General features: G+C 73.0%; 82 protein-coding genes and 1 pseudogene (2 of these 83 only partly in view). 37 read left to right on the top strand and 46 right to left on the bottom strand.

Annotated features, from left to right (window positions below; translation table 11 throughout):
- A protein-coding gene (locus NQZ70_RS15525; protein ID WP_129574903.1) for a PAAR-like domain-containing protein crosses the window boundary here: on the top strand, positions 1-859 show its final stretch. 3449 nt of this gene lie to the left of the window's left edge; only the last 859 of its 4308 coding nucleotides appear in the window; its start codon lies beyond the left edge, outside the window; its stop codon occupies positions 857-859.
- On the opposite strand, the gene NQZ70_RS15520 is transcribed toward NQZ70_RS15525, so the two are convergent.
- The 7 genes from NQZ70_RS15520 to NQZ70_RS15490 all read right to left on the bottom strand — a co-directional run bounded on the left by NQZ70_RS15520 (position 856) and on the right by NQZ70_RS15490 (position 12047).
- Complete coding sequence (locus tag NQZ70_RS15520) at positions 856-1971, bottom strand: hypothetical protein (protein ID WP_129574902.1); 1116 nt, start codon at positions 1969-1971, stop codon at positions 856-858. The genes NQZ70_RS15525 and NQZ70_RS15520 overlap by 4 nt on opposite strands.
- 190 nt (positions 1972-2161) lie before the next feature.
- Positions 2162-3031 (bottom strand): PTS sugar transporter subunit IIA, encoded by an 870-nt coding sequence (locus NQZ70_RS15515; protein WP_129574901.1) that lies wholly within the window; start codon positions 3029-3031, stop codon positions 2162-2164.
- Positions 3032-3036: 5 nt separating this feature from the next.
- Complete coding sequence (locus NQZ70_RS15510; protein WP_129574900.1) at positions 3037-5232, bottom strand: cation:proton antiporter; 2196 nt, start codon at positions 5230-5232, stop codon at positions 3037-3039.
- Positions 5233-5473: 241 nt separating this feature from the next.
- The gene (locus tag NQZ70_RS15505; protein WP_237245333.1) at positions 5474-7078 is read right to left on the bottom strand and encodes an SDR family NAD(P)-dependent oxidoreductase; all 1605 of its coding nucleotides are present in this window, start codon (positions 7076-7078) and stop codon (positions 5474-5476) included.
- Positions 7079-7170: 92 nt separating this feature from the next.
- Complete coding sequence (locus NQZ70_RS15500) at positions 7171-7755, bottom strand: hypothetical protein (RefSeq protein ID WP_165373974.1); 585 nt, start codon at positions 7753-7755, stop codon at positions 7171-7173.
- Between the two features lie 144 nt (positions 7756-7899).
- A complete protein-coding gene (locus tag NQZ70_RS15495) occupies positions 7900-10983 on the bottom strand; it encodes a DEAD/DEAH box helicase (protein ID WP_129574898.1) in 3084 nt (1027 codons plus the stop codon).
- 227 nt (positions 10984-11210) lie between these two features.
- Positions 11211-12047, bottom strand: a complete 837-nt coding sequence (locus NQZ70_RS15490) for a hypothetical protein (RefSeq protein ID WP_129574897.1) — start codon at positions 12045-12047, stop codon at positions 11211-11213.
- 424 nt (positions 12048-12471) lie between these two features.
- Here NQZ70_RS15490 and NQZ70_RS15485 point away from each other — a divergent pair, with 424 nt between their 5' ends.
- From NQZ70_RS15485 to NQZ70_RS15455, 7 genes are all read left to right on the top strand, one after another.
- Positions 12472-13530, top strand: a complete 1059-nt coding sequence (locus NQZ70_RS15485) for a hypothetical protein (protein ID WP_129574896.1) — start codon at positions 12472-12474, stop codon at positions 13528-13530.
- Between the two features lie 581 nt (positions 13531-14111).
- A complete protein-coding gene (locus tag NQZ70_RS15480) occupies positions 14112-14627 on the top strand; it encodes a hypothetical protein (RefSeq protein ID WP_129574895.1) in 516 nt (171 codons plus the stop codon).
- Between the two features lie 86 nt (positions 14628-14713).
- Complete coding sequence (locus NQZ70_RS15475) at positions 14714-15781, top strand: hypothetical protein (RefSeq protein ID WP_237245332.1); 1068 nt, start codon at positions 14714-14716, stop codon at positions 15779-15781.
- 45 nt (positions 15782-15826) lie between these two features.
- Positions 15827-17203, top strand: a complete 1377-nt coding sequence (locus NQZ70_RS15470) for an RNA polymerase sigma factor (protein ID WP_129574894.1) — start codon at positions 15827-15829, stop codon at positions 17201-17203.
- 387 nt (positions 17204-17590) lie between these two features.
- On the top strand, positions 17591-18406 hold the full coding sequence (locus NQZ70_RS15465; RefSeq protein WP_129574893.1) for a sigma-70 family RNA polymerase sigma factor: 816 nt from the start codon (positions 17591-17593) through the stop codon (positions 18404-18406).
- A 325-nt stretch (positions 18407-18731) separates the two neighbouring features.
- Positions 18732-19799 carry a 3-deoxy-7-phosphoheptulonate synthase gene (locus tag NQZ70_RS15460; RefSeq protein ID WP_129574892.1) on the top strand — a complete coding sequence of 356 codons (1068 nt, stop codon included), beginning with the start codon at positions 18732-18734 and terminating at the stop codon, positions 19797-19799.
- Positions 19800-19949: 150 nt separating this feature from the next.
- A complete protein-coding gene (locus NQZ70_RS15455) occupies positions 19950-21356 on the top strand; it encodes a hemolysin family protein (RefSeq protein ID WP_129574891.1) in 1407 nt (468 codons plus the stop codon).
- 43 nt (positions 21357-21399) lie between these two features.
- On the opposite strand, the gene NQZ70_RS15450 is transcribed toward NQZ70_RS15455, so the two are convergent.
- Positions 21400-22800 carry a POT family MFS transporter gene (locus NQZ70_RS15450; RefSeq protein ID WP_129574890.1) on the bottom strand — a complete coding sequence of 467 codons (1401 nt, stop codon included), beginning with the start codon at positions 22798-22800 and terminating at the stop codon, positions 21400-21402.
- A 446-nt stretch (positions 22801-23246) separates the two neighbouring features.
- On the opposite strand from NQZ70_RS15450, the gene NQZ70_RS15445 reads away from it, so the two are divergent.
- The 3 genes from NQZ70_RS15445 (at position 23247) to NQZ70_RS15435 (ending at position 27359) form a co-directional block, all read left to right on the top strand.
- Positions 23247-24386: a site-2 protease family protein gene (locus NQZ70_RS15445; protein ID WP_129574889.1), complete on the top strand. Its 1140-nt coding sequence runs from the start codon at positions 23247-23249 to the stop codon at positions 24384-24386.
- 193 nt (positions 24387-24579) lie between these two features.
- The gene (locus NQZ70_RS15440; RefSeq protein WP_129574888.1) at positions 24580-26352 is read left to right on the top strand and encodes an MXAN_6577-like cysteine-rich protein; all 1773 of its coding nucleotides are present in this window, start codon (positions 24580-24582) and stop codon (positions 26350-26352) included.
- Positions 26353-26402: 50 nt separating this feature from the next.
- Entirely contained in the window at positions 26403-27359 is a 957-nt protein-coding gene (locus tag NQZ70_RS15435; protein ID WP_129574887.1) for a YheT family hydrolase, read from the top strand.
- Positions 27360-27408: 49 nt separating this feature from the next.
- Here the strand turns inward: NQZ70_RS15435 and NQZ70_RS15430 are convergent, their stop codons facing one another.
- The gene (locus tag NQZ70_RS15430) at positions 27409-28152 is read right to left on the bottom strand and encodes a YqjF family protein (protein ID WP_237245331.1); all 744 of its coding nucleotides are present in this window, start codon (positions 28150-28152) and stop codon (positions 27409-27411) included.
- A 150-nt stretch (positions 28153-28302) separates the two neighbouring features.
- Between NQZ70_RS15430 and dhaK the strand changes: the two genes are divergently transcribed.
- The 3 genes from dhaK to ptsP are packed head-to-tail and all read left to right on the top strand — an operon-like array spanning position 28303 to position 32405.
- Entirely contained in the window at positions 28303-29304 is a 1002-nt protein-coding gene (gene dhaK, locus NQZ70_RS15425; protein ID WP_129574885.1) for a dihydroxyacetone kinase subunit DhaK, read from the top strand.
- A 3-nt stretch (positions 29305-29307) separates the two neighbouring features.
- Positions 29308-29958, top strand: coding sequence for a dihydroxyacetone kinase subunit DhaL (gene dhaL, locus NQZ70_RS15420; protein WP_129574884.1), 651 nt, complete (start codon positions 29308-29310; stop codon positions 29956-29958).
- Complete coding sequence (gene ptsP, locus NQZ70_RS15415; RefSeq protein ID WP_129574883.1) at positions 29955-32405, top strand: phosphoenolpyruvate--protein phosphotransferase; 2451 nt, start codon at positions 29955-29957, stop codon at positions 32403-32405. The genes dhaL and ptsP overlap by 4 nt, the downstream gene beginning before the upstream one ends.
- A gap of 161 nt (positions 32406-32566) precedes the next feature.
- On the opposite strand, the gene NQZ70_RS15410 is transcribed toward ptsP, so the two are convergent.
- The 9 genes and pseudogenes from NQZ70_RS15410 to NQZ70_RS15375 all read right to left on the bottom strand — a co-directional run bounded on the left by NQZ70_RS15410 (position 32567) and on the right by NQZ70_RS15375 (position 43896).
- Entirely contained in the window at positions 32567-32917 is a 351-nt protein-coding gene (locus tag NQZ70_RS15410; protein WP_129574882.1) for a hypothetical protein, read from the bottom strand.
- A 647-nt stretch (positions 32918-33564) separates the two neighbouring features.
- A pseudogene (locus tag NQZ70_RS53360) lies at positions 33565-33693 on the bottom strand (hypothetical protein); the annotation flags it as partial.
- Between the two features lie 280 nt (positions 33694-33973).
- A complete protein-coding gene (locus NQZ70_RS15405; protein ID WP_207217862.1) occupies positions 33974-35542 on the bottom strand; it encodes a pentapeptide repeat-containing protein in 1569 nt (522 codons plus the stop codon).
- Positions 35543-35553: 11 nt separating this feature from the next.
- Positions 35554-36144: a prepilin-type N-terminal cleavage/methylation domain-containing protein gene (locus NQZ70_RS15400; RefSeq protein WP_129574881.1), complete on the bottom strand. Its 591-nt coding sequence runs from the start codon at positions 36142-36144 to the stop codon at positions 35554-35556.
- Between the two features lie 295 nt (positions 36145-36439).
- Positions 36440-37558 (bottom strand): non-hydrolyzing UDP-N-acetylglucosamine 2-epimerase, encoded by a 1119-nt coding sequence (wecB, locus tag NQZ70_RS15395; protein ID WP_129574880.1) that lies wholly within the window; start codon positions 37556-37558, stop codon positions 36440-36442.
- An 88-nt stretch (positions 37559-37646) separates the two neighbouring features.
- Entirely contained in the window at positions 37647-40493 is a 2847-nt protein-coding gene (locus NQZ70_RS15390) for an HAD-IC family P-type ATPase (protein ID WP_129574879.1), read from the bottom strand.
- Between the two features lie 260 nt (positions 40494-40753).
- The gene (locus NQZ70_RS15385; RefSeq protein WP_165373972.1) at positions 40754-41479 is read right to left on the bottom strand and encodes a trans-aconitate 2-methyltransferase; all 726 of its coding nucleotides are present in this window, start codon (positions 41477-41479) and stop codon (positions 40754-40756) included.
- Positions 41480-41523: 44 nt separating this feature from the next.
- Complete coding sequence (locus NQZ70_RS15380) at positions 41524-42474, bottom strand: glycosyltransferase family 2 protein (RefSeq protein ID WP_129574877.1); 951 nt, start codon at positions 42472-42474, stop codon at positions 41524-41526.
- Between the two features lie 120 nt (positions 42475-42594).
- Entirely contained in the window at positions 42595-43896 is a 1302-nt protein-coding gene (locus tag NQZ70_RS15375) for a glycosyltransferase (protein ID WP_129574876.1), read from the bottom strand.
- Positions 43897-43981: 85 nt separating this feature from the next.
- Here NQZ70_RS15375 and NQZ70_RS15370 point away from each other — a divergent pair, with 85 nt between their 5' ends.
- Positions 43982-45607 carry a lipopolysaccharide biosynthesis protein gene (locus NQZ70_RS15370; RefSeq protein WP_129574875.1) on the top strand — a complete coding sequence of 542 codons (1626 nt, stop codon included), beginning with the start codon at positions 43982-43984 and terminating at the stop codon, positions 45605-45607.
- 258 nt (positions 45608-45865) lie between these two features.
- Complete coding sequence (locus tag NQZ70_RS15365; protein ID WP_129574874.1) at positions 45866-46888, top strand: DUF4123 domain-containing protein; 1023 nt, start codon at positions 45866-45868, stop codon at positions 46886-46888.
- A 22-nt stretch (positions 46889-46910) separates the two neighbouring features.
- Here NQZ70_RS15365 and NQZ70_RS15360 read toward each other — a convergent pair whose 3' ends face one another.
- From NQZ70_RS15360 to xseA, 3 genes are read right to left on the bottom strand one after another with little or no spacing between them, the layout of a single operon-like run.
- Positions 46911-49085 carry an amylo-alpha-1,6-glucosidase gene (locus tag NQZ70_RS15360; protein ID WP_129574873.1) on the bottom strand — a complete coding sequence of 725 codons (2175 nt, stop codon included), beginning with the start codon at positions 49083-49085 and terminating at the stop codon, positions 46911-46913.
- On the bottom strand, positions 49082-50068 hold the full coding sequence (locus tag NQZ70_RS15355) for a shikimate dehydrogenase (protein ID WP_165373971.1): 987 nt from the start codon (positions 50066-50068) through the stop codon (positions 49082-49084). The genes NQZ70_RS15360 and NQZ70_RS15355 overlap by 4 nt, the downstream gene beginning before the upstream one ends.
- Positions 50055-51782 carry an exodeoxyribonuclease VII large subunit gene (gene xseA, locus NQZ70_RS15350; protein ID WP_129574872.1) on the bottom strand — a complete coding sequence of 576 codons (1728 nt, stop codon included), beginning with the start codon at positions 51780-51782 and terminating at the stop codon, positions 50055-50057. The genes NQZ70_RS15355 and xseA overlap by 14 nt, the downstream gene beginning before the upstream one ends.
- Before the next feature lie 833 nt (positions 51783-52615).
- On the opposite strand from xseA, the gene NQZ70_RS15345 reads away from it, so the two are divergent.
- The 3 genes from NQZ70_RS15345 to NQZ70_RS15335 all read left to right on the top strand — a co-directional run bounded on the left by NQZ70_RS15345 (position 52616) and on the right by NQZ70_RS15335 (position 55553).
- A complete protein-coding gene (locus NQZ70_RS15345) occupies positions 52616-53629 on the top strand; it encodes an IMP dehydrogenase (protein WP_207217861.1) in 1014 nt (337 codons plus the stop codon).
- A gap of 193 nt (positions 53630-53822) precedes the next feature.
- Complete coding sequence (locus tag NQZ70_RS15340) at positions 53823-54167, top strand: SCP2 sterol-binding domain-containing protein (RefSeq protein ID WP_129574870.1); 345 nt, start codon at positions 53823-53825, stop codon at positions 54165-54167.
- 183 nt (positions 54168-54350) lie between these two features.
- The gene (locus NQZ70_RS15335) at positions 54351-55553 is read left to right on the top strand and encodes a CaiB/BaiF CoA-transferase family protein (protein WP_129574869.1); all 1203 of its coding nucleotides are present in this window, start codon (positions 54351-54353) and stop codon (positions 55551-55553) included.
- A gap of 144 nt (positions 55554-55697) precedes the next feature.
- Here NQZ70_RS15335 and NQZ70_RS15330 read toward each other — a convergent pair whose 3' ends face one another.
- Complete coding sequence (locus NQZ70_RS15330; protein WP_129574868.1) at positions 55698-57380, bottom strand: hypothetical protein; 1683 nt, start codon at positions 57378-57380, stop codon at positions 55698-55700.
- A 141-nt stretch (positions 57381-57521) separates the two neighbouring features.
- Between NQZ70_RS15330 and NQZ70_RS15325 the strand changes: the two genes are divergently transcribed.
- Both NQZ70_RS15325 and NQZ70_RS15320 read left to right on the top strand, forming a co-directional pair.
- Positions 57522-60368 (top strand): protein kinase domain-containing protein, encoded by a 2847-nt coding sequence (locus tag NQZ70_RS15325; RefSeq protein ID WP_129574867.1) that lies wholly within the window; start codon positions 57522-57524, stop codon positions 60366-60368.
- 10 nt (positions 60369-60378) lie between these two features.
- Positions 60379-61458, top strand: coding sequence for a hypothetical protein (locus NQZ70_RS15320; protein ID WP_129574866.1), 1080 nt, complete (start codon positions 60379-60381; stop codon positions 61456-61458).
- Positions 61459-61467: 9 nt separating this feature from the next.
- On the opposite strand, the gene NQZ70_RS15315 is transcribed toward NQZ70_RS15320, so the two are convergent.
- Complete coding sequence (locus NQZ70_RS15315; protein ID WP_129574865.1) at positions 61468-62283, bottom strand: uracil phosphoribosyltransferase; 816 nt, start codon at positions 62281-62283, stop codon at positions 61468-61470.
- A gap of 240 nt (positions 62284-62523) precedes the next feature.
- Between NQZ70_RS15315 and NQZ70_RS15310 the strand changes: the two genes are divergently transcribed.
- Positions 62524-63015: an SMI1/KNR4 family protein gene (locus NQZ70_RS15310; protein ID WP_020734930.1), complete on the top strand. Its 492-nt coding sequence runs from the start codon at positions 62524-62526 to the stop codon at positions 63013-63015.
- Between the two features lie 54 nt (positions 63016-63069).
- The gene (locus tag NQZ70_RS15305) at positions 63070-64989 is read left to right on the top strand and encodes a serine/threonine-protein kinase (RefSeq protein ID WP_237245330.1); all 1920 of its coding nucleotides are present in this window, start codon (positions 63070-63072) and stop codon (positions 64987-64989) included.
- A 6-nt stretch (positions 64990-64995) separates the two neighbouring features.
- Here NQZ70_RS15305 and NQZ70_RS15300 read toward each other — a convergent pair whose 3' ends face one another.
- Positions 64996-65988, bottom strand: a complete 993-nt coding sequence (locus tag NQZ70_RS15300; RefSeq protein WP_129574864.1) for a hypothetical protein — start codon at positions 65986-65988, stop codon at positions 64996-64998.
- 198 nt (positions 65989-66186) lie between these two features.
- On the opposite strand from NQZ70_RS15300, the gene hisD reads away from it, so the two are divergent.
- Positions 66187-67572, top strand: coding sequence for a histidinol dehydrogenase (gene hisD, locus NQZ70_RS15295; protein WP_129574863.1), 1386 nt, complete (start codon positions 66187-66189; stop codon positions 67570-67572).
- A 237-nt stretch (positions 67573-67809) separates the two neighbouring features.
- On the opposite strand, the gene NQZ70_RS15290 is transcribed toward hisD, so the two are convergent.
- Entirely contained in the window at positions 67810-68739 is a 930-nt protein-coding gene (locus tag NQZ70_RS15290; RefSeq protein ID WP_129574862.1) for a DUF4388 domain-containing protein, read from the bottom strand.
- 356 nt (positions 68740-69095) lie between these two features.
- On the opposite strand from NQZ70_RS15290, the gene NQZ70_RS15285 reads away from it, so the two are divergent.
- Positions 69096-70178: an L-erythro-3,5-diaminohexanoate dehydrogenase gene (locus tag NQZ70_RS15285; RefSeq protein WP_129574861.1), complete on the top strand. Its 1083-nt coding sequence runs from the start codon at positions 69096-69098 to the stop codon at positions 70176-70178.
- A gap of 48 nt (positions 70179-70226) precedes the next feature.
- Here the strand turns inward: NQZ70_RS15285 and NQZ70_RS15280 are convergent, their stop codons facing one another.
- The 6 genes from NQZ70_RS15280 to NQZ70_RS15255 all read right to left on the bottom strand — a co-directional run bounded on the left by NQZ70_RS15280 (position 70227) and on the right by NQZ70_RS15255 (position 78850).
- Positions 70227-72449: an ATP-binding protein gene (locus NQZ70_RS15280; protein ID WP_129574860.1), complete on the bottom strand. Its 2223-nt coding sequence runs from the start codon at positions 72447-72449 to the stop codon at positions 70227-70229.
- Between the two features lie 115 nt (positions 72450-72564).
- Complete coding sequence (locus NQZ70_RS15275) at positions 72565-72942, bottom strand: hypothetical protein (protein ID WP_129574859.1); 378 nt, start codon at positions 72940-72942, stop codon at positions 72565-72567.
- 4 nt (positions 72943-72946) lie between these two features.
- On the bottom strand, positions 72947-76432 hold the full coding sequence (locus tag NQZ70_RS15270) for a sigma 54-interacting transcriptional regulator (protein WP_129574858.1): 3486 nt from the start codon (positions 76430-76432) through the stop codon (positions 72947-72949).
- 273 nt (positions 76433-76705) lie between these two features.
- Positions 76706-77581, bottom strand: a complete 876-nt coding sequence (locus tag NQZ70_RS15265) for a Rossmann-like and DUF2520 domain-containing protein (protein WP_129574857.1) — start codon at positions 77579-77581, stop codon at positions 76706-76708.
- Entirely contained in the window at positions 77578-78210 is a 633-nt protein-coding gene (nadD, locus tag NQZ70_RS15260; RefSeq protein ID WP_129581369.1) for a nicotinate (nicotinamide) nucleotide adenylyltransferase, read from the bottom strand. The genes NQZ70_RS15265 and nadD overlap by 4 nt, the downstream gene beginning before the upstream one ends.
- 22 nt (positions 78211-78232) lie before the next feature.
- Entirely contained in the window at positions 78233-78850 is a 618-nt protein-coding gene (locus NQZ70_RS15255) for a hypothetical protein (protein WP_165373970.1), read from the bottom strand.
- A gap of 275 nt (positions 78851-79125) precedes the next feature.
- Here NQZ70_RS15255 and NQZ70_RS15250 point away from each other — a divergent pair, with 275 nt between their 5' ends.
- A complete protein-coding gene (locus NQZ70_RS15250) occupies positions 79126-80400 on the top strand; it encodes a 2Fe-2S iron-sulfur cluster-binding protein (protein WP_129574855.1) in 1275 nt (424 codons plus the stop codon).
- A gap of 90 nt (positions 80401-80490) precedes the next feature.
- Here the strand turns inward: NQZ70_RS15250 and NQZ70_RS15245 are convergent, their stop codons facing one another.
- From NQZ70_RS15245 to NQZ70_RS15235, 3 genes are all read right to left on the bottom strand, one after another.
- On the bottom strand, positions 80491-81222 hold the full coding sequence (locus NQZ70_RS15245) for a heme exporter protein CcmB (RefSeq protein ID WP_237245328.1): 732 nt from the start codon (positions 81220-81222) through the stop codon (positions 80491-80493).
- Positions 81223-81230: 8 nt separating this feature from the next.
- The gene (gene speA, locus NQZ70_RS15240) at positions 81231-83162 is read right to left on the bottom strand and encodes a biosynthetic arginine decarboxylase (protein WP_129574854.1); all 1932 of its coding nucleotides are present in this window, start codon (positions 83160-83162) and stop codon (positions 81231-81233) included.
- A 226-nt stretch (positions 83163-83388) separates the two neighbouring features.
- The gene (locus NQZ70_RS15235) at positions 83389-83766 is read right to left on the bottom strand and encodes a hypothetical protein (protein WP_129574853.1); all 378 of its coding nucleotides are present in this window, start codon (positions 83764-83766) and stop codon (positions 83389-83391) included.
- A gap of 233 nt (positions 83767-83999) precedes the next feature.
- Between NQZ70_RS15235 and NQZ70_RS15230 the strand changes: the two genes are divergently transcribed.
- A complete protein-coding gene (locus tag NQZ70_RS15230; RefSeq protein ID WP_129574852.1) occupies positions 84000-85028 on the top strand; it encodes a type II CAAX prenyl endopeptidase Rce1 family protein in 1029 nt (342 codons plus the stop codon).
- 30 nt (positions 85029-85058) lie between these two features.
- Here the strand turns inward: NQZ70_RS15230 and NQZ70_RS15225 are convergent, their stop codons facing one another.
- Complete coding sequence (locus NQZ70_RS15225; RefSeq protein ID WP_129574851.1) at positions 85059-85544, bottom strand: hypothetical protein; 486 nt, start codon at positions 85542-85544, stop codon at positions 85059-85061.
- 192 nt (positions 85545-85736) lie between these two features.
- On the opposite strand from NQZ70_RS15225, the gene NQZ70_RS15220 reads away from it, so the two are divergent.
- Together NQZ70_RS15220 and NQZ70_RS15215 are read left to right on the top strand one after the other, a co-directional pair.
- Positions 85737-86438, top strand: a complete 702-nt coding sequence (locus NQZ70_RS15220) for a lytic transglycosylase domain-containing protein (protein ID WP_237245327.1) — start codon at positions 85737-85739, stop codon at positions 86436-86438.
- Positions 86439-86653: 215 nt separating this feature from the next.
- The gene (locus tag NQZ70_RS15215) at positions 86654-88039 is read left to right on the top strand and encodes a KamA family radical SAM protein (RefSeq protein WP_129574849.1); all 1386 of its coding nucleotides are present in this window, start codon (positions 86654-86656) and stop codon (positions 88037-88039) included.
- A 138-nt stretch (positions 88040-88177) separates the two neighbouring features.
- Here NQZ70_RS15215 and NQZ70_RS15210 read toward each other — a convergent pair whose 3' ends face one another.
- The 4 genes from NQZ70_RS15210 to NQZ70_RS15195 all read right to left on the bottom strand — a co-directional run bounded on the left by NQZ70_RS15210 (position 88178) and on the right by NQZ70_RS15195 (position 94736).
- On the bottom strand, positions 88178-89356 hold the full coding sequence (locus NQZ70_RS15210; RefSeq protein WP_237245326.1) for a YafY family protein: 1179 nt from the start codon (positions 89354-89356) through the stop codon (positions 88178-88180).
- 622 nt (positions 89357-89978) lie between these two features.
- Entirely contained in the window at positions 89979-90617 is a 639-nt protein-coding gene (locus tag NQZ70_RS15205; protein ID WP_237245325.1) for a hypothetical protein, read from the bottom strand.
- A 185-nt stretch (positions 90618-90802) separates the two neighbouring features.
- Entirely contained in the window at positions 90803-92098 is a 1296-nt protein-coding gene (locus NQZ70_RS15200; RefSeq protein WP_165373969.1) for a MopE-related protein, read from the bottom strand.
- 991 nt (positions 92099-93089) lie between these two features.
- Positions 93090-94736 carry a hypothetical protein gene (locus NQZ70_RS15195; RefSeq protein ID WP_237245324.1) on the bottom strand — a complete coding sequence of 549 codons (1647 nt, stop codon included), beginning with the start codon at positions 94734-94736 and terminating at the stop codon, positions 93090-93092.
- Between the two features lie 223 nt (positions 94737-94959).
- Here NQZ70_RS15195 and NQZ70_RS15190 point away from each other — a divergent pair, with 223 nt between their 5' ends.
- Together NQZ70_RS15190 and NQZ70_RS15185 are read left to right on the top strand one after the other, a co-directional pair.
- Entirely contained in the window at positions 94960-96276 is a 1317-nt protein-coding gene (locus NQZ70_RS15190) for a porin (RefSeq protein WP_129574846.1), read from the top strand.
- Between the two features lie 11 nt (positions 96277-96287).
- Entirely contained in the window at positions 96288-99941 is a 3654-nt protein-coding gene (locus tag NQZ70_RS15185) for a PHP domain-containing protein (protein WP_272828423.1), read from the top strand.
- Positions 99942-100126: 185 nt separating this feature from the next.
- On the opposite strand, the gene NQZ70_RS15180 is transcribed toward NQZ70_RS15185, so the two are convergent.
- The 5 genes from NQZ70_RS15180 to NQZ70_RS15160 form a co-directional block, all read right to left on the bottom strand.
- A complete protein-coding gene (locus NQZ70_RS15180; RefSeq protein ID WP_129574845.1) occupies positions 100127-101863 on the bottom strand; it encodes an OmpA family protein in 1737 nt (578 codons plus the stop codon).
- A 362-nt stretch (positions 101864-102225) separates the two neighbouring features.
- Positions 102226-103101: a DUF5050 domain-containing protein gene (locus NQZ70_RS15175; protein WP_237245321.1), complete on the bottom strand. Its 876-nt coding sequence runs from the start codon at positions 103099-103101 to the stop codon at positions 102226-102228.
- A 747-nt stretch (positions 103102-103848) separates the two neighbouring features.
- Positions 103849-105693: an IgGFc-binding protein gene (locus NQZ70_RS15170; protein WP_129574843.1), complete on the bottom strand. Its 1845-nt coding sequence runs from the start codon at positions 105691-105693 to the stop codon at positions 103849-103851.
- A gap of 308 nt (positions 105694-106001) precedes the next feature.
- A complete protein-coding gene (locus NQZ70_RS15165; RefSeq protein ID WP_129574842.1) occupies positions 106002-107030 on the bottom strand; it encodes a cytochrome d ubiquinol oxidase subunit II in 1029 nt (342 codons plus the stop codon).
- The gene (locus tag NQZ70_RS15160; protein WP_129574841.1) at positions 107020-108438 is read right to left on the bottom strand and encodes a cytochrome ubiquinol oxidase subunit I; all 1419 of its coding nucleotides are present in this window, start codon (positions 108436-108438) and stop codon (positions 107020-107022) included. Before NQZ70_RS15160 ends, NQZ70_RS15165 begins: the two co-directional genes overlap by 11 nt.
- Positions 108439-108584: 146 nt before the next feature.
- Between NQZ70_RS15160 and NQZ70_RS15155 the strand changes: the two genes are divergently transcribed.
- From NQZ70_RS15155 to NQZ70_RS15145, 3 genes are read left to right on the top strand one after another with little or no spacing between them, the layout of a single operon-like run.
- Positions 108585-109895 carry a thymidine phosphorylase gene (locus NQZ70_RS15155; protein ID WP_129574840.1) on the top strand — a complete coding sequence of 437 codons (1311 nt, stop codon included), beginning with the start codon at positions 108585-108587 and terminating at the stop codon, positions 109893-109895.
- A 40-nt stretch (positions 109896-109935) separates the two neighbouring features.
- Positions 109936-110946 (top strand): cell wall metabolism sensor histidine kinase WalK, encoded by a 1011-nt coding sequence (locus NQZ70_RS15150; protein WP_129574839.1) that lies wholly within the window; start codon positions 109936-109938, stop codon positions 110944-110946.
- A gap of 50 nt (positions 110947-110996) precedes the next feature.
- Positions 110997-111701: a response regulator transcription factor gene (locus NQZ70_RS15145; RefSeq protein ID WP_044988231.1), complete on the top strand. Its 705-nt coding sequence runs from the start codon at positions 110997-110999 to the stop codon at positions 111699-111701.
- Between the two features lie 89 nt (positions 111702-111790).
- Here the strand turns inward: NQZ70_RS15145 and NQZ70_RS15140 are convergent, their stop codons facing one another.
- Together NQZ70_RS15140 and NQZ70_RS15135 are read right to left on the bottom strand one after the other, a co-directional pair.
- Positions 111791-112231 carry a hypothetical protein gene (locus tag NQZ70_RS15140; RefSeq protein ID WP_020734897.1) on the bottom strand — a complete coding sequence of 147 codons (441 nt, stop codon included), beginning with the start codon at positions 112229-112231 and terminating at the stop codon, positions 111791-111793.
- A 129-nt stretch (positions 112232-112360) separates the two neighbouring features.
- Positions 112361-112828 carry a DUF3293 domain-containing protein gene (locus NQZ70_RS15135; RefSeq protein WP_061616525.1) on the bottom strand — a complete coding sequence of 156 codons (468 nt, stop codon included), beginning with the start codon at positions 112826-112828 and terminating at the stop codon, positions 112361-112363.
- Between the two features lie 285 nt (positions 112829-113113).
- On the opposite strand from NQZ70_RS15135, the gene NQZ70_RS15130 reads away from it, so the two are divergent.
- The 3 genes in view from NQZ70_RS15130 to NQZ70_RS15120 are tightly spaced (each overlapping or abutting the next) and all read left to right on the top strand, a layout consistent with a single transcriptional unit that may run on beyond the window.
- A complete protein-coding gene (locus NQZ70_RS15130) occupies positions 113114-114181 on the top strand; it encodes an ABC transporter ATP-binding protein (RefSeq protein ID WP_129574837.1) in 1068 nt (355 codons plus the stop codon).
- Positions 114178-114924, top strand: coding sequence for an ABC transporter permease (locus tag NQZ70_RS15125; protein WP_020734894.1), 747 nt, complete (start codon positions 114178-114180; stop codon positions 114922-114924). The genes NQZ70_RS15130 and NQZ70_RS15125 overlap by 4 nt, the downstream gene beginning before the upstream one ends.
- On the top strand, positions 114924-115343 hold the start of the coding sequence (locus tag NQZ70_RS15120) for a GldG family protein (protein WP_129574836.1). The gene runs 1302 nt beyond the window's last position; only the first 420 of its 1722 coding nucleotides appear in the window; its start codon is at positions 114924-114926; its stop codon lies beyond the right edge, outside the window. Before NQZ70_RS15125 ends, NQZ70_RS15120 begins: the two co-directional genes overlap by 1 nt.

The raw sequence follows: 115343 nt of genomic DNA, 5'->3' as shown, positions 1-115343 counted from the left end.
CGACGCGATCGACCTGGACCCGTGGGGCAACGACGCGCGCGTCGAGGGGAAAGTGCCGCCGCTGCGCTTCGCGGGGCAGCGGGCCGACAAGGAGACCGGGCTGCGCTACCACCGGCACAGGGTCTATTCGCCGGAGCTCGGGCTGTTCTTGACCCCGGACCCGCTCGGGATCGAGGGGTCGCTGCATGACGTGGGGTTCGTGCCGAACGCCACCGAGTGGCTCGACCCGCGGGGGCTCGTCATCATCCTTGGCTCAGATGATCATGAATCTAGGGCAGCGGCTTACTCGCGCTCCGCGGCGACAGGCCAAGAGGTCTTGCACGCCAACGAGCTTTACGGGCCTCATAACCCCAAGGGAGTGCCTATTGTAGGCGAGCAGCACGTCGAGATCGTGGGACACGGCATAGCCGGCAAAGTCCAGTTCAAGAATGGCACATTCAACCCCGATGGGAACCCCAAAAACTGGTTCACTGGTAAAGAGCTCGGCACGGCGCTTAAAAGCGCAGGACTTGAACCAGGCGCCGAGATCATCGTTGTTGCTTGCGACGCTGCGATGACGCCGGTTAAGAGCCCAAAGCAGAGCGTTATCGCAGGAGTCAACCAAGCGACAGGCAACCCCACCGCGGGTCCCTCGGGGGTCGCATACGTCCGCCCGTATCCTCAGCAGTTCTGCAAGAGATGTCCTCCGACGCCAGGCAGGACGGGTTCTGTTGATCTCAACGATGGGCATTGGGAGCGAGCCACCGGACCATCCGACGGCACGCCCTGCGTGCGTCAAGTGGAGCTACCGAGTACACAGCATGAGAAAACGTGGCACGATCCTGACGCGCCAGTCGGTCGAGGTCGCCACGAGCATTAGGACCGTCGAGATCGTCTTACCTGCCTCCAAATTGCTGGCTCCGATCCCGCGACAAACGCCTCCGAGTTAGAGAACCAGCACGAAAGCAAAGGGATGCGCGTCCTGCGCCCAATCACCAGCACAAGGTTGAACGACGGATTGAAGTACCATCGACGTGGTGACATCAGCGCACCACCGAAGGGGTTCCGCATAGTGGACGGATTGCTCGATCCTCCCTCATCGAGGCGAAAGTGAACTCGCTGCCACACCTCGCCGAGGCGCTCTTCATCGACCGCGGCGTTTACAATGGGAAGGCCCTGAAGATTGCCGAATTTTGCCTCGCAGTGGAGATCAATGGCCGGCAAGCAGATCCCCTCCTCGTGTGTGAAGCGCGCGTTCGGCGCGCCGTCGTCATCCTGCAGGCGTGACAGCGCGTTCTCGACAGTATCCCGCAGAGTTGCCCGTCGCCCGGTGGCGGCCACCACTACACTGAACAAGGCATCGACCGGAAGGAGCTCGATCACGAGCTGGTTCCACGCGGCATCATCCTCCTCATCAGACAAGGTTGCCAGCTCTTCGTCGTTGTAACGAGGGAAGTGAACGACGACCTGGGCTGCGCGCTGTTCCCAGATCTCGCGAGGCTCATCTTCGTCGAACCAGATGCCAAAGCTCTGTGCGTACTTATCGCGGCAGGAGATTGACTCCCGCTCTCGCGCGAACGGCACCGCGAAACGAGGGTGCAGATTCATGCCGCCCACGACGGCGATGCGCCCGTCTTCGGGCACGTCCATCCTCCGCGCCTCCTCCGGCCCGAACACGCGCTCGATCTCCCTGCGCAGCTCCCCCGCCCCGCGCTCGTCCGTCCGCCCAGCCCACGCCACGGTCGCGTCAGGCGGCAGCATCCCCTCGTCGATGGGGCTCTCGTTCAAGGTTCTCACGAGCCGCGCCGCCGGGTCGTCCGGCGCCACGCCGGCGAGCGCGATCGGGCCGCCGGCCTGCCTCATCAGCCGCTTCCACGCGAGCTCCAGCGACGCCGACCAGACGAGGTTCATGCCGGGCTGGTGCGGGACGTCGAGGTGCGGGCACACGATCGTGTCAGGCGTGGAGACAGGCGCGGGTGAGCTCGCGGACATGGTGTCGCTCCTTCGGGATATCGACCGGCAGCGGGCGTTCAGTATACGTCTCACATACGTCTCACCGCCGCTGCGCGGTGGGGTGCCTCTGGGATCTGCTCGGCATGCCCGCGCGGATCGAGGCGCCGGGCGACCCGATCGATGCTGCGCGGGCGCTTGCTGCGCGGGAGATGGACCGCCAGGACCACCGTCACCCGCAGCCGGCCTCGATCTGCGAGAGCTGCTCGATGAGCTGCTCGGGGTCGCGCGCGGCGCACAGCGCGTCGGCGGCGTTGTGGCTGGCGAGCCGGGCGACCTGGGCGAGCAGCTCGAGGTGCGCGCGGCCGCCCTCGCCGCAGACGAGGACGACGAACAGCCGGAGCGGGGCGCCGCCCGGCGTCGGCACCGCGAGCGGCTCGGCCAGCGTCGCGAGCACGGCCGCGGGGCAGGCGCCGGGGACGATCGCGTGCGGGACCGCGACGCCGTTGCCGAGCGCGGTGGAGGACTCGCGCTCGCGCCGCAGGATTTCCTGGGCGAGCGCGCTCGCGGCCAGCGCGCCGCCGGGGGGCGCGAGCCGGGACGCCGCGACGTCGATGACGTCCTCGATGTGCGCGCACGAGAGGTGCAGCACGATGCGCTCGGGCGTGAGCAGCCCGCTGAGCCGCCGCGCGGACGAGACGCCGAACGGCGCGCTCACCGGGAACTCGGCGTCGATGAACGCCTTGATCCGCGCGAGCTGCGGGCCGCTCAGGTTGCGGCGCGCGAGCTCGACGAAGAGCGCGTTCGCCGCCGGGACGCGCTCGAGGTAGCGCGAGACGAGCGGCTCGACCTGGTGGCCGAGCTCGAGGAGCACCGCCGGCGGCAGATCGAGCGCGCTCGCGATCGCGGTGAGCCGGTCGGGCGTGGGGATGGCGTCGTGCCCGTGCTCGACGCGGCTCAGGTAGGCGCTGGAGACGCCGATCCGGTGCGCGAGGGCGCGCAGGCTGAGCCCCGCCTCGACGCGGAGGAGCCGCAGCGCGGCCCCGAACTCGGCGAGCGCCCGCGCCCGCGAGGCGCTCTCGGCGTCGGAGGTGGCGGGCATGGGGCTCAGGAGCGATCGGGCTCGGCCGCGAGGGCGGTCGAGAGGATCGGCGCGGACGGCGCCGGGGCCGGGGCGCGGGCGGCGGCGGGCTCGTAGCTGCGCACGACGAGCAGCGAGGTCGGGCACCCCTGGATGACGTCCTCGGCGCGGATGCCGAAGCGGCGCTGCGCGAGGCCCCACTCGGGCCCGACGCCGACGAGGACGAGATCGTAGCCGCGCTTCGACTCCTCGAGGGCCGCGTCCGCGGGGGAGTCGTGCTCGACCACCTTGAGCACCACCTTGGCCATGCGCAGCGCGCCGCCCTCCTCGCCCTCGAACACCTCGTCGACCGCCTCCTGCGCGCCGAGCGCGTCGCCGGACCCGCGCTTCGGCTTGACCACGTGGAGGATGGTGACGTCAGCGCCGACCTGCTGCGCGAGCCTGCGGGCGAGCGCGAGCGCCGCCTTGTCGTGCGCCGTGCCGTGGAACGGCACGAGCAGCTTGCGGACCGCGGTGAGCCCGCGATCGATGAGCACGCCGACGTCGGTGCGGGCGCCGCGCATGACCTCGTAGACGGTGCCGCCGAGCACGGTCTGGCTGAGCAGCGGCTTGTGCCAGCCGACCAGCACGAGGTCGGCCTGCTTCACGTCGGCGACGTTGCAGATGTCGTGGCTCGGCTTGGGCGACACGAAGGAGAGCGGCCGGACCTCGGCGCCGAGCTCCTTGGCCCGCGCGAGGAGCGGCGCGAGCGCGGCCGCGCCCTGCCGCTCGGGCTCCTGGTCGAGGTAGAACGAGCCGCGATCGGTCGGCGGGATGAGGCGCAGGGCGTAGAGGCGCCTCGCCTCGGGGCCGTGGCCGGCGAGCGCGCTCGCGAGCGTCACCATGCCGGGGCCGGAGCGCTCGTAGGAGACGCACATGAGCACGGTGAACACGTCCGCCGCGACGGGCAGGGGCGTGCGCTCGGGGACGTCGGCGAGCTCCTTCGCGAGCTCCTCCGGCGGGTAGATCCAGCGCAGGAGCGGCGTGGTCATGAAGGTGGTGACCAGCGCCATGAGCACCATCATCGTGAACAGCGTGGGCGAGATGATCCCCAGATCGAGCCCGAGGTTCAGGACGATGAGCTCCATCAGGCCGCGGGTGTTCATGAGGATGCCGAGCGCGCTGGCCTCCCGCCAGCGCTGGCCGGTGAGGCGGGCGGCCACGGCGCTGCCGCCGAACTTGCCGGCGCAGGCGACCACGATGATGAGGCCGCACATGATCCAGGCGTCGGCCGAGTTGAGCAGGCCGATCTGCGTGCGCAGGCCGCTGTAGGCGAAGAAGAGCGGGAGCAGGAAGACGACGGCGAAGTCCTCGAGCTTCTCGGCCAGGCTGTGCGCGAAGCCGGTGCCCTTCGGCATGATCGCGCCGAGCATGAAGGCCCCGAACAGCGGATGGATGCCGATCATCTCGGTCGTCCAGCTCGAGACGATGAGCAGGAGGAGCGTGACGGCGACGAGGTCCTGCGAGAGCCCTTCCTTGCTGGAGCCGCGCTCGCCGAGCCGGGCCAGGAAGGGGCGGACCACGAACATCATGCCGGCGATGTAGGCGACGGCGAAGACGGTGGTCCAGACGGCGCCCACGAGCCCGGTGGCGCGCGCGGTCGAGACGACGAACGCGAGGATGCACCAGGCGGTGACGTCGTCGACGGCGGCGCACGTGATCGTGAGGGCGCCGACCTTCGTGCCCAGCAGGCGCCGCTCGGTGAGGATGCGCGCGAGCACCGGGAAGGCCGTGATGCTCATGGCCACGCCCATGAACAGCGTGAACGACATGAACGGCACGGAGCTCTGGGAGAGCCGGGGGTACAGGTACAGCGCGAGGAGGCCGCCCAGCGCGAACGGCGCGACGATGCTCGTGTGGCTGATGATGACCGAGGCGTGGCCGCGCCCGCGCAGGAGCTTCGGATCGAGCTCCAGCCCGATGAGGAACATGAAGACGATGAGGCCGACCTCGCTCACCAGCTTCAGGAGCGGCAGCGACTCCTGGGCGAACAGCACCGCCGACGCGTCGGGGAAGAGCCAGCCGAACAGCGACGGGCCGAGCAGGATGCCCGCCGTGACCTCGGCGATGACCATCGGCTGCTCCAGCCTGCGGGCGACCATGCCCACGAGCCGCGCGCAGGCGATGATCAGGAACGCCTGGATGAGGAAGCGGCTCAGCGGGTTGTGGATCAGGATCTCCATGGGAGCGCTCCCTCCTGGTAAGTGTTAAGTTATCGCTTATCAGCGAGCCGCCTCGACTGTCAATAAAAGGATGCGTCGCGTCAAAGCAGAGCTCGCTACGGCGTATCGGCGGCGGCGCGATCGGTGGAGGCGCGTGACACCGTGAGAGCGCGGGACTGTCCCGTCGCCGGGGAACGCTCCGCCCCGTCGGCAGCCGCTGCTGAGCTCGCTGGATTCCGGGCGCCCCCGCGCGCGGCGGCGCCTACCAGTCGGTCGGCATGTAGTCTTTGAGGAACTGGCCGTAGACGTGCTGGCCGCTCAGGAGCCCGGAGAAGATGGGGTCGCAGATGCGGGCGGCGCCGTCGACGATGTCGAGCGGCGGGTGGAAGCCGTGCTCCTCCAGCTTGCGGGCCGCGAGCGCCGCGGGGTCCTCGTCCGTCACCCACCCGGTATCGACGCTGTTCATGAAGATGCCGTCCTTCGCGTAGTCGGGCGCGGAGGTGCGCGTCATCATGTTGAGCGCGGCCTTGGCCATGTTCGTGTGAGGGTGCCTGTCCGTCTTGTAGCGGCGGTAGAACTGCCCCTCCATCGCCGAGACGTTGACGATGTGCCTGTCGAACGTCGGCTGTCGCAGCATGAGCGGCTTCAGCCGGGAGTTCAGCACGAACGGGGCGACCGCGTTCACGAGCTGGACCTCGAGCAGCTCGACGGTCGGGACCTCGGCGAGGGTCAGCCGCCAGCTGTTCATCGTCCGGAGGTCGACCTGCTGGAGGTCCGCGTCGTAACGCCCTCTGGGGAAGAGCACGTCGTCGAGGGGCTCGTCGCCCGGGGCGGGGACCTGGGAGAGCAGCGCCGGCTCGCGGAGGCCGGCGGCGGGGTCGCCGCCGGCGACGAGGGGGAGCTCGCCGCGCGCGCGGAGGCCGTCGTAGGCCTGGAGCAGCGGCCGGGCGGCCTCCGGGAGGGCGTGGACCGGCGCGGTCTCGCCTTCGATGAGGTGCGCGTAGAAGCCCGGCGGGCGCCGCACGGTCTGGCAGGCGTTGTTGATGATGAAGTCGAGCCGGTCGCGCGTGAGGAGGAGGTGCCGCGTGAAGCGCTCGACGCTCGGCGTGTGGCGGAGATCGAGGCCGTAGATCTCGAGCCGAGAGGCCCAGACGTCGAAGTCGCGCTCGGACGAGAAGCGGCGGGCGGCGTCGTGCGGGAAGCGGGTCGTGACGATCACCCGCGCGCCGGCGCGGAGCAGCATGATCGCCGCCTGATAGCCGATCTTCACGCGGGCGCCGGTGACCAGCGCGACGCGGCCGTCGAGCGGCGCGGTCTGGCTGCGCTTGCGGTAGTTGAAGTCGCCGCAGGGGCCGCACATCGAATCGTAGAAGAAGTGCACCTTGCGGAACTCGGCCTTGCAGACGTAGCACTTGCGCGGCTTCGCGAGCTCCGGCCCGCCGGGCTCGCCCGGCGGCGCGGGATCGTCCGCGGGGGGCGGCGCGGGATCCTCCGCGGGCGGCGGCGCCGACGGCGCGAGCAGGGGGGCGGAGACGGCGGACGCGGCCAGCGCGGGGGCGTCCGGCGTACGGAACACGGGCTCGCGGCGGGCGGCGCGGATGCCGACCGCGTCGAGGAGCGCGGTGTCGGCGGACCTCCGAGCGCGCCGATCGCCCTTGCGGAACGCCCTGGCGAGCTCTCGCTGCTCGGCGCGCTCCGGGCGCGAGACGCGGCCGGCGGCGAGGAGGAGCCGGCGGCGATCCTCGACGCCGATCGAGGCGAGCTGCGCGCGGTCGTCGACCAGGGACTCGAGCACCCGCAGGCAGGCGTCGAGATCGGCGGCGGTGAACGGCCGGCCTGCGCCGGCGGCGTCGCTCTCGGAGCTCATCGAAGCGGCGGTGCATAGCACGCGGGCGCGCGGGCGCGAACCGGCGGCGGCCGAGCGGCCGCGGCGGATCGCGCCGGCGGGAGCGCGGCGGATCAGCGCTGGTACGGGCAGGGCTTGCCGCCGTCGCCGGTCTCGACGGGAGCGCCGGTCGCGGCGTCGAGGGCGAGCGCGGTCGGGAACGGCTGGCCGCCCGGCCCCTTCGACGCCTCGGCGACCGAGAGGGAGAGGCTGTTGCCCGCGCGCTTGAACGCCCCCTGGCGCTGGATGATGCCCGACCAGATGCACGCCGCCTTCGGCGGACAGGGCGAGACGCGATCCTCCGCGGTGAAGCTGCCGCCCTTCGCGAAGGAGAGCACGCGCTCGTATTTGCGGGAGCCGCACGCCGCGGACCTCCACGTGCCGAGCAGCGGGTCGTCGCCGGGCCCAGGGCCCGCGGTCGGCGCCGCCGTGGGCTGCGCCTGCGCCGTGGGCTCCTGCGCCGTCGGCGCCGCGGTCGCCGGCGCCTGCGCGGTCGGCTCCTGCGCCGTCGGCGCCGCGGTGGTCGGCCGCTCCGAGGGCGCCGCAGGCGACGAGGCCGGCGACGGCGGCTCGGGCGACGGCTCTCGCGGGCTGTTGCCGGTGCACGCAGCGAGCGACGTGAGCAGCACGGCGAGGGGGAGGATGGCTCTTCGCGGCATGCCCGCTCATCCCATGGCGATCCAACACCCGCAAGCCGGCGCGGCGCCGGCTCGGCGTCGACGCGCGCACGCAAGCCGGCCGCGCCGAGTGCCGGGCGCGTGACGGGCCGCGGCGAGGCGCGCCCGTCCCGCTCTCGCCTCGCGCTACCCCAGCAGCGCGAGCAGGTCCTCCCGGGTCAGCGCGACCGCCCGGTCCGCCTCGCCCAGCGCGGCGCCCGCGATCGCGCGCTTCCGCTCCTGCAGGGCGAGGATCCCCTCCTCCACCGTGTCCTTCGCGACGAGCCGGTGGACCAGCACCGGGCGGTGCTGCCCGATGCGGTGGGCCCGGTCCGCCGCCTGGTCCTCGACCGCCGGGTTCCACCAGGGATCGAGCAGGAAGACGTGATCCGCCGCGGTCAGGTTCAGGCCGGTGCCGCCCGCCTTGAGCGAGATGAGCATCACCGGCGGGCCGCCCGGCGACTGGAACGCGTTGACCACGCCGGCGCGGTCGCGCGTCGCCCCGTCGAGGCGGCTCCACGGGATCCCCGCCTCGGTGAGGTGCGGCTCGACGAGGTCGAGCAGCGAGGTCCACTGCGAGAAGACGAGCGCCTTGTGGCCGTCCGCCACGCACTCCTCCAGCGCCGCGAGCAGCCGCATCACCTTGGACGAAGGCGCGCTCCGCGCCGCGGGCGCCGCGCCCGCCTCCGCGGGGCCGGCGCCCGACCCCGGGATCAGCGCCGGGTGGCAGGCGGCCTGGCGCAGGCGGAGCAGCGCCTCCAGCGCCGCCATGACGCTCGCCCCCTGCGCGAGCCGCTCCACGACGTCCTTGCGCGTCGTCGCGCGCACCGCCTCGTAGAGCTCGCGCTCGGCCTCCTCGAGCTCGCAGTAGAGCACCATCTCCGAGCGCGGCGGCAGCTCGGGCGCCACCTCGCGCTTCAGCCGCCGCAGCACGAAGGGGCGGATCTTCTGCCGCAGCTCCGCCGCCGCCCCGGCCGCGCCCTCGGCGATCGGCCGCCCGTAGCGCTCCTGGAAGGCGCTGCGCCCGCCGAGCAGGCCGCGGTTCGTGAAGTGGAGCAGGCTCCAGAGCTCGTCGAGCCGGTTCTCGACCGGCGTGCCGCTCAGCGCCACGCGCAGCTCGGCGCGCAGCGCGAACGCCGCGCGCGCCGCCTGGCTGTCGGGGTTCTTGATCGCCTGCGCCTCGTCCAGCACCACGATGGCCCACGCCTGCGCCGCGAGCAGCTCGACGTCGTTGCGGAGCACGGCGTAGGTCGTCAGCGTGACGTCGGCCGCGGGATCGAGCGCGCGCCGCGCGCCGTGGTAGATCGCGAACCTGAGGCCGGGGCGGAACCGCCGGATCTCGTCGGCCCAGTTGTGGACGACGCTGCGCGGGCACACGACGAGCGTCCGGCCGCGCACCGCGCAGAGCGTCTGCAGCGTCTTGCCGAGCCCCATGTCGTCGGCGAGCACCGCCCCGAGCCCGGCGTCGCGCAGGAACGACAGCCAGTCGACGCCGCGCCGCTGGTACGGGCGCAGCGTCGCGGTCAGGTCGGCCGGCAGCGGCGCCTCCGGGAGCGACGCGAAGCCGTCGAGCAGCGGCATGAGCTTGTCGAAGCCGGACGGGCGCGGGTACTCGATCTCGTCGCACAGGGCGGCCAGCGCCGGGAGCGCCGCGGGCGGCACCTCCTTGTCGTCGCGCCGCGCCGCGAGCAGGTCGGCGACGCGCGCGCCGTACTTCTCGAGCCACGCCCCGGGCAGCGGCGCCCACCCGCCGCCGAGGAGCGGCACGAGCGGCAGGCCGTCCTGCCACGCCCGGATCACGGCCGCGGCGTCCGCGCGCCTCGGCGGCGCGCCGGCGCCCTCGCCCGCCTCGCCCTCCCCGTCCTCGCGGCCGGTCGAGAGCTCGAACTCGACGTCGAAGGCGCGGTCGTCGATGACGAAGCGCGGCACCAGCTCGGCCTTGCCGAAGAGCTCGCCGCGCGCGTCGGCGAAGGCGCGGGCGTCCCACGCCTCGAGGCGCGAGGCGAAGCGGATCGCCTCGGCGCCGTCGAAGTCGACCCGGCGGCCCGGGATGAGGTGCAGCTCGTCGCGCAGCCGGATGAGCAGCTCGCGCTCCGCGGCCTCGTCGCGGACGGGCACGGGGCCGGACAGGTGCACGAGCCGGCCGCCCTCGATCCGCGCTTCCGGCGGATCGCCGTACACGAGGCTGGGCACGACCGAGAGCGTGTGATCCTTCTGGCTGAGATCGAGGAGGATCCGCGGCTTGGACGCGCCGCCCGCGCGGGGCAGGCGCTGGCTCTGGACGGTGACCGGGACGCGCTTGGTCAGCTCGGGCAGGACCTGGGTCACGAGCTTGCCGAGGTCGCCCCGCGAGAAGACCCGCCGGAGCGGCAGCCGCTCGAGCTTCGGGCCCGTGAGGTCCGTCTCCCGGAGCAGGTGCAGCGTGCCGCCGCACCGGACCACGCCCGACGCGATCACCTCGTCGACGCGCGGGTCGCGCTCCACGACGAGCGCCACGCCGTCGTCGTGATCGCGCACCGCCGCGCGGGGGCCGATCGCCTCGCTGGAGACGCGGATGGGCGCGCCGTCGAGCTCCACGTCGGCGACGCCGGCGAGCGCGGCGAAGAGCTCGGGCTGGCGATCCGAGGGGAAGTAGCCGTGCTGCTTGGTGCCCACGAGCCGATCGATCGCGAGGTCCTCGTGCGTCGGGTAGAGCTCGGGCAGCCTCGGTCCGGGCCGCTCGGCCCCCGCCGGGGCCCTGACGCCGCGCCCGGCGAGGCTGGCGAGCGAGCTCCGGAGCGGCTCCTCGGCGCCGCTCGCGTGGACGATCATCCGCTCGAGCGCGAGCACGAGGCCCTTGCGCCGGAGCCGGTAGCGCAGCCGCGCCGCCGGGGCCGCCACGGTGGCGGCGCCGCCCTGCGCGGCCGGCTGCCCCTGCGCCGGCTGCCCCTGCGCGGCCGGCTGCCCCTGCGCCGGCTGCCCCTGCGCCGCCGGTTGCGAGAGCGCGATGGCTGCCGCGACGGCATGGGCGCAGGGATCGACCCTGCCGCCGCAGTCGCACGTCCACTCGGCGTCCGCGGGGTAGAGGGTGACGGTGGGCGCGACCGGCTGGCCGGCGGCCTTGACGCGGACCACGACGGCGTCGCCGCGGTCCTCCCGGCCGAAGGCGGCGCCCTCGCGGGCGAGCTTCACGCCCTGGGACCAGAGGCCCGGAAGACAGGCTTTTCGGATGGCTTCGAGAAGACCCTGCACAGCGACTCCAGGCGCCGACCACCTGCCCTGGCGAGGCGCGCGCTCGCGCGCTCTCCGGGGGCCGACGCCACTTCTTGAGAATGTTCACAGGAAGACGGAGAGGACGGGAAGAGGCTCGGGCGCCTTTTTCCGCCGCCCCGCCTTCCAGAGTCCAGGAGCTTGCCCGGCGAGCGCGGGGCGCTCCTGTAGCAGGAATTCGCGCGGCGCGCGGCTTGACCCGGCGAGCTCTACCTGCGTGTCAGGTGCTCGCGGTAGCGCGTCGTGAGCTCCATCCAGCGCAGCGTGAGGATCGGCTCGCGCTCGAGCCGGTCCTGCCAGCTGCGATCGATCGCCTTCCACAGGTCCCGGTCCGCGATGCCGTGGCGCAGGAGCGCCCGATCGAAGGACGAGGCCGCCCCGACCGACGACTCGGCGCAGAGGGCCGCGTACTGCTGCAGGCTGAGCGAGGGCAGCGCGCCTCGCTTGCCGGGAGGGTCCTGCCCGGCGGCCGGGTCGGGGGCCGCGGCGCCCGCCGGCGCCGTCGCGGCGCTGCCCGCGCCGGCCTCGCCGGGCGGGCGCCGGAGGGTCACCCCCGATCGCGCGTTGCCGCCGTCGAGCTCCATCAGCTCGGTCTCGGGCGGGGGCTTGATCGAGGGCAGCGGCATGGCCCGCGGCACCTCGACGGGCTCCTCGGCCTCGCCCTCCGCGGGCTGGCCCTTCCCGCTCGACAGGGGGACGATCGCGGACAGCGGCGGCGAGGCCGCGCGCCGCGGGGGCACGGACGACTCTCCCCTCCGGGGGCCCCGCCGCGCGCCGGGGCGCTCGCCGTCGGGCGCCGCGAACGACAGCACCGGACCGGCGTCCGTGATCTCCATCTGCAGGACGATCTCGCCGTCCTTCCCGCGGACGATCAGCCGATCGCCCGCCACGGCCGCCTCGATCTCGTAGCGTCGCCCGGACGAGAGCTCGACGGTCGCGGACGGGACCGGCGCGCCGCACGCCGCCCCCCGGCCGCCGATGTCTTCCTGAGGATGGGTCGCCGTCGGATGCAGCGAAGGCTCGGTATCGGGTGGATCCCCACTCATCAGGACGCAGAGCCTAACGCAGCAAGCGCGCGCTCCGCGAGGGCTTTCGGCGGCCGCGCTCGGGCGCAAGACGACCAGAGGGTGTGCGGCTCTCCGCCTGGGAACCGGAAGGTAAGGCGGCCCGCGTCCCGACGGCGAACGACGTGGATGAGCGCGGTTGTGCGAGGTTGCGCGCCGCCGCGGAGAGCTTACGGGAGGAGAGGAGTCTTCATTTCGCAAAGTGCGTCGCTGCGCCGGCGCCGGCGCTGGCGCTGGCCACCCCGCGCGCAAAAACTGCCCACCTTCACAAACGGTTAGAATTCGCCCGCTCGATCCGCAATGGGTCCAGCAGCGCCATTCCTCGCATTGCGCGGCTCGTTTTCGACGGGGTCCTCCGGATTTGTAGTAAGCCGGGGGCTGCGAGCTCTACCCGAAAGGAGGTCTCATGAAGAGGACCGGTCTCGCGCTTGCGCTGCTGTTCGCCGCATGCCTCGGAGGCTGCGAGATGCTCGGCGGTGGGACGTACCAGACGTGCGCGGAACACTGCAAAACGGAGCTCGACCCCGACGCGTGCATCGAGGCATGCGGCACGTGCGCGGGCCAGTGTGTCAACCCGGTTCCAGAGGGCTTCGACGGCCCTGCGTTGCTCTGGGTGGGCAGGACGACGGATGAGCCGCAGTGCCCTGCCAGCGCCCCGAGCACGGTGTACGTGGGGTACGAGACCCCTGACTTCCCCTTCGCGTGCGACCCGTGCCGGTGCAGCGAGCCGGCGTGCGCCCTGCCCGACGGCCTCAGGACGGCCGCCTCGCTGAGGTGCGATGGCGTCGAGCTCTCGCGGCACGACGCCCGGAACATCCAGGGCGGCACCTGTGTGGTGCCCAGCCAGGCGCTGGCGAGCGATCGCAAGGCGCTGCTGCTCGGCGCGCCCGAGATGACGCCGTGCGAGCCCAGCGTCGAGCCCCCCCCGGTGCCGCTCATCGTCTCGCGGTGGTATCGCTCCGGGAAAGCCTGCTCTGGCGTCGTCCCGGAAGATACCTGCATGGCTCCGAAGAGGTGCGTTCCGGTCGATGACCGGCCGCAGGAGCACGTGTTCGCGCAGTGCATCATGCACCTCGGGCGCGGCGAGGTGACCTGCCCGCCGGACTACCCGGAGGATGTCGTCCTCTACGACGGCATGGTGGACGATCGCCACTGCACGCCTTGCGAGTGCGGCCCTCCCACGGGCGGCGAGTGCTCTCTGATGCTCCTCTCCTTCCAGGACGAGGCGTGCAGCGAGCTGCTCGCCACCGGCACGACGTCGGGCATGGACCCGGCATGCCTCGACCCGGTGCCCGGGATGAAGCCCAAGAGCATGAAGGCGGTCTGGCATGTCAACGATCCCGGCCGCTGCGAGCCGAGCGGCGGAGAGCTGCGAGGCGGGATCACCCTCACCGGTGCGACCACGTTTTGCTGCCAGACACGCCCGGACGAGCGTCCGGGCGAGCGTCCGGGCGAGAACGAGTGACGGCGGCGCGCCCTCGCCGACGCGGCGGCGCCGGCACCGCCCGGGGCGCGATCCAGGCTCTCCCTGAACCGGGGTCGGGCACAACCAGAGCCGATGTCGCGGAGAGGAGATCCTCAGTGCAGGGCTCGACCGGCCCGACAAAAATCCCTCGATAGGGAGAAATTCAAAAACAAAAATACAATGCGTTGCAGGCGATCGGGCGCGCGCACAAAAGCCTTTACGTGCGCTCCAAAGTCGGTATCTACAGGATCACGACGTGGGAGTGGTGACGTCGAGCCCGCCTCCGCCACGCGGCAGAGGTGCACTGTCCTACGGGCGCCGGAGACGTTTGAGGAGGGGGGGCACATGTCGGGGTGTAGCGGCCGGATGAGAGGCAGCGGGGTGCTTCGGGTCGGGGTGTTCCCTCCGCGCGGTGCGGTACAGATCCCGCCCTAGCCGGGACGCCGATGTCACGCGCCGGTTGCGCCGTCATGGTCGCTGTCGTCACGGCAACGACCCCGGTGCACGCGGATACGCCTCGGTCTGAATCGCGACAGGAGACGGATGAGCCGCGACGGGGGACGGATGAGCCGCGACGGGAGATGCAGGAGGGAGACGACATGTTGCGCGGCGAGCTCTCCGCGTCGCCGCTGCTGGCGACGGGCTTCCTGCCCGCGCTCGCCGGGGGCGCCTCGTTCGCCACGACGTTCCGCTGGCCCAGCCTGTCGATCGCCGTCGAGGCGCGCATGCTCACCTCGCTGGCGGACACCTTCGAGGACGGCGTCCTGGTCCACGCGAGCCTGGCGATGCCGACGCTCGACATCTGCGGCCATCGCGGGGTCCTGTCGCTGTGCGCCGTCTTCGACGCCGGCGAGCTGCAGATCACGAGCGATCCCGGCGTGGCCATCCAGGCGCGCAAGGCCTGGATCAGCTCGATCGGCCTGCGGGCGGCCGGAGACTGGCGGTTCTCCGATCAGCTGTCGTTGCGCGGGTTCGTCGAGCTGCACACGAACCACAGCCGCCCATCGCTCTGGGTGAACGGCAAAGAGGTATGGCGGGTCCCGCCGCTCTCCGGGGTGATCGGCCTGGGGCTCGCGCTCCCGGTGGACGCCTTCTAGCGGAGGCCCTCGGCCGCTCCTCGACGGAGCGCATTCGTCGTCGACACCTGGCCTGAACGAGCGGTCACCACGCCGCGATGAGCACCATGTCAGCAATCTCAGCAAGAAACACCGGGACCAGCGCGGCGACGCCGGGGCGACCGTGGGGCCGGACGCCGGCGTGGCTCGCCGCGGCGGCCGCGGCCCTGCTCACGCCCTGGCGCGCCGCCGCCGCGCCGCCTCGCGCCGCGGTGCAGCTCGAGTACCGGCGCGCGCCTGGGACCGAGCGCTGTCCGGACGAGGGGCTCTTGCGCGAGGAGATGGCCAGGCAGCTCGGCTACGACCCGGTGGCGCCCGAGGCGGCTTTGCAGGCCAATGCGCTCGTGTTCCGCGGGCCGGGCCGGGAGGTGCACGCCGCGATGGAGCTCCACGACGCCGAGGGCTCCATCGCGTGGTCGCGGCACCTGGTCGCCTACAACGACGACTGCACGGAGCTCGTCATGAACATGGCGCTCTCGCTCCGGGTGGCGCTCGATCCGAGCCTCCACGTGCAGCCCGCGCCCGCCCCGCTCCCCGCGCCCGCGCCCCCGGCCGAGGCTGCGGCCGAGGCGCCGGCGCGGCCTTCGGGGCCCGGGATCAGCGTCGGCCTCGCCGGCGCCGCGGTGTTCGGGATACTGCCGGACACGACCGCCGGGACGGCGCTCCACGTCGCGCTCCGCTATCCGTCCTTCTCGCTCGGCCTGGAGGGCCACTTTCAATGGCCGGCCGCGGTCCAGATCGACAGAGGCGGCATCATCACGACCTGGCTGGCGGCGGCGAACGCGATCCCGTGCTCCCAGATCCGTCGCCTCTTCGCCTGTGCCTTCGTGTCGATCGGGGTCGTCGAGCAATCCGGCTCCAACGTCGAGCTCGTCGATACGCCGTCGCTCTGGCTCGCCACGGGGCCGCGCGCCGGCGTCGAGATGCCGTTCTCGGATCGGATCAGCGTGCAGCTCTATGGCGATCTCGTGCTCCGTCTCACCGAGTTCCGCATCGAGGGGCCGTCGGGTGTCCTCTGGGCTCCGCCCGCGTCCGGTGGGCTCGTCGGTCTCCGGGTGGACGTCCACCTGCATCCGCGGCGCGAGGCGCCCGCGCGGCGCGCTCCCGTGGCTCGGGGGGCGTGGGCGCCGCATTGACCAGCTTCGCGGCGGCGACGTCGCCGCGCTCCAGGGGGAAAAGACATGGGGTCACCGTCACGCAAGCGCACGTCCGTGGAGCCTTCCCACGCCTTCATGGCGGCCATCGCCGGCGAGCACTTCTCGTTCATCGCCCGCTACCTCGCCCGCCTCGGGGTGCGCGCGCAGGACATCGAGGACGTCGCCCAGGAGGTGCTCGCCGGCGCCTACCGCGCGCTGCCGCGGTTCGACGCGACCCGGGGCAGCGTGCGGTCGTGGCTCATGGGGATCGCGACCCACCAGGCGTCGAATCATTTCCGGCGGGCCCACCGCCGTCGCGAGCGGCTCAAGTCGCTCGACGATCTCGCGGAGCTGCCCGACGCCACCCCCGACTCCGAGCAGCGCGTCATCGCGCGGGACCGGCGGGGCGTGCTCGATCAGCTGCTCGAGGAGCTGCCGATGGAGCGCCGCTGCGTGTTCGTCGCCCACGAGCTCGAGGAGATCGACATGGCCGAGATCGCGCAGCAGCTCTCGATCCCCCTCGGCACCGCGTGGAGCCGGCACCGGCTCGCGTGGGTCGACATCGAGGCGGCGATGCGCCGCTGGCAGGCGCGGCAGCGCGGCCGCGGGCTCGCGTTCATCCCCTTCAGCGCCGGCGCTCTCGTCCAGGAGGCGCGCGCCGATCGCGAGATCGGGCGCTCGCTGCTCGCGCGGATCGGCCGCGCGTTCTCGCCGCGGCGGCTCGCCGGCCGCTCGGCCGCGCGCGCCGGCGCGCTCCACGCCGCCGCCAGCGCCGCGGCCCCGCTGGCCGCCGGCGTCGCCGCGGCGGTCGCGATCACGATCGCGATCGGCGCGCTGCGCGCCGCCTCGCCCCTGGCCGCCGTCGATCCGCGCGCCTCGACCGCGCCGGCCCTGGCCGCCGTCGCGGTGCCGCAGGCCCAGGCCCCCACGCCGCAGGCCGCGTCGCCGACCCTGGCCGCCGTCGCGGCGCCGCAGGCGCAGGCGGCAGCGCCGCCGTCGCCCGCGGGCGCCGCGCCGCCGCCCCACGCAGCTGCCGCGGCGGACGCTTCGCGGGATCGCGGAAGCGCGGTCGCCCCAGGCGCCGCCGCCGCGATCTCGCCAGCGGCCAGCGCGGCGCTCTCCGGCCGGAAGGCCGCGCTCCGTCCGGCTGGCGGCGCCGCCGCGACCGCCGGCCGGCGGGCCGCCGCGTCGAACGACGAGGAGATCGCCGCGGAGCGCGCCCTCATCGACGGCGCGATCACGGCGCTCTCGAAGGGCCGCTACGCGGAGGCGAACAGCCGTCTCGCCGAGCACCGGCAGCGTTTCCCGTCGGGCCGCCTCACCGCCGAGAGGAACGCGGCGCTTCGCGCCCTCCGCGCCCGCGCGGCAGCCGCTCCCCTCCCCTCTTCGCTCCACGACGTCGGTCAGGCGAGCATGAATTGACCCGCCAAGCCGCCAAGCCCGCCAGGGAGCGAATTCTCCGAATCTCCCCCACCGCCTCTACGATTCCCATCCTCCGCATCACGCCCCCCCCTCTCTGGCCCCCGCGCCGCCGAGCGGTGCTCTCCCGCACAGGAGACGGGCCCAGATCGGCGTTTTCGGCGCACAGGCATGCTCCCGCACGCCGAGCACCGAAAACGCCGAGGTGGGCCCGTCTCCGCCGCGGGAGAGCACCGCTCCCGTCCGTGGCGCTTTGGGTTGGGGCGTCGGGGGATCGCGCTCGCACAGAAGATCATTTTCGAGAGGGCCATGGCTTTTTTGTGAGATGGGGGATCGGGTCCTCCTAATTAAGGGAGCATGGGACAACCGCACCGCACGCTCGCTCCATCGATGCCGCTGGATAGACAGCGCGCCTTTGTCCGGCTCTTTCGGGGGAAGACCTACGACTCCGTGTGGAACTGGCTGAAGCGGCTCGGGGTCCCACGCCGCGACCGGAGCGACATCCTTCAGGATGTCTTCCTCGCCGGATACCAGAGCTTCCCCACCTACGATCCGCTCCGCGCGCGGCCCGAGCGGTGGCTCAACCGGATCACGGTCCACGTGGCCGCGCACTACCGCGATCGGGCGCACCACCGTCGCGAGGAGCTCTCGTCCGGCCAGGCCCCGCGGCGCGTCGCAGACGAGCGCCCGAACGCCGAGGAGCAGATCGACGCGGAGCAGACGCGCTCGCTCATCCTGTCGCGGCTCGGGTCGCTGCAGACCGAGGAGCAGCGGATCCTCATCGAGCACGACATCGAGGGGCTGCCGATGGCGACGATCGCCGAGCAGCACGGGATCCCGCTGTCGACCGCGTACAAGTGGCGCACCCGCGCGATCGCCTCGCTGCGCGCGCTGATCGAGGAGCCCTGCGCCGAGCGCAAACGAACGCGGCCGCCGCGAACCGCGGAGAGCCACGGCGGGCAGCCCGCGCCGCGGCCCGCGGAGGCCGCGGGCGAACGAGGGCCCGCGCCGCGGCCCGCGGAGGCCGCGGGCGAACGAGGGCCCGCGCCGCGGCCGGCGAACGCCTCACGACGGGCGGCGCCCGCGGCGCGGGCCGCCCGCGCGAGCGCGAAGCGGACGGCGGCGCCCTGCCGCACGCCCCCGAGCAGCGCCCCGCTCGCCCGCAGATCCGGCGCCGAGCAGGCTCACGCGCCCGCGGGCGCGTGAGCCGTGGAGACCGCCGGCGCGCCCAGGGATGCACCCGCGCGAGCACCCACGCCGTCCCGCGACCGACGTTCGGGACGCCTACGCCTCGACGGCGCGCAAGCACCAGCGAGACAAATCTTCAGGCCGACCGGAATCGTTCATCCCTGGCCATCCCTGGCCATCCCCGGGCAGCCCTGGCCATCCCCGGGCAGCCCTGGCCGGCGCCGCCCCGAACCGATCGGAACGGACCGGAAGGCGATCCGGAAGAAAAAATGCCTTCGTTTCACGCCCGGGCAGCCGGGGCATATCGCAGCGCGCTGCGACGCGCTATGCTGGCATCCTCACGATGTACTACTCGACCGACGACCTTCGTATTGCCGGGCTCAGGCCCTTGATCCCCCCCGCGATCCTTATCGAAGAGATCCCCGTCAGCTCCGCCGCCTCAGAGACGGTGGCGTTCACGCGCCGGGCCGCCGAGCGCGTGATCTCGGGCGAAGACGACCGGATCATCGTGGTCGTGGGCCCCTGCTCCATCCACGACCCCAAGGCCGCGCTGGAGTACGCGGCGCGGCTCCGGGAGGCGCGCGACCGGCTGAGCGACGACCTGCTCGTGATCATGCGCGTGTACTTCGAGAAGCCGCGCACCACGGTCGGCTGGAAGGGGCTGATCAACGACCCCGACCTCGACGGGAGCTTCTCGATCAACAAGGGGCTCCGCGTCGCCCGCGGGCTGCTCCGCGACATCGCCGAGCTCGGCCTCGCGAGCGCGAGCGAGTTCCTGGACACGATCTCGCCGCAGTTCATCGCGGATTTCATCTCCTGGGGCGCGATCGGCGCGCGCACGACCGAGAGCCAGATCCACCGCGAGCTCGCCTCGGGGCTCTCCTGCCCCGTCGGCTTCAAGAACAGCACCGAGGGCGACGTGCAGATCGCCGTCGACGCCGTGCGGGCCGCCCGCGAGGCGCACCATTTCCTGTCCGTCACCAAGCAGGGCATCTCGGCGATCGTGGCGACGCGCGGCAACTCGGCCTGCCACGTGATCCTGCGCGGCTCGCAGCGCGGGCCCAATTACGCGGCCGAGCACGTCCGCGAGGCGGCCGACCGCCTGACCAAGGCGGGCCTGCCGCGCCGCCTGATGGTCGACTGCAGCCACGGCAACAGCCAGAAGGACCCGGCGCGCCAGCGGATCGTGGCCGAGAGCCTGGCCGACCAGCTGCGCTCCGGCTCGCGCGACATCCTCGGCGTCATGATCGAGAGCCACCTCGTGGGCGGCCGGCAGGACCTCACGCCGGGCAAGCTCCCCATCTACGGCCAGAGCATCACCGACGCCTGCCTCGGCTGGAACGACACGGTGCCGGTCCTCGAGCTCCTCGCCCAGGCGGTGCGCGACCGGCGGGCCAGCAAGGCGGCCTGACCTCGCCGCCCGGCGCGGTGTGACCCGCCGCCCAGCGCGCCTGCCCCGGCACGCCAGCCCTTCCAGAAAATTCCACCGTAGACGCAACCACCGATCGCGGCGCGCCGCGGTCGGCGCGGCGCGACGATCGCTCGCCGGCCTTGTCCGTGCATGCTCCGCGTCGCTGCCGCGCCAGGGGGCGACGCGCTATGCCCCCGGAGCGCCTCGGAGGAGACCATCATTTTATCGGAGATTCTCATCATCCTGGCGCTCGTGCTCGTGAACGGCGTCTTCGCGGGCGCCGAGATCGCGGTCGTGACGGTCCGCAAGACGCGGCTCGATCAGCTCGTGCAGTCGGGGAGCCGCCGGGCGCGCGCGGTGAAGCGCCTGCGGGGCAACCCGGAGCGCTTCCTCGCCACCGTCCAGATCGGCATCACCATCGTCGGCGCCACCGCGAGCGCCTTCGGCGGGTCGACGCTGGCGCAGGACCTCGCGCCCTTGCTACGCGCCGCGCCGTGGATCGGGGACGCCGCGGACGAGCTCGCGCTCGCCGCGGTGGTCGCGCTCGTCTCCTTCCTCTCGCTCGTCCTCGGCGAGCTCGTCCCGAAGTCGCTCGCGCTCCGCTCCTCCGAGCGGTACGCGCTGCTCGTCGGCCCGCCGCTCCGCGGCCTGTCCTCGCTCGCCCGCCCGCTCGTCTGGCTGCTCACGGCGAGCTCGAACCTGGTGCTGAGGCTCTTCGGCGACCGCACGAACTTCGTCGAGGCGCGCATCTCGCCCGAGGAGATCCAGCAGATCGTCGACGACGCCGCCGAGGCGGGCTCGGTCGACCGGCGCGCCGGCGAGATCGCCTCCCGCGCCCTGGACTTCGCCGGGCTCACCGCGCTCCAGGTGATGCTCCCGCGCGTCCGCGTCGTGGCGCTCCCGCGCGAGGCGACCGCCGCGGAGGTCCAGCGCGCCGTGCTGGAGCACGGCCACACGCGGATGCCGGTCTACGAGGGGTCGAACGACAACGTGATCGGCTACGTCACGACGCCGGAGGTGCTCGCGCTCCTCTGGGGCGACGGGCCGTTCTCGCTGGAGAGCGTCCTGCGCCCGGCCTACTTCGTGGTCGCGTCGATGCCGGCCGTCGACCTCCTCGCCGAGATGAAGCGGCGGCGGCTCCAGCTCGCCATCGTCGTGGACGAGCAGGGCGGCATGATCGGCATCGTCACGATGGAGGACCTCGTCGAGGAGCTCGTCGGCGAGATCTTCGCCGAGAACGAGGCGCACGCGCACTCCGCCGAGGCGATCCGGCGCGAGCCGGACGGGTCGGCGCTCGTGCCCGGCGACATGCCGGTCCACGAGCTCAGCCGGCAGCTCGAGATCGAGCTGCCGGACGACGCGCGCTGGTCCACGGTCGGGGGCCTCTGCATGGGGCTCGCCCGGCGCATCCCCGCGCCGGGCGACGTCCTCCGGACGCCGGCCGGGGCGGAGCTCCAGATCGTCGACGCGAGCCCCCGGCAGATCCGCACAGTGCGGGTGCGCGTCCCGCCGGAGCCGGCCGAGCGCGAGGACGAGGAGCAGCGCGACGCGGGGTGAGGGCGCGCGGCGCGGGTTGAGCGCGCGGCGCCGGCCGAGCGCGTCACGCCGCCGGGACGGGCGGCGCGCCGGCGGGCCTCGGCTGGAAGTGGTCGATCACCACGTACCGCCGCGCGAGGAGGCCGAAGACGAGGGCGGCGAGCAGGATGAGCGCCGCGAAGAAGAGGTACTGCATCGCGCCCGTGAACACGTTGAGCGCCGCGACGCCGGCGGTGATCAGGTTGCCGACCGTCACGGTGAGGTTCCAGAAGCTCATGATGGTGCTCTTCATCTCGCGCGGCGCCTGGGAGTAGGCGAACTCGAGGCCGGTGGTCGACACCAGCACCTCGGCGAGCGTGATGAGCAGGTAGGGCCCGGCCTGCCAGAGCACGCTGAGGCGGTCGCCCGAGCCCATCGCGAGCTCGATCGCGGCGACCGCGACGAACGAGAGCCCGGCGATCGTCATGCCCGCCGTCATGCGGCCGAGCGCCGTCAGGCGGACCCCGCGCCGCTCCAGGGCGGGATAGAGGATCATCGTGTTGAAGGGGATGATCAGCATCACCATGAGCGGGTTCAGCGCCATGAGCTGCGATGGGGCGAGCTTGTGGCCGAGCACATCGAGATCCATGCGGGTCGCCTGGACGATCCAGGTCGACCCCTTCTGGTCGAACAGCGCCCAGAACACCGGGATCGGGGCGAAGATCGCCATCACCCGCAGGACGGCCTTGGCGCCCTCGACGGCGCCCTCCGGGTGCCTCCCGCGCGCCGCGTCGAGGAAGTGCCCGCCCTCCGCGGCGCCGCGCCCGCCCCGGACGGCATCCCAGAGGACGCGAAGGAACGAGTGCGGGTTCTTGCCGGTCGGCGGCACGTGCACGTACTGGTCGCGCCCCATCCAGAACACGACCGTCGCGATCAGCATGAGCGCGCCGGGGATCCCGAACGCCACCCTCGGCCCGAACCACTCGAGCGTCTTCGGGATCAGGGCCGATGCGAAGAACGATCCGAAGTTGATGATCCAGTAGAAGAGCGCGAACACGTGCTTGACGAGGTGCTTGTTCTCCTCGGAAAACTGGTCGCCGACGTGGGCCGAGACACACGGCTTGATCCCGCCCGAGCCGAGGGCGATGAGCGCGAGCCCGGCGTAGAAGCCGCTCGGGCTGCGCTCGAAGATCGCGAGGCAGGCGTGCCCCGCGCAGTAGACGAGCGAGAGCCAGAGGATCGTCCGGTACTTCCCGAGGAAGCGATCGGACAGGAAGCCGCCGAGGAGCGGGAAGAAATAGCAGGCGCTCACGAACAGGTGGTAATTGGCCTTGGCCACGTGCTCGTGGATCAGCATGTAGTTGATGAGGAAGAACGTCAGGATGTTCTTCATGCCGTAGAAGCTGAAGCGCTCGCCCCCCTCGTTTCCGATGATGTATTTGATCTGCGGAGGGAATCGATTCGTGCTCGAAGCGGTTTGCGTCATGGCAGGGCCCTCGCTCGCGCCTTCGCCGTCCTAGACCGCCTCCCACGCCCGGGCAATCCGCCCCTCGCCCCTCACCTCACCTCCCCTCGCCTCCCCTCCTTCCCGCTCCGAGCGCGCCGCGGCGCCCGCGGCCGGCGCCGCCGCTCCTCACCCGCCTCGACCGGGCGCGCGCTCCCTTCCTTGTTCCCGCGCAAACACTCTGCCGCGAATGCCCGGTGCGAAATGCCCCGCTGCGGCGAGGCGCCGCGGGAACGCGCCGCTCGCCCGGCCTGCCGCCGCCGTGAAATCCGGTACGCGCGTTGCTTTGCAAGCCCCGAGGATCGTCGAGCAGGCATCGAGAGATCTCATGACCCAGCGACCCGGCCGCACCGCCAGGCGCGCGCGGTCGTCGGCTTCTCCCGCGCCGTGACGCGCCGCTCGCGCGCATCCAGCAGGAGCCAGACACCATGAGATGGTCATTCAGGGTCGCCAGGATCGCCGGTATCGACGTCAACGTGCACGCGACCTTCGGGCTCATCGTCGCCCTCGGAGCGCTCCAGTGGAGCGGCCACCACGGCGCCCGGGGGGCGCTGTTCGGCGCCGCGCTGATGCTGGCGCTCTTCGCCTGCGTGGCCCTGCATGAGCTCGGTCACAGCCTGGTGGCCAGGCGCTTCGGGCTCACCGTGCGCGAGATCCTGCTCCTGCCCATCGGCGGCGTCGCGATGTTCGCGGGCCGCCCGCAGAAGCCGCTCCACGAGCTGCTCATCGCGCTCGCCGGCCCCGCCGTGAACGTGGTCCTCGCCGCCGTCCTCCTGGTCGTGACCGGCGCGCTCGGCCTGCTCTCGGAGCTCCCCTCGCTCGGGACGGGGGCGAGCCCCTCGCTGCCGACGGCGCTGCTCTGGCTCCTCGGCGCCAACGTGGCGCTCGCCGTCTTCAACATGATCCCGGCGCTGCCCCTCGACGGCGGGCGCGTGCTCCGGGCCGGCCTCTCGATGGCGATCGGCCCCGCGCGCGCGACCTCCGCGGCGGCCGCGATCGGGCAGGTCATCGCGGTGGCCCTGTTCGCCCTCGCCGTGCTCTCGGGCCACCTCGTGCTCGCCTTCATCTCGGTGCTCGTGTTCCTCGGCGCGACGCAGGAGCGGACCACGGAGCGCGCGCGGTCGATCCTCGGCGTCGTCCCCGTCGGCCGCGCCTACAACCGCCGCGCCATCGCGCTGTCGCCCTGCGACCGCGTGAGCGACGCCGCCGAGCACATCCTCACGACCTACCAGACCGACTTCGCGGTCCTGCTCGACGGGCAGCCGATCGGCGCCTTGACGCGGGGCGACGTGGTCCGCGCGCTCGCCGAGGGCGCGAGCGGCGCGTACGTCGCCGGGATCATGCGGCGCGACGTCCCCCGCGTGAGCGCGGAGCGCTCGCTCGACGACGTGATGCGTCTCATGTCCGAGAAGAGCGCCCCTGTGGCCGCGGTGTACGACGGTGAAAGGTACCTGGGCCTCATCAGCCAAGAGGACATCGCCGAGGCGCTCGCGCTCCTGCAGTTCCTCCCGGCCTCGCGGCCCGGCGGCGCCGCGTCGCCGGCGGCGCCGCGCACGCAATGGACGTGACGCCGTGACGCCGTGACGCCCTGACGCCGTGACGCCCTGACCAGGCCTCCCGGCCGCCGCCGCGCCGACGCGGCGCGATCCGCGCGCGGGATCGGGCTGCAAGCATTGACAGCCCGGAAGGCCATCGGCGTATCCTCCCCGGTAGCTCTTCGTTACGACCCCCGTCGCCGGCATCTCTGCCGAGGGAAGGCTCATGGAAATGGTCAAATCGCGCTTCAGGCTCGCGCCGACGTACACCCTGCTCTGGCTCGCCGCGGCGGTGCTCGCCTCCGTGGCGTCGTGCTCGGATGGCGGTCCTTCCACGAACGTGTGCGTCGCTCCGGCGACGCAATGCGACGGCATCTGCGTCGACACGAGCTCGAACACCAGCCACTGCGGCGCGTGCGGCACGGCGTGCTCGAGCGGGCAGGTCTGCAGCGCGGGCGCGTGCGTCGCGGTGTGCGAGTCCGGGCAGACGCTGTGCGGCGGCAACTGCGTCGACGTCGACACCGACGAGGCGCACTGCGGCAGCTGTAACACCGCCTGCGAGGAGGGGCAGACGTGCCGGGGCGGCGACTGTCAGGGCGGCGGCTGCGCCGAGGGGCGCACCGAGTGCGGCGGCGAGTGCGTCGACACCGCGTCCGACCCGGAGAACTGCGGCGACTGCGGCGCCGCGTGCGAGGCGGGGCAGTCCTGCGAGGACGGCGCCTGTCAGGACGAGTGCTCCGCGGGCCTCACCGACTGCGGCGGCGCCTGCGTCAACCTCCGCAACGACGAGTCGCACTGCGGCAGCTGCGGGACCGCGTGCGGCGACGAGCAGACGTGCGTGGCGGGCGCGTGCAGGGACGGCTGCGGCTCGGGGCTCACGGCGTGCGGCGAGACCTGCGTCGACGTCCAGACCGACGCCGCGAACTGCGGCGGCTGCGGGACCGCGTGCAACGACGCGCAGGTCTGCCAGGCCGGCATGTGCGCGTGCACGGTGAGCCCGGGCCAGGACCTCGGCTCCGCCGTGCCGCAGGTCGCGAACAACACGACGGTCGGGCTGCCGAACTCGTACGCCCCCACGTGCGTGTCCGCGAGCTCGAGCGAGCGCATCTACGCGTTCACCGCGGCGACCGCGGGCGTCTACTCGTTCGATGCCAGCAACTCCGGGTACAACGTCGTCCTCGCCCTCCTCGACGCCACGGGCTGCTCCGAGATCGCCTGCAGCGCCGACCCGAGCGCGCCCATCACGGCCGACCTGGCCACGGGCCAGACCGTCTACGTCGTGGTCGACGGCGCGGACGGCGAGGCGGGCACGTTCGAGCTGGAGATCACGCGGGCGAGCGCGCCGAGCTGCCCGGCGGGCTCGTTCACCGGCGCCGTGCCGCAGACGATCACCGGCAGCACGGTCGGCCGGCCCAACAGCGTGCGCCCGACCTGCCGCAACGCGGCCAGCCCCGACGCGGGGTACTCGTTCACGGCGCCGGTCGCCGGCGACTACGTCTTCGATACGTACGGGTCCGCGTTCGACACGGTGCTCCACGTGCACGAAGCCACGTGCCGGGGGGCGGAGCTCGCGTGCAACGACGACACGCTGGTCGAGCAGTCGGAGGTCACCGTGACGCTCGCCGCGGGCCAGACGGTCGTGGTCGTGGTGGACGGCACCCGCGACACCAGCGATGGCGCGTTCAGGCTCACCGTCCGGCGGGCGGTCCCGCCGCCGGTCTGCGACGACGCGGGCGTGTGCGGGGACGGCAGCTCGGGGTGCATCCGGTGCGCGTTCGACGGCAACTGCCGCGACGAGCTCGAGGCCTGCACCGGCAGAGATGCGTGCATCAACTTCATCGACTGCTACCGCACGTGCAACAGAAACGCCGACTGCGAGGACGCCTGCATCGCCGCCGATCCGGACAGCTCCGCGCTCTACACTGCGGCCCTCCGGTGCGCCTTCTGCGACGAGTGCGCGGACTCCTGCAGCGGCGACCCCGAGTTCACGTGCCGGTGAGCCGCGGCGCCAAATAGAACGAGCGCGCTGGCCGTGGTAGGAGCGCGTCGATGCGGCGCATCCTCCTCCACGGCCACTTCTGGACGATCGCCCCCTGGCTGAAGCACCAGCTCCGGGCGCCGCCGCTCCCCCCTTCCTCCCCCTTCTCGGTGCACGTCGACGAATCGCCGGCCGGGCCCGTCCGGCTGCTCGGCCGCGTGCGCCACCGCGAGGGCGCGACGTCGATCCTCGTCGTGGTCCACGGCCTCGGCGGCACGCTGGAGAGCCATTACGTGGTCGAGGCCGCCGCGCAGGCCGAGCGCGCCGGGCTCTCGTGCCTGCGCGTCAACCTGCGCGGCGCCGGGGGCGACGGCGCCGATCTCTACCACGCCGGCCTGTTCTCCGATCTGCACGCCGCCATCGCGTCCCCCGAGCTCGACCGGTACGAGCGCGTGCTCATCGTCGGCTATTCGCTCGGCGGGCACATCGCGCTCCGCTATGCCGCGTCGGGCGCGCTCGACCCGCGGGTCCGCGCCGTGGCCGCGGTCTGCCCGCCGCTCGATCTCGAGCGGTCCGTCGCGGCGATCGATCGGCCGGAGCGCTGGATGTACCGCCGGCACGTGCTGTCGGCGCTGAAGGAGATGTACAGCGCCGTGGCCTCCCGCCGCCCCATGCCCCTGCCCGTCCGGGAGGCGCTCGCGATCCGCACGATCCGCGAATGGGACCGGCGCATCATGACGCCGCGGTTCGGGTATCCGAGCCCGGAGGCGTATTACTCGAGCGAGAGCGCCGCCCCGCGGCTCCGCGACCTCGCCGTTCCGTCGCTGATCGTCGCGACGGAGGCCGACCCCATGGTGCCGCTCGACACGGTGCGGAGGGCGCTCGAGGCCTACCCGCGCTCGCCGCTGCTCGACGTCCAGTGGCTCCGGCTCGGCGGGCACGTGGGCTTCCCGCAGACGCTGAGCCTCGGGTTCGGGGGCGCGCCGGGCCTCGAGTCCCAGGTCATCCACTGGCTGCAGAGGCGCTGACGCGCGGGCGCGCGCGCCGGAGGCCGCGCTGCCGCGCGCGGCGACCGCCTTACGCCCGCGGCGCGGCGGGCTTCAGCGCGTAGACGTCGACGTCCACGCCCGGGCTGAAGAGCACGTGCGGCGCCCCCTGGGGCGCGGGCAAGCCGGCCGCGGCCACGACGCTCTCCTCGACGTGGCCCACCTCGGCGCGGTGGAGCGGATAGGGCGCGTGGTGCACCTGCCCGACCTTGAGCGCGCCCCGGCTCGACGCGAACAGCAGGTATCGCTCGGCCAGGAAGTGCTCGAACGTCCCCGGCGCCGCGACGCCCCCGTCGATCGCCGCGCCGACGCGGTAGCGCGCCTCGAAGCGCGCGGGCACCGGGCCGGGCCAGCGCCGCTCGCTGCGGTAGTGGACCTCGCCGTCCCGCGGCTCGAGCGCCATCGAGGCGAAGTGATACGGCAGGTGCCAGCCCGCCCGGGCCACGAGGACCGCGAGGGCCTTGGCCGCGTCCAGGCTGAAGAACCACACGCCCGGATCGCGCCCGTCCCGGTGCACGTAGGTGCGGACGTTGAGCTCGTGGAAGTTCGAGATCCCCGGCACGCTCGGCGACCACCACGGCGTGACGTCGCGCATGGTGAAGGCGACGACGCCGACGTAGGCCCTGCCCTCGAACGTGTCGAGCTCGATCGCCGGCGGCACGACGGCGCGGAGCGCAGAGGCCGGCGTCTCCCAGTGCAGGAAGAGCAGATCTCTCCAGCGTTGGAAGCCCGCCGGGCGGCCCGGCGGGCGGAGCGTGGGGGCGAGTCGGTCCATGGCGCCTGAAGCGTAGGGCAGCGCGGCGGAAAGATCTCCTCTCGCGGCGGGCGACGCCATGGGGATATCCTGCGCCCAGAGAGCGGACGTAATCGGACGTGAGCGGACGATACGCGGACGACACGCGGACGACGACGGAGCGGAGGCAGGATGAAGAAGCTCATCAATGCGCCGGACGATCTGGTCGGCGAGGCGCTCGAGGGCATGGCGCTGGCCCACGGCGAGCTCCTCCGGGTGAACGCCGCGCCGCGCTTCGTCACGCGGGCGGAGGCGAAGGCCAGGGGCAAGGTCGCGCTCCTCTCGGGCGGCGGCAGCGGGCACGAGCCGCTGCACGCGGGGTTCGTCGGGCGCGGCATGCTCGACGCCGCCTGCCCCGGCGCCGTGTTCACGAGCCCGACACCCGACCAGATCTTCGAAGCGACGCGGGCCGTCGACGGCGGGGCCGGCGTGCTCCACATCATCAAGAACTACACCGGCGACGTCATGAACTTCGAGATGGCCGCCGAGCTCGCCGGCGAGGCGGGGATCGCGGTCGAGGGCGTGATCGTGAACGACGACGTGGCGGTCGAGGACAGCCTCTACACGGCGGGGAGGCGCGGCGTCGGGACGACCGTCCTCGCCGAGAAGATCTGCGGCGGCGCCGCCGAGGCGGGCCTGCCGCTCGGCGAGGTGGCGGCGCTGTGCCGGCGGGTCAACGCGCACGGCCGCAGCATGGGCATCGCGCTCTCCGCCTGCACCGTGCCGCACGCCGGCAAGCCGTCGTTCGAGCTCGGCCCGGGCGAGATGGAGGTCGGCATCGGCATCCACGGCGAGCCCGGCCGGCGTCGAGCCCAGCTGGAGCCGGCGGATCGCGTGACCGAGCTCCTGATGGAGCCGATCCTCGACGACCTGCCGTTCAAGCCGGGCGACGGCGTGCTCCTGTTCGTCAACGGCATGGGCGGGACGCCGCTCATCGAGCTCTACGTCGTCTACCGCAAGGCCCACGCGATCGCGCGCGAGCGCGGCCTGAAGGTCGTCCGCAGCCTCGTCGGGTCGTACATCACGTCGCTCGAGATGGGCGGCGTGTCGGCGACCGTCCTCCGGCTCGACGACGAGATGATCCGCTTCTGGGACGCCCCGGTGCACACGCCGGCGCTCCGCTGGGGGGCCTGAGCCATGCAGACCCTGAGCGGCGAGCACATCGCGGCGTGGCTCGAGCGCGCGGCCGAGGTCCTGGAGCGCGAGAAGGCGTTCCTGACCGAGCTCGACGCGCCGATCGGCGACAGCGATCACGGGGTCAACATGGCGCGCGGCTTCGCGGCGGTGCGCGATCGGCTCGGCCGCCTCGATCGCGGGGACATCGGCGCGCTCCTCAAGGACGTGGGGATGACGCTGCTGTCGACCGTCGGCGGGGCGAGCGGGCCGCTGTACGGCACGCTCTTCCGCGACGCGGGCCAGCGCGCGGCCGGCGCCGCGGCGCTCGACCTGGCGGCCCTGGCGGGCTGCCTCGAGGCGGGCCTCGAGGGCGTGAGGCGCCGGGGGAAGGCGTCCCCCGGCGACAAGACGATGGTCGACGCGCTCGTCCCCGCGGTCGACGCGCTCAAGGCCGCGCTGAGCGCGCCCCAGGCCGCGGACGGCGCCGCGCTTCGAGACGCGCTCGGCCGCGCCGCCGACGCGGCGCGGGCCGGGGTCGAGGCGACCGTGCCGCTCGTCGCCCGCAAGGGCCGTGCGAGCTACCTCGGCGAGCGCAGCGCTGGGCACCAGGACCCCGGCGCCACGTCGTGCTGGCTCTTGCTGCGGAGCCTGGCCGCGACGGCAGGCGCATGAGCGGGGCGGCGGGCCGCGTCGGGCTCGTCCTGGTCTCGCACAGCCGCGCGCTCGCCGAGGCCACCGAGACGCTGGCCCGCCAGATGACCGGCGAGTCGGTCGCCATCGCGTGCGCGGCGGGCGCGGGCGACGGCGGCGCCGAGCTCGGCACCGACGCGACCGCCATCGCCGCGGCGATCGAGCGCGTCTGCGGGCCGGCCGGCGCCGTCGTGCTGATGGACCTCGGCAGCGCGATCCTGAGCGCCGAGACGGCGCTCGAGCTCGTCGATCCGGAGCTCGCTGCGCGCACGCGCCTCACCGGCGGGCCGATCGTGGAAGGCGCGGTCGCCGCCGCCGTGCGGGCGGCGGCGGGCGGCACGCTCGATCAGGTGGCCGCGGAGGCGCGGCAGGCGCTCGAGCCGAAGGCCGCGCAGCTCGGCGAGAGCGAGCGTCCCGCGGCGGCGCCTGCGGCGGACGCGGCGGGCGCGGGCGCTCCGGCCGTGACGGCCGACGTCGCGATCGCCGATCCGAGCGGCCTGCACGCCCGCCCGGCCGCGCAGCTCATCGCGCGCGCGGCGGCGTTCGACGCGGCGATCACCCTGGAGAACGTGACGGCCGGCCGCGGGCCGGTGGCGACCTCGAGCCTGATCGCGCTCGCCTCGCTCGGGGCGCGCCGCGGCGACGTGCTGCGCCTGCGCGCGACCGGCCGGCAGGCGGCCGAGGCGGTCGCGGCGCTCGCCGGGCTCGTGCGGCGCGAGGCGCCGGCGGGCGCGGCGGCGGCGCCCGCCACGTCGGGCCTCGCCACCCCCGTCGCGCCGGGCGTCGCGCTCGGGCCGCTCGCGCGGCTCGTGCGCGTGCTCCCGGACGTCCCCGAGACCACGGTCGACGACCCCGCGGCCGAGGCCGCGCGGCTGCGGCGGGCGCTCGAGATCGCGGCGCAGGACCTCGGAAACGCGCTCCGCGGCAGCGACATCCTCGAGGCGCACCAGGCGCTGCTCTGCGACCCGGCCCTCGTCGACGAGGCCCTGTCGCGCATCGATCGGGAGCGCTGCAACGCCGCCTGGGCCTTTCGCCTCGCCATCGAGGCCGCGGCGGCGATCTACCGACAGCTCGACGACCCGTACCTGCGGGCGCGCGAGGCGGACATCCACGACGTGGGCGCCGCGGTGGTGCGCGCCCTGCTCGGCGGCGCCGGGGCCACGCTGCCCGAGGGGCCGCCGGCCGTCGTCGTGGTCGACGACCTCACGCCGTCGGAGGCCGCGCGGCTCGACGCGGCGCGCGTGCTCGGGGTCATCGACCGGCGCGGCGGCCCGACGTCGCACGCCGCCATCCTGCTGCGCGCCGCCGGCATCCCCGCGGTGGCGGGGGCCGCGGCGCTGGTGCCCGACGCCGGCGGCGCGCGCGCCGGCCTGGACGGCGCGACCGGCGAGGTGTGGCTCGATCCCGATCCCGAGACCGCGACCGAGATCGAGCGGCGGCGGGCGTCCCTCCGCGCGTCGCGGCGCCCGCCGGGCGCCCGCGACGGCCGCCTGCGCCTCGCTTGCGGGCGCGAGGTCGAGCTGTGGGCGAACGTGGCCGGGCCCGCGGACGCGCGCGCCGCGCGCGAGGCCGGCGCCCTCGGGATCGGGCTGCTGCGCACCGAGATGCTGTTCCTGGGCCGCGTGGACGAGCCCGGCGAGGCCGAGCAGGCGGAGCTGCTCGCCGAGATCTTCGCGGTGTTCGCGGGCGCGCCGATCGTGGTCCGCACGCTCGACGCGGGCGGCGACAAGGCGCTGCCCTACCTCGAGCTCGACGCCGAGACGAACCCCAGCCTGGGCGTCCGCGGCGTCCGCCTCTCCCTGGCGCGGCCGGCGATGCTCGAGGCGCAGCTCCGCGCGATCCTCGTCGCCGGGCGCGGCCACGACGTCCGCGTGCTGATCCCGATGGTCTCGACCGCCGCGGAGGTGGTCGCGGTGCGCGCCGCGCTCGAGCGCGCGCACGAGGCGCTCGCGGCCGCGGGCCTGCCGCACCTCTGGCCGGTGGCCACGGGGATCATGGTCGAGGTGCCGTCGGCGGCGCTGATGGCCGAGCGCCTCGCGCGGCAGGCCGATTTCTTCAGCATCGGCACCAACGATCTGACGCAGCACACGCTGGCGGCCGAGCGCGGCCACCCGCGGCTGCACGCGCTCTCGGATCCGGCGCACCCGGCGGTGCTGCGGCTCGTGCGCGCGGTGGTGGAGGCGGGGCACGCCGCGGGGCGGCCCGTCTCGGTGTGCGGCGAGGCCGCCGGCGATCCCGGCGTCGCGCCGCTCCTGGTCGGCCTCGGGATCACGCGGCTCAGCATGTGCGCCTCCGCGTTCGACGCGGTGGAGGACGCGCTCGCCGGGGCCTCGTTCGCGGAGCTCGCCGCCGTGGCTGAGGAGGCGCTCGCGGTCGACGACGCGGCGGCGGCGCGCGCCGCCCGCGCGGCGGCGCGGCGTCCGGGCTGACGGCCGGCGGCGCGGAGAGGTCCAGCGCGCAGCGCGCCGGCAGGGATCGCGCTCGGCGACCGCGACGCCGCGCCGACACAGCCGGAGGTCGCGAGCCGCTTCTGCATCTGCTCCGCGCGGGAGTCTGCCCCGCGATCTACTCCTACGTTGGCAGCCTCCCGCTACCCCTGCGTATCAGGTGCAGGTTCGTCGCGGCGACGATCGAAGATCATCACAATAGACTCGGCCATCGCCCGCAGCTCCTGGGGCGGCTGGCGCGCAGTCGTCCACTCCTGCACCAAGGCGCCCAACCTACGGACGAGGTCACAGTCAGCCTGCTGCACGATCAGCGTCGTCGTTACCTCTCTTGACCGGATCGCATCGAAGGCATCTCCCATCGCGCGCAGAGCCCCTGACCACTCGTCCCTCGGGAGCTCGGACGACGGTGCGCCGACATCGAGCGCTTCCACGATCGCATGGAGGCAGTTGAGTCCCTCGGAGAGCGCCTGCGCTACTTGCCGTTCACGCGTCATTCGTCCGCCCCCTATTTCTCGAACGAGTATCGACAAAGCCAGGTTCCGATCGGATTGATGATAGTACAGTTATCTCCATTTGAATACTGATAAGAACATGTCCACGTGGGCCTGCCTCCTTTACACCAGTACAGATCGCCGATTCCGCTGCTATGGCTATACGGATGCGATGCTCGATGAGGGCAGTAGGCGCCGATGGCCTCGCACTGCTCTACGCACCTATTGCTCCCGGGAGACACGCAAGAAACCTGAGCTGCCGCCTCAACGGCTTCGCTGCATTCGGAACGCTCCATCGCGTCTCGCGGCTCCGGCGGCGCATCTCCAAAGCCTCCGGCCCCACCCGAGGTGATGGTACCGGCGCCGACGCCTTCACCACGACCATCCCGCAGGTAGCACTCCCCCATGTCGTAGTTGCAACCGGCAAAGACGCCACAGAGCAGAATCAAACCGCCCTTCATCCCGCCTCCAGTCGCAGCACTGCATGAAGCGCGCGACGACAACAATATAGGGGGCCTCTGCGTGACGCAATGCGCACCTTAGAATCCGCCGGGGGCGGTCGAAGCTGGTTGACTCCGCGCCGAGGAGGCCCCCTGACGAGTGACGCTGGTGCCTCGGTCCGTGGTCCTTCCCTGCTTCTGCGGACAGTGTCACGATGCCGCGAACGCGGCCACGTAGTTCTTCAGTTCGAGCACGACCGGGCTCATGTGGGCGAGCCGTGAATGCCGCCGTTTCAGATTATGGAAGCTGTCGATGTAGTCTCCGGCCGAGGCGATGGCTTCCGCGCGCGTCGACTAGGATCCGACCCCTGTTTCCAGTTCTCCTGGAGCATGGCTGTAGCTCAAAGAAGTGTCACCGCGGTCGCCGGTCCGAAGCGTTATCAGGGCTCCGCTCATACCCACCTGGCCAGGCATCGCCGGGTACCTGGCCAGGCATCGCCCGGTACCTGGCCCGGCATCGCCCGGCACCTGACCAAGCATCGCCGGGTACCTGGCCAGGCGTCCGGCACCGCCGCGGCGGCGCAACGCCACGGGCGCGCCGGCCACTCCGCGCCCTTTGCTACAGCGGCCCTGCCGGCAGCGCGTCCTCGTGCGTGGAGCGCGCGGTGGCGTCCTCGGCCGGCTGCGGCCCGCGGACGGGGTGGCCGAGCAGGCACGTGCCCTCGCCGGGCAGCTCCGTCGCCGGATCGCACTCGGCGAGCTCCCAGCCGCGCGCCTGCTCGGCGTCCGTCCCGGAGAGGTCGGCGCCCCGGAGGTTCGCGGCGCTCAGATCGGCGCCCTCGAAGATCGACTCCATCAGGGCGGCGCCCGAGAGGTCCGCCCCCACGAGGCGCGCATTCCGGAAGCTCACCTGCGTGAGATCGGCGCGGGAGAGGTCGAGCCCCGACAGATCCAGCCCGTCGAAGCTGCGGTGGCCGCTCCGCGCGAGGAGGCGCACGGCCGCGGCCCTGTGCGCGGGGTCGCCCGAGGAGAGCGTGGCGCGCAACCGGAAGACGGTGAGGCGCGACGGATCCAGGCCGTGGACGAGCGTCGCGGCGAGCGCGGCCAGCACGAGGCGGGCGCCGAGGGCGCGCGCGGCGCCGCGCTCGGCGCCGAAGGGCGGCAGCGCGAAGGTCAGCAGCGCCGCGCCCAGCGCGCCGCCGGCCTGCGCCGCCCAGAGGAGCCCGGGCGGCGGGACCTTCGCCAGCGCGACCGCGGCCGCCAGGGCGAGGAGCAGCGCGCCGCCGGCGAGCGCGAGGCGGACCTCGAGCGACCGCGCGAGCAGGGGCGCATCCGGCGCTGGGCGTGAGCCGGCGGCCGCGGCGGCGCGCCGGGAGGCCCCGGCGGCCGCGCCGGGCCGGCGCGCATCAGGCGAACCGGTCAACCGCTGCGATTCGGGCGGCGCCGACATCCGTTGCGACGACGGCGCCGCCCCCAGCCGCTGCGAGTCCGGCGCTGCCCCCAGCCGCTGCGATTCGGGCGCCGCCGACATCCGTTGCGAGGACGGCGCCGCCCCCAGCCGCTGCGAGTCCGGCGCCGCCCCCAGCCGCTGCGAGTCCGGCGCTGCCTCCAGCCGCCGCGAGTCCGGTGCCGCCCCCAGCCGCCGCGAGTCCGGCGGCGCGGAGCGGCGGCTCCGCTCGGCGCTCGCCGGGCCCGCGTCCGCGCTCACGAGCGCCTCGCGCAGCGGCGACGCGAACGAGGCGATGTCGTCGAACGACGCGCCCGCGCTCGCGAGCGCCAGGATGGCCTCCTCGTCGAGGCCGGAGCGCGCGCACGCCGCCGAATCGACGCGCGCGCCCGCGAGCGAGCTCGCCGACGAGAACGAGCGCGGGAGCTTCGCCCCGCGCAGATCCGCGGCCGTGAGCAGCGCCCCGCCGAGCAGCGCGCCCGAGAGATCGGCCCAGCGCAGGTCCGCGCCGGTGAGATCGGCGTTCACGAGCGACGCCGTGTCCAGCCGCGCCCCCGCGAGGTTCGCGCCGGGGAGCTTGGCCCCGTCGAGGCGCGAGCCGGCGAGGTTCGCACCCTGGAGATCGGCGCAGGGCAGGTGCGCTGCCGCGAGATCCGCGCCGGGGAGCTCGATCGCGGTGCTCTCACCGCCGCGGCGCGCCGAGAGGGCGCCGAACAGCCTGTGCAACGCTGCGGTATCCACGGGCGCGCCGCCTACTCGTCCGGGTCGATGGAGCCGATCGCGCTCGCGAACACCACCTGCCCGTCCTTCATGTAGCCGTCCAGCGCGAACCACGCGTGCGTGCCGTCCGCGTCGAGATCGCCTCGCGCATAAGCGGCCCACCTCCGGTCCAGCGGCACGTCCTCCGGAAAGTGATTGACCGACACGGGCATGGGAGAGCCGCCGAGTCGATATCGATACTGGTACGACTGAGGGTGGTTGACCTCGAATCCAAGGCACATCCAGCCCGCCGTCGGGCTCCCGGTGTTGTAGTCCACGCCCGGGCGCGGGTCGGGCCGGTATTTGACGCCCTGCACGCGATAAAACGCGTTGGGCACCGTGACCGCATCGCTGCACAGCGGCTGGGACGCGGCGCCGTCCGACCTCGCCTGGAGCCGGTCGGCCGACGCGACGACCGCCCTGGCGATGCCGCCGATCGTCTGCTTGGCCTCGGCCGACGTGGCGAACACCAGATATTTCGACACCCCCTGGGTGGCGAGCGCGGCCAGGAGCGCCACGAGCCCGCCCACGAGCATCACCTCGACGAGGGTGAAACCACGTCGTCCCCGCCCCCGAGATGCCATATCGACTCCAGGTCGGAAATTCCTTGCCACGATACACCTATAACCGGAGCCTTGCTCGCTGAACAGGCAGATCCCTGGGAGATGGGCCACAGCAAACGCTGTTTGGTCGGGTGTTGTGGGGAGCGCGGCCTGTCAGGCGGCGCCTTTCCCACGTCAGCCACAGCGAACGACGTTGGGTCGGGTGTCGTGGGGAGCGCGGCCTCAGAGGCGGCGCGATCCCAGGGGGTCTATATGTGGAGAGGCGCGGCGGGCGAGCCGCTCGGAACGGCCGCGAGCGCTGCGGCGGGGCGTCGGCTCAGGCGCGCGGGCCGGCGGTCTTCGGCGGCGGGTCGCCGGCGAGGAAGGCCTCGAGCGCGTCGGCGATGCGCTCGCCCGTCTTGCCGTCCCACCCCTCGGGCACCGTGCCTCGCTTGCCGCGGCCGTCGAGGATGGCGTCGACCTCGCGCGCGATGAGCGCGGCGTCGAGCCCGACGACGGTGTTGGTGCCCTGCGTCACGGTGATCGGCCGCTCGGTGCCCTGGCGCATCGTGAGGCACGGGATCCCGAGCGCGGTCGTCTCCTCCTGGATTCCGCCGGAGTCGGTGGCGACGAGCAGCGCATTGCCCATCACGGTCACGAAATCGTCGTACCCGAGCGGCTCCATGATCCGGAGCCCCTTCGTCTCCCGGAGGCGCGACGACAGCCCGAACGACTCGGCGCGCGCGACCGTGCGCGGGTGGACGGGGAACACGGTCGGCAGGCGCTCGGCGATCGCGGCGAGCGCGTCGAGCGTCTCCGCGAGCCGCTCGGCGCTGTCGACGTTGGCGGGGCGGTGGAGCGTCGCGATCGCGTACTTCTTCGGCTGGAGGCCGAAGCGCGAGAGCGCGTCGGTCTGCCGCTTCAGCGCGTAGTGGACCGAGTCGATCATCACGTTGCCGACGAACCGGATCCGCTCCGGGGCGATGCCCTCGGCGAGCAGGTTGGGGTGAGCGTCGTGAGAGGGCGTGAGCAGGAGATCGGAGAGCTGATCGGTGAGGACGCGGTTGATCTCCTCCGGCATGGTCCAGTCGCGCGAGCGGAGGCCGGACTCCACGTGGACGACGGGGATGCCGAGCTTCGACGCCGCGAGCGCGGCGGCGAGGGTGCTCGTGACGTCGCCGACCACGACGACCACCTTGGGCCGGTGCTCGATCAGGTCGGCCTCGGCGCCGACGAGGACCGCGGCCGTCTGCTGGGCGTGCGAGCCGCCGCCCGCCTTGAGCGTGTGATCCGGCGTCGGCAGGCCGAGGTCCCGGAAGAACACGTCGCTCATCGTCGTGTCGAAGTGCTGGCCTGTGTGGAGCAGCCGCATCGGGAGGCCGCGCGCCTTGAGGGCGCGGCAGATGGGGGCGAGCTTCATGAAATTCGGGCGCGTCGCGGCGACGAGGTAGATCATGTCGACCGAGGAGCATGCCGCGGTATGCGGCGCGGCACCAGCGTTTTGAGGGCGCCGGGAGGGCGCCGACGCGCGCCGAGATCCGTCGCTAGGCGCCGCGGTTCGCGACCGCGCCGTGGTTCGCCACCGCGCTCGCCACGCCGCCCACCTCGGACGCGGGCGTCTTCCGCTCGCGCTCCGCCGCCGACAGCCGCGCCCTTCGGGTGCGCCACCACCGCTCGGCGGTCATCACGGGCAGGATCGACATCGCCACCAGCGTCGCCTTGACCCACGCGTCGAGCGAGAGCGACGCCGAGCCGAACAGCGTGTGCATGAACGGCGCGTAGACGAAGCAGAGCTGCAGCGCGAGGAGCGCGCCGATCCCCACGTAGACCCACGGGTTCGTGAAGAGCCCGATCTTCAGCATCGAGTCGCGCAGCGACCGGCAGTTGAGCACGTAGAAGATCTGGAACAGCACCACCGTCGTGACCGCCGCCGTCTGCGCCTCGCGGTAGGCGAGGTCCGAGACGACGCCGCCGCGCACCTCGGTGGAGTACTCGTAGAAGAAGAGCCCGATCGCGCCCGCCGTCATGAGCACCGCGACGATCGCCGTGCGCACGAGGACGAACCGGCTCAGGATCGGCTCGCTCGGATCGCGGGGCGGGCGGCTCATGACGTCCTTCTCCATCGCCTCGAACGCGAGCGGCAGGGACAGCGCCACCGTGGCCACCAGGTTGACCCAGAGGATCTGGACGGCCGTGATCGGCATGAGCGGCGCGCCCCCGACGATCGGGAACGTCATCACCGCCACGAGCAGGATCAGCGCCTCGCCCAGGTTCGTCGGCAGCACGAACGCGAGCGCCTTGACCAGGTTGTCGTAGACGCGGCGCCCCTCCTCGACCGCCGCCCGGATGCTCGCGAAGTTGTCGTCCGTCAGCACGACGTCGGCGGACTCCTTCGACACCGCCGTCCCCGTGATCCCCATCGCCACGCCGATGTTCGCCTGCTTCAGCGCCGGCGCGTCGTTCACGCCGTCGCCCGTCATGGCGACGACCCTCCCCTGGGCCTGCAGCGCCCTCACCAGGCGGAGCTTGTGCTCCGGCGCCACGCGCGCGAACACGTTCGTCGACGCCGCCGCCGCGCGCAGCTCGTCGTCCGACAGCCGCGCGAGCTCCGTGCCGTTCATCGCCCGCCCGCCCTCGCCCACGAGCCCGAGCTGCTGGCCGATCGCCCGCGCGGTCGCCAGGTGATCGCCCGTGATCATCTTCACCGTGATCCCGGCGTCATGGCACGCCTTGATCGCGTCGATCGCCTCCGGGCGCGGCGGGTCGATCATCCCCTCGAGGCCGAGGAGCGCGAACCCCTCCGGGAGGTGCGCCTCGTCGAGCGACGCCGCGCCGCGCTCCGCGGGCCGCGACGCGACCGCGAGCACCCGCATGCCCTGCGCCGCCATCCGCTCGACCTGCGCCATCACCCGGGCCCGCTCCGCGTCGCCGATGGCCGCGCGGCCGAGCACCGCCTCCGGCGCCCCCTTCATGAAGATCACCCGCTCTCCGCCGGGCACCTCGTGGAGCGTCGCCATGAGCTGCCGCTCGGACGAGAACGGCACGGCGTCGATGCGCGGGTACTCCCGCCGCGTCCCGTCGACGTCCACGCCGAGCTTCTGCGCCGCGACCACGAGCGCGCCCTCGGTCGGATCGCCCTCGATGCCGCACGCCTCGCCGTCGCGCTTCATCCGCGCGTCGTTGCAGAGCAGCCCCGCGCGGAGCAGCGCGCGCACCGCCTCCGGCGCCTGGCCGTCCGGCGCGCCGCTGCGGCGGAGCTCGCCGACCGGGGCGTAGCCGACGCCGGTCACCTCGAGCACCTCCTCGGCCTCCTCGCCGGACGCTCCGGCGGAGGGCGTCCACAGGGCGCGGACCGTCATCTCGTTGCGGGTCAGCGTCCCGGTCTTGTCGGAGCAGATGACGCCCGTGCTGCCCAGCGTCTCGACCGCGGGCAGCTTCCGGATCACCGCCCGGCGCCGCGCCATCCGCTGCACGCCGATGGCGAGCGAGATCGTGATGATCGCGGGCAGCCCCTCCGGGATCGCGGCGACCGCCAGCGAGATGCCGGCGAGCATCGCGTCGACCGGCGGGTAGCCCCGGAGCAGCGCGACCCCGACGATGAGCAGCGCGACCGCCACGATCGCGATCGTCAGCACGCGGCCCACCTTGGCCATCGAGCGCGTGAGCGGCGTCTCGATCTCGGTCGCCTCGTGGAGCATCGACGAGATGCGCCCGAGCTCGGTCGCGGCGCCGGTGGAGACGACGACCGCGGTGCCCGTGCCGCTCGTCACGAGCGTCCCGCCGAAGGCGAGGTTCTTGCGGTCGCCGACGCCGGCGTCCTCGGGGACGACCGCGACGTGCTTGTCGGCAGGGACCGACTCGCCGGTGAGCGCCGACTCGTCCACGTGGAGGTTCTTCACCGAGAGCAGCCGCGCGTCGGCGGGGACCTTGTCGCCGGCCTCGAGCACCACCACGTCGCCGGGGACCACGTTCGCCGCGGGGATCACGCTCCGCTGGCCGCCGCGCACGACCGTGGCCGTCTGCGGCACCATGTCGACGAGCGCCTCGATCGCCTTGCCCGCGCGGAGCTCCTGCACGAAGCCGATCGCCGTGTTGAGCACCACGACGGCCAGCACGACCGCGCCGTCGATCGCCTCGCCCATCGCCATCGCGAGGGCCGCCGACGCGAGCAGCACGTAGATGAGCGGATCGTTGATCTGACGGAAGAGCAGCTTGAGCGCGCCGTCGCCCTTGGCGCGCTGGATCACGTTGGGCCCGACCTCCGTGAGCCGCCGTGCGGCCTCGTCGTCTGCGAGGCCCGCCTCGGCGCTCTCGATCTTGGAGAGCGCATCGCCGACAGACAGGTTGTGCCAGGCGATCGCGGCCGATGGGGGGAGGACGCGTTGGGACATGGAGTCATCTCCTGCGGTGTGCAGCCGCGCTGTGCGCGCTGCGCTCACCGGCTATGGCAGCCTCAGGTCACGTGGTTCGCACGCGACTGCGGCGTTGTCGGCACGCGCCATGCCAGCGCCTCGCCGGGCTGTTCAGCATCCCGACCAGCTTCCCCCTTGGCGTCGCGCAGGGCCTTTTCACCCCGGTGGGGAATTTTGCCCCGCTCCGTGCACCCGCGCGTTTCCGTCACCGGGCGGTGACCGCGCGCGATCCGGCGGAGCTAGCCGCGCGCGTAGGCGAAGGTTCCGTCGATGTTGAGCAGCCGCGTGGCCTGGACGAGCTCGGCCACGGTCACCCCGAAGCGCTGGACGAGCCGGTCGGCGACCTCGCGGCGGAGGATGTCCCTGCGGAAGACGCGCAGCGGGCGCGGGGCGAAGTACCCCTCGAGCTCCGCGAACGTCAGGCGCTGGTACGCGGCGGAGCCGGGGACGGGGCGCCGCGAGACGACGTCGTAGAAGAAGAAGATGCCGCCCGGCCGGAGCAGGCGGAGCGCCTTGTCCATGAGCCCGCGCTTGAGCTCCGCGTTCGTGACCGACGACAGGACGGCGAACATCATCACCACGTCGAACGGGCCGCCGACGTCGGCCTGCAGGAAGTCGCCCGCGACGAAGCGGATGCCGGCGAAGCGCGAGCGCGCGAGCTCGGTGCGCTGCGCGACGAGGTCGATGCCGGTGAGGCGCGACGGATCCGCGCCGAGCTCGACCAGCCACGCCAGGTTGGAGCCCGACCCGCAGCCCACGTCGAGCACCGACATCTCGCGCAGCGCCTCGGGCGTGCGCACGCCGCACTCGACCAGCGCCTCGCGCACGCGGCGCTGCCGCTGCCGCGCGACGAGGTACGGGTGGGCGTTGAGCAGGCTCGCCCACGGGTTCGCGGGCAGGAAGCGCTCGGTGTAGTGCCGGTTGATCGCCTCGAGATCCCGCTCGAAGCCGCTGTCCTCGGCCATCGGCCCGCCTCCCTCTCCTGCCCGCGCGGCGCCGCCCTGCGCCGTCATGGCTGCCCCACCGCCCACCCCGGCAGGCGCAGGACCCCCCAGCGCACCGCCTTGAGCAGCCCGAGCGCCACCGTCTGCTCCACCGTGAGCGGGCGCTGCGGCTTCCGCCGCGCGAGGTAGTCGTCGAGGTAGCGCAGGAACTCGGGATCCGGCTCCATGCCGCCGACCTCGCGCCGGATGCGCCGGTACTTGCGCGTCTTCCAGATGAAGTTCTCCCAGCTGTCGAAGTAGTCGTGCCGCATCAGGAGATCCGGCACGTAGACGACCCGCATGTCGGGGAACGCCTTGGCGATCCGGTAGACCAGGTAGACCCCCTCGGCGCCGTAGAACTGGTCCGGGAAGCCCCCGGTCTCGAGGTAGATGCCGCGCCGGATCGCCATGTGCCCCTCGGTCGCGAGGACGTCGTCGATCACGTCGTCGCCGCGATCGTAGTGCCCCGCGAGCGTGCAGAAGTAGGGGTGCTCCTTGGGGATGATCCGGCCGCGCATCGCGGCGATGCGCGGGTCCCGGAAGACGCGGCAGACGACCTCGACGAACGTCGGCGCGATCAGGCCGTCGTCGTCGATGAAGGCGACGTGCTCGCCCCGCGCCCAGGCGATGGCCGCGTTGCGCGCGGCGTTCAGCGGGATGCCGTCGGTCAGGCGGAGCTCGACGTCGACGAGCGGCGCGGAGCGCGGCCTGAGGTGCTCGATGCCGCCGCTGTCGGCGAGCAGGATCTCGTACGGCACGTCGAGCGCCGCCGTCTGGCCGCGCGCGTGCTGGAGGCACTCGATGAGGTAGTCCTTCGCCTTGTACGAGATGATGATCAGCGTGAGCTTCGGCGACGGGACCTCGCGCCGCACGATGAGCTCCTTCACCTCGGGCGCGTACTTCGCGCGCCACGCCTCCTGGAGGGCGCGCTCGCCCTCGGGGAGCCCCGCTCGATCCTTGGGAAGATGGTCAGGCATCGCGGCTCGCATGCCACGGCGGCCGCCGCGCAGGCAAGGACGTCGAGCGGGCGCCGCGCGAGAAAGGACGGCGCGCGCGCCGCGCGCGGCCGCTGCGAGGAAACAGGGCGGCGCGCGGCGTCAGCCCGCGCCGCGCGCCGCGACCTCCTCGAAGAGGCGCGCGAGCGCGCCCGCCGCTGCGCGCGCGCTCAGCCCGGCGAGCGCCGCGCCGTCGGGCTCGACGAGCGGCCGCCCGGCCGCGCGCGCGTCGACGGCGTCCTCGATGCGGCGCTCGATCCCCGCGGCGTCGCCGGCCGCGTGCGTCCAGCCGAGGCGCGTCGCATCGAGGATGCGCGCGACCTCGGGGGACGGCGAGACCGCGAGCACCGGCGCGCGCGCGAGGAGGTAATCGTAGAGCTTGCCGGGCAGGAGGTACGGCTCGTCGCCGAAGCCGGTGAGCAGCGCGAGGTCGGCGCCCGCGACGAGGCCGAGCCCCTCGGCGTACGGCAGGACCGCGCGGTGCTCGAAGAGCCGCGACACGCCGAGCTCCTCGGCGAGGCGGAGATCGCTCCCGGCGACGCGCCCCAGGTTGAGCAGCCGGATCGCGCCCGGGCCGAGCGACCGCCGGCGCGCGACGGCCGCGAGCGCGCGGACGAACGGCGCGAGCGTGCGCTCGCTGTAGCAGTTGCCGAAGTGCACGAGCGTCACCGCCCCGTCGCGCCGCGGCGCGACCGCCGCGTCCGGATCGAAGCCGGTCCGGATCGAGACGACGCGGCGCGCGATGCCCCGCGCGGCGTACGCGTCGCGGGTCATCTCGGACGTCACCGTGAGCGCCGCGGCCGCGCCCACCGCGGCCCGCTCGACGAGCGCCACCGCGGCGCGGACCCACGCGGGCCGCGTCGCCATCACCGGACCGAACGACCACGGATCGCGGAAATCGACGACGACCGGCCGGCCGACGGCCCTGCCGGCGAGCAGGCCCGCGAGCACCGTCTCCCAGGGCGCCCCGCTCGCGAAGATGACCTCGGCAGAGGCCTCGCGGGCGAGGCGCGCGATGCGGGCCGCGAGGGCCGGGATGCGGCCCGCGTCCGGGCCGATCACCCGGACGTAGCGGAGCTCGGCGGCGACGCGCGCGAGCCCCCTCCGGCGCGCGACCGGCATCGGCGCCTCGGTCGGCGCCTCCACGGTGCCGTCGGAGCCGAGCGCGCGGCGCGGCATGCGCGCGAGCTCGGCGTCGGTGAGGTAGTCGCGGCGCACGTCGCACGCGGGCAGGTCGGCCTCCGCGAACGACGGATCCAGCCGCTCGCCGGGAGGCGGCCTCGCCGTGAGCACCGTCGCCGCCCAGCCGTGCTCCGGCAGAAATTTCGCGAAGCGGTACGCGCGCTTACCGCCGACGCTGAACCGCGGGGGAAAGTAGTAGCTCACGAGGAGCGCGCGCCTCATCGCCGCGCCTATATCACGGCCGAGCGGGGCCCCGCGCGGCCCCCGCGGGAGGCCGCCCCGCCCGCGCATGTGCTACCGAGCCGCCATGCGGGACGAGCAGCCCACCCCGGTCGAGCCGAGCGCGCCCCCGCGGGCGCCCGAGGCCGCGGGGGCCGCGCGGACCGCGCCGGTCGTCGAAGACGCGCCGCGCCCCGACGAGGCGGAGGGCGCGTCGCTCGCCGACCGGATCGGGATGATCGTCGGCGGGCAGTTCGTGAACACGCTCATCGTCCTCGTGCAGGGCGTCGTCGTGGTGCGGCTGCTCGGCAAGTCCGAGTACGGCGCGCTCGCGTTCGCGACCATGCTGTTCATGACGGGGCGCGATCTCGCGCAGCTCTACCTGCCGGAGTCGTTCCTCTATTTCGCGCCCAAGGTGACCCGCCCCGAGCTCAGGGGGCTCGTGCGGCAGAGCCTGCTGCTCCTGCTCGGCCTCGGGGCCCTCTCCGCGCTCGCCTTCGCGGCCTTCGCCCTCGTCCCCGGCGTCTTCCTCGACGTCCGCGAGGGCGCGACGCCGCTCCTCCTGCTCATCGGCCTGATGAGCGTGATCGCCTACCCCGCGAGCGTCTTCGGCCCGCTCTTCATCGCCACGAACAACCACCGCAAGTCGGCGGGCGTCGCGCTGGTCGTCACCCTCTCGAGCGCGGCGGGCGCGATCGTCCCCGCCGCGCTCGGCTGCTCGGTGGCCTGGATCCTGGCCGCCCAGTGCGCGGCCCAGGCGCTCCGGCTCGGGCTCTCGTACCGGCTCTACGCGCGGCTGTTCCGGGACGTCGCGACGGCCCCTTTCCCCGGCGGCGTCCGGGCGCAGCTCGCCTACGCGCTCCCGCTCTCGGTGACCCGCTTCGCCGGCCTCTTCAACCAGAAGCTCGACAAGTTCGTCATCGGCCTCTTCTTCAGCGCGGGGCTCTACGCCGAGTTCGCCGTCGGCTCGCAGGAGCTGCCGCTCGTCGGCGTCCTCGCCTACTCCGTCGCCTCCACGATGCTCCCGGACCTCGTCGCCCGCGCCGAGGGCGGGCCGACGCCCGCGCAGGGCGCGCGGGCCGCGATCGCGCTGTGGCACTCGGGGATCCGCAAGACGACGCTGATCATGCTCCCGGTCGCGGCGTTCCTCCTCCTCTTCGCCGAGCCGCTCATGCGCACCGTCTACGGCGACGCCTACGCCGGCGCCGCGGTCCCGTTCCGCATCTACTCCGCGCTCCTGCCGCTGCGCGTGACGGCGTACGCCATCATCCTGATGGCGTTCGGGAGGACGTCGATGATCCTGCGGATCCAGGTGCTGTCCATGGCGTTCAACGCCGCGGCGAACCTGGTCCTCCTCCCCACGCTCGGCATGGTCGGCGCGCCGATCTCGGCCGTCCTGACCCAGGCGCTCGGGATCGTCGTCATGGTCGCGACCATCGCGCGCATCTCCGGGGTCGGCCTGCGCGGCGTCTTCCCGTGGCGCCACTACGGGCGCGTCGCGGCCACCGCGCTCGTCGCCGCGGCGCCGCTCACCGCGTTCCTGGTCACGGGCGCGGTCGACGAGCGCCCCGCGCTCTGCCTCGCGCTCGGCGCCCCGCTCTACGCGGGGCTCTACCTCGTGGCCGCGTGGGTCACCGGCGTGCTCGCCCCCGAGGACCGCGCGTTCGTCGCGCGCTGGCTCCGCCTCGAGCCGCTGCGCAGCCGCCATGGCTGACGCGCCCGCGAGCCCCGCGCCCGGGCGATCGACCTGGCCGCTCGAACCACGGTTCCCCACGTTCGCTGTCTCGGGCGGCAAACCGCGGATCCGGCCGTGGGATCCGCGCAGGCAGCCTGGAAGCGCGGGCAGCCTGGAAAGGCTGGCAGTGGTCCGATGGCCCCTCTCGTGGTTCCCGGCTTCGTGTGGATTTCCCGCCGATCGGTGTTCTAGGCTTACTCGCCGGCCTCATCGGCGCCTTGTGCGATGGAGACGACCATGAGCGAAGACCAGGCAGCCGGATTCGTCCTCCGGGTCATCTCGGGCCCCCTGGCCGGACAGACCGCGCACATCCCTGGCGACCGTCCGCTGCTCGTCGGCCGCGCGCCCGAATCGGATCTCTCGATCTCGAGCGACGGCGAGCTCTCCGCCCTGCATTTCTCGGTGGAGCAGATCGACGGCAGCTACCTGCTCCGCGACCTGGGGAGCCGCAACGGCACGCAGGTCAACCGCGAGCGCGCGCGCGAGGTGTCGCTCCGCGACGGCGACGAGATCCGCGCGGGGGCGACCCTGTTCGCGGTGGTGCGCCACGAGCCGAGCCGCCGCTATGCGCCGACCGAGCCGGCCCCGCCCTCGCGGCGGGCGCGGACCGAGCCCGTCCCGTCCTCGCGCCGGGCGCGGACCGAGCCCGTCCCGTCCTCGCGCCGGGCGCGGACCGAGCCGGCCCCGCCCTCGCGGCGGCCGCGGAGGACCGGGATCCCCGCGACGGGCTCGCCGTTCACCGCGTCGGCGCGGGCGCGGCTGCGGCAGGAGCGCTCGCCGCTCTTCGCGGTGGTCGACGCCGCCCGCGATCCGCGCATCCGGCTGCTCCTCGGCGAGGCGGGCGAGCAGACCGCCTCGCTCTACACCGGCTTCCAGGGCGAGATCCTCGCGGACGTCGGCCCCACGCTCGTGCACCTCCCGCCGGGGTCGACCCTGCTCGACGCGCTGGTCGACTGCGGCTGGGGCGACAGCTGGGGCGTCTTCCTGACGAGCAACCGCCCGTTCGGCGACGTGCGGAAGCACCTCCGCCGGTTCCTCCTGGTCGAGAGCGGCACGGGCAAGCAGCAGTACTTCCGGTTCTACGACCCGCGCGTGCTCCGCGGCTTCTTGCCCACGTGCGGTCCGCGCAAGGTCGAGGCGCTGTTCGAGGAGATCGAGGCCTTCGCGATGGAGGCCGAGGATCCGGGCAAGCTGCTGCGCTTCACCGCGCAGGGCGGCAAGGCGATCCGCGAGGAGTCGGCGCTCGAGCGAGGGAGCTGAGGGCGGCGGACGCGCCGGGCGTTCAGCGCGGCGCGCCCCCGTCCTGAACGGGCAGGTCCCAGGCGATCACGCGCAGGAGCTCCGCCACGCTGAACGCTTGAGCGAAGCAGCCGCCGGGGTGGTGCGGCGCCTCCCCGGACGCGACCTCGGGCACCTGCCCGAGCGCGATCTCGTTCGCGGCGGCGGACGCCACGAGCCTGTGGAGCAGCGGGAGGACGTGCTCCCCGAGCGCGGAGGAGTGCCGGGCGGCGCGCGCGTAGAACCCGAGCAAGAACGGCCAGACCGTGCCCTGGTGATAGGCGCCGTCCCTCGCCTCGGGGCCGCCCTGGTACCGGGGCGCGTAGGCCGGATCGGCGGGCGAGAGCGTCCGCACGCCGGCGGGGGTCACGAGCTCCAGGCGGGCCCGCTCGAGCAGCGCCGCGGCCTGCTCCGGCGTGAAGCAGGCGGGATCCACGGCCACGGCGATCACCGCGTTGGCGCGGATCGACGCGTCGCGGAACGCGCCCTCCCCGTCCGCGTTCTCCGAGACGACGTCGTACGGGTAGCTGGTCTCCTTGCACCAGAAGCGGGCGGCGAAGCCCCGGCGCGCCGCGCTCGCGGCCGCCTCCGCGCGCTCCGCGAGGCGATCGTCGCCGGCGGCCCGCGCGAGGCGCGCGAGCGTCTCCGAGCCCTTCGCCCACAGCGCCGTGAGCTCGACCGGGCAGCCCGCGCGCGGGGTGACCGCGCGGCCCGCGATGCGCGCGTCCATCCACGTGAGCCCGTCGATCGCGCCCTCGCCGCGGCGGCCCGCGGCGAAGAGGCCGTCGGCCGTGATGTGGATGCCGTTGCGGGTCCCGCGCAGGGCGGCCTCGAAGGCGTCGCGGAGCGCGCCGAGCAGCTCGCCCGTGACGAACGGGTGCGCGTCGCCGATCGCGTCGGCGAGCAGGCGGGCGACCTCGAAAAGCCAGAGGGTGGCGTCCGCCGCGTGGAAATCCGGGGGCTCGCCCGCGTCGGGGAGCCGGTTCGGCACGAGGCCGTCCTGCATGGAGTCGATGATGGCGCGGAGGACGCGGATCGCCCCCTCGGTCTTGCGCGGCACGAGGTAGAGGCCGGGCAGCGAGATGAGCGCGTCGCGGCCCCACACCTCGAACCACGGGTAGCCCGCGATGACGCTGGGCCTCGCGGCCGCGTCGGCGCGGAACGCCTCGGCCGCGATGCAGAGCCGCCGCTCCAGGAGCGGCCGCCGGGGCCCCGGGTCCTCGGCGCGGATCGCCGCGCTCGCCGCGGCGAGCAGGTTCTCCGGCTCGTCCTCGGGGAGCGCGCCCACCGCCACGAGCAGGTGGACGGGCTCGGGGCCGATCACCGTCTCGAAGTGGCCCGGCGTCCAGAGATCCTCGAGGAAGTCGAGGCCGCGATCCTGCTCGCCGAGGTACTCGAAGCGGCGCCACCAGTCCTGCGAGCCGACGAACGTGCCCTGGTAGCGGAAGCAGATCCGCGGCAGCGCGCGGTTCGGCTGCACCCGGACCTCGCCGATCGAGGGGCTCGGTCGCCCCGAGCCGGCGTCGGCGCGCGCGGCGCCGGCGCGCAGCTCGACCTTCTGGGAGATGCCGCCGTTCTCGCGGAGCAGCTGGTGCATGTGGCGCGCGGCGAGGAGCGGGCGCAGCGTCAGCATCACCGGATCCGCCCCGCTCCAGGCGTAGCGCAGGACGGCGGCGTTCTCGCCGCGCACGAGGCCGAGCGTCACCTCGAGCTCGCCGCCCGGGAGGGCGTACGCCCAGCGCGGGAGCGGATCCTGATCGAAGCGCTCGAGGTAGAACGAGCCGTTCTCCGGGTCGATGCCCGGGAACTGGTGCTTGGAGAGGTCCCACCGCGGCCACGCCGCCCGGCGCTCGGTCGGCGCGCCCTGCTGCCGGATCGGGCGGACGCTGGCGTCGACGTGCGAGAGCATCACGTGCCGGCGCCGCGGCGGGTCGAGCGCCGCGACGAGCAGCCCGTGGTAGCGGCGCGTGTGCATGCCGGCGATCGTCGAGCTCGCGTAGGCGCCCGCGCCGTTCGTGTGCAGCCACTCCTTGCGCGCGATCGAGAGCTGGCCGCGCACCTCGACGTGGGGCCAGGGCGACGCGTGCTCCAGCGCGGCGCCCTGGGCGCGCGACGCCGCGGGCGCGGGCGAGAAGGCTTCGTGAGGCGGAGCGTACCTCCGGGATCCGTCAGAGCTCATCGACCGCCGGTGGCCTTCCTGAGCGAGTCCTCGGCGGCGGCGCGCATCACCTCGACCGGCGCCGGGAGGCCGGTCCAGAGCGTGAAGGACTGCGCCGCCTGGCCGACCAGCATGCCGAGCCCGTCGGACGCGCGGAGCCCTCGCTCGCGCGCCATGCGGAGGAACGGCGTCACCGGCGGGTTGTAGACCACGTCGTAGAGGCAGGCGCTCGGCGAGAGCGAGTCCCACGGGATGATGCGGGTGACCTCCTCGCCCGACGGCCCCCCGAGCATGCCGGCGCTCGTGGCCTGGATGATCAGGTCGGCGGCGACGGCGAACTCGCTCCAGTTGAGCCGCAGCGCCACCGAGGACTTGCTGCTGATCGACCGCTCGGTCGGGATCGGCCAGGGCGCCGTGAGCGCGCCGAGCTCGGACGCGCGCTGCCCCGCGGGCGACTCCAGCATCGCCTCGGTGCTCGTCCATGACCGGGTGGTCACGCTGATGAGGTGGTAGCCGAGCATCTTGCAGGCGGCGATCGCCGCGAACGCCGCGCCGCCCGCCCCGATGATCAGCGCGCGCTGGCGCGGGCTCGAGGGCGCGCCGCCCCGCCCCGCCGGATCGTCGCCCTGGGGCGGGGCGGATCGCAGGAGCAGGTCGAGCTCGTCGCGGAGCGCGATCACGTCGGTGTTGTGCGCGGTCACGCGCCGCGGCTCGGCCGCGCAGAGGACGTTCGCGACGCCGACGTCGACCGCGCTCGAGTCCACGTCGTCGACCATCGACATGATCGCGCGCTTGTGCGGGATGGTGACGTTCGCGCCCGCGATGAGGCCGCTCCGGATGTCGCTGACGAAGCGCGCGAGCTCCGCGCCGGTGGGCACGTCGAACGCGCTGTAGATGTGGGGCAGCTGGTGGGCCCGAAACGCGGCCGAGTGCATGGCCGGCGAGACCGAGTGGCCCACCGGGTGCCCGACCAGACCGAACATTCGCCGCTCAGGGTTCGACATGACGCCTCTCCTCCGGGCCGGCCTCCGCTCCGCCCTGCCCCGCCGAGACCTGGCCCGAGGCGCCCGCGCGACCGAAGGCCGGGGCGCGCTCGTCGGCCGCGAAGCCGAGCCCGAGCTGCTCGCACGCGGGCGCGCCGGGCTGCGCCCTGCGCCTCGTCGCGCGGCCGGCCGCCGGGGCGCGCGGCCCGCCGCTCTGGCGCGCGGGCGGGGCGGGCGCCGCCGCCTCGGCCGGCGCGGGCGCCGCGGGCGCCGCGGGCGCGCCGCGCTCGACGAGCGGCTCGTCCGGCCCCGCGGTGGCCACGACCCGCGCGAGCAGCGCGCCGTGGTGGACGCGCACCGTGATGGGGTCGCCCGGCGCGACCTCGCGGTGATCGCGGACCGCGCGGCCCGACGGGTCGGTCGCGATGGCGTAGCCGCGCGCGAGCACGCGGAGCGGCGACATCGCCTCGAGCCGGGCGACGTCGCTCGCGAAGCCCTCCCGGAGCAGGGCGACGTGGCGGCGCGCGGCGGCGGCGAGGCGCACCGACAGCGGCCTGAGCGCGCCGCGCGCGCCGGCGAGCACCGCGCGCGGGTGGCGCGCGGCGAGCCTGCGCTCGAGGCGCTGGAGCCCGGCGCGGTCCTCCACGACGATCCGCTCCATCCGGCGCCGGAGCCTCGCGACGGCGTCGTCGATCCGCTGCTGCGGCTCGGCCAGGATCTGCGCGGGCGAGCCGAGCCGGGCGCGCTGCCGGTCGACGTCGGCCCGCGCGGCCCTGAGCCGGTGGGCGATCGCGCGGCGCATGCGGGCCTCGAGGTGCTCCAGCGCCGCGCGGCGCGCGGCCGCGTCCGCGACGAGCATCTCCGCCGCCTGCGACGGGGTCGCGGCGCGCGCGTCGGCCGCGAGGTCGGTCAGCGCGACGTCGATCTCGTGCCCGACCGCGCTCACGATCGGCACGCGCGCGGCCGCCACCTTCCGGACGACGATCTCCTCGTTGAACGCGCTGAGGTCGTCGGCGGAGCCGCCCCCGCGCCCCACGATGATCACCTCGATGCCGGGGAACTCCTCGAGCAGCGCGATCGCGCGGACGATCCGCTGCCCCGCGCCGGCGCCCTGCACCGGCGTGCGCGCGAGGATCAGCCGGGCGGCGCCGCGGCGGAACGCGACGGTCACGATGTCGTGGATCGCCGCCCCGTCGCCGCTCGTGACGACCCCGATGATCTGCGGATCGACCGGCAGCTTGCGCTTGCGCTCCGGCGCGAAGAGCCCCTCGGCGGCGAGCTTCTCCTTGAGGCGGAAGAGCGCCTCGAGGAGCGCGCCGCGGCCGGCGAGGCGCGCGTCGTCTGCGCAGAACTGGAGCCGGCCGCGCGGCACGTAGACCGTGGCGCGGCCGGTGAGCACGACGCGGGCGCCGTCGGCGAGCAGCTTGCGCGCGCGCGGCGCGGCGGTCCGGTACATCACGCAGTCGATCGCCGCCTCCTCGCTCTCGTCCTTGAGCGTGAAGTAGGCGTGGCCGCTGCCCACGACGCGCAGGCCCGAGATCTCGCCCTCGACGCGCACGTCGGCCGTCGAGCCCTCGAGGATCCGCTTCAGCCGGCGATCCAGCTCCGCGACCGAGACCACCTCCGGCTCGGCGCCCCTCTGCCGGCGCGAGGGCGGCGGGCTCGTGAGCTCGCGAGGCTCGGCGGCGGGAGGGGCCGCAAACGAGAGCTCGGGCGGGATATCGCGGCGCTGCACAGGGCAGACCTACCCTTTTGCTCGGCCTGGGGAAAGACTCTCGCGGGCCTGATCCCGTGTCGGGCCGCGACGAAGAACGCGCGGCTCCAGGTGGAGCACCCCATCGCCGAGTGGACGACCGGCGCCTGGATCGCGCGGCGTCATCGCGCGCCCACGGCCGGCTGCTGCCGAGCACGCCGTCGCGGGCATCCGGGCGAGCCTCTCCTTTGACGGGATCTCCTCTCGCACCCCGAGTTCCAGGCCGGTCGCCGACGACACGGGCTCCGCCGGCGAGCCCCCGCGGAGCGCTGCGGCGACCGCGGCGAAGCGCCGCGGCGAAGCGCCGCGGCGACCACCGCGGTACCGTGAGGACGAGGCCTCGCACGTCGCCGCGCTCGCCGTCGGGGCTGCAGGCCGAGCCGCCGCCTGCTCGTCAAGCGGCCGTCGATCCGGCTTCACCGCGACGCTCGCGGCGGGTCGTCCATCACGTTCAGGCGAAGCCTGCGCGGGAGCCCTGCGATGCCTCCGGGCCGTCAGGCGGCGCCGGGGCCCTGCGACCGGAGCGCAGCCTGCAGCGCTTTCCCGCGCCGCCCCGAGGTGGTGGCTCCGGCCAACGCGCCGCCTACGCGGCGCGTCGCCCCAAAGTCTCTCTCGCTCCGGCCCCGCTCGATGCTATCCTACGCCGAACTTTCGGCTGGGGTGGAGGTGCGATGGGACGCGAGGCGAAGGGCCAGAAGGACCCTCTTGGGTCCGTCGCCACGCTCCCACCGATCGAGGCCCGCGCGCAAGAGCCTCCGCCTGCGACAGGCTGGCCGGCCGCTCCGCTCGCCGGCCAGCCGGCGAGCGACGAGGCCGTGACGCCTCCCCCCGAGACGCGGTGGTTCGACGCCACCGCTCCCGACCTCTCGCCGGCGCGGGGAGCAGGCGCTCGACGGCTCTGGTCGATCCCGCTCCTCGTGGCCGCGCTCGTGCTGGTCGCGACCGCGCGCAGCGTGACGGTCCGTGTGCTCTTGCCGGTCGCGCTCGTCGCGGCGGCGGGGGCGCTGCTCGCGCGGGGGCGGCGGCACCTCCTGCCGGCGGCGCAGGCGAGCCGTCGCGGGCTGAGCCTCGACGGCGATCGGCTGCTCCTCCGGGGCAAGGGCAGCGCCGGGGAGCACGTGCTGCTCACGACCCGCGAGCGGTTCGGCGTGACGCTCCTCGCGACGCCGCGCCGCGATCGCATCGTCGCCCTGCTCACCTCCAGCGCCGGGATGTCCTCCGTCGGGGCCAGCTTCGACGGCCCCGCGCGCCGCGCCTTCGCCGCGCTGCTCGACCGCGCGTCCGTCGTGGGCTCCGACGAGGTCGGGCTCGAGGCGATCGGCCCGGACGGCGAGCCGATCTCGCTCGGCCCCGCGGTGCTCGCCGCGCTGCTCGAGGAGCTCACGCAGCGCTCGCCCGGGTGCCTCGATCGCTTCCTCCTGACCGACGCGCGGGGCGCGGCGCTCAGCCTCGACAGCCGGGAGCTCCGCGCCGGCGGCCGCGTCTTCGATCTGACCGCGCCGCTCGAGTGGCGCGCGTTCGTCTTCCAGGAGGCGCTCGGCCAGGCGGTCGCGGTGTACCAGGGGACGTGGGTGCGCCAGGGCACGAGCGAGCTCTTCCTCGTCTGCCTGCTCCCTGCGATGACGCCGGCGCTCGACGGTCTGGGCGCGTCGGTCGGCCCGCTCGATCGCGGCGCGCTCCGCGATCTCCGGCTGATGCAGGGCACCCCGGAGAGCCCGCCGCCCGCCGAGCAGCGCGTCGCCATCGATCGCCTGCTGATGGTCCCGATCCGCTCCGCGCTGGACAAAGCGCCCCGGCCCGCCGCGCAGACGTACCGCGCGCGCGCATGAGAGCGGCGCCAGGCGCGCCCTGACGGCGCGTACGGCGCGATGGGCACGGCGTGCGTGCCGTGTCCCAACGTCCCGATGCGAGCGCGCCAGAGCGTCGGCCTTCGCTTGACGCGCGCGTGCGAGCACGGGTAAACCGCGCACGGTACCCAGGCGTTCAAGTCACCACGTCCCCTACGAGATCCGGAGGCGATCCATGGCCGTCGATATCCAGAGACTGTTCAACGAAGAGCTCCCTGCTGCCCTGTCGAAGCATTCCGACACGGCCAAGCAGATCGGCGGGAAGTACCAGATCAACGTGACGGGCGAGGGCGGCGGCGAGTGGCTGATCGACCTGTCCGACACCGGGCCGAAGCTCGCCTCGGGCAACCCGGGCGGCGCGGACGTCACGATCTCGCTCACCAGCGAGGACTTCCAGAAGCTGTACGAGAACCCGCAGGCCAACTCGATGCAGCTCTACTTCGCGGGCAAGCTGAAGGTCGCGGGCAACCAGATGCTCGCGATGAAGCTCCCGAAGCTCTTCCAGCTCAGCGCCGGCTGATCCCGGCGCCTCCGGCGCCCCGACTCCCCGGCGCCGGCGACGAGCCTCTCTTGGATCGCAGCCCCCTGCGATCACCTCCCCGATCTCTCGGAGCCCGCTTCAACGCCGCGCGCGGGTGCGACGGCGTCCCTTCTCTTCCTCCTCGATCCTCGACCCCTCTCGCGCCACGACAGGGAGGCCTCCATGCGCCCGCTCACCGATACGCGCATCCTCGATCTCTCGAGGCTCCTGCCGGGCCCCTTCGCGACCCTGGTGCTGGCGGATCTCGGCGCGACGGTGGACAAGATCGAGGACGTCGCCGGCGGCGACCTCCTGCGGCAGCTCCCCCCGCAGATCGCCGGTGAATCCGCGGCGTTCCAGCTCTTGAACCGCGGCAAGCGCAGCGCCCTGCTCGATCTGAAGAGGCCCGAGGGGCGCGACGCCTTCCGCCGGCTCGCCGCGACGTACGACGTGCTCTTCGATCAGTTCCGCCCGGGCGTGCTCGATCGGCTCGGGCTCGGCCACGCGGCGCTCCGCGCGGACAACCCGCGGCTCATCGTCTGCGCGCTGACCGGCTACGGCCAGACCGGCAGCCTGTCGGCGCGCGCGGGGCACGATCTGAACTACGTCGCGCGGGCGGGCGTCCTCGGCGCCCAGGGGCCCGCCGACGGCCCGCCGCAGGTGCCGGGCTTCCAGGTCGCCGACGTGAGCGGCGGGATGTGGTGCGCGATCGCCATCCTCGCGGCGCTGCGCGAGCGCGACCGGACCGGGCGGGGCGCGGTGCTGGACATCGCCATGACCGACGGCGCGCTCGGCTTCGCCCTCCCCACGCTCGCCGCGGCGCTCGCGGGCGGCGACCCGGCGCTCCGCGGGCAGGACGCCGCGGAGAGCGCGCGCGCAGCGGGCGACGAGCCGCTCACCGGGGGGCTCGCGCCGTACAACACCTACCTCTCCAAGGACGGTCACGCGATGGCGCTCGCCGCGCTGGAGCCGAAGTTCTGGCGCGCGTTCTGCGAGGGCGCAGGGATCGAGCCCGATCCGAGCGCGCTCGTCCCCGGACCGCACCAGGATGGGCTCAAGCGCGAGCTCGCCGCGGTCTTCCGGCAGCGGACGCGCGCGGAGTGGGAGGCGCTCGCCGCCGAGCGCGACTGCTGCCTCGAGCCGGTGCTCGATCCGCGGCGCGCCCCGTCCGATCCCCACCTCGCGTCGCGCGATCTCCTGTTCGAGATCGCCTCGCCGCGCGGCCCTGTCCCCCAGCTCAGGACGCCCGTCACGCCGGCGGGCGCCGCGTTCGCGCCGGCGCCTCGCGCCGGGGAGCACACGCGCGCCGTGCTGCGCGACGCGGGCTTCTCGGACGGGGAGATCGACGCGCTGATCCGCGCCGGCGCAGCGCGCGAGGCGGGCTGAGGATCGCGCCGCTCGGGGCGCGGTGAAGATCGCGGCGCGCGGCTCGGTGAAGGCACGGCGCGCGGCGAAGATCGCGCGGCGCGCGCCGAAAGCGGAAGCGCGCGCCGCGCGCCCGCAGCCGAGGCCCGGCGCGCCTCCCTCGCGTCAGATCTTCTTCAGCTCGTCCACGAACTCCCAGTCGGCGATGAGGTGCTTCTTCAGCAGCAGCGACAGGAGCGCGGCGAACATCGCCTCCCAGCGCACGTTGTTGCCGAGGATCTCGCTCGCGTCGGCGCCGTGCGAGACGGCGCGGAGCGCGGAGACGAGATCGCGCGCGGTGAGGCCCGGATCGTCCGCGGCGGGCGCGGGCGGCGGCTCGGACTGGGCCGCCGCCCGCGCCGGGGCTGGCTGCCGCTGCTGGGCCTTGGTCCCACGCGCGGGGAGCGTGATCGTCGTCCCGTCGAGGAGCGTGAGCGACACCATCCGCCGGCGACCGCGGCCCTGCGGCGCGGGGATGTTGCGCACCTCGCGCTCGCTCGGGGGCTCGTCGCCGTGGTCCGGGGCGCTCTCCGCGGCGGTGCGCGCGGCGCTCTCCGCGGCGGTGCGCGCGGCGCTCTCCGCGGCGGTGCGCGCGGCGCTCTCCGCGGCGGTGCGCGCGGCGCTCTCCGCGGCGGTGCGCGCGGCGCTCTCCGCGGCGGCGCGCGCGGCGCTCTCCGCGGCGGCGCGCGCGGCGCTCTCCGGGGCGCTGCGCGCGGCGGCGGTCTCCGCGGCGGTGCGCGCGGCGCTGGCGCGCCCGAGCACGGCGCCGAGGAGCGCGGCGGCCGGCGTGCTCGACGTGGGCGGCGCCTCCGTGCTCGGCGCGGCCTCGCTGGCGGGTGGCGTCAGCGGCCCCGGCGCCGAGCTCGGGCGCAGCGTCTTCCGGCGCTCCGACGGCGCGGCCTGCGCCGGCTGCGCGGATTGCGCGGATTGCGCGGCCTGCGCCGCCGCGAGCAGCTCGGGCGACGGCGCGACCTTCAGCGTCGGCCGCGAGCGCTGCTCGTCAGGACGGCCGCGGATCTGCCGCTCCTCCGGCCGCCCGCGGGCCTCCCGCTCCGCCGGCCGCGCCGCGGGGCGAGGCGGCTCCCAGGCGAGCTCGTCGTCGATGGCGCCCATGTCGCTGGCGTCGACCTCGGAGGTCTCGATCGCCGGCACCGCGTCGTCGACCAGCCGCGCCCCGGAGCGGAGCGCGGGCCTCGTCAGCAGCAAGGGCTCCGGCGTCGACGAGACCTCCTCCGAGTGCCTGGCGGTCTCCGGCGCGCCGAGCTCGGAGGACGGCGGCGGATCGACCGGGCGCGCCCGCGACGGCGGCTCGTTCGCCTGGGCCCGCTGCGCGGGCGCCGGCGGCGGCGCGGAGCGAGCGCGCGCCCCGTAATAGACCCGGATCGCGTTCCGGATGTCGCTCGGCGGAGCGATCATCGCGCGCACGGGCAGGCCCGAGAACGCCATGCACTCCTTCATGCCGTCCTCGTTCGTCGGATCGTCCATCGCGACGTAGAGCGTCTCGCCCTGGTTGCGGACGTGGCGCACGTAGATCGGGACGAGGCAGTAACGCTCGGCCACGTCGTGCGGGACGAGGTTGAGCAGCTGCCGCGAGAACTCGATGTGCAGCAGCGACACCCAGGGAACAGCGAGCTGGTGCGATAGGATCTGCGTCAGCTGGGTTTCGTTGATGAGACCTTGCTCGACGAGGAGCGTCCCCAACCGCCGGCCGTCCGTGCGCTGCAGCTCCAGGGTCCTCTCGAGGGCGTCCTGGGTGATCATCCGCGCGTCGACCAGGAGCTGACCGAGACGTAGGCGAGGCGTAACCATCGCGCCCGAGGTTACCCCAAGTGGGATCCAGGACCTAACAGACGGCAGGACGAGCCCCCCCGCCCCCCTCCGGGCGAGGCCCCGGGGGCCCAGGGAGACCTCGACTCCAATCGCTATCCCGAACGTGGTAAGGTCCCGCGCGTGTCCACAGTGGTCTGCCCGCAATGCGCGAATCCGTGCGAGCAGGCGCACAAATTCTGCCCGGTGTGCGGTTTCCCCATCTCGGAGTTCAACCGGACCTCCGACGACCCGCTGATCGGCACGACGCTCCCGGGCAACTACGTGATCCTGGAGCTCGTCGGCGTGGGCGGCATGGGCCGCGTGTACAGGGCCGAGCAGAAGGCCCTGGGGCGCACCGTCGCCGTCAAGATTATCCACCCCCACCTCCTCGGGGACGAGAGCGCGTCGGTCCGGTTCATCACCGAGGCGCGCGCCGCGAGCCGCCTCAACCACCCGAACTCGGTCGGGGTCATCGACTTCGGTAAGAACGGCGGGCAGCTCTACCTCGTGATGGAGTTCCTGCGCGGGCGCGACCTCGCCCGCGTCGTCTACGAGGACGGCCCGCTCCCCTTCCGCCGCATCGTCGACATCCTCTGCCAGGTGCTCGCGGCGCTCGCCGAGGCGCACCACCTCGGCATCATCCACCGCGATCTCAAGCCCGAGAACATCGTGCTCGAGCCGATGCGCTCGGGCGGCGACTTCGTGAAGGTCGTCGACTTCGGCCTCGCGAAGATGAAGGCGGAGGTCGCGACGACGAACATCACGAGCCCCGGCATCGTCTGCGGGACCCCGGACTACATGGCCCCCGAGCAGGGGCGCGGCGATCCGATCGACGCCCGGAGCGACCTCTACGCGTGCGGCGTCATCCTGTTCCAGCTGCTCACCGGCCGGCTCCCCTTCGAGGCCGAGTCGCCGACGCAGGTCGTGCTGATGCACCTCTCCTTGCCGCCGCCCGACCCCGCCCTGGTCGCGCCGGAGCGCGAGATCCCCGAGCCGCTCGTCGAGGTCACCCTGCGCGCGCTCGAGAAGGAGGCCGCGCGGCGCTACCAGACCGCCGACGAGTTCTCGGCGGCGCTGCGCGCGGCGGTCGGGACGTTCGACACGCCCTCCGGCCGCTTCTCGTTCGCCGAGGCGACGGTCATCTGCGCCTCGTGCCGCGCCATCGTGCCGCGGGGCCAGAAGTTCTGCGGCGAGTGCGGCGCCAGGATCGCGCAGGCGCAGGCGCACGCGCCCGCTCCGGCGCCGCGCGCCGCGCCCCAGGCCGCGCGGCGCGATCGCTCGTCGGCGGCGCCCCCGCTCCCGCTGCCGTTCGCGGCGCGCGAGGAGGATCTCGCGTGGCTCGACGTCTGCCTCGCCGACGTCGAGGGCTCGGTCGTCGCCGCGCGCATCGTCGGCGAGCACGGCGTCGGCAAGACCCGGCTCCTCCGCGAGTTCCTCGACGTCGCCGCGAGCCGGGGCGACATCGTGATCCAGACCGGCCCGGACCCGTGGGGCGCCGAGGTCGGCTACTACGCGCTCCGCTGGGCGATCGCCGGGCTCGCCGAGCTCCCGCACGACGGCGGCAACGCGTCGAACTGGAGCGGCGCGACGCCGGAGGCGCGGCGCGGGCTGCTCGAGATCTTCGGCAAGGGCGACCGCGCGGCCGACGTGCGCAGGCACGCCTGGAACAAGCCGGCCGCGGGCGGCCTGTCGCCCGACGATCGGCGCTTCATCGCCGCGGAGGCGCTGCGCTGGGCGCTCTCGCGCGCGCAGCAGTCCGCCTTCCCGCACCGCGTCCTGCTCGCGATCGACGACCTGCACGCCGTCGACGGCGCGAGCCGGAACGCGTTCGCCGACGTGATCGCGGAGCCGCCGCTCGCGGCGCTGCTCATCGTCGCGAGCCACACGCCCGGCTTCGAGCCGGGGTGGGGCGGGGCCGTGCGCGCGCTCGGCGGCCTGCCGAAGGACATCGCGCTCTCGCTCCTCCGGAGCAGCGTGAGCCTCGATCACCGCGCCGCCCGCAAGACGCCGCAGAGCACGGGCGGAGCGCGGCCGTCGCCGCGGCGCGATCCTTCGGACGGCGCCACCGCCGATCACGTCGCGCTGGGCCTGCCGCCGAGCGCGGCGACCCCGGCCGGCCTCGGCGGCGACGCCGCGACGGTGCCGCCGCTCTACATCGACCAGCTGGTCCGCTACACCCTCGAGGGCGGCAGCGATCCGCCCGCGCGCATGGCCGACCTCGTCGCCGCGCGCATCGAGCGGCTGCCGCAGGACGCGCGCCGCACGCTGCAGGCGCTCGCCGTCATCGGGGACGCGGCGGACCGGGCCACGCTGCAGCGCCTCTTGCCGGACATCCGCGCCTTCGACGAGCTGCTCAACAAGCTCGCGGCGGCGGGCATGATCGAGGAGCACTCGAGCGGCATCCGCACCGCGCACCCGCTGCTCCGCGACGTGACGCTCGCGACGATCCCGGCCGGCGTCCGGCGCGATCTGCACGCCAAGGCGACGTTCGACAGCGCGGGCGATCCGCTCGCGCTGCCGCTCGAGGTGCAGGCGATCCACGCCTACCACGCGCAGAACGCGTTCGTCGCGCTGATGCTGCTCGAGCAGGCGGCGGATCGGTCGGCCGCGCGCGGGGACACGGCCGGCAGCGTGCTCGCGCTGCGCCGCGGCCTCGACCTGGCGCGGCGCGAGATCTTCCGGGGCGAGCTCGACGATCCGGTGCGCGCCGTCCTCATCTTCAGCCGCAAGCTGGGCGAGGCGCTCGCCCGCGCCGGCGATCTCACCGACGCCGACGGCGTGCTGCGCGAGGCGCTCGACCTCGCCGGCCCCGGCGGCCCCGACCGCGCGCTCGTCCTGGGCGCGCTCGCGCACGTGGCGCACCAGCGCGAGCGCACCAGCGAGGCGTCGATGTACCTCCGCGAGGCGATGGACCTCGCCCGGCAGGGCGCCGACAGCGACGTGGTGCAGTCGCTCGACAAGATGCGGCGCGAGTGGATGGCGCGCTGAGCGAGAGACGGTGAGCGGCGAGGAGCGAACGCAAGGGCCCCGAACTCCGGCGAACGCAGCGGCGCCTGCGGGGCGCGCGCCGTTCATCGCGCGGTGGGACCTCGACAAGACCTACCTCCGGACGGACTTCGACACGCTGCGCGATCTCGTGCGGACCGCGATCGAGCGGCCCGATCAGAAGCGCACCGTGCCGGGCGCCGGGTCGCTCCTGCGCGAGCTCGGCCGCGCGGGCGTCGAGACGCACATCCTCTCGGGCAGCCCGGAGCAGCTCCGCTCCCGCATCGAGCAGAAGCTGCGGCTCGACGGCGCGCGCTGGGCGTCGCTCACGCTGAAGCCCAACCTGCAGAACATCCTGCGGCTGCGCTTCCGCGCCCTGCGCGGCCAGCTCGGCTACAAGCTGCCCGCGCTGCTCCAGCGGCGCTGCGAGCTCCCGAGCCAGCGCGACCCGAGCGGCGCGCTGATCCGCGAGGTGCTCCTCGGCGACGACGCCGAGGCCGACGCGTTCGTCTACTCGCTGTACGCCGACGTCTGCGAGGGGCGGGTCACCCCGCTGGAGCTCGGCGAGGTGATGCGGCTCGGCCACGCCTACGACGACACCATCCTCGACGCGATCCGGTTCGCGAGCTACGTCGAGAAGGGCCCCGTCGTCGAGCGCATCCTGATCCACCTCGATCGGCAGTCATCTCCCTCGGATTTCCGGATCTTCGGCGACCGGGTCGTCCCCTTCTACAACTACCTGCAGGCGGCCTTCGTGCTCCACGAGGACGGCCGGATCGCCGCGCACGCCGTGCTCCGCGTCGCGCAGGACCTGGTCGTCGCGCACAACTTCGACAGCGTCGCGCTCGCGCGGAGCTACGTCGACCTGTCCCGCCGCGGGCACGTCTCGGGCAAGGGCATCGCGTCGCTCGAGGCCGCCTACGGCGAGCTCGCGCAGCGCAGGGCCGCGGGCGCGAGCGACCTCGGCGCGATGATCGCGGAGCTCACGCGGCTCTGCAGCGATCTGCGCCCCGCCGTGAGCCGGCCGCACGCGGCCATCGACTACCGCGCGCTCGCGGCCGGCCACAACCGCCGCTCGAAGCGCGGCCGCTGACCGCTCGCTTCACACCCAGGCGTTGTTGAGGATCTCACCGACGCCGCCGGCGCCCGGGACGATGTACTGGATGGCGTTCAGGCCGCGCTCCTCGTCCCAGTGCGTGCCCGGCTCGGTCTTGAGGACGCGCGCCGGCGAGAGGCCGCGATCGAGCCGGAGCGCGTAGATGATGGCGTCCGGGTGGGCCTCGGTGACGCGGCGGATGTACTCGGGCGTCACGATGAGGTGCATGGCGATGCACTTGGCCGGCCGCCCCTCGAGCGCGGTCTTGTAGTACGTCATGGCGCTGACCATCGACGAGCCGGTGGCGCCCATCGGATCGGGGAAGAGCACGTGGCGCCCCTCGACGTCGCGCCCGATCTTGGCGTCGTGCCAGGTGGCGCCGACCACCTCGCCGAGCTCGTTCGTCTGCCGGCTCATGAACAGGTGGTCCTGCCGCACCAGCGCCGGGTCGAGGACCTCGTTCATGAGCTCGTAGACGACCTGGGAGGGCATCGTCCCGGCGCGCGCGATGCCCACGGTGACGACCTTTGTCGCGCGGGACAGCGCGGTGCCGCGATAGACGGCCTCCGGGTGGGACGAGATCATCCGGGTCGGGACGTCGACGCGGGTGCGCTCCAGCTCGGCGGCGAGGACGGCGCGCGCCAGGGTCTGGTAGAGGAACCCGACGAGGCGCCCCACGTCGGGCTGAACGGTCTCCGGGGAGCAGGCGCGGGCCAGCAGAGTCCACGCGAGCGGGTCGTCGAGGAGGTGCACGCCCGGACCGTATCGGTGCGCAATTTCCGGGGGCCGGAATCGGCTCTCAGCGTACGCAACGTCGACCATCGTTTTTCTGTTACACTACCTGGCCCGGCGCGGGGTATTCCTCCGGGTGCGCGCCGGTGCTCTCCCCGGGAGCGAAGCGGTTTTCGAAGCGATGAGGGCGCCCGCCCAGCGGGCTGTCCGGTGGACTTGCAAAGGAAGGGATGTTCGGTGGATAGCGACCTTGCCGAGTCGGTTACGGCGCTCAAGGATGCCTTTGCCCGAAGAGGCATCCCTGCGAGGTTCGGAAAGGCGGCTCCAGCGGTGGTGGAAGAGCTGCGCAGGACGCTGCGGGTGCCCGCCAGGTACCGCGCTTTCCTGCAGGAGGCCGACCCGCTCGACGTCGAGACGGTGACGCCGGTCGAGCGCGTACGCCTCATCCCCTCGGAGAAGCTCGCGGCCGAGCAGCAGGCGAACGGCGGCGACAGCTCCCTCCCAGGCTGGCGCAAGAGCTGGATCCTCATCGCGCGCAGCGCGCTCCTGGGAGACCCTTACTTCCTCGACATCTCGAAGCTCGACGCCGAGGGAGACTGTCCCGTGTTCACCTGCATGACGGGGACCGACTCGCTCAAGCCGGAGCTCTGCGCGTCGAGCTTCCAGCAGTTCCTTCGCATCCTCGCGACCTCGATGGAGGTCGCGTCCGGCTTCGGCGAGAGCGGCCTCGACGACGACGACGAGGCCATCTTCCGCGAGGCGCTGGCGCCGAAGATCAAGACGATCGACTCCGCGGCCCTCCGCGCGGGTCACTGGACGTGACGCAGCGCCCGCGGCGCGCCGCGCGCGGCCGCCGCGGGTCGAGCTGACCGCGCCATGGCCAGGTGCCCGGTTTGCAACGCAGAGGCCCCGGGCTCTGCGCGGTTCTGTGTGGCGTGCGGCGCGCCGATCGCCGCGAGGGACGCCGTCGCTGCCCCTTCGGCCCCTCCTCCGCCCGGCCCGCGGGCGACCGTCCCCGGGAAGCCGCTGCTGGAGGCGCTGCTGCCCGAGGATCCGTCGCGCCGGGTCAGCGCGCCGGCCTTCGGGGCCGGCGGCGCGAACGGGCCCGCGGCGGCGCCGCACGTCATCCCCGCGCCGCTGGCGGGCTCGCTCCCGCGGCGCTCGCCGGGGGGCCACCTGCCGGCGGGGACGCTCGTCGATCAGAAGTACGTGGTCGAGCGGGTGCTCGGCGAGGGCGGCATGGGCGTCGTCTACCTCGCCCGGGACGTCCACACCGGCCTGCACGTCGTCCTGAAGGCGGTGCGGCAGGAGCTCGGGCATCGGCCCGACGTGCGCGCGCGGACGCTCGCCGAGGGCCGCGCGCTCGCGCAGATCGATCATCCGAACGTCGTCCACCTGAAGGCGGTGGTCGCGGAGCGGGACGAGCTCTGGCTCGTCATGCAGTACATCGACGGCGAGAGCCTCGAGCAGGCGCTCGCCAGGTACGCCGACGAGCGCCGGCCGATGCCGCTGCCCGAGGCGCTCTCGATCTTCCGGCAGATCGCCTCCGGCATCGCCGCCGCGCACCGCGAGGGGGTGATCCACCGCGATCTCAAGCCGGCCAACGTGCTCCTCCGCGGCAAGGACGGCGTCGCGAAGGTCACCGACTTCGGCATCGCGAAGGCCGAGGCGGACGCGCTCGCGGGGCGCGGGATGACCAAGGGGATCATCGGCTCGCTCTATTACATGTCGCCGGAGCAGGTCCTCGGGCGCCGCGATCTCGACAAGCGGGTGGACATCTACGCGCTCGGCGTCGTGCTCTACGAGATGCTGGTCGGGCGGGTGCCGTTCGACGCCGAGAGCGACGTCGAGATCATGCGGCAGCACGCGGAGGCGCCGCTCCCCAGGGTCAGCGCCGTGCGCCGCGACGTCCCTCCGGAGCTCGACGCGTTCCTCCAGAAGGCGTGCGCCAAGGACAGGGCGGATCGCTTCGCCAGCTGCGAGGAGATGCTCGCGGCGCTCGACGTGATCGCCCGCCCTCCGACGCCCGCGACCTCGGCGCCGCTCGGCGCGTCGAGCCGCCCGCCGCCGCCCGCGGCCACGACGGTCGACGAGGTCCGCGACGCGGCGCGCTCGCCGGGCGGCGCGGCGCTGGCGAGCCGGCCGGCCCCGCCGCAGCGCGCGCGCGGCTCGTGGCTCGCGATCGGCGCCGGGGCGCTCGTGATGTTCGGCGGGGCTGCGGCGCTGCTCGCGCTGGGCGTGCTCGACAGGCCGCGCGACGTCCGCCGGAGGGGCGCCTCGGCGCAACCGCGCCCGGCGGCCAGCGCGAGCAGCGCCGCCCCGGACGCGGGCGTGGAGCCGACGCACACGTCGCCGCTCGCCGGCCTGACGGGCCTGTGGGTCGGCAACGGGCGCGAGCTCGAGGCCGTGCTGGCCGGCGAGGCGCTCGAGTTCCGGGTCCGCCGCCCGGAGCAGTTCGCCCCGCAGGACTATGAGGAGGGCGAGGCCCGCTTCTCGCTGCGCGAGATCCCCGGCGAGAGCGGCGTGTTCGCCGTGGAGGACCGGCTCCGCTTCATCGCGCCCGAGTCGCGCCAGTTCGACCCGGCCCGCTCGCGCGGCACCTGCCAGGACGTCCGCAGCGACGTGGAGGGCCGCCCCCTGCGCGCGAGCTTCGACGGCGCGCGCCTGAGCGTCGAGTTCGCGAAGATCGAGCCGACCACGAGCAACTTCGTGATCGAACGCAACAAGGTCGTGAGCTGCGTCGGCCTCAGCGCCCTCCCCGCCACGCGCGTCGTGAGCACGCTGTCGAGGATGTGAGCCCGCTCAGAGCCCGCCGACGGCCGGTACTGGCTGCGGCTTTCCGGCGTGGATGACCGCGCAGCGGACGGTGGTGGACGACGTCGGCGCGCTCGCCCGCCCGCCCCCGAGGACGAGCGTGCCGAAGACGTCACGCGCCGCCGCGTCGACCTCCGCGGCGCCGCGCGGCGGAACCGGGTTCCCGCTCGCGTCGAACACCGTTACGGCCTGCACGACGCCGCGGGCGATCTCGCTGTCCGGGAAGGACATCATCACCGTGATGCGGACGTAGGCCGACGCCCCCTCGACGATCCCGAAGCTGTGCGGTTTCTTCGCGAACGATCCGCAGAAGCCGCTCGTGCCCATGCCGCCGTTCGGGCCGTAGTTCGCCGACGCCCACTGCCCGACGTTGACCGTGAGCCCGCTGTCGCCCGAGCCCTGCGCGTACTGGACGCACTGGGCGAGCGCGGGATCCCACATCGCGCCCGTCGGGCACTGCCCCACCTTGGCGCAGGCCTGGCCGGTCCAGACCTCGTCGCGCGCGCAGGTCTGCGAGAGCGGGACGCACGCGGCGGTCGGGCCGTCGACGATGAGCTGCTGGCCGGGCGGGCATCCGAGCTTCTGCCCGGCGCCGATGGCGACCCCGGCGTTCGTCGCCACCTGCTCGCGCGACACGCAGAGGCCCGTGCTCTGGTCGATCTCGTCGCCCGGCCGGCAGCGGTCGGGGGCGCACCCGCCGGCCTCGTAGTGGCGCCCCACGCCGCAGTAGGCGTTCGCCGCTTGAGGCGTGAGGCACTGGCCCGCGATCGAGAGGTAGCCCTTGAGGCAGCGGCAGCGGTTCTGCTTTGTGTCGAAGCCAGCCCCGTCGCTGCACGACGAGATCGAGCAGCGGCAGCTGCTGCCCTGGCAGATCTTGAGGAAGCAGGAGTTCTCCGGGCACCCGACGAGGACCAGAGGCGCGAGCGCGAGCAGCGCGATCGAGAGCGCGGCGGGGGCGAGGCCGAACGAGCCGGACCGCATGGGGCGACCCTACTCGATCCGCTCGGGCCGGCAAACTCGCGGAGCGACGCGCGCCCCGCGCGCAGCGCCGGGCGCACCGCGCCGCAGACGCAGCGCGCGGCCCGCCGTGCGCGGCCGACGTACCGGCGGCCGGGGTGCTGTGGTACGGGGTGTCGCCGTCCGCGCGGAGATCCCGCCGCGCCGGTCCACCATCAAGCCATGCTGCCCATCTACATCGAAGGTTCGCCTGAGTTCGAGTCCACCCTGTCTGCCCTGCGCACCCGCGGCACGGGCGATCTCGCGAACGTCACGCCGGCGGTGACCGAGATCATCGACAACGTGCGCCGCGGGGGTACGTCCGCCGTCCTCGGCTACATCGAGAAGTTCGAGCGGAGGACGTCGAAGGCGCTCGTCCGCCACGCGGGCCCCGAAGCGGAGGGCGGCTTCGGCGGGGCCGAGGCGCTCGCGCGGCTCCCGCAGGAGGTCCGCGCCTCGCTCGAGACCGCGGCCGCGAGGATCGCGCGCTACCACGAGCGGCAGCGCGACGCGGGCGACCTCGGGCCCGCCGAGGCGGCGGCGAGCGGCCCCGCGCTGCAAGCCGGCTTCAGCTACGAGGACGAGGGCGTCCTCCTCGGCATGCGCGTGCGCCCCCTGCGCCGGGTCGGCGTCTACGCGCCGGGCGGCAAGGCCCGCTATCCGTCGAGCGTGCTGATGTCCGCCATCCCCGCCCGCATCGCCGGCGTGTCCGAGATCGTCCTCGCGAGCCCGTCGGCCGACGACGTCACGCTCGCGGCGGCGCACCTCTCCGGCGTGACGACCCTCCTCGACTCGGGTGGAGCGCAGGCGATCGCGGCCTTGGCCTACGGGCTCCCGGAGCTCGCGCCGGTCGACAAGATCGTGGGGCCCGGCAACGCCTACGTCGCCTGCGCGAAGAAGCTCGTCTTCGGCGACGTGTCGATCGACGGCATCACGGGGCCGAGCGAGATCCTGGTGCTCGCCGACGACGCCGCGGATCCGCGGCTCGTCGCGGCCGATCTGCTCTCGCAGGCCGAGCACGACGAGGCGTCTTACGCGCTCCTCGCGACGACCTCGGCCAAGCTGGCGGAGGCGGTCGCGCGCGAGCTCGACGCCGCGCTCCCCGAGCTCACGCGGCGCGCCATCGTGCAGGCGTCGCTCTCGACGCACGCCGCCGCGCTCGTCGTCGGCTCGCGCGCTCGCCTCGCCGAGGTCGCCGATCAGCTCGCGGTCGAGCACGTCGCGTTCCATGTCGCCGACGCCGAAGGGCTGTTCTCGGAGATCGGCACGCTCGGCGCCGCGCTCCTCGGCAGCCTCACCCCGGTGGCCGCGGGCGACTACCTCGCGGGGCCGTCGCACGTGCTCCCGACCGGGGGCTCGGCCCGCTTCGGGGCGCCGCTCGGCGTCTACGACTTCGTGACGCGCGCGAGCCTCATCCGGTACTCCGGCGCGGCGCTGCGGGCGCAGGGCCCGATCATCGAGAAGCTGGCGCTGGCGGAGGGCCTGCAGGCGCACGCCCGCGCCGTGTCGCTCCGCCTCTCGAGCACCGCGGCCGATCCGGCAGCGAAGCGCGGCGCGCCGCAGTCCTGACGTCCCGCGCCGCCGCCCCGCGCGCCGCGCCCTCGAGGGCGCGGCGCCGGGACGCGGCCCTGCGCGCTTCGAGCGCGGGCCCCGTCCTGCGCCTGTCCGCCCGCTCCCCTCGACCGCAGACGCGCGCTCGCGCTCGCCCGCGTAGGGCGGCCCGCGGTCAGCCCGCGTAGGGCGGGCGCACGCCAAGTGCTCGAGCCGCGTCACGCGGCCTCGCGGCGGCTCGCGCGTGGGCCCGGCTCACTCGACGCGGAGGTAGCCCGCGTTGATCATCTTCAGCACGGATTGCGCGGTCTCCAGATCCGTCGCGGGGCTCTTGTTGAGGACCATCGCGAGGTGCCCGTGGTTGTAGACGACCTGGAGGACGTCCAGATCGACGGGCGAGAGATCGCGGAGCAGCGGCTTGAGCGGCTGGGGGATGACCAGGCGCGCCGACAGGTCCGGGAGCTGGTGGCGGATGTTGTTCAGCTCGTCGATCTGCCGGAGCCCCTCCATGAGGAGCTCCTGCACCGTCGCGCTGATCTCGCCGGTCATGACCCGCTCCTCGGCCGGCTCCAGGTCGAACGTCCCGCCGGCCCACGTGAGGATCCGGTAGACGCTCTTGAGCGGCGGGACGTCGGTCAGATCGTTGATCGTCGCAAAGGTCACGATGCCCTTGCGCAGGTAGATCTTGCCGACGTCGTCGTCGGAACGGACGACGAGGACTCCGCTCTTCTTCGATGTGCCGAAGAGCTGAAGCAGATCGGGGAGCGGGATCTCGTCGATCGACCCGGACATCGACCGGGTCTGACCGCTCCTGAGCGAGGGCTCGTCCATCCGGCGGCGCGCCGGGGGCGCGCTCGGATCGGTGGAGACGACCTTGAGGATGCTGGTGCCGATGAGCACCCGGTCACCCTCCTTCAGGGTCGTCTTCTTGATCTTCTCGCCGTTGACGAACGTACCGTTCGTCGAGCCGAGATCCTCGATCACGATCTGCTGTTCGGTACAGGCAATCCGGGCGTGGCGCCGGGAGACCATGTCCTCGACGAGGACCATGTCGAGGTCGCTGGAGCGACCCACGACGATCTCCTGCTGCTCCCCGAGGGGAAATTCGCCGCCTTGGTACTTCCCGGAGATGAAGCGCAACGCCAGTTGCCGCGTTGCCGACACCTTGGGAGCGTGGTTATCCATCGCAGGGAGTAAAAACCTTCGAGCGCTACGCGAGCGCCAGCAGGGGGCAAAGTCTAGTTTCACCGAGCAAAGGTGGTCAAGAGATCCGGGCGGTTCTTTCAAATGAGTTTGCTCGTTCGTCCTGACGCAGCGCGCCGCGCCTCGCCCTCGCCCCTCGTCTCCCGTCCCCGGCCGCCTCCCCAGCCTCTTCCTGACGCCGCCCTCCGCGCGGCGCAAGTGCGTCCAATCCGCGGGGAAAAGGCCGATCGGCGCCGACCGGGCGGCCGGCTCCGGGCCCTCCGGGCGGGGGGAACCGGGCCGCCTCATCGATGTGGACCGCCGCCGCTCGGCTCATTGCCCTTGCTTTCGGGCTCGGCATGTTGAACGGCCTCGGCGTGAGCTCCGAAGCGACGCAACGCACCCTCGCCGCAGGCGATCCGCTGGGCACGCACCGCGTGCTCGATCCACCGGGGGCCCTGCCGCAACCCGCAGAGCGGCTGGACGCTGACGCCTCGCGCAGCTTCGAGACCGAGATCGTCGTCGAGGTGCAGACGCTGAACATCGACGCCGCGAGCTTCCGCCAGATGGAAGAGGCCGCCGGCGGCAGCCCGGAGGGCGTGGCGCGGCTCGTCGTCGAGACCGTCGCGCGCCGGGGCAAGCAGCACAACCCGGTCACCGGCTCGGGCGGCATGCTGCTCGGCGTCGTGCGCCGGGTCGGCTCGCTGGTGGAGCACCGCGGCGTCGCCGTCGGCGATCGCATCGCGACGCTCGCCTCGCTGTCGCTGACGCCGCTCTCGCTCCGCCGGATCGTCGCCGTGCGCCCCGCGTCCGCGCAGCTCGACGTCGAGGGCACCGCGATCGTCTTCGCGTCGGCGCCGCTCGCGCGGATGCCGACCGACATGCCCGAGCGGCTCGCCCTCGCGCTGCTCGACGTCGCGGGCGCGGCGCCCCAGGTGGCGCGCCTCGCCGGCCCGGGCGACAGCGTCGCGGTGCTCGGCGCGGGCGGGAAGTCGGGCCTCCTCTGCGCGGCCGAGGCGCGGCGGCGCGTCGGCCCCGGCGGGCGCGTGATCGGGGTCGAGACATCGGCCGAGTTCGCCGCCGACCTGCGCGCGCTCGGGCTCTGCGACCACGTCGCGGTCGCCGACGCGCGCGATCCCATCGCGGTGCGCGACGCCGTGCTGCCGCTCACGGGCGGCGCGGGCGCCGACCTCACGCTCTCGTGCGTGAACGTCCCCGGGGTGGAGCTCAGCGCGATCGTCGCCACGCGCGACCGCGGCAAGGCGTACTTCTTCGCGATGAGCACGAGCTTCACCGCCGCCGCCCTCGGGGCCGAGGGGATCGGCAAGGACGTGGACCTCTACATCGGCAACGGCTACGCGCACGGCCACGCCGACCACACGCTCGCGCTCGTGCGCGAGCGCCCCGCGCTCGCGGCGCTCATGGCGTCGCGCTACGGCTGAGCGCGCGCTCGGCGGGAGCGCCGCGCCCTGCCGGGGGTCGCGGAGGCTTCAGCCGGGCCGCTCCTGAGGCGCCGGCTCGGCCGCGGGGAGCGCCGCCGGCGACGGCACGGGCGGCGACGCGCCCAGCTTGTCGACGGCGGCCGGGAGGATCACGGCGAAGGTGCTCCCCTTCCCCTCGTACGAGCGCACCTCGATGCGGCCGCCGGCGCTCTGCGCGATGCGCTGGCTGATCGACAGCCCGAGCCCCGTCCCCTTGTCCTTCGTGGTGAAGAACGGCAGGAAGATGTTCGCGAGCACCTTCTGCGAGATCCCCGGGCCGTTGTCGGTGACGTTGAGCTCGACGAACGGCTCGTCCGAGCCGGAGCCGGGCCGCGTGCCGCGGCCGAAGCGGACGCGCGTGGAGATCACCACCTTGCCCCGGCCTTTCATGGCCTGGACCGCGTTGCGGAACAGGTTCATCAGCACCTGCCGCAGCTGCTCGGGATCGATGGCGACCCGGGGGAGATCGGGGTCCAGCGTGACCTCGACCTCGAGCTGGTCGTTCCTGCGCTCGATCGAGAGCACCTGGAGCGTGCGGCGCACGATCGCGTTCACGTCGGTCGGGACGACCGAGCCCTGCGCCGGCCGCGCGAGATCGAGCACCGAGCCCACGACGCGGTCGAGCCGATCGACCTCCTCGAGGATGATCCCGATGAACTCGCGCGACGCCGGATCGATCTCCGCCTCCGGCACGGGATCGGCGAGCAGCTGCGCCGCCCCCTTGATCGCGCCGAGCGGGTTCCTGATCTCGTGGGCGAGCCCGGCCGCCATCTGGCCGAGGAGCGCGAGCCGGTCTCGCTCCTTCATCTGCGCGTAGAGGCGCGAGTTCTCCAGGACGACGCCGATCTGCGCGGCGAGCGTCTCGAGCAGGGTGAGCTCCTCGGGCGAGAACGCGTCGCGCACGCGCGTGTCCGCCACGACGAGCAGCCCGATCGGCTCGCCCTGCTCGTCCCGCGCGCACAGCACCACGCCCGAGCAGAGGCTGCCGAGCACCTCGGCCGCCGCGAGCACCGCGTCCTCGGGGACCTGCGGCCGCACCTCGGTCCGCCGCGCGAAGTTGCCGTCATCGTCCGCGGCGCTGCGGCTCCGGCGCGCCCGCCGCTCGCGCGCCTCGCGCTCGAGCTCCTCCATCGCGAGCGGCCCGCGATCGAGGCGATCGAGCAGCGCCCGCGCCGTCGCCACCTCGATCCGCTCGGGGACGCGCGGCCCGAGCGACGCGAGCCGATCGAAGCCGGTCCCGTCCTGATCGCGCAGGTAGAGCGCCGCCGCCGTGACCCGGCGCGACTGCTCGAGCGCGCTCATCACGATCGCGCCCATCTCGTCCACCTCGAGCGTGTGCACGAGGCGCCGCCGGGCGTCCGCGAGCGAGCGATCGAGATCGAACCGCTCCCGCAAGAAGAGGCGCTGGAGCTGCTCCTCGACGCGCTCCCGCAGCGGATCGAAGAGCACCAGGATCACGATCGCGGCGAGCACCGCGTTCAGGTACATCGTGTTGAAGCCGCCGATGAACGTGAGCAGGAGATAGAAGATCAGCGCGATCAGGAACGCGACCGCCGTGGCGACCAGCAGGCGCGCGAGCATCTCGTAGGCGTCGAGGAGGCGCTCGTGCCGCAGGGCCTGGGCGAGCACGAACAGGAACACGATCGAGAGCGCGGCGCCGACGGGCGGCGGCTCCGCGCCGAGGAACCAGGCGAAGTCGGCGACGCTGGCGAGCGCGGCGAGCGCGCCGATCACCACGAGGAACCGCACGCGCCGCTGCGTCGCGCGCGAGGAGCTCTGCTTGCCGCGCTGGCCGAGCGTGTACAGCCCGGCGGTGAGCAGCGCGAAGACGTAGAGGAAGATGCAGCCGCGCGTGAGCCAGTCGAGCCACGAGCCCTGCTCCCGGCTCACCAGCACGAGTACGAACAGCGGGATGGCGAGCACCCCGGCGAACCGGAGCAGGCGCGAGCGGCGATCCCCGTCGTGGGGGATCATCGCCTCGAAGAGGTGCAGCGCGAACTGCGGGAGCAGCACGGCGAGGATCGCCGTGAAGCGCTCCCAGATGGAGGCCTGGAAGAAGCCGAAGAGCGACTGGGAGAGGTACCAGAGCCCGACGTCGGCGGCGAAGGCGGCGAAGAAGAGGTGCACGCGCCGGACGCGCCCCCGCAGCAGCGTCGAGGCCGCGATGGCGAGGGCCAGGGCCCCGCAGACCAGGGTCGTCCGTGTGCGGAGATCGATCCCGAGCGGCGCCACGCGCGAAGGCTACCGCAGCGAGCCGCGCGGCAACCTCAAAACGAGCCGGGGCGCTAGTGGACCAGCGCGTTAGGGCGCCGCGCGCGGCCGCACAGGCCCGGCGGCGGTCTGCGGCTCAGCGCGTCCCGTCGCCGTCGCTGCTGCCCTGAGGGTGCCAGGGGAGCGGCTCCGGCATCTGCTTGTCCTGCGATCGCACGTACGTCCGCGTCCTCGATCCCTCATCGCCGCCGGCCGGAGGCGAGGCCTCGCGCAGCCGGAGCCGCGGCAGCGCCGCGCGATCGGCGGCGGGAGCGGCGACGTCGCGCTTGATGTCGTCGCCGCCTGTGTCCGAGACGAGCGCCTCGTCGGAGCTCGTCGGCTCGAGCTCGCTCCACGCGTCGTCTGCCTGCTCGTCGCGCTCCCCGGGCGCGAACGCGCACCCCGCGAGCAGCGCAGGGGCCGACAGCGCAAGCGCGAGGCCCCCGGACAGCCAACCCCTCCTGCAACGTCGCATCACTTCAATCCTCCGACGTCCCGCCAAAGCCATACTGTTTCACAAGCTGCGAAAGACGTGGTCTCTTCATACCCAAGAGCACCGCGGCGCGCGTGATATTCCCGCGACTTTCGTCGAGCGCCCGGGCGATGCACTCGCGCTCGATCTCGCGCTTCATGTCGCTCAGGCTGACCCCTCCTCGGACATGCGCGTACGCGAGCTCCAGCGGCGTGCGATCCACGGGCGCCGACGGGGCCACGGGCGCCGACGGGGGGTGAGACTCGGGCTCCATCCGCTCGGGCGCGGAGGAGCGAGGGCCGCTCGACGGCTCGGCGGCAGGGAAAGCAGGCTGCATGCCAGCCCTCGGTGTCATCGGAGCGCTCGCCGGTTCCAGGGCCTCGAGGTCCCGCAGCCCCTCGACGTTCGCCGTGAAGTCCTCGAGCTCGATCACCTCGCCGTCCGCGAAGATCGCCGCGGCGCGCAACGCGTTCTCGAGCTCGCGCACGTTGCCCGGCCAGGCGTGCCGCGAGAGGGCCGAGATGGCCCTGCTGGAGAGGCGCTTCGGCGCCGTGCCGCGCTCGGCGGCGATCCTCTCCAGGATCGCGGCGGCGATCACCGGCACGTCGCGCGGCCGCTGCCGGAGCGCCGGTACCTCCAGGACGACCTGCCGGAGGCGGTAGTAGAGATCTTCCCGGAACTCGCCGCGCGCGACCATCGCGCGCAGATCGCGGTGGGTGGCGCAGAGGATCCGGACGTTGGCGCGCAGCGGGGTGACACCCCCGACCCGCTCGAAGGTCCTGTCCTGCAGGACGCGGAGCAGCGCGACCTGCGTGCGCGGCGAGATGTCGCCGATCTCGTCGAGGAAGAGCGTCCCTCCCTCGGCGAGCTCGAACCGCCCGCGACGGCGCGCCGCCGCCCCGGTGAACGCCCCCTTCTCGTGCCCGAACAGCTCCGAGAGCAGCAGCGTCTCGACCAGGGCGGCGCAGTTCACCTTGATCAGCGGCCCGACCCGCCCGCTCGCCTCGTGGATCGCCTCGGCGACGATCTCCTTCCCCGTGCCGCTCTCGCCGTGGATCAGCACGGTCGCGTCGCTCGCGCCGACCTTCTCGACCTGGTGGAGGAGGCTCAGCAGCGCCGGCGCCGTCCCCACCAGCCGCTTGATCGCGGGCACCACGGCGGACGACCGGTGCGCGCGCGCGGCGATCCGCGCGCAGCCGGCGCACGCGCTCGATCCGCACAGCTCGCAGCCCCTCGGCTCCGCCTCGGCGGCGATGCGCGCCGACGCCTCGAGCCGGCCGAGCTCCGCGAAGAGCCGGCGCGCGAGGAACCTGCGCGCGATGTCGGGGGGCAGCGACGCGGCGATGCGATCGCGGAGGTGGATCGCCGCCTCGAGGTGCGACCGCGTGGCCGCGGCGTCGTCGTCGGGCGCGCGCGGCGGCCGATCCCCGGACGCCGAGGCGTGGTGGAGCAGCACGTGCGCCTCCAGGGCGCGCTCGCGGCCGTGGTCCTTCCGCGAGAGCGCGAGCGCCTCGGCGGCGAGCTGCCCGAACGGCTCGCCGGCGGCGCGCGCGCGGAGCGCCTCGAGGAGCGCGACCTCGGCGATGTGCCGATCGGACCTCGCCTCGGCGCGCGCCGCCTTGATCATCTGCGCGGCGAGCAGGAGGTCGCCATCGTCGAGCGCGATGCGCGCGGCTACGGCGTAGCACTCGCCGAGCTTCGGGCCGGCGCCGTACGCGAAGGCGGCGCGGAGCTCGTCCCCGGCCTCCTGGGTGCGGCCGCGCTCGAGGTGGATCTGCGCCGAGACGTAGGCCACGTGCGTGATCCACACGCCGGGGATGCCCGGGCCGGAGACCTTGCGCGCGAACGCGAGCGCCTGCTCGGCCTCCTCGAGGAGCCCGAGCTGGAGCCGGAGCTCCGCGAGGTTCGCGATGAGGTTCACGAGCGCGACCTTGTCGCCGATCTTGCGGAAGATGCCGATCGCGCGCTCGAAGAGGCGCAAGGCCTCCGGGTACTCGTGCTTCAGGTGGGCGATGACCGCGAGGTTCGTGAGCGCGTAGCCGGTCGCGACGCGCTCGCCGCGCCGCTCGCCGTCGTCGAGCACCGCCGAGAGCATCGCGCGCGCCTCGTCGAGCCGGCCGCTGGAGAGCAGCGCGATGGCGCGGTTCAGCCGGGCGCGCAGCTCGCTCACGTGCTCGCCGGCGCGCGCCGCCTCCCACGCGTCGGCCGCGAAGTGCCGCTCCGCCTCGGACCAGGCCTGCTGCGTGAGGAGCAGCTTGCCGAGGATGTTGCGCGCCTGGAGGCGCGTCGCGATCTCGCCCGCGCCGGCGAGCCCCTCCTCCGCGTGCGCCTTGGCCGCCGCGAGGTCGCCCGTCTTGCAGCAGAGCTCCGACGCCTCCACGGCGCCGCGCGCCCGCTCCGCGGGCGTGGCCGCGGCGGCCGCCGCGCGCGAGAGCACCATCGCGGCGGTCGTCAGGTCGCCGCGCGCGCTCGTCGCCCGGCCGTGCACGAGCAGCGCGGCGAACGACTCCCCCTCCCGCAGGGCCGCCGAGGAGAAGTCGAGCGCGAACTCGACGTCGCCGAGCCGGAGCGCGAGCTCCGCGGCCCGGAGCAGCCGCTCGCCGGGCGGCGAGCCGGGGAGCGCGCGCATCGATCGGGCCCAGCGCTGCCAGAAATCGGCGCGCGCCGACGGCTCGCCGACCGAGGAGATGGCGAGCGTCGCCGCGGCCTCGGCGCGGTCGGCCCGGCCCAGCGAGGCGAAGAGCTCGCTCGCGCGCGAGAGGCTCCACGGGTCGGACGGCTGCTCCTCGAGCGCCTCCGCGACCGCGAGCACGTCCTCCGGGCCTTCGCCGGCCGGATCGGCGGCCGCGCGCCGCGCCGTCACCCACCCGCGATCGTCGGCCTCGATCAGCCCGAGGCCCGCGAGCTCTTCGCCGGCGAGGGGGCACGCGGCGGCCCCGGGCCCCTGCTCCGCGCGCCGCGGCGCGAGCCGGCCGAGCTGCGCGGACGGCCAGGGCCGCTGGCTCAGCGCGAGCCGATCGAGCAGCCGCCTGGCCTCGAGGCTCGGCTGCTGCGGCAGGGGGCGCGGCTCGGCCGGCGCGGCCAGCACGGCGGAGCACCAGCCCTCGAGCGCGTCCAGCCGGTCGAGCTTCGCGACGACCCGGCGCTCCGCCTCCGCCGCGAACGCCTCCCAGAACCGGTGCAGGTCGTCGGGCGACGCGACGCCGTCGATCGCGATGGCGCTCGTCCACGGCCGCCGCGCCGCGTCGCTGCACACGATGACCAGCGCGGAGCTCGACCCTTCCGCGATGAGGCGGGAGACCTCCTCGAGCACGAGGCTCCCCCAGCTCGTGGGCTCCCCCTCGGCGACGAGGAGGATCGCGCCCTCCGCGGCGGCGCTGATGCCCTGCGCGACCGCGACCGGATCCGCGGAGGCGACGCCGCAGCGCAGCGCGAGATCGCGCCAGGGGTCCCGACCCGCGGCGTGCGCGGCCGAGATCAGCGAGCGCCCCACGCCTCGAGCGCGACGCGCGAGGTGGGAGCAAACCGCATCCAGGATCGGCCGCTGTCCATGGACGTGGAGCACCCCACGCGACGCGGCGTCACGGACGCGCTCATCGAGCGCCCGGAAACCCCCGGCATCGCTCGTGGTGGCAGAAGGAACGCAGGCTGCGGCGACAGATCCCAAGGCAATGGAAGCGTACCTCTCGGCTGGAGCACGCATCAACGGATCCTGCCGTCGAGCATCAATAAGTATCTGCCGCACCAATAGAAAATTTCAGTGCGACTACCTGGTTCCGTCCAGGACCTGCTGGATTGCGTCGAACGCGTCCGGAGGTGCTTCGCCCAGGGCGCGGGCCAGCGGGAGCTGCGTGGCCGCGGCGGCGACGTAGAACGGGACGAGGTGCGGCGCGAGCCGGCGGAGCGTCTCGAGGTGTCGCGCGACGCCGGGCGCGTCGCCGCGCCGGACCGGCCCCGTGAGCGCCTCGGGTACGCCGAGCACCTCGACGTTGTCCGCGACCGTGCGGAGCAGCGGGCCGAGCATCTCGGCGGCGGTCTTTCGCTCGACGCCGGCGCGCTCGAGCAGGTCGACCCCGGCGGCGGCGAGCGCCGCGGCGCCGTTGGCCACGAGGCCTGCGGCGGCGTGGTAGGCGACGCGGTCGAGGCCGGAGAACGTGCGCGGCGTCATCCCGAGCCGCACGCCGAGCGCGCGCGCGGCACGCACGGCGGCGGGATCGCCGTCGATGTGGAGGTGGCCGCGCTCGAGGAAGGGCACGAACGCGGGCGAGGCGAACGAGATCATCGGGTGCATCTGCGCGACCGAGACGCGGCGGCCCCGCACCGCCGCGAGCGCCTCCGGGCCGAGCGCGCCGGCGCAGTGCACCACCGCGACGTCCCGGTGGCCGACGAGCTTCCGGTCGCGCATCGCCTCGGCGGCGGGCGCGATGTCCCGATCGCGCACGGCGAGGATCACGAGGTCCGCCTCGATGCGCTCCGCCGGCAGCCCGTCCCGCGCGGGCCGCAGCGTGACCGACAGCCCCGCGTCGCGGCTCGCGCGCGCGAGCCCGCGGCCCACCTTGCCGGCGCCGTAGATGAACACCTCCGGGAGGGCGCTCTCGTCCCGGTGCATCGGCGACGGGCGCGTGCTGTCCATCTCGTTCATGCGCCGCTCCCGTATAGGCCGTGCGCGAGCGCGTAGTCGAGCACGTCGCGCGGCACGCGCTGGCGGACGGCCTCCAGATCGCCCGCGGCGAACGCCAGGCGGATCTCGCTGCTCGAGATCTGCGGGAGGAGCACGTCCGCGGGGCGCAGGAGCGGGCGCGGGTCCGCCGCCGCGTCGAGGCGCTCCGCGGCGGTCGCGGCGAAGCCGGAGCGGCCGAGGACGATCGGCGGCGCGATCTGCTCGATGCGATCGAAGCGGTGCCAGCGCGGGAGATCCGGGAGCACGTCGGCGCCGACGAGCAGGCGCATCGCCCAGCCGGGGTGCGCCGCGGCGAGGTGCTCCAGCGTGCGCAGCGTGAGGCTCTCGCCGCCGAGCTCGCGCTCGACCGCCGAGACCGACACCCCCGGAAGCCAGCCGAGCGCGAGCTGGCACATGGCCAGGCGATGCTCGAACGGCGCGAGCTCCTTGGAGAAGGGGTGGCGGTAGACGGGGACGACGAGCACCTCGTCGATCGGCGCGACGGAGATCGCGTAGGTGGCCGCGAGCACGTGCGCCACGTGGGGAGGGTTGAAGCTGCCGCCGAAGATGGCGACGCGGCGCGGCTCTGACGCTGACCCGCGCGCGCGCACGCCCTTCGCGCCCGCGGCTCCCTCAGCCGTGCGAGCCACCCTGAACCCTCAGCTTGGGGCCGGCCGCGGGCGGGCCCACGATCTCGCGCGCGGTCACCGCGCCGCTCGCGTTGATCACCTCGATCCGCACCCCGCCGTGCCCGTCGTCGAGGAGCGCCCGGCCGCCCTCGGAGCCGATCGGCCCGGGAGAGAAGAACGTCCGCGGGCCGACCTTCTTGATGAGCGGCTCGGAGCTCTTGCCGAAGACGAGGAGCGACGCCGCGACGATGTCCTCCTCGTCGAGCGCCGCCTTGTCGAACACGAACAGCGCGACGCGCCCGTCCAGGATCTCGATCGTGCGCTGGCCCGGCGGGAGGCTCATCAGCACCTTGAGGCGCAGCCGGGCCCGCTCGGACGCCACGAACGCGTCGATCTGCTCCGGCGTCGCGGCGGCGCAGCGCGCGGCCCGATCGAACAGGGCGCCCTCGGCGGGGTTCGCGCCGACCAGGCTCTGCGCCCAGCCCTCGACGACCCGGTCGAGCGCGTCGTCCTCGGCGACGTAGATGACCCGCTCGGCGTGGCCTTCGTCGAGCAGGTGCTGCGCGCCACGAGCGAGCGCGGGCAGATCACCCTGTGCAGGGCCGAGGACGCCGAGGCGCATCGGCCACAGCATAGATCAGCGCGCGAAGCGGAGGGCACCTTCTCCGCGCCGCGCGCTCGCGCCGGCGACGCCGCGCGTTTTCCCTGCCGCTCCCTGCTGCTCACCTGCTGCTCACCTGCCGCTCCCTGGCCGCTCCCTGGCCGCTCCCTGGCCGCTCCCTGGCCGCTCCCTGGCCGCTCCCTGGCCGCTCATTTGCGGCTTCCCTGCCGCTTCGTTCCCGCGTTTTCCCAGGCCCGCGGCGCGCGCGCCCGGCGCGCGTCTGCTAGCGTCCGCCCATGTTTCGGCGAGGTCGCGCGCTCCGGGATCCGGTCACCATCACCCTCGACGGAGCGGACGTCCCGGCGGAGCGGGGAGAGCCGCTGGCCGTGGCGCTGCTCGCCTCCGGGCGCGTGACGCTCGCGCGGAGCCCGAAGCTGCACCGCCCGCGCGCGCCGACCTGCCTGCGCGGCGGCTGCGACGGCTGCCTGGCGCGGGTCGACGGGGTGCCCAACGTGATGACCTGCCTGCGGCCGGCCGCCGGCGGCGAGCGCATCGAGGCGCAGAACGTGGTCGGCTCGCGGGAGGCGGATCTGCTGCGGGTGACCGACTGGTTCTTCCCGCAGGGGATCGACCACCACCACCTGATGGCCGGCGTCCCCGGGCTGTCCCGGGTCATGCAGTCGATCGCGCGCAAGCTGGCGGGGCTCGGCCGGCTGCCGAGCGCGCCGCTCCCGCCGGCGCCCGCCGCGCGGCTCGAGCTGGACGCGGCGGTGATCGGCGCCGGGCCCGCCGGCGTCGCGGCGGCCTCGGCGCTCTCGGCGCGCGGCCTGCGCGTCGCGCTGATCGACGACGGCGTCGCCCCCGCCGGGTCGCTCGCCGGGGCGCCGCGCCGGGCGGCGGAGCTCCTCGCGCGGCACCCGCTCGACGGGGTGCGCGTGCTCTGCCGGCACATGGCCGCCGGCGTCTACCTCGGCGAGCTCCTGGTCGTTGGCGACGCGGGCGCCACCGTGATCGAGGCGCCCGCGCTGGTCTTCGCCACCGGGGCGCACGACGGCGTCGCGGCGTTCCCGAACAACGATCTGCCCGGGGTCTTCTCGGCGCGCGCGCTCTGCCGGCTGCTCGCCTGCGGCGTCGAGCCGACCGGCCCCGTCGCGATCGCGGGCGAGGGCTTCTGGGCCGACGAGCTCGCGGGCGCCCTCGGCGACCGGATCGCGGCGCGGATCCCGCTCGCCGCGCTCGCCGCGGTGAACGGGATCTCGCAGGTGAAGAGCGTGACCGTGCGCGGCGCGCCCTTCGCCCCGGGCAGCCCGACGAGCGATCTCAAGGTGGTGGCGCTCGCCGTGGAGGCGCCGGCCGCGCCCTCGTTCGAGGTCGCCGCGCAGGCGGGCGCCCGCGTCGAGGTCGACCCGCGCGCGGGGTACGCCGTGCGGGTCGACGCGCGCGGCCGGGCCGGCGACGGCGTGTGGGCGATCGGCGAGTGCACCGGCGCCGCGGTCGATCTCGACGGCGTCGAGCGGGCGGCGTCGCTCCTCGCCGACGACGTGCTCGCGGCGCGCGGCGCGGCCGCGTGAGCCTGCGATCGCCGGCGCGCGGCGCGCCGCGATCGCCGCGGCCCAGCTGCGCGGCGCGCCGGGATCGTCGCGGCGCGGCCGCGCGGCGGGTCAGCCCTCGATGATCAGATCGAAGAGGCCGATCCCGCCCGCGATGAACACGACGTCGAACACGCCCATGAGCGCCACGTAATCGGTGAGCTCGCCGAGCGTCGCGCCGCCGAAGAGCTCCCGCGTCCCTGCGACCGCGGCGAGCAGGGTCGGCGCGAGCAGCGGGAAGAGGACGCTCGCGAGCACGAGATCGCGGGCGCGCGTGCGCACGGTCATGGCCCCGAACAGGGTGCCGCTCGCGGCGATGCCCGGCGTCGCCGCGAGGCAGAAGAGCGCGAGCCCCGCGCCCGTCTTCGCGAGATCCACCGCGAAGAGGAGCGCCGCGGCCGGGATGATGATCGCCTCGACCGCGATCACGAAGACGCACAGCCCGAGCGCCTTGCCGGCGAACAGGGCGCTCCTCGCGATCGGCAGGACGAGCAGGCCCGAGAGCGCGCCGTCCTCGCGCTCCCGCTGCCACGTGCGGCTCAGCGCGAGCACCGACGCGAACGCCACGCTCACCCAGATCACGCCGGGCGCGACCCGCTCGGCCGCGTCCTGCCCGGCGTAGAACGCGAGCGACGCGATCACGGCGACGAGCACCGCGAAGAACCCGCTCGTCGTGACGATCTCGCCGGTGGCGAGCTCGATCGCGAGATCCTTCCGCGCGACGAGCATCGACTGGCGCACCCACCCGGGCCGGCGCCTCGAGAGGGACGCCGGGCCCGCGGGCGCCGTGGTCTCGGAGAGCACGGCGCGGCTCAGAGGCTCAGGTACGTCTGATCCTTGAGCCCCCGCTCGTAGTCGGCGAGCAGCCGCATGCCCTCGGTCGGCTTGAGGAGGTCCTGCTTGATCGCGCCGTCCACCTGGGCCTTCACCTTCCCGACGAGATCGCGGTTGTCGTACTGGGTCAGCGCCAGGACCTCGTGGATCTTGTTCCCGGCGATCGTCTCCTCGATGTAGTACCCGCTCTCCTCGTCCTCATCGAGGAAGACGTGCACCTCGTTGACGCGGCCGAAGAGGTTGTGGATGTCGCCCATGATGTCCTGGTACGCGCCGGTCAGGAAGATGCCGACGTAGTACGGCTGCTCGCCCACGATCGGGTGCAGCGGGATCGTGTCCTTCACGTCGTTGAGATCGATGAACTTGCTCACCTTGCCGTCGGAGTCGCAGGTGATGTCGACGAGCGTGCTGTCCGCCGCGGGGCGCTCGTTCAGCCGGTGGATCGGCACGATCGGGAAGAGCGCGCCGAGCGCCCAGTGATCGAGCAGCGACTGGAACACGGAGAAGTTGCAGATGTACTGGTCGGCGAGCTGCTTGCGGAGCTCGCCGAGATCGTCCGGCACCTCCTCGGGATCGAGCTCCGACGCGATCTTCTGCATGGCCTCGGCGATCTCCCAGAAGAGGATCTCGACCCGGGCCTTCACGTCGAGGTTGAGCAGGCCGAGCTCGAACATCTTCTGCGCCTCCTCCTTGATCTGGAGCAGGTCGTGCCACGACTCGCCGAGGTTCGGCCCGGAGAGGTTGTCCTTGATGTAGAGGAGGTTCTGGATGAGCTTGTGCTCCTCGGTCTGGATGTCGATCGGCGACATCGGCGTCTTCTCGATCGAGCCGAACGCCTGGACGACCAGCACCGAGTGGTGCGCGACGATCGCGCGGCCGGACTCCGAGACGATGTTCGGGTGAGGCACCCGCTCCTCGTCACAGATGTCCGCGATGTTGTGCACGATGTCGCGCGCGTACTCCTCGACCGAGTAGTTCATCGAGGAGTGGAAGGTCGAGCGCGAGCCGTCGTAGTCGATGGCGAGGCCGCCGCCGACGTCGATGTACTCGATGCGCTGCCCCATCTTGCGGAGCTTCGCGTAGTAGCGCGTCGCCTCGCGCACGGCGCGCTTGATGATCAGGATGTCCGGCACCTGCGAGCCGATGTGGAAATGGAGGAGCTTGAACGAGGCGCTCATCCCGGCCTCGTCCATGATCCGGATCGCCGCGAGGATCTCGGCGGTGGAGAGCCCGAACTTCGCGTTCTCGCCGCCGGACGTCTTCCACTTGCCCGCGCCCTCGGTGAGCAGCCGCACCCGGAGGCCGATCATCGGCTCGACGTTCATGTCCTTGGCGACGCGGGTGATCATCCGCACCTCGGAGAGCTTCTCCGCGATGAGGATCACCTTCTTGCCGAGCTTGCGCCCGATCAGCGCCGTCCGGATGAAGTTCTCGTCCTTGTAGCCGTTACAGACGATCAGCGACTCGGGGTCGTGATGGACCGACAGGCCGGCGAAGACCTCGGGCTTGGAGCCGACCTCGACGCCGTAATGGTAGGTCTTTCCCGCGTCGAGGATCTCCTCCACGACCTCCCGGAGCTGGTTCACCTTGATCGGGAACACGCCGCGGTACGTCCCGCGGAACTTGCTCTCGGCGATCGCCTTGTTGAAGGCCTCGTTGAGCGACCGCACCCGGTGGTGGAGCAGGTCCTGAAAGCGGATCAGGAGCGGCGTGCGGAGCCCCTGCTCGAGCGCCGCGTCCACGACGTCGCGGATCGCGATCTTGCTGCCGCGCTCCTGGAGCGGGGCGACGGTGAGGTTGCCGTCCGGGCTCACGTCGAAATAGCCGCGACCCCAGCGGTCGATCATGTAGAGCGACTTGGCGTCTTCCGTGGTCCAGACGCCGGTCTCGATCTCGTGCGCGCTGCTCACAGTCGTTCTCCTTGGCGGGGCTCGCGGCGGGCGACACCCACCTTTCTGGGAGGGCCCACGGGGGGCTTCAGGCTCATCAGGGGGACGTCAGATCGTCGGTCCGACGCTGGACGGCTGGACGCCGCGCGCTGGCGACGCGGCTCAATTACGATAGGAACGCCGGACCTTCAAGGGCGGGCAGCCCGGTCCGGTCCGGCATGGACGGCGCGCTCGACGAGCGAGCGGCTCAGGCCTGAGCCTTCGGGGTCGCCGAGGCGGCCTTCGCCCGCTTCGACGCCGACTGGTAGAGGTCGTAGAGGCGCGGCACCGGGTACGCCTCGAGGCGCTTCCTGTAGCCCTGGTCCTTCGACCGGTTCAGGGCCGCCAGCGTCTCGTCGATGAGCTTCGCGCGCGTCCCGAACTTCTCCTTCACCGTGCTGAACGTCGCGTGCAGGCGGAGGAGCTTGGCGTTCGACACGTGCTCCAGGCCCTTGGAACCGCCCCGATCCGAGCTGACGCGCCCGAGCCAGAGGTCCTCGGCCGCGAGCCCTTTCACGGCCTCGACGAGCTTCGCCTTGTCGCCGAAGCGCTCCTTCACGATCGCAAGCGGATTTTTGCTGGCCATTGCTGAGACTCCCACGGGCAGGCGGGGCCTGCGCCGGAAATGCGCGAGATGACTCGCGCGGCATTGAAGAGGGAGCGCGATCTAGCAGAGCGGCCCGGGTCACCGCAAGGGCGCGCCGCGGGGGGACCGCGCCGGCGCCGGAGGGCGCCAAGGCGGCGGAGGGACCGGCGCCGACGGCGGAGGGCGCGAAGGCGGCGGAGCCCGCGCGTCGGCGCTGTGCTGGGCCGCGGATCATGGTACAGGGCGCGCCGATGCTCAACCTGGGGAGCTGGCTCGTGGCGCACGTCGACCGGCTCCGGCCGCTCCGGCCGCTCTCGGACGCGAGCGCCCGCCTCGCCGAGCCCTCGTCGGCCCTGGCGAGCACCCTGCTGAAGGCGCTGTTCCCGGTCGCCGCGTTCATCGCGCTCGCGCCCGTCCTCTGGCTCTTCTTCCGGCGCACCTGGCGGGAGCTCGACGTCGAGGCCCACGAGCACCAGCGGCGCACCCTCGCCGCCGGGGGCTACGACCGCCGCCCCGCGGTCCTGTTCACGATCACCGCGGTCGTGCTCATGCTGCAGCAGTACTACGGCGGCCGGGCGGTCTACGACGAGCACATCCGGCCGTGGCTGCGCGAGCTCGAGCTCGCCCAGGCGCTCTCGCCGGGCGGGGTGATCGTGCCGATCTCGCTCCGCCGCTACGACGAGCTCTACAGCTACGTGTGGTGGTCGTTCACCCGCGTCTTCGGCTACGTGGCCATCCCCATGGTCGCGTGGAAGGTCTGCTTCCCCAGGGACAGCCTGCTCGACATGGGGCTGCGCGTCCGGGGGCTCGCGCAGCACGCGTGGATCTACGTGCTCTGCCTCGCCGTCGTGGTCCCGGCGGTGTTCATCGTCGCGAGCGCGCCCGACTTCGGGAGCTACTACCCCTTTTACAAGCAGTCCTCCCGCTCCTGGTTCGACCTCATCGCCTGGGAGGCGATGTACTTCGCCCAGTTCTTCGCGCTGGAGATCTTCTTCCGCGGCTTCTGGCTCGCCGGCCTCCGCCACACCCTGGGCTCCGGCGCGATCTTCGCGATGGTCGTCCCCTACTGCATGATCCACTTCGGCAAGCCGTACCTGGAGGCGGCCGGCGCCGTGGTCGCCGGGATCGCGCTCGGCTCGCTCGCGATGCGCACGAAGAGCATCTACTCGGGCTTCCTGGTCCACGTCACGATCGCGCTGCTCATGGACCTCGTCGCGCTGTCGAACCGCGGCGCGCTGCCGCGATCGTTCTGGGGGACGTGACGCCGGCGCCGCCGGCCCTCGCGCGGCGGCTCAGCCGAGCGTCCGGGTCAGCTTGCGCATGATCTCGGCGCGGCTCCGGTCCCGGATCTCGCGCCGGTACAGCGCCTCCAGCCCGACGGCGGCCGCGCGCGCCGCGTCGCGGTGCTCGCCGTCCCAGGGGAGCACCGCGAGCCGCCGCCACAGGATCTTCTCCAGGAGCCGGGGCCTGCGCCTGGCGAGCGCGCCGCTCGCGAGCTCGATGACGCGGGCGGAGGCGGGGTCGGCCCGCATCGCGCGCACGAAGAAGCCCACGGCGGCGGTGACGCGGCGGCCGCCGCGCATCGCCTGCACGCCCGCGTCGCACAGCGCCTCGGCCCGCTCGCGCGGGGTCGCGGCGCGCCGCGCGCGCTCCCGTGCGGCCTGGACCTCGGCGCTCAGCGCGTCCCGGCGCCGCCGGGCAGGGCGCATCTTGATGACGAGGAACAGGATGAAGAGGGCCGCAACCCCCGCGAGCACGTGTCGCCAGCCGATCTCCATGGCGCCCGACTTAGTACAGCGCCCGGGACGTGCTCACCAGAGCGAGCTTCCGCGCGGACGCCCCGCGCGGTGGACGGCCTCGCGCGGCCGTCCTCGGAATGGCGCCGCCCGCCGCGGCGTTCGCCACGACGTTCCTTCGACGTTCCTTTCCGCCGCCACGGTGCGGTTTGCACGAGCAGGCGATCCCAACCTATGCTGAGCCGAGAAATGCCCGTCCAGTCGACCTCCGGCTCCTCCGTTCGCGCGCCCCTGCGGGCCCTCGTCGCCGCGCTCGGCCTCGCCGCCCTCGCGCTGCACCCGGGCAGCGCGCGCGCCGACATCTTCACGTACACCGACGCGGATGGAACGGTGCACTTCTCGAACCGCGCCGCCGGCGACGGGCGGTTCAAGCTGTACATCAAGGGCGACGGGCGTCGCCCCGGGGCGCGCCCCGGCGTTGCGCCGGTGGCCCCGAGCGACAAATCCCTCGAGCGGTTCAGCCGCTACGACACGTGGATCCGTCAGGCCGCGACGCTCTACCAGATCCCCGAGGAGCTCGTCCGCGCCGTCATCAAGTGCGAGAGCGACTACGATCCGCGCGCGGTCTCGCCCGTCGGCGCGCAGGGGCTGATGCAGCTGATGCCCGAGACCGCCCTCCGCATGCAGGTGCGCGACCCGTTCGACGCGCGTGAGAACATCTTCGGAGGAACGCGGTACCTGCGCATCCTGGCCAACCTCTTCAACGGAGATCTCGATCTCACCATCGCCGGGTACAACGCCGGCGAAGGGGCGGTGATGCGGTACGGCGGCATCCCGCCTTACGAGGAGACCCAGGCTTACGTGACGCGCGTGCGGACCTATTACGCGCGCTACCGCACCACCCGGGACACCACGGTGGCCTCCATCGAGCCCTGATCGGCTCGCCCGCCGCACAGCCCCTCCGCGCGCCAGCCGGAGGCGCCGCTCGACCGCGCGGCGTAGCGCACACCGCCCCCGACAGGGGTACCGCGATGCTACGATCCCAGGAACGGCTGCCGCAGCCGCCGCCGGGCAGGCCCCGGGAAGCGCAGGTGCGGGCAGGCGGCCACCCCTCACGCTCTCTTTGCTCCGCACGGGCAAGGGTCCACGATATGACGACCACCTCGAGCCTCATCGAACTCACCAAGCGAAGCCCCGACATCGCGCCCCTCAAGCCGCCGGTAGATCCGGCGTCGCTCCAGCACACCCAGCTGCTCGAGGTGCCCGACTTCCGGAGGATCCCGGCGTACGCCGAGGTGACCGACGAGCAGTTCATGGATCACCGGTGGCAGGCGAAGAAGTCGATCACCCGCCCGGACAAGCTGCTCGACACGCTGCGCGGGATGGTGTCGGACGACTTCATCCGGGACGCGACCGAGGGCTTCGCGCACGCGCCCATGAGCGTCCGCGTCTCGCCGTACATGCTCTCGCTGATCGACTGGAACGATCCGTACGGCGATCCGCTCCGGACGCAGTTCATCCCGCTGGCCTCGCGCTTCCTGCCGGATCACCCGAAGCTCGGGCTCGACTCGCTGCACGAGCGCGCCGACGCGCCCGTCCCCGGGCTGACGCACCGGTACGCCGACAAGGCGCTGTTCCTCCCGCTCGACACCTGCCCCGTGTACTGCCGCTTCTGCACGCGCAGCTACGCGGTGGGCATCGACACGGGGGAGGTCGAGAAGACCCACTTCAAGGTCGACGAGGAGCGGTGGAAGCGCGCGTACGCGTACATCGCGTCGCGCCCGGAGCTGGAGGACATCGTCGTCTCCGGCGGCGACGCGTACAACCTGCGGCCAGAGCAGATCAGCGCGATCGGCGAGGCGCTCCTCGGGATGCCGAACATCCAGCGCATCCGCCTCGCCACCAAGGGCCCGGCCGTGATGCCGCAGAAGATCCTCACCGACGACGAGTGGATCGACGCGGTGACGCGCACGGTGGAGCTCGGACGGAAGCTGCACAAGGAGGTCGTGATCCACACGCACTTCAACCACCCGAACGAGATCACCGGCGTCACCCGCGATGCGATGAACAAGCTGTTCGAGCGCGGGATCACGGTGAGGAACCAGTCGGTGCTGCAGCGCGGGGTGAACGACACGCCCGAGACGATGAAGCTGCTCGTGAAGCGCCTGGGGCACCTGCACGTGCACCCCTACTACGTCTACATCCACGATCTCGTCCGCGGCGTGGAGGACCTCCGGACCACGCTCGCGACCGGGCTCATGATCGAGAAGCACGTGCGCGGCTCGACCGCCGGGTTCAACACGCCGACGTTCGTCGTCGACGCGCCCGGCGGCGGCGGCAAGCGCGACGCGCACTCGTTCGAGCACTACGACCGCACGACCGGGATCTCGGTGTTCGAGGCGCCGAGCGTCAAGCCGGGCCAGCGGTACACGTACTTCGATCCGATCGATCAGCTCCCGCCCGAGGGGCGCGCCCGCTGGGCGGACCCGGCGGAGCACCAGAAGATGATCGACGAGGCGCTCCGCGCGTCGCGCTGAGGCGGCACGCGCGCGCGCGGTGGAGGGGCCGCGCGCGCGGGCGCGGTGGAGGGGCGCGTGCGGCGAGCGCTCGCGCGGGACCTGGCGGCGGCGCGCGCTCGCGCGGGAGCTCGCGGCGGCAGGCGCGCCCGCGAGGCCCTACTGGCCCTCGGCCTGCCCCGAGCCTTCGGCCGGCGGCGGCTCCGCGTAGCGGGCGAGCGCGCCGGCGAGCTCGCGCTTCACGCGGTCCACGAGGTCGGGCGGCTCGACCACGCGGGCGGTCTCGCCGAAGCCGAGCACCCACGTCGCGAGCTCGGTCATGTCGCCGATGTGCATCGTGAGCCGCACGCCGCCGCCGGGCAGCTGCGTGATCTCCTGGGAGGGGTGCACCTTGCGCGTCCGCACGAACTCGGTCACGCGCTCGTCGAAGTCGATCACGACGCGCCGGGGCTCGCCGCCGCGCCAGATGCCGAACTGGCCCTGGAAGTAGTCGTCGATGGAGAAATCAGGGGGAAGCTCGAAGCGCTCGGTGACCGCGCACTCCGTGTCGCGCATGCGATCGAGCAGGAACGTGCGCACCTCGCCGCGGCTGACGTGGAGGCCCACGCAGTAAATCGCGTCCTTGTAGAGGACGAGCGCGTACGGATGGATGAGCACCCGCTCCTCGCGCCCGTCCCGCGAGCGGCGGTAACGACACCGGAGCGGGCGCAGATCGGCGACGGACTGGAACAGGTCGTCGAGCTCCTCGGTCCGCGCGGCATAGTCCTTCGGGGCGAACGGGAGGTAGAGGAAGCGCTCCTCCAGCCGCGCGTCGGCGACGCCAGCGTTCGGGCCGCGCCCTGGCCTGCGCGCGACGCCGAGCAGCCGCTGCGCGGCGAGGTCGATCTCCTCGAAGAGCGTCGAGCCGCGCATCGGCTCGAAGAGGCGGCGGGCGGCGAGCAGGGCGTACGCCTGCGTCCGCCGCACCTCGACGCGCCGGGGCGCCTCGCTCGGCGAGAGGCGCCAGAGGCGAGGGCCGCCGGGGCGCGTGGCGACCGACACGAGATCGAGCTCGCGCTTGACCTCGACGAGGTAGCGCCGGAGCGAGCGCGGCGTGACGTTGAGCTCGCGCGCGAGGTCGTAGATCGTCAGGCCGGCAGGGTGCTTCTGCAGCAGGCTGCGCAGCGAGTCGAGCCGCCGGTGCTGCGTGAACGGGCCGCGCGGCCGGCCGCGCCGCGGGCCGCCCTTGGCGTCGTCCTCGTCGTCCTCGTCCTCGTCGTCCTCCGGCGCAGGAGGCTTCTTCGAGGCGGCCGCTGGAGGGGGCGCGTCCGTCCGGGCCGCGGCCGCTGGAGGGCGCACGCTCGGCGGAGGGCGCACGCTCGGCGGAGGGCGCACGCTCGGCGGAGGGCGCACGCTCGGCGGAGGCGGTGCCGCCGTGCTCGGCCTGACGTCGGCCGCCGCGTCCCCCGTGAGCCGCGGCGTCGCGCCCGCGCGCGGCTTCGAAGGCGGCAGCGCGCTGCTGGAGAACGGGTCGGCGGCCTGGCCGACGCGCCCGCGGGACGAGCTCGCGGCCCCGCTCGAGCCGGCGGCACCCCGCGCGCGAGCGGGCGAGGTGGCCGGCGCAGGGGCACCCCCAGGGCCTGTGCGAGCAGCGCGCGCCATCAGCTCAGGGCTCTATCGCATCACCCCTTCCCATCCAAGATGTTTGTCCCGCGCTCCGCCGGCCGGACGGCGACCGCGGCGCGGGTGCACGAGGACTCGCGCATCGCGCGCCGCACGCCGGGCTCTGGCCGCGGGCCGCGCGGGTGCACGAGGACTCGCGCATCGCGCGCCGCATGCGGGCTCCGGCCACGGCGCGGGGGGCTCGCGCGGGCGCTGCGCACCGACAAATTTGTTAGTTACCCTAACTTATCTACACGTGAGCCGCAGCGACGCAGCGGCGCGCTGGGCGCGGGGGCGCCCGGTCGGCGCGGCGGGCGGCTCACCAGGGACGATCGCGCATCGTCTTCTTGTACTGCTCCTTGTAGAGGTCGTGGCACTGCTTGCAGCTCGCCTTCGCGCCGTCGATGTCGCCGGCCTTCGCCTTGGAGGCGCCAGCCTTGGAGATCGTCGCCCAGCTGCCCATGCCCGGCGGCGGCTTGCCGGCCACGTACTGGAGCGCCGCCGCGATCTTCTCGCCGTCGCCGCTCGAGGTCGCCGAGGCCATCGTGCTCTTCATCCAGGCCTGCATCGGACAGAGCTTCTGGCCCTTCGCGCCGCACTCGAACTTCTTCTCGCCCGCCTGGGCCGCGCCGGTCGCCGCCGGCGCAGCGGCCGACGCCGCCGCGGTCGCCTTCGGGGCCGCCTCCGCCTTCGCGTCCGCCGCGGCCGCCTCCGCCTTCGCGTCCGCCGCGGCCGTCTCCGCCGGCGCGGCCGCCGCGGCCGCCGAAGGTTCGGCGGTGGCGGCGGCCGGCGTCGTGGCCGGCGCGGCCGTCGTCGCCGCCGCGGCCGCGCTCTCGGTCGGCTTGCCCTCGGCCACCGCGCCAGGGGTCGTCGCGTCGTTCCCCTTGCTGTCGCAGCCGAGCGTGGCGAAGGACAGGCTCGCGAGCAACAGCGCGAGCGGGGTGATCGTTCTCCTCATGCAGTCTCCTTGGTGATGAACAGAAGCGCTCCTTCGAGCGCGACCGAGGGATGCGTGCCGCGGTCCCCGGCTCGACGCGCAGTGTAAACGGGTCGCCGTCCGTCCGCTGCGTTCGCGCGCCCCCCGGACGCCGCCCGCGCCCCCTCGATGCCGCCACCCGAGGGCCCGCCGCGAAGGTGCCGTCGTCAGAGGCGACGTCCGACGACATGAACCTCTCCGCCGGTCAGACCGCGCTCGACCCCCTCAGTCGCGCCCGGCGTCGCGGCAAAGGCCGACCACCGGAAGTTGTCGAGGAGGGCGACGGAGTCGTTCCAGGGATCATTTGTATCCCATATTACAAATCGTAGCTCCATGATCTCTCCGGGGACGACGTTGCCGTTCATGACCAGCCAGCCGGTCCCGCCGCCGGCGCGCTCGCTCGTGCCGCACCAGCCGGGCTCGCCCTCGATCTGCGCAGGTGGCCTCGTGATGTCGAACCCCGTCCCGAGGAGCTGACCGACGCCCGTGCAGGTGGTCGTCGAGCCGGCCTTGGCGCCGCCGCCGCACCCGGTCGGCCCGTTGACGCACTGGGTGAAGAGCCCGGTATCGCCGAATGCGAGGTTCACGCCCAGCGGGTAGACCGAGCCGCCGGCGGGCGGGGGATCGTAGAACGCGAGGTTCTTGTCCTCGGGGTTCGCCCTCTCGCCCGGAAAGGGCTCGAACGTGGAGTCGAGGAGCGCGAGGAAGAAGTCGTTGAACCGGCTGCACACCCACTCCGGGTATTCGGACGAGAGGAAGAACGTCGAGACGCTGAACGAGCTCGCGTTCGTCGGCACGCGCACGCGCAGCCGCAACATCACGGGATCGTGGGCCGTCGTGCCGCCCAACGGCTCCGGACAGCCGGGCGTGTTCGGGAGGCGCTCGCCGTTCGCCTCGAGCCAGTCCGCGGGCATGCCGCTCGACGTCCCCATGTTCTGGCCGCCCTGGAACGGGGCGAAGCTCGGCCGCGTGTTGTTCGGCGACGCCTGGGCCGCAGCCACGCCCGTCGAGAGCACCGCGAGCCGCGCGCCCCGGAGCGGCAGGATGCCGGAGCCGAAGCCCCGCCGGATCGACCGCTGGGCCGCCACGGGCGCGCCGGTGCCGTCGGCGAGGCGGAAGCTCGCCGAGATGACGCCCCACGTGCGCCGCGACGCCGTCGTGGTGGCGCAGAGATCCATCGCCTTCGCGTAGTCGAGCGCGGTCGCCGAGTCGCTCGCGAGCCCCTCGTCGCAGGGCGAGGCGTTGTCGACCGCGCCATCGCAGTCGTCGTCGATCCCGTTGTCCGCCACGTCGAAGGCGCCAGGGTTCATGAGGGACGGGGGGCCGCACGCGTCCAGCGAGGAGTCGCAGCAATCGCCCTCGCAGATCGTCCACCCGTCGCCGTCCTCATCGGGCGGGTTGTCGACCGTGCCGTCGCAGTCGTTGTCGATGCCATCGTCGCACGCGTCGAGCTGCGGCAGCACCTGGCCGAGGCACGGCCCCCAACCGAGGCCGCTCGGCCTGCACGTGGAGACCCCGGCGGCGCAGGGACCGACCCCCTCGGAGCCGGGCCTCCCCTGGTAACACGCCCTCGTCTCGCCCGGCGTGCACGAGCACGGCCCGCGCGCCCCCTCGTCGTGCTCGCACCCATCCGCCGGGTCCTCGTTGCAATCGAGGAAGCCGCTGTCGCAGGCGCTGAGCACGCAGCCGCCCGCGACACAGGCGCTCTCGCCGTGCGCCAGATCCGGACACGCCCGACCGCACAGGCCGCAGCTCAGCGCGTCGGTCTGGAGATCCCGGCAGAGCCCGTCGCAGCACGAGGCGCCGCCGTCGCACGGACGCGTCGGCGAGCAGCCCTGAGCGCACTCGCCCTCTCCGGTGCACAGCGTGCCAGGAGGGCAGTCGCCGTCCGTGACGCAGGCAACACAGGTGTGCTTGGCGGGATCGCAGTGGAGCGGAGCAGGGCAGTCGGACTGGGATTCACATCCGGCCACGCAGCGCTTCTCCTCGGGATCGCACACCTGGCCGGCCGGGCACGCGTCCGGGCCGGGGAGACATGCGACGCAGCTGCCCGTCGCCCGGTCGCAGAGCGGAGCGGCCGGATCCGCGGAGCAGTCGGTCGGGCACTCGGCCCCGCCCTCCCCTCCGCCGCCCAGGGGAACGCCGGGGGATCCGGCGCCGGCGGCGCAGGACGGCGCCGCCGCGGACGCGAGCGCGAGCCCTGCCAGGGCGACGAGCCCTCCGGTCCAGGCCAGGGGGCGGCGACGGACAGCGCGGGTTCTGGTCGACATCGGCGAGCTGCTCCCCTCCGCGGAGACGGCGCACCCGAGGGGTGCCCGACCGCGAGGATCGTAGAATACCCCGCCGGCGCCGCGGACGATGACGGATCCGCGGAGATCGGCTGCGCCGCTCGACGGGCGATGGCGCGCGCGGCGCGCTCGGTCGAGCTGGACGGAGGTGCGACCGAGACGGCGATCAGCGCGTGCGCTCGTACAGCGTGAAGGCGCCCTCGCGATCGATCCGGCGAAACGAGGTGTGCGCCGCGGTGAATAGCGGCCTCTCCGGCCGCTCGTTGCGGAGGATCACGTAGTCGTATGCGACGCCGTGGACATCCGGCTTGAACCGCTCACCGCGGTTCGCCGGCGGCGCGGGGAGCCGGCGCTTCAGCTTGAAGGGGAAGCCCACGTTGTGCCAGCCATCCGCGCTGAAGCCCCCGCGCATGACCTGCACCCACGAGGAGAAGTGGTTCGTGCCCTCGATGATCAAGGCCTCGTCGGTCCGCGGGGGCAGCGACACGAAGAGGACCTCGGCGCCCGGCGGGATCCGCGCCACCATGCGGGCAAACGGCTCGATCCGCTCGTCGAAGCTCGCGTATTTCTCCGAGAGGTGGAGCGGCAGCACGAGCGCGGCCGCCGCGGCAGGCGCCATCAGCAGGCGAGAGCGGCCCCGGAGCGGCGCCGGGATGGCCAGGAATCCGAAGAAGCAGATGAGCGGCGAGAAGCGCCCGCTCACGAACCACCAATCGAACGGGCGAGCGAGGTGCAGCGGCACGAGAAAATAGCAGGCCACCATCGCGGCGCAGAGGGCGAGGGAGCGGTGGTGGTGCAGCCGGCCGAGCGGCGAGCTGGCAGGCGGGGCCGCGTCCCGCCCGGGGAGGAGCAGGCCAAAGCGCCGAGCCAAGCTCCAGAGCGAGAGCAGCGACGCCACCGCGAGCAGCACCCAGAAGAGCTGGGTGTCGAGATCGCCCGACACCGAGTCGAGCGTGTATTCGGGGAACGAGCGGAGCATCTCGTGCCAGGGCACCCAGGCGCCCTGGAACCGCGGGCCGCTCCGCAGGTCGACCATGGGGCTCTTGAACGCGACGAGCTGCCAGGCGAGGAGCGCGACGGCGGGCGCGAAGAGCGGCAGCGCGCGGGCGATGCGAGACCACCGAGGCAGATAGCAGAGCATCAGCGCGGCGACGCAGACGTAATAGCCAAAGAGGATGAGCGGATGGCTGAGGCCGCAGCCGACGCTGAGCAGCGCCACGGCGGCGGCGCGCCCGGGGCTCGGCCGCTCGAGAGTTGCGTCGAGCGCGACGACGCCGGCGAGCAGCAACGCGATGCCGACGAGGAACGGCAGGAAGCCGCACGCCCACGAGAGGCTGAACGCCAGCGGGAAGGTGAGCAGCGAGAGCCAGGGGCTGCGCTGCGTCCGGTGCGCCCAGCCGAGCGCGGCCGCGGGGATCCCGAGCACATATCCGGAGAGCACGATCCGGTTCGCGTCCTCGAGATCGACGGCGTAGGCGAGGAGGTGCGTCAGGATGTGATAGGCGCCGTACGGGGCCGGACGGAGGCTGAGCTCGTAGAAGTCCCGGTAGCGAGTCCACGGCTCATCGAAGTGGTGCCAGATATGAACGGCCGCGAGGTGGTTCGGCAGATCGAGCAGGGGCAGGAACCGCACGCGCCATATCGGCACGACGGCCGCGACGGCGAGGAGCGCGAAGAACGCGACGAAGACGCGATCGCTCGCCCAGCCGGGCCACCGCCGCGACGCGGGGGGCTCCGCCGCGACGTCGCGCCGGGGCGGCGCCGCGGCGGGCGTGAGGGCGCTGTCGGGCGGGCTCGAACCGGGCATTTCCATGAGAACGGTGGCCCTCCCCCTCCCTCCGCGCGCGGCGCGAGCTGCGGGGAGGCCCGCGACGGGCTGCGAGCCATAGCACAGGACGCGGCGTCCGATTGCAGCGCCGCGTGTCTTCCTCTAGTTTCCCGGCCACCTCGCAGGCAAACACGGCACGCGATGACACCCACCGGCCATCCGGAGCGGCACGGGGCGCTCCACGCAGCCCTCCAGGAGACCTGAAGCCATGAGGCACCTTGCTTGCGTCGCAGGCGGCGCCGCCGTCCTGCTCGCCCTCTCCTCGCCGCGCGCGCAGGAGCCCGCGGCCGAGGCGCCCGCCGCCCCAGCGCCGGCCGAGGCGCAGGCGCCGAGCGGAGAGCCGGCCGATGAGCCGGAGCGCGCCGAGCCGCCCGCCGCCCGCCCGAGCGCGCCGGTGAGCCAGCGGCCGCGGCGGGACGCGCCGGCGCAGGCGTCGCCGGCGCCCGCGCGCGGCGACCTCCTCGCGCCGGGCTTCCGGGAGCGGATGCGCGTCGCGCTCGGGCCGCTGGAGGTCGCGCCGATCGCGCTGCTCGCGCTGCAGGCCGCGCCCTACGTGGGCGACGACGCGCTGAACCAGGCGGGGGACAGCGCCGAGCAGCCCGGCTTCCGGCTGCGCCGCGCCCGCGTCGGGCTGCGCGGCGACGTCGCGGGGCTCGTCCGGTTCGCCGTCTCGACGGAGCTCGCCGGGGGCGACGAGGGGACGGCGCGCATCCACGAGGCGTGGGCCGGCGTCACGGCGGAGCGCGCGCTCGAGGTCTACGCGGGCGCGCGGACCGTGCCCTTCTCGCGCTCGGCGATGCTCGGCGCCGGCGACGGGGCGCTCACCGAACGGCCGCTCGCCGTCCGCGCGATGGCGCCGTTCACGCAGGTCGGGATCCAGGCCGAGGGGCACTTCCAGGACCGCGCCTTCAGCTACCACGCGGGCGTCTACAACGCCTTCCAGCGCGCCGATCAGTTCTACGCGGGTCACTCGGAGAGCCTCGCCCCCCTCGGCAACCGCTTCGAGGGGATCGCCTTCGCCGGCAGGCTCGCCACCGAGCCGCGAGGCCCGCTCGGCCGCACCCTCCAGGACGTCGCCCACTCGCCCTTCCGCCTCGGGGTCGGCGCCGACGGCTTCTTCAGCAACGGCGGCGCGCGCACGCTCTACGGCGCGAGCGCCGATGTCCTGCTGCACGCCGCGGGGCTGCACGCGCTCGGCGAGGTGCTCTGGACCGGGGCGAGCCCCAAATCGGTGCCCACCCAGCCGATCTCGCAGGTCACGTCGGTGTCGTCGCTCGCGCTCGTCTTCGAGGCAGGCTACATGATCGTCGCCCGGAAGCTCGGCGTCTCGGGTCGGGTCGAGTGGATCGATCCCAACGTCGATGTCGACGACGAGGGGGACAACGTCGCGCTCACGGGCGGCGTGAGCTACCATGCGTACGACGATCTGCTGAAAGCGCAGCTCGATTACACGCATCGCGAAGAGCTCGGCGGGCTCTCGCTGGCGAACGACGCCGTCATCCTGCAACTCCAGCTCTCGCTGTAGGAGAGATCGCTGTGCGGCGAACACACCGCTGGTTCACGAGGGTCGCGCTCCTCCCGCTCGCCGCCGCCGCGCTCGCCGCCCCCGCGCTGCCGAGCTGCGGGGGCGACCGGCTGCTCCGCGCAAAGCAGATCGAGCACCGGGCCGAGCTCGTCGGCGGCCCGGTGGCGATGGCGGACGTCGGCGACTTCCTGCTCGAGAACGACCAGATCCGCGTGGCCATCCTGGGCGGGCGGGACTCGCCCGGGCCGGGGATCTTCGGCGGCGCCATCGTCGACGTCGATCGGCGCCGCGGCCGGATCGGCGAGGAGGGCGGACAGGGGCGAGATCGGTTCGCGGAGATGTTCTCGCTCGCCAACCTGATCGTGCCCGACCCGACGGCGACCGACGTCTCGGTGCTCGCCGACGGCTCGGACGGCGCCGAGGCGGGGATCCGCGTCGAGGGAGACGGGGAGTTCCTGTTCGAGGCGATAGGCCTGCTCCGGGCGCAGGAGGACCTGCTCGGCCTCTTCTTCCCCAACGTCCGCTCCAGGATCCGCTTCCGGACAGACTACCTCCTTCACCCGGGCGATCGGTTCGTGACCGTGCGCACGGTGCTCCTGCTCGACGACAAGCCGCCGCCCGGCTGCGAGGCCCCGAGGAGCTGCGAGACGTGCCCGGACGGGTACCAGCAGGACCCGGGCGGCTGCCTGACCTGCGCGTGCAGCGATGTCCTGCCGCTCGACAACGCCACGGCCCCCGTCTCGGTGCTCGGCGGCGTCCTCGGGGATCCGGCGGACCAGGCGCAGGAGGAGGCGGCGCGCCGCGCCGGCATCGTCGCCGGAGACTTCGTGTTCTTCGGCAACCAGAACGACGTCTTCGCGCCCGGCGCCGGCTTCGACGAGGACACGGCGGTCCAGGACGCCTGGAACGCCGGGCGGAACTCGTTCTCGGAGCCGCTCACGTTCGATTTCGTGGCCGCGGCGGGCGGGGACGTCAGCTACGGCTACTTCACCAAGGCGCAGGAGGGCGCGGCGCCGTCCGTGGTCAACGTGCCCCTCTTCGCGAGCGCGGCGACGGCGTTCGTGTCCGCCAGCCGATCGTGCCTGTTCAGCGAGGAGGACGACGCGGCGTGCGACGCGCACCGCGCGTTCAGCTACGAGCGCTACCTGGCCGTGGGCGACGGCGACATCGCGAGCGTGACCGACGTGATGCACCGGCTCCGCGGGACCGAGACGGGCACGGTCCACGGCCACGTGCTGTGGGAGAGCACGCTGGAGGCCGCGCCGAACGCGCGGGTGTTCGTCTTCTCCGATCCGGATCCGTCGCGGCCCTTCGGCTCGCTCGACGAGCTCGTGGCGGCCAACCGGGAGGCGCGCGGCGACGTGGGCCTCATCAACGAGGTCGACGCCGACGTCGGCCTCGATCCATCCGAGGACGGCGATTTCCGCGCCGCCCTGCCGCCCGGCAGCTACGTGCTCGTCGCGCGGAACGCGGCGGGGACGGCGATGTCGGCGCCCGTCCGGGTGCGCCTCGGGGCCGGAGAGCAGGTCGCGGTGTCGCCGCGCCTGCCCACGCCGGCGACGGTGCGCTACCGCGTCGCGGACGAGGCTGGCCAGCGGATCCCGGCCAAGCTCGCCTTCATCTCGCTCGACGACGCGGGGCGGAGGCTCCCGGGCGACGGCCGGCGCAGGGTCTACCTCGGCGACGGCCGGCTCGGGAACGGCAACCGCGCGATCGAGGTCACCGCCACGGGCGAAGGAGAGGTCGAGATCGAGCCGGGGCGATACCAGATCACGGTGTCGCGAGGCATCGAGTACGGGATCTACGTGGAGCGCGACGTGACGCTCGCGCCGGGGCGCGCGTTCCAGCTCGACGCCACCCTCGTGCGCGAGGTCGACACGACCGGGTGGATGTCGGCCGACATGCACCTCCACTCCAGGCCGAGCTTCGACAGCGGCATGCCGCTGCCGCGGCGGGTCGCCACGGTCGCGGCCGAGGGCGTCGAGCTCGCGGTGTCGACCGACCACGACGTCGAGACGGATTACCAGCCGACCGCGCGCGCGCTCGGGCTCGCGCCCCACCTCGCCACCGCGATCGGGGCGGAGATCACGACGCTGGAGCAGGGGCATTTCATCGGCTTCCCGCTCAAGTACGACGAGCTCGACGTCCCGACCCACGGCGCGCACGACTGGACGTGCGAGCCGGGCGGGACGATCCTCGACGCCATCCGCGCCTCGGGCGACGGCACCGTGGAGCCGCTGACGATCGTCGCCCACCCGCGCGACGGCTTCTTCGGCTACGTCGAGCAGCTCGGCGTCGACACCTACACGATGGATCGGACGCCGACGTTCCTCGAGGAGAACAACCCGGTGTTCCGGACGGCGAGCTGCGCGTTCGACGCGATGGAGGTCATCAACGGCAAGCGGTTCGATCTGGTGCGCACGCCGAGCGTGGCCGAGGTCGTCGACTGGAATCGCTGCCTCGCGCGGCTGAACGCCGCCCAGGGCGAAGGCGAGATCGAGGCGGCGTGCCCCGAGGTGGCGGGCTGGCTGCGCGCGCCTTGCGCGGCCCCCGGCGGGTCGGCGCCGGCGGCGGGCGGCGCCTCCGGCTCGCCCTCGGGCGCCGCGGTCGCGGTGGCCATCGCCGACTGCAAGCGCCGCGCGCGCACCGAGCTCGCGTGGGCGCTCACGAAGCGGATCCTCGCGCGAACGCCCGACGAGCAGGAGAAGAACTGGGGCTTCCCCGGCACGAGCCCCGACAGCCAGGAGCTCTGCGGGCCCGCTGCGCTCGGCGACGGGCCGATCGCCGCGGAGGCGCGCGACGAGCCCTGCACGTTCCGGGCGGGCCAGGTGGACGACTACTTCCGTTACCTCGAGCGGGGGTTCTTGCCGGCGCAGATCGCCAGCAGCGACGGCCACGACGGCTCGAAGGAGCCGGGCTTCCCGCGGACCTATTTCCGCAGCGCGACCGACTCCCCGGCGGCGCTCGAGACGCCGGCCGCGGTCGAGAGCCTGCGGGGCGCGCACGCCTTCGCGACGTACGGCCCCTTCATCCGGGCGACGATCGGCGGCAAGACCTACGGCGAGGTGGCGGGGGCGAGCGCCGGCAAGCCGCTCGAGCTCCTCTTCGATGTGCAGACGGCGAGCTGGTTCGGCGTCGATCGGGTGGAGATCTACCTGAACGGCAGGATGATCCGCCTGCTGGAGCCGGACATGCCGCCGAGCGCGCTCGTGGACGTGCGCGGCAAGGTCACCTTCACGGTGCCGGAGCGCGACTCCTGGGTGGTGATCATCGCCATGGGCCTCGAGGACAGGAACCTCATGAGCCCTGTCTCCCTCGACGTCCCGTTCGGGGAGATCCAGCTCTCGCGGCTGGCGAGCGACGGGTTCGGCAGGATCCCCGCGATCAGCGCCCTGTTCGCGCCCACGCCGACGGTGCCCGACTGGTCGCCGGTCCCGCCTTATGCGGTGACCAACCCGATCTACATCGATGTCGACGGCAACGGCCGCTACGACGCTCCGCTGCCGAGGCCCGACTTCTGCTCTCGCCCGTGCGATCCGACGGTCCTCGATCCGGAGCAGTGCCCGGCGGAGCAGGATTGCCTGCTCGAAGAGCAGGTCTGCGGCTTCCCGATCCCCGGCAAGTGCGACCATCGCCGCCCGGCGCTCGGGCATCACGACGACTGAACGCCGCGGCGGGCTGCGCTCGCCGCGCGCGAGCGCCGCCGTCCCGCGAGCGCAGCGCCCGGCGCGCGCTCGCGCGGCCGGCGAGGCCCGTGGGATCGCGGAGAGGGCGCCGGCGCGCACGTGGCGAGGCACGCGCGCGCCGGCGTCGGCGGATCGCCGATCCGGCCGGCCGCTCCGGGCGGAGCTTACCGGCCCTCGATCGACTGCGACTTGATGTGGAACTCGACGCGCCGGTTGCGCTGCCGGCCTTCCGGCGTGTCGTTGGCCACGAGCGGCCGGCGGGAGCCGTAGCCCACGGAGGTGAGCCGCTCCGACTGGATGCCCTTGTTGATCAGGTAGACCCTGACCGCGATGGCTCGGTTGTGCGCGAGCCGGTCGTTGTAGTCGATGGTGCCCTGGTTGTCGGTATGCCCTTCGATGCTGAGCAGCTTGATCTCCGGGTTCGCCTTGAGCAGCCGCACGACCTCGTCGAGGATCGGATAGCTCTGCGGGAGGATCCTGGAGCTGTCGAACTCGAACTCGACCTGCTTCATGATCTCGATCTCGGCGGAGCCGGAGATCCTGCGGATGTAGTACGGGCAGCCGTTCTTTTCGGGCTCGTCGACGACGACCTGCCCCGGCTCCTTCGGGCACTTGTCCTCCGCGTCGGGGATGCCGTCCTGGTCCGCGTCGTCCTCGGGGCAGCCGTCGCGGTCGTCGATGCCGTCCTTGTCCTCGGGCTCGTCGGGGCACTTGTCGACGACGTCCGGGATGCCGTCGCCGTCGCGATCGGGCATGTCCGGGCAGCCGTCGGCCGGCTTCGGCTGCTTGCCGTCCTCGGGGTCCTCCGGGCAGAGGTCGATGACGTCGGGGTAGCCGTCGCCGTCGGTGTCCTTCTCCTCCTCGATGACGTAGTTGAAGCCGGGGGACCGGGTGGCGGAGTCGGCGATGCTGAACGAGTAGCCAACGACGGCGACCCCCCGGAAATCGGGCGCGTAGCCGCCGCTCATCCGGGTGCCGACGCCGGCGCCCGCGTAGAGCGCCTTGTCCTTGGTGAGGGCCATCCGGCCGTTCAGCTGCCACTCGATGGGGGAGGCGTCGAGCTCGCCGAGCGTCTCCTCGCGGAGGCCGAACGAGCCGAAGACCTCGGCCCCGACGCGGATCGTGTCGTCGCGCAGCGGGACGTAGCCGCCGACGCCGTACGTGAGCTCGCTGCCGACGCGGAGCTCGTGGAGCCGCACGGGCGGCCGGATCGCGACGCCGGTGTTGAGGGTGACGAAGAAGTCCTTGAAGTCGTATTCGGCGCCGAGGCCGAACGCGCTGCTCACGGTCCGGTCGCCGCCGAAGGAGTAGACGTTGCCGACGGGCACGAAGACCGCGGCCGTGAGCCCCAGCCGGAAGCGCCGCTCGTCGAGCTCGAGCGCGACGAGGCGCGCGTCGAGCCGGAGGTCCATCGGGGTGGCGGTCTTCAGGTTGACGCACTGGTCCAGGCCGAGGGTCCGGTCGGGGTGGCAGGTCTGGTTGCCGTCCTGGAACGCGACGATCGGGAACGAGGCCTGGAGGGCGCCGCGGCCGAGGATCTCGACGCCGGCGTTCAGGTAGGTGATGAGCTGCGAGGTGACGGGCCCGTCGCCTTCGAGCTGCTCCTCGACGGCGAGGTCGTCAACGTAGTTGTCGTTGCGGAGCGGGTGGACCGAGACGCCGACCCCGAGCTGCCCGAAGAGGCGCGTCTTTTCACCCATGTGGGGGCGCCAGACCCCGATCCCGTCGTCGGGGGCGCCGGCCATCCTGAGGCGATCGAGGTAGAAGGTCCGTTCCTGCGCGCGCGCGGCGGAGGGCGCAAGCGCGACGAGGGCCGGTGCGGCCAGGGCTGCTGCGGTCAGCGCGCAGCGAAGGCGCGACGGGGGTCGCGGCTTACCGCCCGGCAGGGTTCTTCGATCCATCACGGTGAGCTGTCCTCCAAGCAACGCTCGAAAAACGAGGTTGACGCGGGCGTTCCGCCGCATGCGGGCCGGCGTCCGGGCGGGAGATTACTCGGGCCGGGGGAGGATGTCTCCTGGGTCGAACCAGGAGGTGCGAGGCGCCCGCCGGGGCGGGGCCGGCTGTGTCCGGGGCGCGCGGGGGCGGGTGGGGCGGGCCGGGGCTCCGACGCCGGCGGAGTGCGTCGAGGCGCTCCTGGCTGCATGGAGAAGCCAGCGGTAGGCCGAGGAAACGTCTCGACGAGCGAGACGACGACACCGGCAGCGCTTCGCTTTCGGCGAGGCGCGCGCGTTGACGTCGGCAAGGTCGCCGCACCGAGGAGCGATTACTTCGGCACCTTCATCACCGTACCGGCGTCCCGGTCCACCCAGTAGACGTAGGTATCGTCTACCACGATCGTCGTTGGATACTGCTGCTCTCCGGCGAGGAGGGTCGGGACGCCACCGTCAACCTCAACCTTCATCACCTTACCGCCATCACGACTCGTCCAGTACACATAAGAGCCGTCGACAGCAATATTGCGCACATTTTCAACATCTTGCCCACTCACGAGAGCGACCGGAGCGCCACCATCTATCGGCGCCCTCATCAGCGCCCCCTTACCGCCGACGACGTTCGTCCAGTAAACATTCACACCATCAACAGCGATCGCCGACGGAGAGTCTTGACCTTCGGCAACAACAGTCAACATACCACCTTCAACTGACACCTTCATCACCGCACCGCCGTCACTGTTCGTCCAGTAGACATGGAGATCGTCGACAGCGATACCGTATGGACGAGGCTGCGCCTCCGCGAGAGCGACCGGGTCTCCGCCATCAATCCGCACCTTCATCACTGAACCCTGAGGGTATGGATTCGTCCAGTAAACATGACTGCCGACGACAGCGACACCAGTTGGGATCCCCGTATCAACGAGACTGGTCACGGCGCCGCCACCGAGACGCACCTTCATCACCTTTCCCTGGTCGGAGCTCGTCCAGTAGACATTCATGGAGTCGACCACGACATTCAACGGATAGCGCTGCCCTTCGACAAGAACGCTGGGAGCGCCTCCACGAATTGGCACCTTCATCAGCGCCCCGGCGCTCGTATTGAACTCACCCTGGTTCGCCCAGTAAACGCTGTTGGCATCGACCGCCATGCCGATAGGGCTCGCTTGGCCCGTCGCCAGAGAGATGGGCAGGCAGAGCGACTTCACGCACGGCTGACCTAAGCAGTCATGCCCACAGGAGCCGCAGTTCTGTGGGTCGTAACTTGTGTTCGTGCATGCCCCGGAGCAGCTCGTTTGTCCGTTCGGACATTCAGGAGCCTCTACCCCGCCCGCGCTCGCGGTCCCTCCGCCCGCGCTCGCGGTCCCTCCGCCCGCGCTCGCGGTCCCTCCGCTGCCACTCCCGCCAGCGCTCGTGGTGCCTCCGCCCGCGCTCGCCGTTTCGTCCGTGAACTCGTCGAGACCGAGCACAAGGGCGCACCCGCCAGCGATGAGGCCGACGCCGGCAAGGCAAAGCAACGTGCGTAGTTGCGTGTAACCCGTCGCCATCATCCCTCCCGAATCAGAAGCCCAATGCTACCAGCGCGCGGCTCTAACCAAACAGCACCGCACAGATGTCAAATCCTCGCTTATCGTGGTCTCGCTTATCGTGGCGGCTGTGGGGCTGAGGTCATCCGCAGAGCTACCCGGCCTTTCAACGTATGTCCGGGGAGAGCCACCCTACCGGACGGTACGTTCGCCCTGCTCTGGAAGCGCCCCCGCGCGCCGACCGCGACTGAGCAGCATTGGCGGCGGATGTTGCAGTCGCGGTACAGGATGAGCCGTCACCCCGCCGAAGCTCGCTCCGCCGCCGGCCGGCAGAGCTGCCACGCCGAGCTTCTACGTAGAGCCGTACCTCACGACCCTCGTCCGGTCAGGGTGCAGCACATCGGCGGGCGGGATCCACGGCTGCGCCGACTAGTTGGCTGTGGGAGGTATCTCGACATCATTGATCGGCAAGAATCCAGCACCGGCAGGGTACGCGTAGGATACACGGTAGTTCTGCTGGATCGCTCCCCAACCCCAGACCGTGACGCCGAACGGGAGATCGCTCCTCATTTCGTGTCTTCCGTTCGCGCAGTCGCCCACCGACTCGAAATTCCCCGTAGTCAGGTTGACGATCGTATACTCGTAATTACCATCGCCGATGGGCTTCCACCCACCGAGCTTGCCTGCACAATCCAGCTCCACGTCGGCAAACTCGTTGTTCAGCTTCGAGCGGGTGCGAACGACGGCAAGGCTCGTCTCGGGGTATGTCGGATCCGTAAAGAACACATAATAATCGAGATACTGAGACGGAGGGATCACATTGACCCAATCCGGATCTCCGATGGTGCTATACTGATTTCCGCCCGTCATGTACTGGCCGACATAGAACGGATGATTACCATCTTGACTCTTGACGACAAAAGGCCCCTCGGCCTCGAATTCGTACACCTTGCCCTGCTCGATGCTCTCCGGAGCGCCATCGGGCTTGGACGGCTCCCAGGTGAGCGACGTGCCGTCGACCATCCCCACGATGCGCCAGGGCGGTGATTCGTTGCTTCCCTCGATGCGGTCACGGTAGCGGACCGCCGCGTACTCGCTGCCGGTAGCCCTCACAGGCGCGATCTGCTGCTGACCCGAGTCGCAATCACCAACACCGCTCGGCACGAGCATGCAGGCGTGGGCGCCAAAAACACCGACAGGCTTGGTCGACTGTATCGGGCTTCCAGTCAGCTCCGCCGGCTGCGTGATCTGAAGGAACTCGCCCGCATTCAGCGTGTACGTCTTCGCCATGCCGCGCGTCGCAGGCTCCACACCGGTCCCGCCGACGATGTCGACCCCCGGCCGGATCGTGACGTCGGTCTCATTCTGATGAGCAACGACGGCCAGCGACGGATACGACCCAGGGTAATCGTCTGGCGACGCCGACTCCGACTCCGAGTAGCCGTTGATAGCGATGTAGTTGGTGTCCCATGCGCTGGTCGGCAAGAGCAAGGTCGCTGACGTGAAGGCGGCCTTCCCACCACCATAGGGAAGCATCTGGTAGGCCACGACAGGATAATCGGTCGTGATGTGGAAAGCGGTTCCGCGACCGGTGCCCGAGACGCCGGTCTCTAGATCGAGCGCGCCGACCGCGGGGCAGTCCTCGACGCTCGCCCCAGCAGATTTCCTTGAAAGGAACAGGATCGCGACCTGTCCAACAGGGAGCCCAGCGTTTGCATCATACTCCGCGTAATCCACTCTGCTCGTGGTCGGATTCCACGTCGGAATATAGGCGAAGTTCTCGACCGGGAGCTGCTCCCCACCGCGCGCGACGCTGATCTTGACAGGCAAGTCCCACGTGTTCGCGACCATCGCAGCGAAGCACGCGCCCTTGGTGGTCGGCATCAGCGCCGTCTTCAGCGCCCAGTAGTCGCACCCGTACGAGCTCTTCGACTTCTCCGCCGCCTCGCACGGGTTCGGCTCGCACTTCGCGTTGACGCACCCGAACTCGGGCCCGCACTCCTCGATCGTCACGCCATTGCAGCTGATGACCTTCTTCAGATCATTGGAACACGTGTACTCGCACTGCCCCCCCTGACCGAAGGTCCCCGTGCTCCCCCCCTCGCCGCCCTGGCCGCCGGTGCCGCCCCCGCCCGTCCCGCCGGGCCCCGAGCCGCTGCCGGTGAGCTCTCCACGGTACGAGTCCGAGCACCCGGCGAACGAGCCCGTCACACCGGCTGTCGCTGCAAAAATACCCACAATCGCGTGTCGACGGTATCTAGCTATGTTCGCCATCTCCACAGGGCTCCTTCCCCCACAAGCATCCTGAAAAACTTCGCGAATGCGAGCCTAACACGGTTCGCCCGCCCTGGGGAGGCCCGCGAAAGCGCACGCGATTTTTCAGCGGCCTCATGAGAGAGGGCTCTAGCTTTCAGGAATGCAATGCGCGCCTGACCTCGCACCATCGCCCTCTAGCGCCAGGACGGACAGAGAGGCCCTGTTCAGCGAACCGACCTCCCACCGCTCCCCTCTCCATGGGTGGGACGAGGTGGTCCGGCCAATTCGACTCCCGCGACTTCCGCGTACCTCGCCCCTACTCCCGCTCAATGAGCGTCTTCGCTGTCCGTCGCAGCCCCCGCCCGGCCGCTGCCGAAGACGCGGAAGAGCACGTACAGCGAAGGGAACAGCAGCACGAATCCGACGCCCAGGACCCAGACAAGCAATCGCAACGTCCTCGGGTTCGCCGCCGCCCCCGCGAGCGTCACGTCCGGCACCACCAGGTACGGGTACTGCGAGGCAGCCCAGCCCAGCAGGATCAGCGTGACCTGCGCCGCCGCCGCGAAGCGCGCCAGACGGAAGCGGCGCGTCCACAGCCCGAAGAACGCCGCCGTGGCCGCAATGCCCGTGGTGACGTGGAGCGGCCACGTGATCGGATGATCCGTCAGCCCCTCTCGGATGAGCGGGGCGCCCTCGAACGAGGCCGCGAAGGACGCGAGCGCGAGCGCCGCGACCACGCAGCCCGAGACGAGCGCGCGGAGACGGAAATCGTCGACGAGCGCGGGCTCCGTCGCCTCGTTGGTCAGGTAGACCGCCGCGAGGAACGCAAAGAGCGAGAGCGCGAACAGCCCGACCATGAACGGAAACAGCGAGAGCCACGGCGCGAAGAAGCCGCTCGTCACCACCCCCGACGCCACCCGGATCCGCCCCGAGGCCACCGCGCCGACGATCATGCCGAGCAGCACCGGCGCGATCACGCTCGCCAGAGAGAAGAGCAGCCCCCAGCGCTTCTGCCGCCGATCGCGCCGCGAGTCGTAGCTGCGGAAGCTGAACGCCGAGCCGCGGAACACGACGCCGAGGAGGAACAGCGTGAGGGGGACGTGCAGCGCGACCGAGATCGCCGCGAACGCCGGAGGAAACGCGGTGAAGAGCAGCACCACGACAAGGATGAGCCACACGTGGTTGGCCTCCCAGATCGGGCCCATGACCCGCTCGATGAGCGCGCGCTGCTCCTGCTTGCGCGGGCCGGAGGCGAGCAGATCCCAGACGCCGCCGCCGAAATCCGCCCCGCCGAGCAGCGCGTACAGCACGAGCGCCGCCACCATCACCCCGCCGAGGAACCACTCAACGACCATCGGCCGCGCCTCCCCCGAGCGCGCGCAGCCCGCCGCCGCCCGCCGGCCCGGCCCCGCGCGGCTCGCCGCCGCCCGCCGCCCCGTCCCCCGGCGGCGCGGCGTCTCCCGTCACCGCCAGCGGCGCCGCGCGGAGCTGGCGCACGAGCAGGTAGACCACCACGACGCCGAGGAAGACATAGAGCGCCGTGAACGTCCAGAAGGGCGCCTCGAGGTGCGGGAACGGGGTCACCGCGTCGCGCGTGCGCATCGCCCCCCGCACGATCCACGGCTGGCGGCCGAACTCCGTCACCAGCCAGCCGGCCTCCATCGCCACGATGCCGAGCGGGCTCGAAACGACCACCGCCCAGAGGAACGGGCGCTGATCCGGGATCCCCCGGCGGCGCCACGCGAGCGCCGCCGCGACAAGCGCGAGCAGCGCCATCGCGGAGCCCGCGCCCACCATCACCTGGAACGAGAGGTGCGTCGCCGTCACCGGCGGCCACTCGTCGCGCGGGATCGCGTCGAGCCCCGGCACCACCGCGTCGGGATCGGCGTGCAGGAGCATCGACAGGCCGCCCGGGATCTCGAGCGCGTAGTCGACCTCGCCCCGCTCCACGTCGGGCAGGCCGCCGACGAGCAGCGGCGCGCGGGCCGAGGTCTCGAAGTGCGCCTCCATCGCCGCGAGCTTGGCGGGCTGCCCCTCGCCGACCTCGACCGCCGCGAAATGGCCGACGAACGGCTGCGCCAGCGCCGTCACCCCGGCGATCGCGAGCGTCACCGCGAACGCCTTGCGGAACAGCGGGCTCTTCGGGTGCCGCAGGAGCACGAGCGCGTGGATCCCCGTCATCACGAACGCCGTCGCCTGATAGCACGCGAGGATGCCGTGCAGCGTCTCGTGCTTCCACGGCGGGCTGAACATCGCCGCCACCGGGTCGATGTCGGCCGGGCGGCCCCCCACCATCGTGAACCCGGCAGGATCGTTCATGCACGCGTTCACCAGGATCACGAAGAACGCCGAGAGCGCGCCGCTCAGCGCCACCAGCGCGCCCGAGAGCAGGTGCAGCTTCGGCGGGAGCTTGCCCCGCCCGTAGAGGTAGATGCCGAGGAAGATCGCCTCCGTGAAGAAGGCGAACCCCTCCAGCGAGAACGGGAGCCCGATCACCTCGCCGAACGTCCCCATGAAGCTCGGCCACAGGAGCCCGAGCTCGAACGAGAGCACCGTCCCCGAGACGGCGCCCACCGCGAACAGGATCGCCGTCCCCTTCGCCATGCGCTTCGAGAACTCGAGGTAGTCTCGATCGCCCGTCCGGTGCCAGAGCGCGTCCGCGATGACCATGATCAGGGGCAGCGCCACCCCGGCGGCCGCGAAGATCATGTGAAATGCCAGCGAGAGGCCCATCTGGGCCCTGGCATAGAGGAGGCTGTTCATGAGGCCCCGTACGGCTCCCTTCTCCGGCGCGACCGCGACCGGCGCCGCGTCCGCTCTCCCGCGGCGGCGGCCCGCGCGCTCCCGGCGACCATAGGGATGCGCGCGTCGGGGACAAATAGGGTCGAACACGGCTAAGCTCCAGGGCGATGCAGACCCTTGTCGAGCTCGTCGCGCGGAAGCGCGACGGCGGGCGGCTGTCCGAGGACGAGATCGCGCGGCTCGTCCGCGCCCACGGCGACGGCGAGCTCGCCGACTACCAGATGAGCGCGCTGCTCATGGCCGTCTTCTTCCGCGGCATGGACGACGCGGAGACCGTCGCGCTCACCCGCGCGATGCTCACCTCGGGCGACGTCCTCGACCTGTCCGACGTGCCCGGACGCAAGGTCGACAAGCACTCCACCGGCGGCGTCGGCGACAAGGTCTCGATCTGCCTCGCCCCCCTCGTCGCCGCCTGCGGCGTCCCCGTGCCGATGGTGTCCGGCCGCGGCCTCGGCCACACGGGCGGCACCCTCGACAAGCTCGAGGCCATCCCGGGGTTCGACGTGGCGCTCGACGCCGCGACGTTCGCGCGCGTCGTCCGCGACGTCGGGACGTGCATGATCGGGCAGACCGCGCGGATCGCGCCTGCGGACAAGCGCATCTACGCGCTGCGCGACGTGACGGCCACGGTCGAGTCGATCCCGCTCATCGTCGCGAGCATCCTCTCGAAGAAGCTCGCCGAGGGCATCGACGCGCTCGTGCTCGACGTCAAGGTCGGGCGGGGCGCGTTCATGAAGACCCTCGACGACGCCCGCGCGCTCGGGACCGCGCTCGTGCGCGTCGGGACCGCGGCCGGAAAGCGCGTCTCCGCGCTGCTCACCGACATGAGCGCCCCGCTCGGGCGCGCCGTCGGCAACGCCATCGAGACCCGCGAGGCGATCGAGGTGCTGCACGGCCGCGGGCCGGGCGACCTCGTCGCGTGCACGCTCGCCCTCGGGGAGGAGATGCTGATCGCCGGCGGCGCCGCGGCGAGCGCGGCCGAGGCGCGGCCGAAGCTCGAGGCCGCCATCTCGAGCGGCGCCGCGGCCGAGGTCCTCGCGCGGATGATCGCGGCGCAGAAGGGCGATCCGGCCGTGGTGAACGACCCCGGCCGGCTGCCCGGCGCCCCGGTCGTGATCGACGTCGCGGCCGAGGGCGAGGGGTACGTCGTCGCCGTCGATCCGCTGGAGATCGGGCTCTCCGCGGTCGCGCTCGGCGCCGGGCGGACGCGCGCCGACCAGCGCGTGGACCCCGCCGTGGGCGTCGAGCTCGCCGCCGTGCGCGGCGATCGCGTGGAGCGCGGGGCGCCCCTCGCCCGCATCCACGCCCGCCGGGCCGACGACGCCCGCGCCGCGGCCGATCGCGTCCGCGCCGCCTTCCAGCTCGGCCCGGCGCTCGCCCCGGCGCCCGCGCTCGTGCTCGAGCGCATCGAAGCGTAGTCCGCTCGCGGCCGCCGCGCCGGCCCACTAAGCTCCCGGCATGCGGACCCCGCGGCGCGACCTCACCACGCTCGGCTACCGGCGGATCATCCAGCTCCTCGTCTACCTGGTCATCATCCCCGGCGTGCTCCTGTCGGGCGTCGGCTTCCTCCTCCTCGTGCTCGGCGAGGCCCAGTACAACCTCATCGTGGGGATCCTGGTCCTCACGTTCTGCGGGACGCTCGCGACCGGGGTCATCCTCGTCTGGGTCTTCCTCCGGCGCGAGCGCAACCTGTCCGAGCTCCAGGCCGATTTCGTGTCCAAGGTCTCGCACGAGCTGCGCACGCCGCTCACGTCGATCCGGATGTTCACCGAGACGCTCAAGCTCCGGCGCGGCGACGCGCACAGCGAGGATCGCTGCATCGACGCCCTCACCAAGGAGAGCGCCCGGCTCCAGCAGCTCATCGACCGGCTGCTCGACTGGGGGCGGATGGAGAGCGGCCGGCGCGTCTACGAGCTCTCGGAGCAGGACCTCGGGGTGGTCGTCCACGAGGCGATCCACGCCTTCGAGCCGACCCGCGAGAAGCGCAGCGTCGAGCTCGACGTCTCCGTCGACGCGAACCTCCCGCCCGTGATCTGCGATCGCAGCGCGCTCGTCGACGCGATCGTGAACCTGCTCTCGAACGCCTACAAGTACGGCGGTCAGCCGAGGAAGATCAGCGTCTCCGCCCATGTCAGCAAACGGTCGGCGCTGATCACCGTCCGCGACAACGGCAAGGGCATCGCCCGCAAGGAGCACAAGCGGATCTTCGAGAAGTTCTACCGGGTCGACGACCTCCTGGCCCGGCAGCAGGAAGGCTCGGGGCTCGGGCTGTCCATCGTCAAGCACGTCATCCGGGCACACGGGGGTCGGATCCTCGTCGAAAGCGAGCCCGGGAAGGGCAGCACCTTCACGCTCGTGCTCCCGCTCCGGGGCTCGGCGAGGGCGACCGCCGCCGCGAGGCCGCCGGCCGTCGCCGAGGCGCCCCCCGAGGCGGCGGATCACGGCGTCAGGGCGGACGCATCGCCGTAGGCGCGGCCGCCTCCGGTCCGGACATGGACATGCTAGAGGACGTGCTCAGCATGACCCGGAACCCTCAGGCACCGGCCCGGACCGTCCTGCTCGTCGAGGACGATCCCAGCATCGCTATGGGTCTCGAGATGAACCTGACCGCCGAGGGCTACCGCGTCGAGGTGGCCGAGGACGGCGAGCGCGGGCTCGCGCTCGCCCGCGCCGGCGGGATCGACCTCATCATCATCGACGTGATGCTGCCGCGCCTGAACGGCTTCGAGCTCCTGCGCATCCTCCGGAACGAGCGGCGCACCCTGCCCGTGATCATGCTGTCCGCGCGCGGCGCCGAGATGGACAAGGTGATGGGCCTCGAGCTCGGCGCCGAGGACTACATCACGAAGCCGTTCAGCCTGGCCGAGCTGCTCGCCCGCGTGAAGGCGGTGCTCCGGCGCGACGCGATCGCGCGCGCGGACGGGGCGCAGCTGCGCGCCGGCGACATCGTGATCAACGCGGCGACGCGCGAGGTCCGCCGCGGCGAGGCGCTGATCGAGCTCACGGCGACCGAGTTCGACGTCCTGCTCTGCCTCGCCGAGGCCGGCGGCCGGGTGCTGTCCAGGGAGCAGATCCAGGCCAAGGTGTGGGGCCCGACGCACCACGGCACCCCGCGCACCATCGACAACTTCATCCTCCAGCTCCGCAACAAGCTGGAGGACAACGCGACCGCGCCGCGCCACATCCTGACCGTGCGCGGCGTCGGCTACCGCTTCGTCCCCTGATCGCGGGCCTCGCCGGCCGCGTCGGCGAGGGCGCGCTCGGCCGGCGCGCGCCCTCGTCGACGCGCGCGCCCTTCCGGGCAGAGCGCCCGTCAGGGCGCCTGACAGAACTTGTTGATGTTGTCGACCAGCGGGTCTTCCTGCTTGATCGCCTTCTCGATCGCGGCCTGGGCGGTGTTGCTCTTCTCGGCGTCGTTCGCGTCCGCGGCGGTCGCGAGATCGCGCGCCGCCTTGGCGACGTCCTTCGCCATGGCCTGGTACTCGCCCGAGAACTTCTGCAGCTCCGGGGTGGTCAGCTTCACCTGCGCCGCGTCGGCCGCCACCTTGTCCATCGCGTCGGCCATCGCCTTCAGCTCGCTCGACCCGCCCTGATCGGCGCCGGTCTTGGTGCCCTTCTCGATGCTCTGGACGCCCTTGTTGATGACCTCGATGAGCGCGTTGCACTCCGAGACCTTGTTCTGGCCGCAGCCGCCAGCGCCGGCGACGAGCCCGAGCGCGGCGACGAGCGCCGCGAGGGTGACCTGGGTGCGCATTCTGCTGTGTCTCCTCATGTGGTGAGCGAGGCCGGTCCGCCCATCCCTAAACGCCACGGCATGAACCCACATTTTGCGGGTATGTTTCAACATGGAATCGGCGTCCCGCGTCCGCGGGCGCCGCGCGGGTCATGCTCGAACCCGCCAGTTGCCCTGGAAAGTTCGGCCGATGTCGTCGGCTGTGGGATCCGTGATGATGAGCTCCGGCCGGCCGCCTTGCGCGAACACGATCGTGTTCTGCCGGAAGACGCGGCCGAAGGCGATCGCCTCGTCCCGGTCCATGCCGTGGACGAGCCAGGCCGGCTCGCGCCAGATGCCCTCCGGCTCCGCCTCGGAGCCGACGCACGGCTCGACCCGGTAGCACCCGAGGATCAAGAGATCGCGGAGGACGTGGTGGCGCTGATCGTTGACCCGGCGGGGGATCAACATCGAGCGCGGGTTGTAGGCGGTGAGCACGGCGAACTTGCGGGTCAGGAGGTCGGGGAGCCCGGCCTGATCCTGGACGATCTCGCCGTCCAGCGAGACGCGCAGCGTCCCCGCCGCCGTGGGGAACTCGTAGATGGTCGAGAAATACGACCGGAGGAGCGTCTGATCCATCGTGAAGCGGTGGGTGTGAGGGGGCCGCGGCGCTCGGCGCACCGGGTGCGTCGCCTTGCAGAGGGGCCCATGGCGTGAGCGCCCGGGCCGCCGGGCGCGACGGCGGAGGGTTACCAGAGACGCGCCGCTCTGGCTACTCGCCGGCGTCCCGCGCCGCCGGCGGCGCGCCGGAGCCGGCGCGCGCTTCCCCTGCCCCGCCCGGTGCGCTAAGCGTTCCGCGCGATCGCCCGGCCTGCCCGCGCGGGCCGCGCCGGCCGCCCTGACCCCCTGCGCTCCGATGTCCCGATGATCGAGGTCGAGCACCTCTCCAAGTCCTACGGCGCCCACCTCGCGGTGAGCGACCTCTCCTTCCGGGTGAGCCAGGGCGAGATCGTCGGGTTCCTCGGGCCGAACGGGGCGGGCAAGAGCACGACCCTCCGCATCCTCGCGGGGTTCCTGGGCGCGACCTCCGGCCGGGTGCGGGTCGCCGGCCACGACATCGCCGAGGAGCCGATGCGCGCGCGGGCGTCGCTCGGGTACATGCCCGAGACGTCGCCGCTCTACCCGGAGATGCGCGTCGCGGAGTACCTCGCGTTCCGCGCCGAGCTGAAGCTCGTGCCGCGGCGCGCGCGCCGCGAGGCGGTCGCGCGCGCCCTGCGCGACGCGCGCGTCGAGGACGTCGCGAGCGTCATGATCGGCCACCTCTCGAAGGGCTACCGCCAGCGCGTCGGCCTCGCGGACGCGCTCGTCAGCGATCCGCCGCTGCTCATCCTGGACGAGCCGACGGCGGGCCTCGATCCCAACCAGATCCGCGAGGTGCGCGCGCTCGTCCGGAGGCTCGGCCGCGACCGCACGGTGCTCCTCTCGACGCACATCCTCTCCGAGGTCGAGGCGACGTGCACGCGCGCGGTCGTGATCGCCCGCGGCAGGCTGGTCGCGGAGGGCTCGATCGACGAGATCCGCGCGATGCGCCGCGCGTCCGGCGTGCGCGTCGCGGTGCGCGGCGCGGCGGACGCGGCGCTCGCGGCGGCGCGCGGCGCGGCGGGGGTGCGCTCGGCCGAGGCGGAGGCGGCCGGCGACGCGGCGCGGCTCACGGTCGAGTTCGACGCCGGCGCCGACCCGGGCGAGGCGACCGAGCGCCTCGTGAGCGCGCTCGTCGGCGCGGGCCTCGGCGTGCGCGAGCTCGTCCCCCGCGCTCCATCCCTGGAGCAGGTCTTCTCCGAGCTGACCGCCCAAGGCGACGCGCAGGGCGGCGCCGGCGAGCCGGGCGCGGCCGCGGCGGGCGACGCCGACGCGCGCGCCGGACGAGCGGCCCGGAAAAAGGCGAGCGCCGCTCGGCGCGGCGCGGGCGGCGCGGCGAAGGAGCGGCGGTGAGGGGCTTCTGGCCGATCTTCAAGCGGGAGCTCTTCTCGCTCTTCGTGACGCCGCTCGCGTGGGTGCTGATCACCACGTTCCTGCTCGTGCAGGGCGTGCACTTCTTCCTGATCGCGACCCAGTTCGCTGGCGAGGCAGAGCTCTCCGCCGACACGGGGCCCGTGCAGGTCTTCTTCGGCCAGACGATCCTGATCTACCTGCCGCTGCTCTTCGTGTGCCCGCTGCTCACGATGCGCCTCTTCGCGGAGGAGCGCCGGAGCGGCACGATCGAGGCGCTCCTCACGGCGCCGGTGGGCTCCGCGGGCGTCGTGCTGGCGAAGTACGCCGCGGCGCTCGTGACGTACGTCGCGATGTGGGCGCCGACGCTGCTCTACGTGGTGCTCATCGCCAGGACGGGCGAGCTCGACTGGCGGGTGGTGGGGTCGAGCTACCTCGCCGTCGTCGCGGTCGGCGCCGGCTACCTCGCGATCGGGACGATGACGAGCGCGCTCACGAAGAGCCAGCTCATGGCCGCGGTGCTCAGCACGATGGCGGTGATGGGCCTGTTCATCCTCGGCATCGGGGAGTTCATCTTCCCGGACGGCCCGGCGCACGACCTCTGCTCCTACGTCTCGGTCTGGACGCAGATGAACGATTTCTCCCGCGGGATCGTCGACCTGCGCCGGCTCGTGTTCGACGCGACGGTGGTCGCGCTGCCGCTGTTCGTGACCGTGCGCGCGGTGGACGCGTGGAGGTGGGGCTGATGGGCGACGAGCGGCCCGATCCTCCGTCTGCGCACGATGAGAGCCCGCCTCCGCGGGTCCCTCCGGGCACCTCGCTCGGCGAGAAGCTCTCGACGAGCGTCGGGATCATCGCGGCGATGGTGCTCGCGGTGCTCGTCAACCTGCTCGTCGCCCGCCACTACAAGCGCTGGGACTGGACGCAGGGCGGCCTGTACACGCTGAGCGACGCGACCGTCTCGACGCTGCGCGCGCTCGAGGAGCCGATCCGCGTCTACGTCCTGCTCTCCGAGGCCGACCCCCTGACGCTCTCGGTGCGGCACCTGCTCGACGCGTACCGGGCCGAGACGACGCGGCTCGAGGTCGCGGTGACCGACCCCGACCGGCGCCCGGCGGAGTTCCTCGCCGTGCAGCAGCGCTACGGGGTGGTCGCGGGCAAGACC

This window comes from Sorangium sp. So ce836 (assembly GCF_028553905.1).
Taxonomy (GTDB): Bacteria; Myxococcota_A; Polyangia; order Polyangiales; family Polyangiaceae; genus Sorangium; species Sorangium cellulosum_D.
Note: the sequence above shows the minus strand (reverse complement) of the source record. Positions and strands in the feature narration are given on the sequence as shown.

Excerpts from the sequence above, each read along its gene's own strand:
- NQZ70_RS15375 (WP_129574876.1), bottom strand. The coding sequence starts at position 43,896 with ATGAGGCGCGCGCTCCTCGTGAGCTACTACTTTCCCCCGCGGTTCAGC.
- NQZ70_RS15160 (WP_129574841.1), bottom strand. The coding sequence starts at position 108,438 with ATGAACAGCCTCCTCTATGCCAGGGCCCAGATGGGCCTCTCGCTGGCA.
- NQZ70_RS15285 (WP_129574861.1), top strand. The coding sequence starts at position 69,096 with ATGTTGAACGGCCTCGGCGTGAGCTCCGAAGCGACGCAACGCACCCTC.
- NQZ70_RS15385 (WP_165373972.1), bottom strand. The coding sequence starts at position 41,479 with ATGGCCGAGGACAGCGGCTTCGAGCGGGATCTCGAGGCGATCAACCGG.
- ptsP (WP_129574883.1), top strand. The coding sequence starts at position 29,955 with ATGAGCGGGGCGGCGGGCCGCGTCGGGCTCGTCCTGGTCTCGCACAGC.
- NQZ70_RS15150 (WP_129574839.1), top strand. The coding sequence starts at position 109,936 with ATGCGGACCCCGCGGCGCGACCTCACCACGCTCGGCTACCGGCGGATC.
- NQZ70_RS15255 (WP_165373970.1), bottom strand. The coding sequence starts at position 78,850 with ATGCGCCTCGGCGTCCTCGGCCCTGCACAGGGTGATCTGCCCGCGCTC.
- NQZ70_RS15225 (WP_129574851.1), bottom strand. The coding sequence starts at position 85,544 with ATGGAGATCGGCTGGCGACACGTGCTCGCGGGGGTTGCGGCCCTCTTC.
- NQZ70_RS15520 (WP_129574902.1), bottom strand. The coding sequence starts at position 1,971 with ATGTCCGCGAGCTCACCCGCGCCTGTCTCCACGCCTGACACGATCGTG.
- NQZ70_RS15265 (WP_129574857.1), bottom strand. The coding sequence starts at position 77,581 with ATGAACGAGATGGACAGCACGCGCCCGTCGCCGATGCACCGGGACGAG.
- wecB (WP_129574880.1), bottom strand. The coding sequence starts at position 37,558 with ATGATCTACCTCGTCGCCGCGACGCGCCCGAATTTCATGAAGCTCGCC.
- NQZ70_RS15390 (WP_129574879.1), bottom strand. The coding sequence starts at position 40,493 with ATGTCCCAACGCGTCCTCCCCCCATCGGCCGCGATCGCCTGGCACAAC.
- NQZ70_RS15290 (WP_129574862.1), bottom strand. The coding sequence starts at position 68,739 with ATGGATAACCACGCTCCCAAGGTGTCGGCAACGCGGCAACTGGCGTTG.
- NQZ70_RS15410 (WP_129574882.1), bottom strand. The coding sequence starts at position 32,917 with ATGACGCGTGAACGGCAAGTAGCGCAGGCGCTCTCCGAGGGACTCAAC.
- NQZ70_RS15360 (WP_129574873.1), bottom strand. The coding sequence starts at position 49,085 with ATGAGCTCTGACGGATCCCGGAGGTACGCTCCGCCTCACGAAGCCTTC.
- NQZ70_RS15220 (WP_237245327.1), top strand. The coding sequence starts at position 85,737 with ATGCTGAGCCGAGAAATGCCCGTCCAGTCGACCTCCGGCTCCTCCGTT.
- hisD (WP_129574863.1), top strand. The coding sequence starts at position 66,187 with ATGCTGCCCATCTACATCGAAGGTTCGCCTGAGTTCGAGTCCACCCTG.
- NQZ70_RS15355 (WP_165373971.1), bottom strand. The coding sequence starts at position 50,068 with ATGTCGAACCCTGAGCGGCGAATGTTCGGTCTGGTCGGGCACCCGGTG.
- NQZ70_RS15455 (WP_129574891.1), top strand. The coding sequence starts at position 19,950 with ATGCTCCGCGTCGCTGCCGCGCCAGGGGGCGACGCGCTATGCCCCCGG.
- NQZ70_RS15445 (WP_129574889.1), top strand. The coding sequence starts at position 23,247 with ATGAGATGGTCATTCAGGGTCGCCAGGATCGCCGGTATCGACGTCAAC.
- NQZ70_RS15500 (WP_165373974.1), bottom strand. The coding sequence starts at position 7,755 with ATGCCGCGAAGAGCCATCCTCCCCCTCGCCGTGCTGCTCACGTCGCTC.
- NQZ70_RS15250 (WP_129574855.1), top strand. The coding sequence starts at position 79,126 with ATGTTTCGGCGAGGTCGCGCGCTCCGGGATCCGGTCACCATCACCCTC.
- NQZ70_RS15440 (WP_129574888.1), top strand. The coding sequence starts at position 24,580 with ATGGAAATGGTCAAATCGCGCTTCAGGCTCGCGCCGACGTACACCCTG.
- NQZ70_RS15300 (WP_129574864.1), bottom strand. The coding sequence starts at position 65,988 with ATGCGGTCCGGCTCGTTCGGCCTCGCCCCCGCCGCGCTCTCGATCGCG.
- NQZ70_RS15215 (WP_129574849.1), top strand. The coding sequence starts at position 86,654 with ATGACGACCACCTCGAGCCTCATCGAACTCACCAAGCGAAGCCCCGAC.
- NQZ70_RS15450 (WP_129574890.1), bottom strand. The coding sequence starts at position 22,800 with ATGACGCAAACCGCTTCGAGCACGAATCGATTCCCTCCGCAGATCAAA.
- NQZ70_RS15155 (WP_129574840.1), top strand. The coding sequence starts at position 108,585 with ATGCAGACCCTTGTCGAGCTCGTCGCGCGGAAGCGCGACGGCGGGCGG.
- NQZ70_RS15195 (WP_237245324.1), bottom strand. The coding sequence starts at position 94,736 with ATGGAAATGCCCGGTTCGAGCCCGCCCGACAGCGCCCTCACGCCCGCC.
- NQZ70_RS15490 (WP_129574897.1), bottom strand. The coding sequence starts at position 12,047 with ATGAGTGGGGATCCACCCGATACCGAGCCTTCGCTGCATCCGACGGCG.
- NQZ70_RS15205 (WP_237245325.1), bottom strand. The coding sequence starts at position 90,617 with ATGAGGAGAACGATCACCCCGCTCGCGCTGTTGCTCGCGAGCCTGTCC.
- NQZ70_RS15190 (WP_129574846.1), top strand. The coding sequence starts at position 94,960 with ATGAGGCACCTTGCTTGCGTCGCAGGCGGCGCCGCCGTCCTGCTCGCC.
- NQZ70_RS15380 (WP_129574877.1), bottom strand. The coding sequence starts at position 42,474 with ATGCCTGACCATCTTCCCAAGGATCGAGCGGGGCTCCCCGAGGGCGAG.
- NQZ70_RS15370 (WP_129574875.1), top strand. The coding sequence starts at position 43,982 with ATGCGGGACGAGCAGCCCACCCCGGTCGAGCCGAGCGCGCCCCCGCGG.
- NQZ70_RS15465 (WP_129574893.1), top strand. The coding sequence starts at position 17,591 with ATGCCGCTGGATAGACAGCGCGCCTTTGTCCGGCTCTTTCGGGGGAAG.
- NQZ70_RS15145 (WP_044988231.1), top strand. The coding sequence starts at position 110,997 with ATGACCCGGAACCCTCAGGCACCGGCCCGGACCGTCCTGCTCGTCGAG.
- NQZ70_RS15430 (WP_237245331.1), bottom strand. The coding sequence starts at position 28,152 with ATGGACCGACTCGCCCCCACGCTCCGCCCGCCGGGCCGCCCGGCGGGC.
- NQZ70_RS15340 (WP_129574870.1), top strand. The coding sequence starts at position 53,823 with ATGGCCGTCGATATCCAGAGACTGTTCAACGAAGAGCTCCCTGCTGCC.
- NQZ70_RS15515 (WP_129574901.1), bottom strand. The coding sequence starts at position 3,031 with ATGCCCGCCACCTCCGACGCCGAGAGCGCCTCGCGGGCGCGGGCGCTC.
- NQZ70_RS15275 (WP_129574859.1), bottom strand. The coding sequence starts at position 72,942 with ATGCGACGTTGCAGGAGGGGTTGGCTGTCCGGGGGCCTCGCGCTTGCG.
- dhaL (WP_129574884.1), top strand. The coding sequence starts at position 29,308 with ATGCAGACCCTGAGCGGCGAGCACATCGCGGCGTGGCTCGAGCGCGCG.
- NQZ70_RS15435 (WP_129574887.1), top strand. The coding sequence starts at position 26,403 with ATGCGGCGCATCCTCCTCCACGGCCACTTCTGGACGATCGCCCCCTGG.
- NQZ70_RS15305 (WP_237245330.1), top strand. The coding sequence starts at position 63,070 with ATGGCCAGGTGCCCGGTTTGCAACGCAGAGGCCCCGGGCTCTGCGCGG.
- NQZ70_RS15505 (WP_237245333.1), bottom strand. The coding sequence starts at position 7,078 with ATGAGCTCCGAGAGCGACGCCGCCGGCGCAGGCCGGCCGTTCACCGCC.
- NQZ70_RS15130 (WP_129574837.1), top strand. The coding sequence starts at position 113,114 with ATGATCGAGGTCGAGCACCTCTCCAAGTCCTACGGCGCCCACCTCGCG.
- NQZ70_RS15140 (WP_020734897.1), bottom strand. The coding sequence starts at position 112,231 with ATGCGCACCCAGGTCACCCTCGCGGCGCTCGTCGCCGCGCTCGGGCTC.
- NQZ70_RS15230 (WP_129574852.1), top strand. The coding sequence starts at position 84,000 with ATGGTACAGGGCGCGCCGATGCTCAACCTGGGGAGCTGGCTCGTGGCG.
- NQZ70_RS15330 (WP_129574868.1), bottom strand. The coding sequence starts at position 57,380 with ATGGTTACGCCTCGCCTACGTCTCGGTCAGCTCCTGGTCGACGCGCGG.
- NQZ70_RS15470 (WP_129574894.1), top strand. The coding sequence starts at position 15,827 with ATGGGGTCACCGTCACGCAAGCGCACGTCCGTGGAGCCTTCCCACGCC.
- NQZ70_RS15180 (WP_129574845.1), bottom strand. The coding sequence starts at position 101,863 with ATGGATCGAAGAACCCTGCCGGGCGGTAAGCCGCGACCCCCGTCGCGC.
- dhaK (WP_129574885.1), top strand. The coding sequence starts at position 28,303 with ATGAAGAAGCTCATCAATGCGCCGGACGATCTGGTCGGCGAGGCGCTC.
- NQZ70_RS15315 (WP_129574865.1), bottom strand. The coding sequence starts at position 62,283 with ATGGTCGACGTTGCGTACGCTGAGAGCCGATTCCGGCCCCCGGAAATT.
- NQZ70_RS15135 (WP_061616525.1), bottom strand. The coding sequence starts at position 112,828 with ATGGATCAGACGCTCCTCCGGTCGTATTTCTCGACCATCTACGAGTTC.
- NQZ70_RS15485 (WP_129574896.1), top strand. The coding sequence starts at position 12,472 with ATGAAGAGGACCGGTCTCGCGCTTGCGCTGCTGTTCGCCGCATGCCTC.
- NQZ70_RS15400 (WP_129574881.1), bottom strand. The coding sequence starts at position 36,144 with ATGGCATCTCGGGGGCGGGGACGACGTGGTTTCACCCTCGTCGAGGTG.
- NQZ70_RS15165 (WP_129574842.1), bottom strand. The coding sequence starts at position 107,030 with ATGGTCGTTGAGTGGTTCCTCGGCGGGGTGATGGTGGCGGCGCTCGTG.
- NQZ70_RS15460 (WP_129574892.1), top strand. The coding sequence starts at position 18,732 with ATGTACTACTCGACCGACGACCTTCGTATTGCCGGGCTCAGGCCCTTG.
- NQZ70_RS15480 (WP_129574895.1), top strand. The coding sequence starts at position 14,112 with ATGCAGGAGGGAGACGACATGTTGCGCGGCGAGCTCTCCGCGTCGCCG.
- NQZ70_RS15365 (WP_129574874.1), top strand. The coding sequence starts at position 45,866 with ATGAGCGAAGACCAGGCAGCCGGATTCGTCCTCCGGGTCATCTCGGGC.
- NQZ70_RS15335 (WP_129574869.1), top strand. The coding sequence starts at position 54,351 with ATGCGCCCGCTCACCGATACGCGCATCCTCGATCTCTCGAGGCTCCTG.
- NQZ70_RS15475 (WP_237245332.1), top strand. The coding sequence starts at position 14,714 with ATGTCAGCAATCTCAGCAAGAAACACCGGGACCAGCGCGGCGACGCCG.
- NQZ70_RS15510 (WP_129574900.1), bottom strand. The coding sequence starts at position 5,232 with ATGGAGATCCTGATCCACAACCCGCTGAGCCGCTTCCTCATCCAGGCG.
- NQZ70_RS15235 (WP_129574853.1), bottom strand. The coding sequence starts at position 83,766 with ATGGCCAGCAAAAATCCGCTTGCGATCGTGAAGGAGCGCTTCGGCGAC.
- NQZ70_RS15170 (WP_129574843.1), bottom strand. The coding sequence starts at position 105,693 with ATGGCGAACATAGCTAGATACCGTCGACACGCGATTGTGGGTATTTTT.